The organism is Pseudomonas sp. NPDC087612 (assembly GCF_044743505.1).
In the GTDB taxonomy this organism is placed as follows: Bacteria; Pseudomonadota; Gammaproteobacteria; order Pseudomonadales; family Pseudomonadaceae; genus Aquipseudomonas.
Window position 1 is genome coordinate 114122 of the sequence record NZ_JBIUWO010000010.1, and the last position, 111636, is coordinate 225757.

General features: G+C 63.0%; 97 protein-coding genes, 1 tRNA gene and 4 pseudogenes (1 of these 102 running past the window's edge). 53 read left to right on the forward strand and 49 right to left on the reverse strand.

Annotated elements, in window-relative coordinates; genetic code table 11:
• Positions 1-136: 136 nt before the first annotated feature.
• Together ACIOVF_RS20930 and ACIOVF_RS20935 are read right to left on the reverse strand one after the other, a co-directional pair.
• A complete protein-coding gene (locus ACIOVF_RS20930) occupies positions 137-712 on the reverse strand; it encodes an ANTAR domain-containing response regulator (protein WP_401292192.1) in 576 nt (191 codons plus the stop codon).
• 14 nt (positions 713-726) lie between these two features.
• Positions 727-1941 carry a CmpA/NrtA family ABC transporter substrate-binding protein gene (locus ACIOVF_RS20935; RefSeq protein WP_401292195.1) on the reverse strand — a complete coding sequence of 405 codons (1215 nt, stop codon included), beginning with the start codon at positions 1939-1941 and terminating at the stop codon, positions 727-729.
• A 153-nt stretch (positions 1942-2094) separates the two neighbouring features.
• Here ACIOVF_RS20935 and ACIOVF_RS20940 point away from each other — a divergent pair, with 153 nt between their 5' ends.
• Complete coding sequence (locus ACIOVF_RS20940) at positions 2095-3117, forward strand: quinone-dependent dihydroorotate dehydrogenase (RefSeq protein ID WP_045195001.1); 1023 nt, start codon at positions 2095-2097, stop codon at positions 3115-3117.
• 96 nt (positions 3118-3213) lie between these two features.
• Here ACIOVF_RS20940 and rmf read toward each other — a convergent pair whose 3' ends face one another.
• Positions 3214-3429 (reverse strand): ribosome modulation factor, encoded by a 216-nt coding sequence (gene rmf / locus ACIOVF_RS20945; protein WP_010223328.1) that lies wholly within the window; start codon positions 3427-3429, stop codon positions 3214-3216.
• Positions 3430-3969: 540 nt separating this feature from the next.
• Between rmf and rlmKL the strand changes: the two genes are divergently transcribed.
• Positions 3970-6168: a bifunctional 23S rRNA (guanine(2069)-N(7))-methyltransferase RlmK/23S rRNA (guanine(2445)-N(2))-methyltransferase RlmL gene (gene rlmKL, locus ACIOVF_RS20950; protein WP_045194999.1), complete on the forward strand. Its 2199-nt coding sequence runs from the start codon at positions 3970-3972 to the stop codon at positions 6166-6168.
• A 102-nt stretch (positions 6169-6270) separates the two neighbouring features.
• Positions 6271-8664 carry a diguanylate cyclase gene (locus ACIOVF_RS20955; RefSeq protein WP_045194996.1) on the forward strand — a complete coding sequence of 798 codons (2394 nt, stop codon included), beginning with the start codon at positions 6271-6273 and terminating at the stop codon, positions 8662-8664.
• Between the two features lie 7 nt (positions 8665-8671).
• Here the strand turns inward: ACIOVF_RS20955 and dacB are convergent, their stop codons facing one another.
• Positions 8672-10135 carry a D-alanyl-D-alanine carboxypeptidase/D-alanyl-D-alanine-endopeptidase gene (gene dacB, locus ACIOVF_RS20960; RefSeq protein WP_045194994.1) on the reverse strand — a complete coding sequence of 488 codons (1464 nt, stop codon included), beginning with the start codon at positions 10133-10135 and terminating at the stop codon, positions 8672-8674.
• A 214-nt stretch (positions 10136-10349) separates the two neighbouring features.
• On the opposite strand from dacB, the gene ACIOVF_RS20965 reads away from it, so the two are divergent.
• Positions 10350-10694: a YggL family protein gene (locus tag ACIOVF_RS20965; RefSeq protein WP_195884699.1), complete on the forward strand. Its 345-nt coding sequence runs from the start codon at positions 10350-10352 to the stop codon at positions 10692-10694.
• A gap of 60 nt (positions 10695-10754) precedes the next feature.
• Here ACIOVF_RS20965 and ACIOVF_RS20970 read toward each other — a convergent pair whose 3' ends face one another.
• The 6 genes from ACIOVF_RS20970 to ACIOVF_RS20995 form a co-directional block, all read right to left on the reverse strand.
• A complete protein-coding gene (locus ACIOVF_RS20970) occupies positions 10755-14411 on the reverse strand; it encodes a transporter substrate-binding domain-containing protein (RefSeq protein ID WP_401292201.1) in 3657 nt (1218 codons plus the stop codon).
• Positions 14412-14419: 8 nt separating this feature from the next.
• Positions 14420-15046: a response regulator transcription factor gene (locus ACIOVF_RS20975; RefSeq protein WP_045194987.1), complete on the reverse strand. Its 627-nt coding sequence runs from the start codon at positions 15044-15046 to the stop codon at positions 14420-14422.
• Between the two features lie 291 nt (positions 15047-15337).
• Complete coding sequence (locus ACIOVF_RS20980) at positions 15338-16669, reverse strand: deoxyguanosinetriphosphate triphosphohydrolase (protein ID WP_045195736.1); 1332 nt, start codon at positions 16667-16669, stop codon at positions 15338-15340.
• A gap of 478 nt (positions 16670-17147) precedes the next feature.
• Complete coding sequence (locus tag ACIOVF_RS20985) at positions 17148-17480, reverse strand: hypothetical protein (RefSeq protein WP_045194984.1); 333 nt, start codon at positions 17478-17480, stop codon at positions 17148-17150.
• Positions 17477-17854, reverse strand: coding sequence for a phage holin family protein (locus ACIOVF_RS20990; protein ID WP_045194982.1), 378 nt, complete (start codon positions 17852-17854; stop codon positions 17477-17479). Before ACIOVF_RS20990 ends, ACIOVF_RS20985 begins: the two co-directional genes overlap by 4 nt.
• 9 nt (positions 17855-17863) lie before the next feature.
• Positions 17864-18178, reverse strand: coding sequence for a YqjD family protein (locus ACIOVF_RS20995; RefSeq protein WP_045194981.1), 315 nt, complete (start codon positions 18176-18178; stop codon positions 17864-17866).
• Positions 18179-18480: 302 nt separating this feature from the next.
• Here ACIOVF_RS20995 and ACIOVF_RS21000 point away from each other — a divergent pair, with 302 nt between their 5' ends.
• The gene (locus tag ACIOVF_RS21000) at positions 18481-19689 is read left to right on the forward strand and encodes an ammonium transporter (RefSeq protein ID WP_401292207.1); all 1209 of its coding nucleotides are present in this window, start codon (positions 18481-18483) and stop codon (positions 19687-19689) included.
• 5 nt (positions 19690-19694) lie between these two features.
• Here ACIOVF_RS21000 and ACIOVF_RS21005 read toward each other — a convergent pair whose 3' ends face one another.
• The gene (locus ACIOVF_RS21005) at positions 19695-21653 is read right to left on the reverse strand and encodes a monovalent cation:proton antiporter-2 (CPA2) family protein (RefSeq protein WP_401292210.1); all 1959 of its coding nucleotides are present in this window, start codon (positions 21651-21653) and stop codon (positions 19695-19697) included.
• A 178-nt stretch (positions 21654-21831) separates the two neighbouring features.
• Here ACIOVF_RS21005 and ACIOVF_RS21010 point away from each other — a divergent pair, with 178 nt between their 5' ends.
• The 4 genes from ACIOVF_RS21010 to ACIOVF_RS21025 all read left to right on the forward strand — a co-directional run bounded on the left by ACIOVF_RS21010 (position 21832) and on the right by ACIOVF_RS21025 (position 23935).
• Positions 21832-22068, forward strand: coding sequence for a glutaredoxin family protein (locus tag ACIOVF_RS21010; protein WP_123565427.1), 237 nt, complete (start codon positions 21832-21834; stop codon positions 22066-22068).
• Between the two features lie 93 nt (positions 22069-22161).
• On the forward strand, positions 22162-22593 hold the full coding sequence (locus tag ACIOVF_RS21015; protein WP_401292213.1) for a D-Ala-D-Ala carboxypeptidase family metallohydrolase: 432 nt from the start codon (positions 22162-22164) through the stop codon (positions 22591-22593).
• 92 nt (positions 22594-22685) lie between these two features.
• Positions 22686-22997, forward strand: coding sequence for a hypothetical protein (locus ACIOVF_RS21020; RefSeq protein ID WP_045194969.1), 312 nt, complete (start codon positions 22686-22688; stop codon positions 22995-22997).
• A gap of 50 nt (positions 22998-23047) precedes the next feature.
• Complete coding sequence (locus ACIOVF_RS21025; protein WP_213603636.1) at positions 23048-23935, forward strand: pseudouridine synthase; 888 nt, start codon at positions 23048-23050, stop codon at positions 23933-23935.
• A gap of 42 nt (positions 23936-23977) precedes the next feature.
• Here ACIOVF_RS21025 and ACIOVF_RS21030 read toward each other — a convergent pair whose 3' ends face one another.
• The 3 genes from ACIOVF_RS21030 to acnA all read right to left on the reverse strand — a co-directional run bounded on the left by ACIOVF_RS21030 (position 23978) and on the right by acnA (position 29403).
• A complete protein-coding gene (locus tag ACIOVF_RS21030; RefSeq protein ID WP_045194965.1) occupies positions 23978-25543 on the reverse strand; it encodes a PAS domain-containing methyl-accepting chemotaxis protein in 1566 nt (521 codons plus the stop codon).
• 190 nt (positions 25544-25733) lie between these two features.
• On the reverse strand, positions 25734-26510 hold the full coding sequence (locus tag ACIOVF_RS21035) for a CPBP family intramembrane glutamic endopeptidase (RefSeq protein WP_401292217.1): 777 nt from the start codon (positions 26508-26510) through the stop codon (positions 25734-25736).
• 151 nt (positions 26511-26661) lie between these two features.
• On the reverse strand, positions 26662-29403 hold the full coding sequence (gene acnA, locus ACIOVF_RS21040) for an aconitate hydratase AcnA (protein WP_401292220.1): 2742 nt from the start codon (positions 29401-29403) through the stop codon (positions 26662-26664).
• A 253-nt stretch (positions 29404-29656) separates the two neighbouring features.
• Here acnA and rlmM point away from each other — a divergent pair, with 253 nt between their 5' ends.
• Positions 29657-30721, forward strand: a complete 1065-nt coding sequence (gene rlmM / locus ACIOVF_RS21045; protein ID WP_045194959.1) for a 23S rRNA (cytidine(2498)-2'-O)-methyltransferase RlmM — start codon at positions 29657-29659, stop codon at positions 30719-30721.
• A gap of 51 nt (positions 30722-30772) precedes the next feature.
• Positions 30773-31015, forward strand: coding sequence for a sulfurtransferase TusA (gene tusA / locus ACIOVF_RS21050; protein ID WP_045194957.1), 243 nt, complete (start codon positions 30773-30775; stop codon positions 31013-31015).
• Here the strand turns inward: tusA and ACIOVF_RS21055 are convergent.
• The gene (locus ACIOVF_RS21055; protein WP_045194955.1) at positions 31012-32409 is read right to left on the reverse strand and encodes an MATE family efflux transporter; all 1398 of its coding nucleotides are present in this window, start codon (positions 32407-32409) and stop codon (positions 31012-31014) included. The two genes, tusA and ACIOVF_RS21055, sit on opposite strands and share 4 nt — an antisense overlap.
• Before the next feature lie 142 nt (positions 32410-32551).
• Between ACIOVF_RS21055 and pdxB the strand changes: the two genes are divergently transcribed.
• Positions 32552-33694, forward strand: a complete 1143-nt coding sequence (gene pdxB, locus ACIOVF_RS21060; RefSeq protein ID WP_401292225.1) for a 4-phosphoerythronate dehydrogenase PdxB — start codon at positions 32552-32554, stop codon at positions 33692-33694.
• Positions 33695-33747: 53 nt separating this feature from the next.
• Here pdxB and ACIOVF_RS21065 read toward each other — a convergent pair whose 3' ends face one another.
• Complete coding sequence (locus ACIOVF_RS21065) at positions 33748-33924, reverse strand: PA1571 family protein (protein WP_401292228.1); 177 nt, start codon at positions 33922-33924, stop codon at positions 33748-33750.
• Positions 33925-34201: 277 nt separating this feature from the next.
• Here ACIOVF_RS21065 and ACIOVF_RS21070 point away from each other — a divergent pair, with 277 nt between their 5' ends.
• From ACIOVF_RS21070 to mqo, 4 genes and pseudogenes are all read left to right on the forward strand, one after another.
• Entirely contained in the window at positions 34202-35971 is a 1770-nt protein-coding gene (locus ACIOVF_RS21070; protein ID WP_401292231.1) for an ABC transporter transmembrane domain-containing protein, read from the forward strand.
• Positions 35972-36754: 783 nt separating this feature from the next.
• Positions 36755-36865 (forward strand): annotated as a pseudogene (locus ACIOVF_RS21075) (hypothetical protein); the annotation flags it as partial.
• Positions 36866-37093: 228 nt separating this feature from the next.
• Positions 37094-37798, forward strand: a complete 705-nt coding sequence (locus tag ACIOVF_RS21080; RefSeq protein WP_401292369.1) for a methyl-accepting chemotaxis protein — start codon at positions 37094-37096, stop codon at positions 37796-37798.
• A gap of 374 nt (positions 37799-38172) precedes the next feature.
• A complete protein-coding gene (mqo, locus tag ACIOVF_RS21085; RefSeq protein WP_045194946.1) occupies positions 38173-39771 on the forward strand; it encodes a malate dehydrogenase (quinone) in 1599 nt (532 codons plus the stop codon).
• 156 nt (positions 39772-39927) lie between these two features.
• Here the strand turns inward: mqo and ACIOVF_RS21090 are convergent, their stop codons facing one another.
• From ACIOVF_RS21090 to ACIOVF_RS21100, 3 genes are all read right to left on the reverse strand, one after another.
• Entirely contained in the window at positions 39928-40302 is a 375-nt protein-coding gene (locus tag ACIOVF_RS21090) for a bacteriocin (protein ID WP_038994310.1), read from the reverse strand.
• A 132-nt stretch (positions 40303-40434) separates the two neighbouring features.
• Positions 40435-40511, reverse strand: a tRNA-Pro gene (locus ACIOVF_RS21095).
• A 64-nt stretch (positions 40512-40575) separates the two neighbouring features.
• Positions 40576-40797 carry a YgdI/YgdR family lipoprotein gene (locus ACIOVF_RS21100; protein WP_010223359.1) on the reverse strand — a complete coding sequence of 74 codons (222 nt, stop codon included), beginning with the start codon at positions 40795-40797 and terminating at the stop codon, positions 40576-40578.
• A 197-nt stretch (positions 40798-40994) separates the two neighbouring features.
• Between ACIOVF_RS21100 and moaB the strand changes: the two genes are divergently transcribed.
• Complete coding sequence (gene moaB, locus ACIOVF_RS21105) at positions 40995-41534, forward strand: molybdenum cofactor biosynthesis protein B (protein ID WP_045194944.1); 540 nt, start codon at positions 40995-40997, stop codon at positions 41532-41534.
• Positions 41535-41541: 7 nt separating this feature from the next.
• Positions 41542-42744: a gephyrin-like molybdotransferase Glp gene (glp, locus tag ACIOVF_RS21110; RefSeq protein WP_401292236.1), complete on the forward strand. Its 1203-nt coding sequence runs from the start codon at positions 41542-41544 to the stop codon at positions 42742-42744.
• Here glp and ACIOVF_RS21115 read toward each other — a convergent pair.
• Complete coding sequence (locus tag ACIOVF_RS21115) at positions 42733-43980, reverse strand: glycosyltransferase family 4 protein (protein ID WP_401292239.1); 1248 nt, start codon at positions 43978-43980, stop codon at positions 42733-42735. The genes glp and ACIOVF_RS21115 overlap by 12 nt on opposite strands.
• Before the next feature lie 64 nt (positions 43981-44044).
• The gene (locus ACIOVF_RS21120; protein WP_401292242.1) at positions 44045-45499 is read right to left on the reverse strand and encodes a mannose-1-phosphate guanylyltransferase/mannose-6-phosphate isomerase; all 1455 of its coding nucleotides are present in this window, start codon (positions 45497-45499) and stop codon (positions 44045-44047) included.
• Between the two features lie 280 nt (positions 45500-45779).
• On the opposite strand from ACIOVF_RS21120, the gene yegS reads away from it, so the two are divergent.
• A complete protein-coding gene (gene yegS / locus ACIOVF_RS21125) occupies positions 45780-46679 on the forward strand; it encodes a lipid kinase YegS (protein WP_045194936.1) in 900 nt (299 codons plus the stop codon).
• Here the strand turns inward: yegS and ACIOVF_RS21130 are convergent.
• From ACIOVF_RS21130 to ACIOVF_RS21140, 3 genes are all read right to left on the reverse strand, one after another.
• The gene (locus tag ACIOVF_RS21130) at positions 46663-47322 is read right to left on the reverse strand and encodes a response regulator transcription factor (protein ID WP_045194934.1); all 660 of its coding nucleotides are present in this window, start codon (positions 47320-47322) and stop codon (positions 46663-46665) included. The two genes, yegS and ACIOVF_RS21130, sit on opposite strands and share 17 nt — an antisense overlap.
• Positions 47319-48158 (reverse strand): sensor histidine kinase, encoded by an 840-nt coding sequence (locus ACIOVF_RS21135; RefSeq protein ID WP_371128641.1) that lies wholly within the window; start codon positions 48156-48158, stop codon positions 47319-47321. The genes ACIOVF_RS21130 and ACIOVF_RS21135 overlap by 4 nt, the downstream gene beginning before the upstream one ends.
• A 488-nt stretch (positions 48159-48646) precedes the next feature.
• Positions 48647-49171, reverse strand: coding sequence for a histidine kinase (locus ACIOVF_RS21140; protein ID WP_082075399.1), 525 nt, complete (start codon positions 49169-49171; stop codon positions 48647-48649).
• Between the two features lie 347 nt (positions 49172-49518).
• Between ACIOVF_RS21140 and ACIOVF_RS21145 the strand changes: the two genes are divergently transcribed.
• Together ACIOVF_RS21145 and ACIOVF_RS21150 are read left to right on the forward strand one after the other, a co-directional pair.
• Positions 49519-50454, forward strand: a complete 936-nt coding sequence (locus ACIOVF_RS21145; RefSeq protein WP_038994319.1) for a chemotaxis protein CheV — start codon at positions 49519-49521, stop codon at positions 50452-50454.
• 40 nt (positions 50455-50494) lie between these two features.
• Positions 50495-51301 carry an MOSC domain-containing protein gene (locus ACIOVF_RS21150; protein ID WP_082075398.1) on the forward strand — a complete coding sequence of 269 codons (807 nt, stop codon included), beginning with the start codon at positions 50495-50497 and terminating at the stop codon, positions 51299-51301.
• Positions 51302-51359: 58 nt separating this feature from the next.
• Here ACIOVF_RS21150 and ACIOVF_RS21155 read toward each other — a convergent pair whose 3' ends face one another.
• Positions 51360-53288 carry a transglycosylase SLT domain-containing protein gene (locus ACIOVF_RS21155; protein ID WP_093380758.1) on the reverse strand — a complete coding sequence of 643 codons (1929 nt, stop codon included), beginning with the start codon at positions 53286-53288 and terminating at the stop codon, positions 51360-51362.
• 221 nt (positions 53289-53509) lie between these two features.
• On the opposite strand from ACIOVF_RS21155, the gene ACIOVF_RS21160 reads away from it, so the two are divergent.
• Positions 53510-55432 (forward strand): ATP-binding cassette domain-containing protein, encoded by a 1923-nt coding sequence (locus ACIOVF_RS21160; protein WP_045194920.1) that lies wholly within the window; start codon positions 53510-53512, stop codon positions 55430-55432.
• A gap of 45 nt (positions 55433-55477) precedes the next feature.
• Here the strand turns inward: ACIOVF_RS21160 and ACIOVF_RS21165 are convergent, their stop codons facing one another.
• Entirely contained in the window at positions 55478-55921 is a 444-nt protein-coding gene (locus ACIOVF_RS21165) for a universal stress protein (protein WP_045194918.1), read from the reverse strand.
• Between the two features lie 109 nt (positions 55922-56030).
• Between ACIOVF_RS21165 and ACIOVF_RS21170 the strand changes: the two genes are divergently transcribed.
• The 7 genes from ACIOVF_RS21170 (at position 56031) to ACIOVF_RS21200 (ending at position 64288) form a co-directional block, all read left to right on the forward strand.
• Positions 56031-56468, forward strand: coding sequence for a hypothetical protein (locus ACIOVF_RS21170; RefSeq protein WP_045194916.1), 438 nt, complete (start codon positions 56031-56033; stop codon positions 56466-56468).
• A gap of 480 nt (positions 56469-56948) precedes the next feature.
• Positions 56949-59096, forward strand: a complete 2148-nt coding sequence (fadB, locus tag ACIOVF_RS21175; RefSeq protein ID WP_045194915.1) for a fatty acid oxidation complex subunit alpha FadB — start codon at positions 56949-56951, stop codon at positions 59094-59096.
• Between the two features lie 31 nt (positions 59097-59127).
• On the forward strand, positions 59128-60303 hold the full coding sequence (gene fadA, locus ACIOVF_RS21180) for an acetyl-CoA C-acyltransferase FadA (RefSeq protein WP_045194913.1): 1176 nt from the start codon (positions 59128-59130) through the stop codon (positions 60301-60303).
• A gap of 79 nt (positions 60304-60382) precedes the next feature.
• Positions 60383-60634, forward strand: a complete 252-nt coding sequence (locus tag ACIOVF_RS21185; protein WP_045194911.1) for a DUF1653 domain-containing protein — start codon at positions 60383-60385, stop codon at positions 60632-60634.
• 100 nt (positions 60635-60734) lie between these two features.
• Positions 60735-63347: a type I DNA topoisomerase gene (topA, locus tag ACIOVF_RS21190; protein ID WP_010226976.1), complete on the forward strand. Its 2613-nt coding sequence runs from the start codon at positions 60735-60737 to the stop codon at positions 63345-63347.
• A gap of 135 nt (positions 63348-63482) precedes the next feature.
• A complete protein-coding gene (locus ACIOVF_RS21195) occupies positions 63483-64004 on the forward strand; it encodes a DUF6586 family protein (protein ID WP_401292253.1) in 522 nt (173 codons plus the stop codon).
• 50 nt (positions 64005-64054) lie between these two features.
• A complete protein-coding gene (locus ACIOVF_RS21200) occupies positions 64055-64288 on the forward strand; it encodes a hypothetical protein (protein ID WP_045194907.1) in 234 nt (77 codons plus the stop codon).
• Between the two features lie 66 nt (positions 64289-64354).
• On the opposite strand, the gene sulA is transcribed toward ACIOVF_RS21200, so the two are convergent.
• Both sulA and lexA read right to left on the reverse strand, forming a co-directional pair.
• The gene (sulA, locus tag ACIOVF_RS21205) at positions 64355-64849 is read right to left on the reverse strand and encodes an SOS-induced cell division inhibitor SulA (protein ID WP_093380765.1); all 495 of its coding nucleotides are present in this window, start codon (positions 64847-64849) and stop codon (positions 64355-64357) included.
• A 10-nt stretch (positions 64850-64859) separates the two neighbouring features.
• Complete coding sequence (gene lexA, locus ACIOVF_RS21210) at positions 64860-65468, reverse strand: transcriptional repressor LexA (RefSeq protein ID WP_045194902.1); 609 nt, start codon at positions 65466-65468, stop codon at positions 64860-64862.
• A gap of 230 nt (positions 65469-65698) precedes the next feature.
• Here lexA and ACIOVF_RS21215 point away from each other — a divergent pair, with 230 nt between their 5' ends.
• The 3 genes from ACIOVF_RS21215 to nagZ are packed head-to-tail and all read left to right on the forward strand — an operon-like array spanning position 65699 to position 68004.
• Positions 65699-66412 (forward strand): TetR/AcrR family transcriptional regulator, encoded by a 714-nt coding sequence (locus ACIOVF_RS21215; protein WP_195884684.1) that lies wholly within the window; start codon positions 65699-65701, stop codon positions 66410-66412.
• Between the two features lie 46 nt (positions 66413-66458).
• Positions 66459-66983, forward strand: a complete 525-nt coding sequence (locus tag ACIOVF_RS21220; RefSeq protein WP_045194898.1) for a L,D-transpeptidase — start codon at positions 66459-66461, stop codon at positions 66981-66983.
• A 22-nt stretch (positions 66984-67005) separates the two neighbouring features.
• Positions 67006-68004: a beta-N-acetylhexosaminidase gene (nagZ, locus tag ACIOVF_RS21225; protein WP_176794328.1), complete on the forward strand. Its 999-nt coding sequence runs from the start codon at positions 67006-67008 to the stop codon at positions 68002-68004.
• Between the two features lie 75 nt (positions 68005-68079).
• Here the strand turns inward: nagZ and ACIOVF_RS21230 are convergent, their stop codons facing one another.
• Genes ACIOVF_RS21230 through mfd form a run of 3 tightly spaced genes read right to left on the reverse strand, consistent with a single transcriptional unit; the run spans position 68080 to position 74420 of the window.
• A complete protein-coding gene (locus tag ACIOVF_RS21230; protein WP_401292259.1) occupies positions 68080-70395 on the reverse strand; it encodes a DEAD/DEAH box helicase in 2316 nt (771 codons plus the stop codon).
• A gap of 4 nt (positions 70396-70399) precedes the next feature.
• The gene (locus ACIOVF_RS21235) at positions 70400-70960 is read right to left on the reverse strand and encodes a CsiV family protein (RefSeq protein ID WP_045194890.1); all 561 of its coding nucleotides are present in this window, start codon (positions 70958-70960) and stop codon (positions 70400-70402) included.
• 10 nt (positions 70961-70970) lie between these two features.
• Positions 70971-74420 carry a transcription-repair coupling factor gene (mfd, locus tag ACIOVF_RS21240; RefSeq protein ID WP_401292263.1) on the reverse strand — a complete coding sequence of 1150 codons (3450 nt, stop codon included), beginning with the start codon at positions 74418-74420 and terminating at the stop codon, positions 70971-70973.
• A gap of 169 nt (positions 74421-74589) precedes the next feature.
• On the opposite strand from mfd, the gene ACIOVF_RS21245 reads away from it, so the two are divergent.
• From ACIOVF_RS21245 to sthA, 3 genes are all read left to right on the forward strand, one after another.
• Complete coding sequence (locus ACIOVF_RS21245) at positions 74590-76053, forward strand: glyceraldehyde-3-phosphate dehydrogenase (RefSeq protein ID WP_045194887.1); 1464 nt, start codon at positions 74590-74592, stop codon at positions 76051-76053.
• A gap of 73 nt (positions 76054-76126) precedes the next feature.
• The gene (locus tag ACIOVF_RS21250; RefSeq protein WP_045194886.1) at positions 76127-77125 is read left to right on the forward strand and encodes an FAD:protein FMN transferase; all 999 of its coding nucleotides are present in this window, start codon (positions 76127-76129) and stop codon (positions 77123-77125) included.
• A 171-nt stretch (positions 77126-77296) separates the two neighbouring features.
• Positions 77297-78691 (forward strand): Si-specific NAD(P)(+) transhydrogenase, encoded by a 1395-nt coding sequence (gene sthA, locus ACIOVF_RS21255; protein WP_038994353.1) that lies wholly within the window; start codon positions 77297-77299, stop codon positions 78689-78691.
• Between the two features lie 42 nt (positions 78692-78733).
• On the opposite strand, the gene ACIOVF_RS21260 is transcribed toward sthA, so the two are convergent.
• A complete protein-coding gene (locus ACIOVF_RS21260) occupies positions 78734-79456 on the reverse strand; it encodes a glycerophosphodiester phosphodiesterase (RefSeq protein WP_045194882.1) in 723 nt (240 codons plus the stop codon).
• 28 nt (positions 79457-79484) lie between these two features.
• On the reverse strand, positions 79485-80072 hold the full coding sequence (locus ACIOVF_RS21265) for a PilZ domain-containing protein (protein ID WP_045194879.1): 588 nt from the start codon (positions 80070-80072) through the stop codon (positions 79485-79487).
• Between the two features lie 94 nt (positions 80073-80166).
• Here ACIOVF_RS21265 and ACIOVF_RS21270 point away from each other — a divergent pair, with 94 nt between their 5' ends.
• The 3 genes from ACIOVF_RS21270 (at position 80167) to ACIOVF_RS21280 (ending at position 83425) form a co-directional block, all read left to right on the forward strand.
• Positions 80167-81417: a lipoprotein-releasing ABC transporter permease subunit gene (locus ACIOVF_RS21270; RefSeq protein WP_045194878.1), complete on the forward strand. Its 1251-nt coding sequence runs from the start codon at positions 80167-80169 to the stop codon at positions 81415-81417.
• Positions 81418-81424: 7 nt separating this feature from the next.
• On the forward strand, positions 81425-82108 hold the full coding sequence (lolD, locus tag ACIOVF_RS21275) for a lipoprotein-releasing ABC transporter ATP-binding protein LolD (RefSeq protein WP_176794235.1): 684 nt from the start codon (positions 81425-81427) through the stop codon (positions 82106-82108).
• Between the two features lie 72 nt (positions 82109-82180).
• The gene (locus ACIOVF_RS21280; RefSeq protein WP_258607550.1) at positions 82181-83425 is read left to right on the forward strand and encodes a lipoprotein-releasing ABC transporter permease subunit; all 1245 of its coding nucleotides are present in this window, start codon (positions 82181-82183) and stop codon (positions 83423-83425) included.
• 66 nt (positions 83426-83491) lie between these two features.
• On the opposite strand, the gene ACIOVF_RS21285 is transcribed toward ACIOVF_RS21280, so the two are convergent.
• On the reverse strand, positions 83492-84841 hold the full coding sequence (locus ACIOVF_RS21285) for a heavy metal sensor histidine kinase (RefSeq protein WP_401292372.1): 1350 nt from the start codon (positions 84839-84841) through the stop codon (positions 83492-83494).
• Entirely contained in the window at positions 84838-85518 is a 681-nt protein-coding gene (locus ACIOVF_RS21290; protein WP_045194874.1) for a heavy metal response regulator transcription factor, read from the reverse strand. The genes ACIOVF_RS21285 and ACIOVF_RS21290 overlap by 4 nt, the downstream gene beginning before the upstream one ends.
• 156 nt (positions 85519-85674) lie before the next feature.
• Here ACIOVF_RS21290 and ACIOVF_RS21295 point away from each other — a divergent pair, with 156 nt between their 5' ends.
• Entirely contained in the window at positions 85675-86169 is a 495-nt protein-coding gene (locus ACIOVF_RS21295; protein WP_401292271.1) for a plastocyanin/azurin family copper-binding protein, read from the forward strand.
• A gap of 68 nt (positions 86170-86237) precedes the next feature.
• Positions 86238-87068 (forward strand): NADPH-dependent 7-cyano-7-deazaguanine reductase QueF, encoded by an 831-nt coding sequence (queF, locus tag ACIOVF_RS21300; protein WP_401292274.1) that lies wholly within the window; start codon positions 86238-86240, stop codon positions 87066-87068.
• 44 nt (positions 87069-87112) lie between these two features.
• On the opposite strand, the gene ACIOVF_RS21305 is transcribed toward queF, so the two are convergent.
• Positions 87113-87376 (reverse strand): DUF4404 family protein, encoded by a 264-nt coding sequence (locus ACIOVF_RS21305; RefSeq protein WP_045194866.1) that lies wholly within the window; start codon positions 87374-87376, stop codon positions 87113-87115.
• Between the two features lie 124 nt (positions 87377-87500).
• On the reverse strand, positions 87501-88061 hold the full coding sequence (locus ACIOVF_RS21310) for a hypothetical protein (protein ID WP_045194865.1): 561 nt from the start codon (positions 88059-88061) through the stop codon (positions 87501-87503).
• A 190-nt stretch (positions 88062-88251) separates the two neighbouring features.
• Between ACIOVF_RS21310 and ACIOVF_RS21315 the strand changes: the two genes are divergently transcribed.
• On the forward strand, positions 88252-88953 hold the full coding sequence (locus ACIOVF_RS21315) for a VacJ family lipoprotein (RefSeq protein ID WP_045194864.1): 702 nt from the start codon (positions 88252-88254) through the stop codon (positions 88951-88953).
• Between the two features lie 53 nt (positions 88954-89006).
• Here ACIOVF_RS21315 and ACIOVF_RS21320 read toward each other — a convergent pair whose 3' ends face one another.
• On the reverse strand, positions 89007-89306 hold the full coding sequence (locus ACIOVF_RS21320; protein ID WP_401292279.1) for a PilZ domain-containing protein: 300 nt from the start codon (positions 89304-89306) through the stop codon (positions 89007-89009).
• A 262-nt stretch (positions 89307-89568) separates the two neighbouring features.
• Between ACIOVF_RS21320 and rssB the strand changes: the two genes are divergently transcribed.
• Positions 89569-90753, forward strand: a complete 1185-nt coding sequence (gene rssB / locus ACIOVF_RS21325) for a two-component system response regulator RssB (protein WP_045194857.1) — start codon at positions 89569-89571, stop codon at positions 90751-90753.
• Entirely contained in the window at positions 90750-91232 is a 483-nt protein-coding gene (gene rssC, locus ACIOVF_RS21330) for an anti-sigma factor antagonist RssC (protein WP_038994382.1), read from the forward strand. Before rssB ends, rssC begins: the two co-directional genes overlap by 4 nt.
• A 40-nt stretch (positions 91233-91272) precedes the next feature.
• Here rssC and ACIOVF_RS21335 read toward each other — a convergent pair whose 3' ends face one another.
• From ACIOVF_RS21335 to dusA, 3 genes are all read right to left on the reverse strand, one after another.
• Positions 91273-93168 (reverse strand): alkaline phosphatase D family protein, encoded by a 1896-nt coding sequence (locus tag ACIOVF_RS21335; protein ID WP_401292375.1) that lies wholly within the window; start codon positions 93166-93168, stop codon positions 91273-91275.
• A 159-nt stretch (positions 93169-93327) separates the two neighbouring features.
• On the reverse strand, positions 93328-94254 hold the full coding sequence (gene tal / locus ACIOVF_RS21340) for a transaldolase (protein WP_045194856.1): 927 nt from the start codon (positions 94252-94254) through the stop codon (positions 93328-93330).
• A gap of 125 nt (positions 94255-94379) precedes the next feature.
• Positions 94380-95390, reverse strand: a complete 1011-nt coding sequence (dusA, locus tag ACIOVF_RS21345) for a tRNA dihydrouridine(20/20a) synthase DusA (protein WP_401292284.1) — start codon at positions 95388-95390, stop codon at positions 94380-94382.
• 234 nt (positions 95391-95624) lie between these two features.
• Between dusA and ACIOVF_RS21350 the strand changes: the two genes are divergently transcribed.
• Positions 95625-96086: a hypothetical protein gene (locus ACIOVF_RS21350; protein ID WP_258594250.1), complete on the forward strand. Its 462-nt coding sequence runs from the start codon at positions 95625-95627 to the stop codon at positions 96084-96086.
• A gap of 31 nt (positions 96087-96117) precedes the next feature.
• Here ACIOVF_RS21350 and ACIOVF_RS21355 read toward each other — a convergent pair whose 3' ends face one another.
• On the reverse strand, positions 96118-96564 hold the full coding sequence (locus tag ACIOVF_RS21355; protein WP_401292287.1) for an acetyltransferase: 447 nt from the start codon (positions 96562-96564) through the stop codon (positions 96118-96120).
• A 726-nt stretch (positions 96565-97290) separates the two neighbouring features.
• On the opposite strand from ACIOVF_RS21355, the gene ACIOVF_RS21360 reads away from it, so the two are divergent.
• From ACIOVF_RS21360 to ACIOVF_RS21380, 5 genes and pseudogenes are all read left to right on the forward strand, one after another.
• Complete coding sequence (locus tag ACIOVF_RS21360) at positions 97291-98247, forward strand: LysR family transcriptional regulator (protein ID WP_401292290.1); 957 nt, start codon at positions 97291-97293, stop codon at positions 98245-98247.
• 118 nt (positions 98248-98365) lie between these two features.
• A pseudogene (locus tag ACIOVF_RS21365) lies at positions 98366-98626 on the forward strand (PAS domain S-box protein); the annotation flags it as partial.
• Positions 98627-98983: 357 nt separating this feature from the next.
• Positions 98984-99931: pseudogene (locus tag ACIOVF_RS21370) on the forward strand (methyl-accepting chemotaxis protein); the annotation flags it as partial.
• Between the two features lie 9 nt (positions 99932-99940).
• Positions 99941-101698, forward strand: a complete 1758-nt coding sequence (locus tag ACIOVF_RS21375; protein ID WP_052676489.1) for a bifunctional diguanylate cyclase/phosphodiesterase — start codon at positions 99941-99943, stop codon at positions 101696-101698.
• 77 nt (positions 101699-101775) lie between these two features.
• A complete protein-coding gene (locus ACIOVF_RS21380) occupies positions 101776-102411 on the forward strand; it encodes a hypothetical protein (RefSeq protein WP_401292294.1) in 636 nt (211 codons plus the stop codon).
• Here the strand turns inward: ACIOVF_RS21380 and arsH are convergent.
• From arsH to ACIOVF_RS21395, 3 genes are read right to left on the reverse strand one after another with little or no spacing between them, the layout of a single operon-like run.
• Positions 102382-103074 carry an arsenical resistance protein ArsH gene (arsH, locus tag ACIOVF_RS21385; RefSeq protein ID WP_401292296.1) on the reverse strand — a complete coding sequence of 231 codons (693 nt, stop codon included), beginning with the start codon at positions 103072-103074 and terminating at the stop codon, positions 102382-102384. The two genes, ACIOVF_RS21380 and arsH, sit on opposite strands and share 30 nt — an antisense overlap.
• A gap of 12 nt (positions 103075-103086) precedes the next feature.
• Complete coding sequence (locus tag ACIOVF_RS21390; RefSeq protein ID WP_401292299.1) at positions 103087-103557, reverse strand: arsenate reductase ArsC; 471 nt, start codon at positions 103555-103557, stop codon at positions 103087-103089.
• 12 nt (positions 103558-103569) lie between these two features.
• A complete protein-coding gene (locus ACIOVF_RS21395; protein ID WP_401292302.1) occupies positions 103570-103914 on the reverse strand; it encodes a metalloregulator ArsR/SmtB family transcription factor in 345 nt (114 codons plus the stop codon).
• A 170-nt stretch (positions 103915-104084) separates the two neighbouring features.
• On the opposite strand from ACIOVF_RS21395, the gene ACIOVF_RS21400 reads away from it, so the two are divergent.
• Complete coding sequence (locus tag ACIOVF_RS21400) at positions 104085-105125, forward strand: DUF1176 domain-containing protein (protein WP_401292305.1); 1041 nt, start codon at positions 104085-104087, stop codon at positions 105123-105125.
• 74 nt (positions 105126-105199) lie between these two features.
• On the opposite strand, the gene ACIOVF_RS21405 is transcribed toward ACIOVF_RS21400, so the two are convergent.
• The gene (locus ACIOVF_RS21405) at positions 105200-105985 is read right to left on the reverse strand and encodes a sulfite exporter TauE/SafE family protein (RefSeq protein ID WP_045194827.1); all 786 of its coding nucleotides are present in this window, start codon (positions 105983-105985) and stop codon (positions 105200-105202) included.
• Between the two features lie 500 nt (positions 105986-106485).
• On the reverse strand, positions 106486-107109 hold the full coding sequence (locus ACIOVF_RS21410) for a helix-turn-helix domain-containing protein (RefSeq protein ID WP_045194826.1): 624 nt from the start codon (positions 107107-107109) through the stop codon (positions 106486-106488).
• Positions 107110-107230: 121 nt separating this feature from the next.
• On the opposite strand from ACIOVF_RS21410, the gene ACIOVF_RS21415 reads away from it, so the two are divergent.
• The 3 genes from ACIOVF_RS21415 (at position 107231) to ACIOVF_RS21425 (ending at position 109894) form a co-directional block, all read left to right on the forward strand.
• A complete protein-coding gene (locus ACIOVF_RS21415; protein WP_401292378.1) occupies positions 107231-108361 on the forward strand; it encodes an NAD(P)/FAD-dependent oxidoreductase in 1131 nt (376 codons plus the stop codon).
• A 19-nt stretch (positions 108362-108380) separates the two neighbouring features.
• Positions 108381-108758, forward strand: coding sequence for a RidA family protein (locus ACIOVF_RS21420; protein WP_401292309.1), 378 nt, complete (start codon positions 108381-108383; stop codon positions 108756-108758).
• 71 nt (positions 108759-108829) lie between these two features.
• Positions 108830-109894 carry a hypothetical protein gene (locus ACIOVF_RS21425; RefSeq protein WP_258594237.1) on the forward strand — a complete coding sequence of 355 codons (1065 nt, stop codon included), beginning with the start codon at positions 108830-108832 and terminating at the stop codon, positions 109892-109894.
• A gap of 54 nt (positions 109895-109948) precedes the next feature.
• On the opposite strand, the gene ACIOVF_RS21430 is transcribed toward ACIOVF_RS21425, so the two are convergent.
• On the reverse strand, positions 109949-110734 hold the full coding sequence (locus ACIOVF_RS21430) for a methyl-accepting chemotaxis protein (protein ID WP_371128674.1): 786 nt from the start codon (positions 110732-110734) through the stop codon (positions 109949-109951).
• A gap of 117 nt (positions 110735-110851) precedes the next feature.
• A pseudogene (locus ACIOVF_RS21435) lies at positions 110852-111636 on the reverse strand (cache domain-containing protein); its annotated part runs 199 nt beyond the window's last position; the annotation flags it as partial.

Sequence of the window (111636 nt, forward strand, 5' to 3'; positions counted from 1 at the left end):
AACAGGGACGGAAACGAAAAAGACGTCGCCACCCGACCCGCTGGCGCGAGTGGGGGTGCGACGTCTTTGTCGTGAAGGGGGCAACCGCCGTTGGCTACCTGTGCTGTGGTGATAGCAAGAGCCGGGCCAGAGTGCTTCAGCCGAGCAGGTCGCTCATGGCAATGATCTGCTCGGCCACCTGGATCAGCTTCTGCTGCTTGCTCATGGCCTGGCGGCGCATCAGGGTGTAGGCCTGTTCTTCGTTGCAGTCCTTCATTTTCATCAACAGGCCCTTGGCCAGTTCGATGCGCTTGCGCTCCGCCAGTTGCTGGTCGCGGGCCTGCAGTTGGGCCTTGAGCGCCTGGTCGCTTTCAAAGCGGGCCATGGCCACATCGAGGATCGGCTGCAAGCGCGTAGCCTGGATGCCTTCGACAATGTAGGCGCTGACCCCCGCCTGGATCGCCTGGCGCATCACCCCGGGGTCGTACTCGTCGGTGAACATGACGATCGGTCGCGGCCGGTCACGGCTGACCAGCACTACTTGCTCCATGACATCACGGCCCGGTGACTCGGTATCGATCAGCACCACGTCCGGATGCACCGTTTCGACGCGTGCCGGCAGGTCGATGGTCAGGCCCGACTCTTCGATCACTTCGAAGCCGGCCTGGACCAGCGCAGCCTTTAGCCGACCGACTTTTTTCGCGGTGTCGTCGATTAGCAGGATTCGCAGCATGAGAGCGTCTCCGTTCAGCGTCGGGCGAGGGCGGCGGGCGGCTCGGCCAGCGCGTGCAGACGAAAGCTGCGGGCGTAGCCGTGCGGGTCGCTGCCATCCCAGCGGCTGCCATCGATCAGCTGGCTGCTACGCATGTCGGAACCTGCGCAGGGCACGCCGACCGCCGTGGCGGCGTCGCGGTACAGCGCCAGTTGCTGCACCTGGCGGGCTACGGCGAGGTAATCGGGGTCTTCACGCAGCAGGCCCCAGCGGCGGAATTGGGTCATGAACCACAGGCCATCGGACAGGTACGGCAAGTTGGCCCGGCCCTGGTCATACAGGCGCAAAGCGTGGCGATCCTGCCACTGGTTGCCCAGGCCGTCCTGGTAGTGGCCGAGCAGGCGCGGCTCGATGCTCGACAACGGCGCATCCAGGTAGGCCTTGCTGCTGAGCAGTTGCGCGGTGCTGCGGCGGTTTTCGCGGCTCTGCTCGATAAAGCGGCTGGCGGTCAGCACCGCCATCACCAGGGCCCGCGCACTGTTCGGATACTGTTCGACAAAGGCCCGGGTGCAACCCAGGACTTTTTCCGGGTGATCCGGCCAGATTGATTGGCTGGTGGCCAGGGTGAAGCCCTGGCCCTGTTCGATGGCGCCCGCCGACCAGGGTTCGCCGACGCAAAATCCGTCGATGCGTCCGGCTTGCAGGTGTGCGAGCATCTGGCCTGGCGGCACCACCACGCTGTTGACGTCATGCAAGGGGTGGATGCCCTGGCTGGCCAGCCAGTAATACAGCCACATGGCATGGGTGCCGGTAGGAAAAGTCTGTGCAAAGGTCAGTTTTGTCCTGCTTTGGTGCACGAAGCGCTCCAATGCCTCGGGACTGGTCACGCCCTGACGTTGCAGCGCAGCGGACAGATTGATGCCCTGGCCGTTCTGGTTCAGGCCCATCAGCACCGCCATGTCGGCGGCCGGACTACCGCCGATGCCCAGTTGCAGCGCGTAGATCAGGCCGTACAGGCTATGCGCGGCATCCAGCTCGCCGCTGGCCAGCTTGTCGCGCAGGCCGGCCCAGGAGCTCTGGCGCTGCAAATTCAGGGTCAGGCCGTAGGTTTGGGCGAAACCCTGGGTCGCGGCCACCACCACCGAGGCACAATCGCTCAGGGCCATGAAACCGAGATTCAGGCAGGGCTTTTCCGGGGCATCGCTGCCGTTCACCCAAGCCAGGGAGGTTGCGGGAATAGGGTGGGTCACGTCAGTGCGCCTGTGTCGAGGGTCAGGCCGTACCGCTTGCGTGGCAGGCGTATTAACAGGGCCCAAGCAACGCATATGCCAAGGCGGCCCTGTCCCCCGGGCGACGCCACCGCTATAATCGCCCCCCTCACTCACGTCGAGCTAAGCCCGCCCATGTATACCCTGGCCCGCCAGCTGCTGTTCAAGCTCTCCCCGGAGACCTCCCATGACCTGTCCCTGGACCTGATCGGCGCCGGTGGCCGTCTGGGCCTCAACGGCTTGCTGACCAAGGCGCCGGCTTCCTTGCCGGTCACTGTCATGGGCCTGAACTTCGCCAACCCGGTCGGGCTGGCGGCGGGTCTGGACAAGAACGGCGCGGCCATCGACGGTTTTGCCCAGCTCGGTTTCGGTTTTGTCGAGATCGGCACCGTCACCCCGCGTCCACAGCCGGGCAACCCCAAGCCGCGCCTGTTCCGCCTGCCGGAAGCCGAAGCGATCATCAACCGCATGGGCTTCAACAACCTGGGTGTCGACAACCTGCTCAACCGTGTGCGCGCCGCCAAATACAGCGGCATCCTCGGCATCAATATCGGCAAGAACTTCGACACGCCGGTCGAGCGCGCGGTCGACGATTACCTGATCTGCCTCGACAAGGTCTACGACCAGGCCAGCTACATCACCGTCAACGTCAGCTCGCCGAACACCCCGGGCCTGCGCAGCCTGCAGTTCGGTGATTCGCTCAAGCAACTGCTCGACGCCCTGGCCGAGCGCCGCTCGCAACTGGTGACCGAACGCGGCAAGCATGTGCCGCTGGCGATCAAGATCGCCCCGGACATGAGCGACGAAGAAACCGCGCTGGTCGCCGCAGCCCTGGTCGAGTCGGGTATGGACGCGGTGATCGCCACCAACACCACCCTCGGCCGTGAAGGCGTCGAAGGCCTGCAGCATGGTGACGAAGCAGGCGGCCTGTCGGGCGCGCCGGTGCTGGAAAAGAGCACCCACATCGTCAAGGTGCTGGCTGGCGAGCTGGGTGGCAAGTTGCCGATCATTGCTGCGGGCGGGATTACCGAAGGCAAGCATGCGGCGCAGAAGATTGCTGCCGGTGCCAGCCTGGTACAGATCTACTCGGGGTTCATCTACAAGGGCCCGGCCCTGATCCGCGAGGCAGTGGACGCCATCGCCGCCATGGGGCGCTGAAACCGCAGGCATAAAAAAGGGCCCCCTCAAGGGGCCCCTGGGCCTCAGCCCGCCGCCCGGATAGGGCGCGCATGGTAATCGGATTCAGTTCCTCGTTCAGCCAACGGCGTGAAGTTCGTTGAGTCTATGGATACCCGCAGTGCCGGTCATACCGTCCCAGTTGTCGCCGCGTCCTTCGCGCCAGCCATTGATCCATGCCTGGCGTACAGACGGTAGAGTAAAGGGGCAAAGCTCGCGGGATTTGCCGGTGACCCCATATTGGTAGCCACGTGAAAAAGCTCGTTCCAACGGATCACGCTTAAGTCTTCTCATAGGGTGTTGCCCTCACTTGTTGACTGTAATGTCCCGTCGACCTCTAGAAGGTCGGGCAGAATCGTTCTGCCGGTTTGCGCTCGCTGCCGGCGTCGCGAGCGGAAGTGTTGCCCCGTTGCGGTGACAACCTGAGACCAGTTCTAACCAATGCAGGACACAGTGTGAATGATCGTTTTGTCATAAGGACGTAACCTTTCATAGGGTCACAGGATAAGTAAATAAATGCGTCTGATTAGGATCTGGCGCAAAGCCCGCTATGATCAGGGTTTGACCTGCTGCAAAGTCATCTGGCCATCGCCGTGTGATAATTTGTAACAACAGCGGCAAAACGACGAAGGGTCATTTTTCCCGGTTTTTTGCCTGAATTTTTCGTTCTGCCCGGCAATCAAAGACTTTTCAGCCCTTGGCAAAAGTCGGATTGGCGGGCGGCCCGGCGCGAGATAAAGCGCCACTCGAACGCTGTGGAAAGGCGTTCGATTAAACATCGGAAGGGCGATGCGCTTGCCTCTCCACTTTATTGCTCAAGGCTCTGGATACCCCATGTCGGACCGTTTCGAACTTTACCTCACCTGTCCCAAAGGCCTTGAAGGCCTGCTTGCCGAAGAAGCCCGCGGCCTCGGCCTTGAAGAAGTGCGCGAGCACACTTCGGCGATCCGCGGCACGGCCGACATGGAAACCGCCTACCGGCTGTGCCTGTGGTCGCGCCTGGGCAACCGCGTACTGCTGGTGCTCAAGCGCTTCAACATGAAGAACGCCGACGACCTCTACGACGGCGTCAACGAAGTCGAGTGGCAGGATCACCTGGAGGCCAGCGGCTCGCTGGCGGTGGAATTCAGCGGCCACGGCTCGGGTATCGACAACACCCACTTCGGCGCCTTGAAGGTCAAGGATGCAATCGTCGACAAGCTGCGTACCAGCAGCGGCGAGCGCCCGTCGGTCGACAAGCTCAACCCGGACCTGCGCGTGCACCTGCGCCTGGAGCGTGGCGAGGCGATCCTGTCCCTGGACCTGTCCGGCCACAGCCTGCACCAGCGCGGCTACCGCCTGCAGCAAGGTGCGGCGCCGCTCAAGGAAAACCTCGCGGCCGCGGTGTTGATCCGCGCTGGCTGGCCACGCATCGCTGCCGAGGGCGGCGCCCTGGCCGACCCGATGTGTGGTGTGGGGACTTTCCTGGTCGAAGCCGCAATGATCGCCGCCGATATCGCACCGAACCTGCGCCGCGAGCGTTGGGGCTTCAGCGCCTGGCTCGGCCACGTGCCGGCCCTCTGGCGCAAACTCCATGATGAGGCGCTGGCCCGTGCCGAAGCCGGCCTGGCCCGCCCGCCGCTGTGGATTCGCGGCTATGAGGCCGACCCGCGGCTGATCCAGCCGGGCCGCAACAACGTTGAGCGCGCCGGCCTGAGTGACTGGGTGAAGATCTACCAGGGCGAAGTCGGCAGCTTCGAGCCGCGCCCGGATCAGAACCAGAAAGGCCTGGTGATCTGCAACCCGCCGTACGGCGAGCGCCTGGGCGACGAAGCGAGCCTGCTGTACCTCTACCAGAACCTCGGCGAGCGCCTGCGTCAGGCCTGCCTGAACTGGGAAGCGGCGGTGTTCACCGGCGCCCCGGACCTGGGCAAGCGCATGGGTATCCGCAGCCACAAGCAATATGCCTTCTGGAACGGCGCCTTGCCGTGCAAGCTGCTGCTGATCAAGGTTCAGCCCGACCAGTTCGTCACCGGCGAGCGCCGTCAGCCCGAGCGCAATGGCGAAGCTGGCGAACCGCGTACCCCGGCCGCCGTGGCCAGTGAGCCGGCACGCCTGAGCGAGGGCGGGCAGATGTTCGCCAACCGCCTGCAGAAGAACCTCAAGCAACTGGGCAAGTGGGCCAAGCGCGAGAACGTCAGTTGCTACCGCCTGTACGATGCCGACATGCCCGAGTACGCCCTGGCCATCGACCTGTACCAGGACTGGGTGCACGTGCAGGAATACGCCGCCCCGCGCTCGATCGACCCGGAAAAGGCCCAGGCGCGTCTGTTCGACGCCCTGGCAGCGATCCCTCAGGCCCTGGGCATCGACCAGAGCCGCGTGGTGGTCAAGCGTCGCGAGCGTCAGAGCGGTACCCGCCAGTACGAGCGCCAGAGCGCCCAGGGGCAGTTCCTCGAAGTGCAGGAAGGCGGCGTCAAGCTGCTGGTCAACCTCACCGATTACCTCGACACCGGGCTGTTCCTCGACCACCGCCCGATGCGCCTGCGCATTCAGCGCGAGGCTGCCGGCAAGCGCTTCCTCAACCTGTTCTGCTACACCGCCACCGCCAGTGTGCATGCGGCCAAGGGCGGCGCGCGCAGCACCACCAGTGTTGACCTGTCCAAGACTTACCTGGACTGGGCGCGGCGCAACCTGTCGCTCAATGGCTTCTCGGACAAGAATCGCCTGGAGCAGGGCGATGTCATGGCCTGGCTGCAAGCCTGTCGCGAGGAATACGAGCTGATCTTCATCGATCCGCCGACCTTCTCCAACTCCAAGCGTATGGAAGGCGTGTTTGACGTGCAGCGCGATCATGTCGAGTTGCTTGACCTGGCCGTGGCGCGCCTGGCGCCGGGCGGTGTGCTGTACTTCTCGAACAACTTCCGCAAGTTCCAGCTCGACGAAAACCTGGCTGAGCGCTACGCGGTGGAAGAGATCAGTGCCCAGACCCTGGACCCGGACTTTGCCCGTAACAGCAAGATTCACCGGGCCTGGAAAATTCAGGCGCGCTGATTGGCTGATTGTCGCGGGTGATGATTGCTACGTTAATGGCTAATGGCTATAACTCAATCAGAGCCCGCGATCCGCTGGACGCTGGCGTTTTGAGTGCTTTCTATGTCGATGCACGCCGCTCGTCCGAAGATGCTCGGCTTTGTCAGCGAGGAAGTGTCCGCCTGGCTGGTGGCCGGCGTGGCATTTGTCGCCGGCGGCCTGTTGACTGCGCTGCTGGCGCTGGCCACCCATGACCTGTACCGCCAGCAGTTGCGTCAACGCTTCGAACTGCTCGCCAGTGAGCGTTACAGCCGTATCGAAGAGCGTTTCGAGGACCAGGTGCAGCGTCTCGATGGCCTGCGCCGCTTCTTCGTGTTCTCCGAAAGCGTCACTCTCGCCGAGTTCAACGGCTACGCCAAGCCCCTGTTGTACCGGACCCAGGCCTACGCCTGGGCGCCGCGGGTGGCGGGCGATGAGCGTCAAGCGTTTGAGCGCAGCGCCGCGCAACTCCTCGGCAAGCCCTTTGCCATCCACGAACTGAATGACGCCGGCAGCCTGCAGGTAGCGGCTGAGCGTGCGCTCTATTACCCACTGTTGTACACCCAGGCCTCCAGCCACCAGGTCCAGCCCCTGGGCCTGGACATGCTCTCCCAGCCGCTGCGCCAGGCGGCCCTCGACCGTGCCCGCCAGCCCGGCAGCATGGCGGTGTCGGCACCCTTGAACCTGACCCATGTCGACCCGGCCTTCGCCCGCGGGGTATTGATGGTGGCGCCCGTTTTTGCCCCGGGCAGCGCCGCCGCCCCACCAGATGGCTACGTACTGGCGGTGATCAGCCTGCAGCAGCTGATGGCCGAGGGGCTGCCCAACCCGAGCGAGGACAACCTGGTGGTGCGCATTCTTGACCTGTCCGGGCAGGGCCAGCATGAGGTGTTGTTCCAATCCGGCAACCAGGGGGCCGACACCGATCTGACCGCCAGCCACCTGTTGCGCCTGGCCGATCACGACTATCAACTGGATATCCAGCCCAGCCTTGCCTTCATGGACGCCAATCGCTCCTCGGCGGTCGTTGCCGTGGTGCTGCTTGGCGGCCTGCTCAGCCTGTTGCTCAGCGCCTTGCTGTTCAGCCTGTTCGGCCAGCGCCAGCGTGCCCTGACCCTGGTCGAGCAGCGCACCGCCGAGTTGCGCGTCAGCGAACAGTCGCTGCGCGATACCCACAACCAGCTGCGCAGCGTGCTCGATGCCGCCACCCAGGTGGCGATCATTGCCACCAGCCTGCGCGGGGTGATCAGTACCTTTAACGCCGGCGCCGAACGCATGCTCGGCTACCACAGCGCTGAAGTCATCGGCCGCCTGACCCTGGAAGAGCTGGTCTCGCCAGAGGAGCTGCAGGCCCGGGCCCGCGCCTTGAGCCAGCGTTATGGGCGCGAGGTCAGCCCGGCCCAGGCGATGTTCGCCGAGACCGTCCAGGAGGGTGAGAGCGAGCCTGGTGAGTGGACCCTGTTGCGCAAGGATGGCAGCCACCTGCTGGCTAACATGATGGTCAGCGCGGTGCTCGATGAGCACGGCCTGTGGGTCGGCCACCTGGCCATCTGCATCGACGTTACCGAGCGCAAGCGCGTGCACGAGGCCCTGGCGGCCCGTGACCGGCTGCTGGAAAAGCTCAGCGCCGAGGTGCCCGGCGGCATTTACCAGTTTCGCCTCGACCCCGACGGCAGCTCGTGCTTCAGCTATGCCAGCGAGGGCTTGCGCGATATCTACGAGATCGAGCCGCAGCGCCTGCGCGAGGACGCCACGGCCGTGTTCGAGCGTATCCACCCCGATGACCTGGAACGGGTGCGCGCCTCGATCCGCTATTCCGCTGATCACCTCACGCCCTGGCGCGAAGAGTACCGGGTGCTGCTGCCGGTGGCCGGGATGCGCTGGATCCGCGGCGAAGCCACGCCGGAGCCGGCCGAGCAGGGGGGGACTCTGTGGCACGGCTACCTGACTGATATCTCCGATCTGAAGCGCGTCGAGGAGGAGCTGCGGGCGTTGTCGGTAACCGACTCACTGACCGGCATTCACAACCGCCGCTACTTTCAGGAGCGGCTCAAGGCCGAGCTTGAGCGGGCCCAGCGCGACAGCCAGGACCTGGCGGTGATCATGCTCGATATCGACCACTTCAAGCGCATCAACGACTTGTACGGCCATGCCGTGGGCGATCATGTGCTGCGCAGCCTGTGCCAGCGCATCAATCACCGCCTGCGCCGTACCGATGTGTTCTGCCGCCTGGGTGGCGAGGAATTCATGGTGTTGTGCCCGGGCAGCAATGCCGAGCAGGCCTATACCCTGGCCATGGAGCTCTGGCAGGGCCTGCGCAGCGTGCCGGTGGACGGGGTGGGGATGGTCACGGCGAGTTTCGGCGTGGCCGGCTGGCGCCCGGGGGAGGGCGCCGATGCCTTGCTGCTACGCGCCGACTCGGGGGTCTACGCGGCCAAGCAGGCTGGCCGCGACCGGGTCGAGGGCGAACTGCCCTGAGTCAGGCTCAGGGCTGAACGGCGGCGGTGCTGTTGACCAGTTTCGGCTGGCGGTACAGGTCGAGCAGGACCTGGTCGAGCACGGCCGAAGCCCCCCAGGGTTTGGGGTCGTTGAGGATCGCCGCGACCGCCCAGGTGTTGCCGTTGCTGTCGCGGCTGAAGCCGGCGATGGCGCGCACGGTGTTCAGGGTGCCGGTCTTGATGTGCGCCTCACCGGTCATGGCGGTGCGCTTGAGGCGCTTGCGCATGGTGCCGTCCATGCCCACCAGCGGCATCGAGCTGATGAACTCGGCAGCGTACGGGCTGTTCCAGGCCGCTTGCAGCAGGGCGGCCATTTCCCGGGTGCTGACCCGTTCGGCGCGGGACAGGCCCGAGCCGTTTTCCATGATCAGGTGCGGCGCGGTGATGCCCTTTTTCGCCAGCCACTGGCGTACTACGCGCTGGGCGGCGCGGGCGTCGTCGCCGTCGGCGTCGGTACGGAACTGCGCGCCCAGGCTCAGGAACAGCTGCTGGGCCATGGTGTTGTTACTGTATTTGTTAATGTCGCGGATGATCTCCACCAGGTCCGGGGAGTAGGCGCGGGCCAGCAGACGTGCGCTTTTCGGCACGTTGTCGACCCGGTCACGGCCCTGGATGCTACCCCCCAGTTCGTTCCAGATGGCGCGCACGGCGCCGGCGGCGTAGGTCGGGTGATCGAGCAGCGACAGGTAGGTCTGCGAGTTGCAGCCATCGCCCAGCTGGCCGCTGACCACGACGCTGACGCCGTCGGCTTGCACCACCGGGTTGTAGCGCACGTCGCCGCTGCACTGCTTGGTGTTGACCGCCTTGACCTGGTTGTCGATGCGGATGTTGGCAATCGGCGGCTCGACCGACACCAGCACCTTGCCCCCGTCGTTGCGGGCGACGAAGCGCAGCGCCTTGAGGTTGATCAGCAGCGAGTCGGGCTTGACCAGGAAGGGTTTGTTTTCGTCGCCACCATCATCGTTGAACTGCGGCAGTTGTGGCTGGATGAAGTGGCTGCGGTCGAGCACCAGGTCACCGCTGATGGTCTGTACGCCATTGGCGCGCAGGTCGCGCATCAGCAGCCAGAGCTTTTCCATGTTCAGCTTCGGGTCGCCGCCGCCCTTGAGGTACAGGTTGCCCTGCAGCACGCCGTTGCGCAGCGGGCCGTCGCTGTAGAACTCGGTTTTCCACTGGTGGGTGGGGCCGAGCATTTCCAGGGCGGCGTAGGTGGTGACCAGCTTCATGGTCGAGGCCGGGTTGACCGAGACATCGGCATTGAACACGGTCGGTGTGCCCGGGCCGTTGAGCGGCAGCATGACCAGCGACAGGGCCGAGTCCTGCAATTTGTTGGTTTTCAGCGCCTGCTGCACTTTTGGCGAAAGCGTGGTGTTGACCGCGGCGGCGTGGCTGGAAAGCGCCAGGGGCATCAGCAGGCCGGCAAGCAGAAGAGGGCGAAGAGATCTGATCATGTGCGATAAAACCCTGCGAGCGAGGGGTGAAAAAAACGGAGCGAAAAAAGGTGAAGGCCCCGATACGGAAAAATATAGCGCGCATTATGCCCCAAGCAGAACGCCCATGGGCCTGTGAATACAGGATCAAACAACAGCTTATCGGCTTTTATTCCGGCAATCGCGCGGTGAAACTGGTAAAGTGCCGCGCGTTAATACTCAAGAGGATTGTTTCATGGCCACTAACCGTTCCCGCCGTCTGCGCAAAAAACTCTGCGTGGATGAATTCCAGGAGCTGGGTTTTGAGCTGAACCTGGATTTCAAGGAAGATCTGTCCGACGAAGCCATTGACGCCTTCCTCGATGCATTCCTGGCTGACGCCATGGATGCCAATGGTCTGGACTATGTTGGCGGCGACGACTTCGGTCTGGTCTGCAAGGCCACCCGTGGTTCGGTCACTGAAGAGCAGCGCGCTGCTGTTGAAGCCTGGCTCAAGGGCCGCAGCGAACTGACCAAGATTGAAGTCAGCCCGTTGCTGGACGCCTGGTATCCGGAAAAATCGGTCAACCCGGCTTCCTGATCCTGCTGAAACGGCGGCCCCAGTGGCCGCCGTTTTCGTTTCTGCTCCCCCGCCGCCTGTTCAGGTGGTGCCGCTGGAACAGCGCTGCTCCGGCAAGTGTTCGTGCAAATACCCCTGTAATGCCTGCTCAAGCACCGAGAGGATGTGCAGGATCTGCCGTTGCCGACGCTCCAGCATGGCCGGCGCCAGGTTGGCCTGGCAATCGGCCTCGAGCTGTTCGCAGGCGTGGATCAGGCCGTTGGCCTGAATGATCCGCGCCGGGCCGAGAATCTTGTGCGCCTGGCTCATCATTTGCGCTACATCGCGGCCAGGGTCGAGCGCCTTGAGTTGGGCGCCGTCGCGCTTGAAGCTGCGCAGCAGTTCTTCAAGCAACTGGCGCAGGTCGTTGATGCTGTTGCCGACCACAGGCTCCAGCCCTTGCAGATCGAACGGCAACTGCGCAGGCGGCGCCGGCCGGGCGCTCATCAGTGGCGCCCGGGCCAGGCGCTGGCCCAAGGCGTTGAGGCTGATAGGCTTGAGCAAACAATCATCCATGCCGACCTGGCGACAACGTTCGCGCACTTCCGGCTGGGCATTGGCGGTGTAGCCGAGAATGGTGCAGGGTGACCATTGGTACTGTCGCTCGTGGTCGCGCAACGCCTGGGTGAACTGGTAGCCGTTCATTTGCGGCATGTTGCAGTCGACGATTACCACATCGAAGTGCGCCTGACGCCAGGCGTTGAGGCCGCTGAAACCATTGTCGGCACTGGCGTGTTCGAGCCCGAGAAAGTTCAACTGCTGGGCGATCAGCAGCAGGTTTGCCGGATGGTCATCGATCACCAGGATCCGCAGCGCTGGCAGCACCGCACAGGGCACCGCTACGGGGGCGTCCGGCTTGGCCGTTTCAGCCAGCAGGGTCAGGGGCATGCTGATGCACGCACGGGTGCCCTGGCCGAACACGCTGTGCAAGCTCAGGTTGCCGCCCATCGACTGGCACAGGTCGCGGCTGATGGCCAGGCCCAGGCCGGTGCCGCTGCGGGCCAGGTTGCTGTCCGGATCGGCCTGGGCGAAGGGCAGGAACAGGCGCTGCTGGTCTTGCGGGCGAATGCCGATGCCGCTGTCCTCGACCGTTATCTTCAGGGTCGGGTGATCCGCTTGCGGGCCGGGCTCCAGAACCAGGTGCACGGTGACCTGACCCTGTTCGGTGAACTTGATCGCATTGCTGACCAGGTTGGAAAGAATCTGCTTGAACCGCAGCGGGTCGAGCAATACCTCGCAGCGTGCTTGCGCGGCGATGTCCAGGTTCAGGCGCAGGTCTTTCTGGCGGGCCACGCCATCGAACACGCGCCCGACCGACTCGACCAGCCCGGCCAGGTTAACGGGCTCTGGTGCCAGGCTCAGGTGGCCGGACTCGATACGGGCCATGTCGAGAATGTCGCCGATCAAGGCCAGCAGTTCTCTCGCCGAGTTGTAGGCCACTTCGATGGCCGGTCGGTCGATATGCCCCTGGTCGCCCCGCTTGAGGGTCAGTTCGAGCATGCCGATGATGGCGTTCATCGGCGTGCGGATTTCATGGCTGATGGTCGCCAGGAACACGCTCTTGGCGCGATTGGCATCGTCGGCGCGTTGCTTGGCCAGGCGCAGGTCCTGGATCAGCTGGCGGCGCTCGCTGATGTCGATCCAGCCGCCAATGATGCCCTGTACTTCGCCAAGCGAGTCGCGGTAAGGCAGGATCCAGTGGTAGATGGTCAGTTCCCGTTCCCTGAGCAGCAGGGGCCGGTCAACGATCAGCGGAATGCCTTCGCGCATGACCTTCTGGTAATCGGCCTGGATCTGGCTGGCATAGCAGCTGTCGCCCAGGGTGCTGTCCTGGATGCGCTTGCCGAGGACGTCCTCAAGGCGCGCCTGCACCGCTTCCAGGTAACTGTCGTTGCAGCTTTGCAGCAACCCGGCACGATCGCGAACGTACATCGGGTGGGGGGTACCGTTGAGCAGTGCGCGCATGAACTCTAGCTGGTCGTTGAGGGCGCGCTCGGCGGCCTCGCGCTGCTTGATCTGGCGGCGCATCCAGGCGTTCCAGGCCAGCGACAGCAGCAACAGCAGGCTGGTACCCAGTACAACCTGGAGGATCAGGCGCTGGTACTTCTGCCAATAGGCGTCGGTTTCGGTACTGTAGCCACGCCAGCGGCTGTTGATGATGCCCAGCTCTTCTGGGGCGATGCTCAGCAACGCCTTGTCGAGGATTGACGCCAGCTCCTGGGCGCCTCGCGCCGTGGCCATGGCGAAGGTCGCAGGCTCGGCGCCGACCGAGGCGCGGATCGTCAGGTCGCGCTGGGAGGCCAGGCTGAAGTTGGCGTTGATCAGCGCGGTGATGGCCGCATCGACATGCCCGCTGGCCAGCAGCGAGGTTGAGAAGAAGGTGCTTTCCGTTTCGATCAGCTGGATGCCGGGAAAACGCTGGCGCAAGTCTTCGAACAGCGGGCTGTCGCGGGTCAGGGCCAGGCGCCGGCCGTTCATCTGCTCCAGCGAGTCCGGCTGGTCGCTGCCTTTGCGTGTCAGTAGGACGTAGGAGTTTTCCAGGTAGGGGCGGCTGATCGCCAGGGTGCCCGCGCGCCGCGGGCTGGGGGAAATTGCCGCAATGACATCGGCCTCGTCATGGTTGAGGCGGTCGATCATGTCACTGATGCCGCTGGCCCGTTGTACCTCGAAACGCAACCCGGTGCGCAGGCGGATCAGCTCCAGCAGATCGGCGGCGATGCCGCGAAAATTGCCGGCGCTGTCAAAAAAAGTCAGCGGCGCGGCGGTTTCGTTGACCACCACGCGCACCACCGGGTGGCCGCTGAGCCAGCGCTCTTCGCGTTGCGACAGCTGCAGCTTGCGGTCGGTGAGCAGCACGTCGCTGCCGGCGCTCCAGCGTTTGAAGATGCTTTCGCGGGTGCTGCTGGAGACGCTGTCGAGGGTGGCGTTGATCAGTTCCAGCAAAGGCTGGTTGCTGCGCTGCACGGCAAAGCTGAAACCGACCGGTTCGTGCTTGCCGAAATTGGCCATCTTGATGTTCTGCAAATGGCCCTGGTTGATCAGGTAATGGGTCGAGATGGTGTCACCGAGAAACACATCGGCCTGATCGAAGGCCACGGCGTTGAGGGCGTTCTGGTAGGAGGGGTAGGACTGGATGGTGGCGTCCGGGTAATTGGCCAGTACCTCGTCCATCGGCAGGTAGTGATAGACCATGCTCAGGCGCAGGCCGGCCAGGCCCATGTCGAGCGGGCGCGCCTCGTTCTCGCGGGTGACCAGCACCGGCTGGTCGACCGCGTAGGGCTTGGACAGGGCAATGCCGGGAGTTGCCGCCTCGTAGCCGTTGGTGCTGCCCAGCAGGTCGATCTGCCCTTGGGCCAGGGCCTTGACCGCATCCTGGCGGGTGGCGAAGCGCTTTACCTGGATGGGCAGGTCCAGGGCTGAGCCAATCAACCCGGCGAAATCGGCGGTCAGGCCTTCGTAGTCACGGCCGCTGGCGGTCATGTCGAACGGCGGGTAGTCCGGCGCCGAAGTACCCAGCACCAGCTGGCCCTTGCCCTTGATCCACAGGCGCTGGGCCGGGGTCAGCGACAGTTGCATGGCAATCGGCCCGGCCCGGCTGAACAGGGTGAACGGGCTGGCGGCGACTTCGTCTGCCTGCGTGACATGGCTCAGGCAGGCCAATACGCCGCACAACAACAGGGTCAGGCGCTGCCTAAGCATGAGTGGCCTCACACCAGTGCATTGCGTTTGGCCATTTCAATCAGTTCGACCAGCGAGCTGGCCTTGAGCTTTTGCATCAGCCGTTTCTTGTAGGTGCTGACAGTTTTGTTGCTGAGAAACATGCCCTGGGCAATTTCCTTGTTGCTTCGGCCTTGGGCAAATAGTTGCAGCACCATTAACTCGCGGTCATTGACCTGTTTGAAAAGGTCCAGTTCCGAGGCGCAATCTTCGTGTTTGCGTGGCGGATTGATCGCTTGGCTGGGGAAGTAGTTATAACCGGAAAGCACCGCTTTTATCGCACTGAGCAGTTCACTGAGATCTTCCTGTTTGCACACATAGCCGGCAGCACCGGAGTGCATGCAGCGAATGGCAAAGAGTGCCGGCGATTGTGCGGTCAATATCAGGATTTTCAGCGGGATGCCCATGGCGTGAAAGCGTGAGAGCACTTCCAGCCCATCGAGCCGGGGGATGCTGATGTCGAGGATGATCAGGTCCGGCAGGCATTCGCGGACCATTTGCATGGCGTCTACGCCGTTGTCCGATTCGCCGACGACGCGATAGCCCTCATTCTCCAGAAGCATGCGCACCGCCAGGCGGATGACCGGGTGATCGTCGACGATGAATACAGAGTACATGGTGAAGTTTCCATAAAGGTGCCAGAGGGAGAAACGGCACCTTAGCGCAGATAGAACAGGTCGCACATGAACTCAAGGGGAGTTAAATGATATATAGGAAAAGTCCTACTGGTTTTGAAATGTAGGATTACAGGGGTTTCTGTATGGTGGCAGTGTCAATAGTGTTGATAGTAAGTTGATGTTGCGAAGGATAAGGTAAGTTTATTGTTGTTTGCAGTGTGTAGGTGGTTTCTCACGTCTTATCGGCGAAATCGCACTGCCCGAATGCCGGGCAGTACGCTGTGGTCGCGATCAGGTCGGGCTTGAGCGGCCGGTCATTTCGCGGGCCATTTCGCTGGCATAGCTGTCGGTCATCCCGGCGATGAAGTCGATCATGCGCAGGAACGAGCTGTGCAGCGAGGCGTCAGGGTCGGGTGCGTTCTTGCCGAGCAGGTCGAGGATGCGCCGGCTTTTGAACGACGGCGTGCGTCCGCCATGTTGCTCAAGGGCCGCCCCACAGAACGAGTTGAGCAAAATCTCCAGGGTGGTGTAGGCGCCAATTTCGTGCAGGGTCTTGCGTTTATCCTGGAAGATTTTCTTGCGCGCAATGTCCTTGGCCTGCAGCACGCAGCGTTTGGCCGGGCCGTGCATGTGTTCGACCAGATCGCCGCCGAGGGTGCCGGCTAGCAGGGCGTCCTGTTGCTCGACAAAGGCGCGTGCGGCGGCGTTGGTCAGATGTTCGATGGCCTTGCCACGCAGGATCGCCAGCTTGCGTCGGCGCGAATCGTCGGGGCCCAGCTGGCGATAGGTTTCCGGCAGGTCGTCGCCCACCAGGCTGAGCAACAGCGACTCGACCTCGGCATAGTCGAGCAGGTCCATTTCCAGGCCGTCCTCGAGGTCGATCAGCGCATAGCAGATGTCATCGGCGGCCTCCATCAGGTACACCAGCGGATGACGCGCCCAGCGTTGCTCTTCAAGCTGCGGCAGACCGAGCTTGCGGGCGATCTGTTCAAGCAGCACCAGTTCGCTCTGGTAACAGCCGAACTTGTGCTTCTTGTAGCCCAGGGCGTCGGCATGGCGGGCGGTCCAGGGGTACTTTAGGTAGGTGCCGAGGGTGGCATAGGTCAGCCGGGTGCCGCCGTCGAACTGGTGGTATTCGAGCTGGGTAAGCACCCGAAAGCCCTGGGCGTTGCCTTCGAAGTTGAGGAAGTCGGCGCGTTCGGCCTCGCTCATGGCGTCGAGCCAGCCACGCCCGGCGGCCTGCTGGAACCAGTGGCGGATGGCGTCTTCGCCGGAGTGGCCGAACGGCGGGTTGCCGATGTCATGGGCCAGGCAGGCGGACTGCACGACCATGCCCAGGTCGCTGGGTTCGCACCATTGCGGCAGGCTGGCGCGCAGGGTTTCGCCGACGCGCATGCCCAATGAGCGGCCGACGCAGCTGACTTCCAGGGAGTGGGTCAGGCGGGTGTGGATGTGGTCGTTGCTGGACACCGGATGAACCTGGGTTTTGCGCCCCAGGCGGCGGAAGGCGCCGGAGAAGATGATCCGGTCGTGGTCTTTGTGGAACGGGCTGCGGCCGAGTTCTTCGGGGCTGTGCAGGGGTTTGCCGAGGCGTTCGCGGGTGAGCAGGGTGTGCCAATCCAAGGCCATTTCTCCGGTGCGGGGGGCAGGGGGGTAGCTTCGGGGTTTGGCGCTGGGGGTGCAAGTGGCTTGGTGGGCTTATCCGTTTGGGGTGGGGGATCTGCGGGCCCCTTCCGCCCTTACGGCGGCTTACTTTTTTCAGTCGAAAAAAAAGTAAGCAAAAATTCTCGCCCCACCAGTGGGCCCTGCGCTGCGCTTCGGGTTCCCTCGCTCCGGCGTCGCTACGGGGCATTGCGAACTACGAGTTGCAAGCAACTCTACGTTTCGCAACTTCGGCTAACGCCGAAGGTGCTGCGCACTCGCCCCTTCGCAACACCTGCACTCGGCCCTTCTGGTTAACGGGGCCGGGTAGATCAAGAGCAGATCAAGAGCAGATCAAGATCAACAGCACAATTCGCTTCGCTCTTGCTAAGCCGCAGATCTGTGGGAGCGGGCTTGACCCGCGATCGAGCGCGCAGCGGTCGTAGTTCAGGCGCTGCACTTAACGCTTGCTACCAGCCCCTTGCATGGCCAGTTTCAACAGCGGAATCAAGCTGGTCCCCAGGCGCACCAGGCGGCTGACGCTGCCGCTGCGGGCGCCTTTGCCGGTGAGGAAGCCCAGCAACACCACGGCGCCAATGCCCCATAGCGGCGCGTGCTTGATGCCCAGGCCGCCTTGCAGCGAATCGCCCATGGCGCGCAAGCGGGTCAGGGGGTTGAGCAGTTGCCCGGATTCGTGGCGAATTTCCTGGCGGTGCATCTCCAGGCGCAGGCGTACCAGGGCCTTGCGCAATTCGCGGCGGTTGGTGGTTTGCGGCAGTTCTGGCAGGCTCATGGCAACAGGCGCTCCCGGTCCTTGGCAAGTTCTTCGAGGGTCGAGCTGAACGGCGACGATTCATCGAACACCGCTGCCTTCAGGCGCAGGCCGCAAAACACTGCGGCAAGCCCGTAAAACACGCACAGGCCGATGATGCCGGCCAGGCGGTAGCTGTCCCAGAGCATCACCAGCACCAGGCCGGAGAGGGCGGTCAACAGCAGCAGGGCAAACACCAGGGCCAGCCCGGCGAACAGCAGCAGGCTCAGGGTTCGGGCTTTCTGCTCCTGCAGCTCGATGCCGAACAATTCGACATGCCCATGCAACAGGCCCAGTACTGCCGCGCCCAGGCGCTTGCTGGAGGGGCCGGCACCGGCCAGTGGTTCGCTTTCCATGCTCGGTCCTCAGCGGCGGGTGGCCAACAGGCCGATCAGAAACCCTACGCCGGCGGCAATGCCGATCGACTGCCAGGGGTTGCTCTGCACGTAGTCTTCGGTGGCGCTCAGGGCCGCCTGGCCGCGCTCGCGGACCGAGTCCTGGGTCAGTTGCAGGGTTTCCCGGGCGCGCAGCAGGCTGTCGTGGATCTGCTCGCGCAGGTCGTCGGCCTGATCGCCGGCCAGGGTTGCAGTGTGTTCCAGCAGCTTCTCGGTATCGCGTACCAGGGCCTGGAAGTCAGCCATCAATATGTCTTGAGCAGTCTTTGCCGATTTGCTGGCCATGGGGCTCTCCCTAACAGTGTGTGTGGCTATTTCGAGTCGTGGGCGCGGGCGAAGGTTCAAGTGCATTTGGCTGGTACAGCTTTTGCTTTGCCTTGGTGCGCCAGGACCGGTGCCCGCGCCGATTGTGGGCGCTGGACAATGCCGGACCTGTAAACCTTAACCCAATCCATGACAAACCCAAGGAAAAACTCCCGTATCACCCGGATCGGCCAGGGAGGTGGCCGTCACAACGATCCAGGCTGGTGCACCAAGGAGTACTTCTGGGCTGTCTTGGTGCTTTTTTTTGCAGGCCTGCCGACTCCATGGAAAATTTGCAAAGCGCGGTGGACACCCTGGTCCACGGTTCCAACACGCTGTTCATCCTGCTGGGGGCGGTGATGGTCCTGGCCATGCACGCAGGCTTCGCCTTCCTCGAGGTGGGCACGGTGCGGCACAAGAACCAGGTCAACGCCTTGTCGAAGATTCTCAGCGACTTTGCCGTCTCGACCCTGGCGTACTTTTTTGTCGGCTACTGGATTTCCTATGGCGTGAGTTTTCTCCAGCCGGCCCAGGTATTGAGCCAGGAGCATGGCTATAGCCTGGTGAAGTTCTTCTTCCTGTTGACCTTTGCCGCGGCAATCCCGGCGATTATCTCCGGTGGCATTGCCGAGCGGGCGCGCTTTGCCCCGCAATTGTGCGCCACGGTGCTGATCGTTGCCTTCGTCTATCCGTTTTTCGAAGGCATCGTCTGGAATGGCAACTTTGGCCTGCAAGCCTGGCTGACGGAACGCTTTGGCGCAGGCTTTCATGACTTTGCCGGCTCCGTGGTGGTGCATGCCATGGGCGGCTGGCTGGCGCTGGCGGCGGTATTGTTGCTGGGGCCGCGCAACGGCCGCTATCGCGACGGCAAGCTGGTGGCCTTTGCGCCGTCGAATATTCCGTTTCTTGCCCTGGGTTCGTGGATTCTGATTGTCGGCTGGTTCGGCTTCAACGTCATGAGCGCGCAAACCCTGCAAGGGGTTAGTGGCCTGGTGGCGGTCAATTCCTTGATGGCCATGGTCGGCGGTACTGTCGCCGCCTTGCTGGTCGGGCGTAACGACCCGGGCTTCCTGCATAACGGCCCGCTGGCCGGGCTGGTGGCGGTGTGCGCAGGTTCTGACCTGATGCACCCGGTGGGGGCGCTGGCCACCGGGGCGATTGCCGGGGCCTTGTTTGTCTGGTGTTTTATTGCCGCGCAGAACACCTGGAAGATCGACGACGTACTGGGCGTGTGGCCGCTGCATGGTTTGTGCGGGGTATGGGGCGGGATCGCCTGTGGAATCTTCGGTCAGAGCGCGCTGGGTGGTTTGGGTGGGGTGAGCCTGGCCAGCCAGCTGATCGGCAGCCTGGCCGGGGTGCTGGTGGCGTTGCTCGGTGGCTTTGCCGTCTATGGCAGCATCAAGTTGCTGCACGGCTTGCGCCTGAGTCAGGAGCAGGAGTACTACGGCGCCGACCTGTCGATTCACAAGATCGGCGCCACCAGTCAGGACTGAACGGCTCAGCGCCCGGCGAGCAAGCGCGCCTCGCAGGCTTCTACCGCGCTCAATGGGCCGCTGACCAATACGGCATCGCCGGCGTGCAGGCAGGTGCCGGTGTCGACATTCAGCTCCTCGCCCTGGCGCTGTACCGACTGCAACTCAACGCCCAGTTGCTCCAGGCCCAGCTCGCTCAAGGGACGGCCGCAGGCGTAGGCTTCGGCGCCGAGGTTGACTGCGTGCATCATCGCCTTGGGCAGGCCCTCGCTGTCGACCGGGCTGGTCTGGGCGCCATGGTAGAAGGCATGCAGCAAGCGGTAGCGGGTCTTGCGTACTTCATCGACACGCTGCTGCACCTGCTCTTGCGGCAGGCCGAGCATGACCAGGGCGTGGGAGGCCAGCATCAGGCTGGATTCAAGCAGCTCCGGGACCACCGCCGTGGCGCCGGCGGCGCGCAGTTCTTCACGCTGGCTGTCATCACGGGTTCGCACCAGGATCTGCACCTGGGCGTGCCGCTCGCGGGCGGCTTTCAACACGCTCAGGGCAATGTCGGTCTTGTCCACGGCAATCACCAGCAGGCGCGCGCGTTCAAGGCCGATGGCGGTGAGCAGTTCGCCGCGCCGCGAGTCGCCGTAATGCACGCAGTTTTCCCCGGCGGCAGCTTCCTGAACGCGCACCGGGTCGTCATCCAGGGCAATGAAGGCGATGTTCTCGCGCCGCAGGAAGCGCCCGATCGATTGGCCGACGCGGCCGTAGCCGCAGATCAGCACGTGGCCATTCATTGCCGCGCTTTGCGCTTCGATCTCTTCCAGGTGGATCTCCTGGTTGGGCTTGCGGTGCAGGCGGGCGGCGATGCTCGGCGCTGCGCGCAGCAGTAGCGGGGTGACCAGCATCGAGCAGAAGGTCGCGGCCAGTAGCAGGTTGCCCAGCTCTTCTGGCAGCAAGCGGGTCTGTTGCATCTGCGCCATCAGGGCGAAACAGAACTCGCCACCCTGGGCCAGGGCCAGGCCGCTGCGCCAGGCGGTCTCGGCATCACTGCCGCGCAAGCGCACCAGGGCGGCCACCACCACACCTTTGATCAGCAGCAGGGCGAGGGTCAGGGCAAGCAGCTGCCAGCCGTGGCTGGCGAACAACTGCAGGTCGATGAGCATGCCGATACTGACGAAGAACAGCCCGAGCAGAATGTCGCGGAACGGGCGGATATCGGCTTCGATCTGATGGCGATAATTGCTTTCACCCAGCAACATGCCAGCGAGAAACGCGCCCAGGGCCGGGGACAACCCCAGCAGGTGGGTCAGCCAGGCGGTCAACAGCACGATCACTAGCGCCAGCAAGACGAACAGCTCAGCTGAGTGCGAGCTGGCCACCTCATGGAACAGCCGCGGCAGCAGCCAGCGGCTGGCCAGCAGCAGGCCGAAGAAGAGGATCACGGTCTTGCCCAGGGTCAGCGGCAAAGCCCAGTACCAGGCCTGGCCGCCTTGACCGGCAAACACCGGGACCAGGGTCAGCAGCAGCACCGCCACCACGTCCTGGAACAGCAGCACGCCGATGGCATTCTGGCCATGGCTGCTGAAGATTTCGCCAAGGCTGGTCAGCTCCTTGCTGACGATCGCCGTCGACGACAGCGCCAGGCCTGCGCCGAGCATCAGGGCGACGTTGGGTTGCATACCGAGCAGCACCAGCAGGCCGGCGAGGAGGATGCTGGTGCAGATCACCTGCAGGCTGCCGAGGCCAAACACCACCTTGCGCAAGGCGAGCATTTTCGACAGGGAAAATTCCAGTCCCAGGGAAAACAGCAAAAACACCACACCCATTTCAGCCAGGTCCGGCAGCTCTTCGCTTTCGTTGACCCAGTCCAGGGCGGTAGGACCGACGAACAGGCCGACACACAAATAGCCAAGTACCGGCGGCAACTTCAGGCGCCGGAAGAACGCGATGACGACCAGCGATGAGGCCAGGATGATCAACAGGTTGGCAAACACAAAACACTCCCTTGCGAAAACAGCGAAAAAACCATTAAGTCTGAACGACTTACGCGATTTGGCCGTTGATGTACATCAGCACTTCATTGCCGTTGGCCGACTTCAGGGGCGGCGCTCGACTGGCCCCGATTGCAGACCTAGAATAATGATCCGTTCCTACAGATGCTGGTATCCATAAATGCCTCCTGAATGCCAATTGTTCGGCACCTTGGGTTGTCACCTGTGCGAAGTGGCCGAGGCGCTGCTGATGCCGTTTGTCGAGCATGGCCTGATGGTCGAACTGGTCGATATCGCCGAGCACGAGGGGATGATCGACACCTATGGCCTACTCATTCCGGTGCTGCGTAGATGTGATACCGGTGCAGAGTTGAACTGGCCGTTTGACCCTGAACAGGTGGTGACCTTCTTGCAGTAAAGCAGGGGGCGCGGGGAGCGGCTTCCTGTCGTGCGTTGATTCAAGGGTGCGAGGACAATCCCTGGCGAATACACAATGCCAAGGAATGGTCCCATGCAGCTGTCCGCACATTTTTCCCTCGCCGAGATGATTACCTCGGAGACTGCCGCTCGTCGTGGTATCGACAATAACCCCGAAGCGCAGGTCATCAGTAACCTGCAACGACTGTGCACTGTGCTTGAAGAGGTTCGCCGCCTGGTCGGCCGGCCGATTCGAGTCAGCAGCGGCTACCGTTCACCGGCCCTCAACAAGGCAATCGGTGGCTCGCCCAGGAGTGCGCATACCCTCGGCCTGGCGGTGGATATCAATGTGACCGGGCTGGCGCCGAGCGAACTGGCCAGGCGAATCAAGGACAGTGAGGTGATGTTCGATCAGTTGATCCTCGAATACGACCAGTGGGTGCACTTTGGCCTCAGCACGCAAGTGCCACGCCGTCAGGTGCTGACCATTCGCCGCGGTAGTGGCTACCTGCCGGGTCTGGTCTGACAGCTGTCGTCTGATTGACGCAGGCGACTTCTCTGAATATGCTGTATATAAATACAGTAAAGGGATGGCGCTTGCGTCGAGGGTCCGGATCAATGGTCAATGTCGAACAACTGAAATACTCCGTCAATCGCATGGCTGTCGAGGTCGTGAGTGAAGCGGTGCTCGAGTTGCGCCTTGACGGCCTGGTGCTGGAAGGCAAGACGCCGTTCAATAAAGTGCATTTCAATACCTGCTTCGCCGAGATCGAGGCGCTGTTCCAGCGCGCGGGTTACCACCGGCCGCTGGATGTGGTCGGTTACCAGGGGTTGTTGTACGCCCTTTACGACCCCGGCCGCTGGGAGGCGGTCGAGGTGCTGCGCTGGCTCAAGGAGTTCACCGAGGCTGCAGCCACCGAAGCTGGCTGAGCGGGCGGGCATGGGCGATAATGCCCGGTCCTTTCGTCCTGAGTGTTCCCATGGCCACGCCTCCCTTCGATCCGGCACAGCATCAAGCCAGTACTGTCTGCCTGCCGCCCGGCAACTGGGCGACGGTGGTCGATTGCCTGAGCGAGCACTTCAAGGCCATCGGTCGCGAACAGTGGCTCGATCGTATCGCCCGCGGCCGGGTGCTCGATGCCCAGGGTGCGCCGATCAATGCCGCGCTTGCCTACCGTCCGGGCCTGCGCATCCACTACTTTCGTGAAGTGCCGAACGAAAAACCGATCCCGGTCGAAGAGGCCATCCTGCACATCGATGAGCACCTGGTGGTTGCCGACAAGCCGCATTTCCTGCCAGTCACCCCGACCGGCGAGTATGTCGAGCAGACCTTGCTGCGCCGGCTGATCCGCCGCCTGGACAATCCCCACCTGGTGCCCTTGCACCGCATCGACCGGCACACCGCCGGGCTGGTGCTGTTCTCGGCCAACCCGCAGAGCCGTTCGGCCTATCAGTCGCTGTTTCCCAACCGGCAGATCGACAAGCGCTACCAGGCCATCGCCCGCGCCTTGCCCGCGCGTGATTTTCCACTGGTGCACAAAAGTCGCCTGGTCAATGGCGAGCCGTTCTTCCGCATGCAGGAAGTGGAAGGGGTGAGCAACAGCGAAACCCTGGCCCAGGTGCTGGAGAAGAATGGCGAGCTGTGGCGCTACGGGCTGTCGCCGGTGACCGGCAAGACGCACCAGCTGCGCGTGCACATGACCGCCCTGGGCGCGAGCATTTGCAACGATCCGTTCTATCCGGACATCGTTCAGGGGCCGGACGACTACAGCAAGCCACTGAAGCTGCTGGCGCACAGCCTGCGTTTCAATGACCCGTTGAGCGGTGCAGAGCGATACTTTGAAAGCCGGCTGACGCTCGACTGGTAAGGCGGGGAGCCGCGCACCGCCAATGGCGATGCGCGGCCGGGCTTAGCGGTTGAAGCGTTCCACCAGCGAGTACTGGCTGGTGGCGGTGCGGGTCAGTTCTTCGCTGAGCAGCGCCGAGTGCTGGGCCTGTTCCGAGGTCTGGTCGGCCAGTTGGGCGATGGTACTGATGTTGCGGCTGATCTCGTCGGCCACCGCAGTCTGCTCTTCAGTGGCAGCAGCAATTTGCGTGGCCATGTCGGTGATGTTGGCTACCGCTTCGCTGATGCCGACCAATGCCTGGTCGGCTTCCATCACCCGTGCAACGCCTTCTTCAGCCTGGCGATGACCGCTTTCCATGGTCTGCACGGCGCTGTTGGCAGTCTGTTGCAGTTTGGCGATCAGGCCGTGGATCTGCCCGGTGGATTCGGCGGTGCGTTGCGCCAGCTGGCGCACTTCGTCGGCCACTACGGCAAAGCCGCGGCCCATCTCACCGGCCCGGGCCGCTTCGATGGCGGCGTTCAGGGCCAGCAGGTTGGTCTGGTCGGCAATGCCCTTGATCACATCGACCACGCCACCGATTTCGTCGCTGTCGCGAGCCAGCTGAGTCACGGTCAGGCCGGTCTCGCCGACGGCAGCCGACAGGCGCTGGATGGCTTCGCGGGTTTCCCCGGCGATGTCACGGCCGCGCCCGGTCAGGCGATTGGCTTCCTGAGTGGCATCGGCCGTGCGCTGGACGTGGTTGGCCACTTCCTGGGTGGTGGCGGCCATCTGGTTGACGGCGGCGGCAACCTGTTCGGTTTCCACGCGCTGGCGTTCCAGGCCCGAGGAGCTGTTGTGGGCCAGGGTGTCGGACTGGCGCGCCTGCTCGTTGAGGTGCTCGGCGGTATCCTGCAGGCGGGTCAGGCAGGTTTTCATCCGCGCATCCTGGCTGAGCATGGCCATTTCCAGGCGCGCCTGCACGCCGCGGCTGTCGGTGTACATCTGCGCGATCAGCGGGTCGGAAGTGGCTTGTTCGGCCAGGCGCAGCAGGCGCTTGAGGCCGCGTTGCTGCCAGCTCAGGCCAAGCAGGCCGAGCGGCACCGAAAGGCCGGCGGCCAGGGCAAAGCCCCAGGAATGGCCGAGCCAGTTGCCGATCAGGAAGCCGATCTGGCTGATGAGGATGAACGGCAGCCAGTCCTGCACCACCGGCAGCCACTTGTCGCGGCGCGGAATGGCCGGCTTGCCCTGGTTGATGCGCTGGTACAGCGCTTCGGCGCGGCGTACCTGTTCGGCGGTGGGCTTGACCCGCACCGATTCGAAGCCCACCACCTGGTTGCTCTCGAACACCGGCGTAACATAGGCGTTGACCCAGTAATGGTCACCCGACTTGCAGCGGTTCTTGACGATGCCCATCCATGGCAGGCCTTGCTTGAGCGTGGTCCACATATGCGCAAACACAGCAGGCGGCACATCCGGGTGGCGGACCAGGTTGTGCGGTGCGCGCATCAGCTCCTCGCGGGAGAAGCCGCTGATTTCGACGAAGGCGTCGTTGCAGTAAGTGATCACACCCTTGGCATCAGTGGTCGAAATCAACCGTTGCTGAGCTGGGAAAGTCCGTTCGCGCTGGGTAATCGGCTGGTTGTTACGCATTAGCTGTTCAATCCGCAAGGCTTTCGAGAGGTATCGGCACGCCGGGGGTTTTGTTGAATGAATATTTGCAGGGCTTGATTTCGATCAATGAGTCCTGATCTGACCTGCGCTAAGTCACTCGTGCAAAGTTCAACAAATTAGCTGCATTCTTTCATGTTTTTGACACAAAAGTCAGCTAATGACCGCAAGTTCACAACGGCGCCAGCATCGGGTAACTGAAACCGGCGAAATGCGCCAGGTTCAGGCCGAAATGGCAGAGTACTGCGGCGAAAATGCCGCCATGACGGTATGCCAGGCCGTAGCCGACACCGGCAAGCCCAGCCAGCAGCACCCATTGCCAGCCGCCACCAAGATGGGCCACGCCGAACAGGCTGGCGGCCAGCAGCAGGGCCAGGTTCTGGTTTTTCAGCAGGCGTTGCAGGCCGCCCTGGATGTAGCCGCGAAACAGCAGCTCTTCGGTCAGGCACACCAGCAGCAGGTTGTTCATGGCCCAGATCCACGCCTGTTCAGGCCACTTCGGCGCCCAGGCGATCATTGCCAGCAGCCAGGCGCCGCCCAGGCAGACCGCGATGACCAATGGCAAGGTCCAGGCCAGGCTCGCCAGTGGGCGCTTGTTCTTCAGGGCCAGCACCCAGGGGCACGCCAGCAGCAGCCAGAAGCCGATCAGCGGCTTGTCGAGGTTCAGGTACATGGAGAAGGGCAGGGCTTCGCTGCTAAAACGCACCTTGTCGATGACCTTGGCGCCGCTGAAACCGGGCAGCATGTGCAGGGCCAGGGCAAAGGCCAGGAGCACGAACAGGGCATGGCCGACCAGCTTTTGCCAGAGGCTCGCGCGGCGTACCAGCAAGCCTGCACACAGCAGGGCAATCAGGGTGGGCAGGGCCAGCAGGCCGAGGTTGCCCTTGAGCAGGGCGAAGAGGTAACCGAGGCCGAGCAGCGCCAGGCCGATCCATTGCGGGGCAAGCATGAGACATCCTTTGAAAAGCAAAACGTGAAACCTTCGACTGCGCTTTTACAATCGAGGACACGCCACTCGGCCATCCTTTGGCCATTACTGCTTATCGTACGTGGTCTGCTCCATCAGGCAAAGGCCCGGTCACAGGGACCGGGCCGTTACTTCAGGCTGCGATCAATTGCCGCAGTACATAGTGAAGAATCCCGCCGGCCTTGAAGTACTCCACTTCATTGAGGGTATCGATGCGGCACAGCACTTCGATCTGCTCCTGGCGACCGTCCTCGCGGGTGATCTTCAGGTTCAGGGTCATGTGCGGCTGCACCTGTGCATGGCTCAGGCCAAGAATGTCGATGCGCTCGCGGCCGTCCAGGGCCAGGCTCTTGCGGTTCTGCCCGGGCTTGAACTGCAACGGCAACACGCCCATGCCCACCAGGTTGGAGCGGTGGATGCGTTCGAAGCTCTCCGCCAGCACTGCCTTGACCCCCAGCAGGTTGGTGCCCTTGGCGGCCCAGTCGCGGCTGGAGCCGGTGCCGTATTCCTGGCCGGCAATCACCACCAGTGGCGTGCGATCGGCCTGGTAGCGCATGGCCGCGTCGTAGATCGCCATCTTCTCGCCGCTGGGCACATAGAGAGTGTTGCCGCCTTCTTCACCGCCGAGCATCTCGTTGCGAATGCGGATATTGGCGAAGGTGCCGCGCATCATCACTTCATGGTTGCCCCGGCGTGAGCCGTAGGAGTTGAAGTCGCGCGGCTCGACGCCTTTCTCCCGCAGGTAACGTCCGGCCGGGCTGTCGGCCTTGATGTTGCCGGCCGGGGAAATGTGGTCGGTGGTCACCGAATCGCCCAGCAGGGCCAGGACCCTGGCGCCGTGAATATCCTCGATGACCGGCAGCGGCCCGGTAATGTCGTCAAAGAACGGCGGATGCTGGATGTAGGTGGAATCGTCCTGCCAGACATAGGTGGCCGCCTGCGGTACTTCGATGGCTTGCCATTGGGCGTCGCCGGCAAACACCTCGGCGTACTCCTTGTGGAACATCGCGGTATCGACGCTGGCCACGGCGTCGGCAATTTCTTTCTGGCTGGGCCAGATGTCGCGCAGGTACACCGGCTGGCCATCCTTGTCGACGCCCAGCGGTTCGCGGCTGATATCCACGCGCACGCTGCCGGCCAGGGCATAGGCGACCACCAGCGGTGGCGAGGCCAGCCAGTTGGTTTTCACCAGCGGGTGCACGCGGCCCTCGAAGTTGCGGTTGCCCGAGAGCACCGAGGCGACGGTGAGGTCGGCGCTGGTGATGGCTTTTTCGATGGCGTCGTCCAGCGGGCCGGAGTTGCCAATGCAGGTGGTGCAGCCATAGCCCACCAGGTCGAAGCCCAAGGCGTCGAGGTATTGGGTCAGGCCGGCGGCCTTGTAGTAGTCGGTAACCACCTTGGAGCCGGGGGCCAGCGAGCTCTTGACCCAGGGCTTGCGCTGCAGGCCTTTTTCCACTGCCTTTTTCGCCACCAGCCCGGCTGCCATCATCACGCTGGGGTTGGAGGTGTTGGTGCAGGAGGTGATCGCCGCGATCACCACCGCGCCGTTTCTGAGCAGGTGTTGCTGGCCCTGGTATTCATAGCTGACTTCACCGGCCTGGTCGGCATTGCCCACCGCCACGCCGCCACCGCCTTCGCTTTCAAGGCGACCTTCTTCCTTGCTCGAGGGCTTGAGTTGCAGGCCGATGAAGTCATCGAAGGCCTGACTGACATTGCCCAGGGCGACGCGGTCTTGTGGGCGCTTGGGCCCAGCCAGGCTCGCTTCGACTTCGTTCATGTCCAGGGCCAGGGCGTCGGTGAACACCGGCTCCTGGCCGGGTAGGCGCCACAGGCCCTGGGCTTTGCAGTAAGCCTCGACCAGTTTCACCGTGGCTTCAGGACGGCCCGACAGGCGCAGGTAATCGAGGGTGATCTGGTCGACCGGGAAGAAGCCGCAGGTGGCGCCATACTCCGGTGCCATATTGGCGATGGTGGCGCGGTCAGCCAGGGGCAGGTCGGCCAGGCCGTCGCCGTAGAACTCGACGAATTTGCCGACCACGCCCTTTTTACGCAGCATCTGAGTGACGGTCAGCACCAGGTCGGTGGCGGTGATGCCTTCGCGCAGCTTGCCGGTCAGCTTGAAACCGATCACTTCCGGGATCAGCATCGACACCGGCTGGCCGAGCATGGCAGCCTCCGCCTCGATACCGCCGACGCCCCAGCCGAGCACGCCCAGGCCGTTGATCATGGTGGTGTGCGAGTCGGTGCCGACCAGGGTGTCGGGGAAGGCGTAGGTGCGCCCGTCTTCTTCACGGGTCCAGACGGTGCGCCCCAGGTACTCGAGGTTGACCTGGTGGCAGATACCGGTGCCCGGCGGCACCACGCTGAAGTTGTCGAAGGCATTCTGGCCCCAGCGCAGGAAGGCGTAGCGTTCGCCGTTGCGCTGCATTTCGATGTCGACGTTCTGGGCAAAGGCCTGCTGGCTGGCGTAGCGGTCGACCATCACCGAGTGATCGATGACCAGGTCCACCGGCGACAACGGGTTGATCCGCTGCGGATCGCCGCCGGCCTTGGCCATGGCCGCGCGCATGGCGGCGAGGTCGACCACCGCCGGTACGCCGGTAAAGTCCTGCATCAGCACCCGCGCCGGGCGGTACTGGATTTCGCGGTCGGAACGCCGCTCCTTGAGCCAGTTGGCCAGCGCCGAAAGGTCGCCGCTGGTGACGGTCTTGCCGTCTTCCCAGCGCAGCAGGTTTTCCAGCAGCACTTTCAGCGACATCGGCAGGCGCTGCAGGTCGCCGAGGCTGTGGGCGGCGTCGGGCAGGCTGTAATAGTGGTAGAGACGATCATCGACCGTCAGGGTCTTGAGGGTTTTCAGGCTATCGAGCGAGGGCATTACCAACTCCTTCTGCGCCGGTGATCGGCAATCTTCCCTGCTGTCGCCGGTTCACCGCCTCTGTGACAGTCCGCACGGCACGGACCTGGCTGAACGGTCAGGGTAGCCCTGTTTGGCGGACCTGACCATGTACTGGACCGGCCGGAAGTGTCGCAGGTTCCGATCTTCCTTTATCATTCGCCGATTTACCGGCGCTGCGTATTGCGCCCGGTCAGGGTTGGCGGTAATGGCCGTCAGCCGTCCTGGAGTGAAGATGAATACCCTGTTTATGCATTGCCGGCCCGGTTTCGAGAGCGAAGTCTGTGCCGAAATCGCCGAGCACGCCGCGCGCCTGAATGTCGCCGGCTATGCCAAGGCCAAGCCGCAGAGCGCCTGCGCCGAGTTCATCTGCAACGACGCCGAAGGTGCCGAGCAACTGATGCGCGAGCTGCGTTTTGCCCAGCTGATCTTCCCCCGGCAATGGGCCCGCGGCGCGTTCATCGAGCTGCCGGAAACCGACCGCATCAGCGTTCTGCTCGAGGCCCTGGCCGATTACCCGCAGTGTGGCAGCCTGTGGCTGGAGGTGATGGACACCAACGATGGCAAAGAGCTGTCGACCTTCTGTCGCAAGTTTGAAGTGCCGTTGCGCAAGGCCCTGAGCAAGGCCGGGCGCCTGGTTGAGGATGCGCACAAACCACGATTGCTGCTGACCTTCGTCAGCGGCCGGCGGGTGTTTGTCGGCCTGGCGGCGGCGGATAACTCGGCGATGTGGCCGATGGGTATTCCGCGCCTGAAGTTCCCCCGCGAAGCGCCGAGCCGTTCGACCCTCAAGCTGGAAGAGGCCTGGCACCACTTCATCCCTCGCGATCAGTGGGATGCGCGCCTGTCCGACGACATGACCGGGGTAGACCTGGGCGCTGCGCCGGGCGGCTGGACTTATCAACTGGTCAAGCGCGGCATGCTGGTGACCGCCATCGACAACGGGCCGATGGCTGAGAGCCTGATGGACACCGGCCTGGTCCAGCACCTGATGGCCGACGGCTTTACCTACAAGCCCAGGCAGACCGTGGACTGGATGGTCTGTGACATCGTCGAGAAGCCGGCGCGCAGTGCCGCCTTGCTGGAAACCTGGCTCGGCGAGGGCTTGTGCCGCGAGGCGGTGGTCAACCTCAAGCTGCCGATGAAGCAGCGTTACGCCGAAGTGCGGCGCCTGCTCGAGCGCATCGAAGAGGGCTTCAAGGCGCGCAAGGTCAAGGTCTCGATTGGCTGCAAGCAGCTGTATCACGACCGCGAAGAAGTGACCTGCCACCTGCGGCGCCTGGATCTGAAACCGCGCTGAGGCTGCGGGAGCGGCTTGAGCGACAATAGCTGATTGTTTCCGGAGTTCTACATGACTGACTTCACCCCAGATGCCATCCTCGACGCCACCGGCCTGAACTGCCCGGAGCCGGTGATGATGCTGCACCAGTACATTCGCGACCTGGCCCCCGGCGGCCTGCTCAAGGTGATCGCCACCGATCCCTCGACCCGTCGCGATATCCCCAAGTTCTGCGTGTTCCTCGACCATGAACTGGTCCAGCAGCAGGAAGAGGCGGGCACTTACCTGTACTGGATCCGCAAGAAGCTCGGTTAACGCTTTTCAGCGCGGCGAATGTGCTTGGCGCTGCTGCGCGCCAAGCGAATCGCCAGCATCAGCGCCGCGCAGGTGAGGCCGGCAATCAGGCCTTCCCACAGGCCGTTAGGGCCGCTGGCGGGGCCGAACAGGTCGGTCAGGCCGAGCACGTAACCCACCGGCAAGCCGATGCCCCAGTAGGCGAACAGGGTCAGGATCATGGTCACCCGGGTGTCCTGGTAACCGCGCAGGGCGCCGGCGGCAATCACCTGGATGGCGTCGGAGAACTGATACAGCGCGGCATACACGATCAGCATCGCGGCAATCTGGATCACCGCCGTGTCCGGGGTGTAGATCGAGGCGATGGGCTCGCGCATCAGCAGGATCAGGCTGGCCGAGAAGCAGGCAAACACCAGCGCCGCACCCAGGCCTACCAGGGCGGCGAAGCGCGCCTGGCGCGGTAGCCCGGCGCCGATCGCCTGGCCAACCCGCACGGTCACCGCCATCCCCAGCGAATACGGAATCATGAACAGCAGCGAGCTGATGTTCAGGGCAATCTGGTGCCCGGCCACCACGGTCGGGCCGAGGCTGCCGATCAGCAGGGCAATCACCGCGAAGATGCTCGACTCGGCGAATACCGCGATGCCGATCGGCAGGCCGACGCCGACCAGGCGCTTGATCACCGGCCATTGCGGCTTGTCCAGGCGCACCAGCACGCGCTGTCGGGCATAGGCCGGGGCCCAGTGGGTCCAGGCGGCCATGCTCAAGGCCATGAACCACATGACGATGCCGCTGGCCCAGCCGCAACCGACGCCGCCCAGAGCCGGCATGCCGAAGTGGCCGTAAATCAGTACATAGTTCAGTGGAATGTTCAGCAGCAGCCCGGACAAGCCGATGACCATGCTCGGCCGGGTCCGGCCCAGGGCATCGCTGTAGCAGCGCAACACGTAATAAAGGGCGACACCGGGGAAGCCGAAGGCAATGCCCTGCAAATAGCCCATGCTCGGCGCCACCAGTTGCGGGTCGACTTTCATCACCTGCAAGATCGGTTCGGCGCTGAGCAGCAGGCCACTGGCGATCAGGCCGACGCACAGTGCCAGCCACAATGCCTGGCGCACCAGCGGGCCGATCTCGGCATGCTGGCCGGCGCCATAGCGCTGGGCAACCTTGGGCGTGGTCGCCAGCAGGATGCCGGTCATCAGCAGGTACACCGGAATCCAGATCGAGTTACCCAGCGCCACGGCTGCCAGGTCGCGGGGGCTGACCCGGCCGGCCATCACCGCATCGACAAAACCCATGGCGGTGGTCGCCAACTGGGCAATGATGATTGGCGTGGCCAGCATCAGCAGGCCGCGCAGCTCGCTGCGGATCCGCGTCGGGCGCGACAGGGCGGGGGTTTGGGTCTCGGCGGTCATCGGTGTCACAAGGCAGGCGTCCACAGGAAAGATGAGCAAAGCCGGCTAGTCTACGCCTTGACGCGGCAGTCAGGAACCTCGCCTGCCTGTGGATCGCCCCACCCGTATCGGCCTACACTGCGCACCCCGATAGGAGAGCGCCATGCTGATTGTTGCTGACGAGAATATCCCGCTGCTCGATGCCTTCTTTGCCGGTTTTGGCGAAATCCGCCGCTACCCCGGGCGGGCGATCGATGCCGCCTGCGTCAAGGATGCCGATGTGCTGCTGGTGCGTTCAGTGACCAAGGTCGATCGCACTTTGCTCGAAGGCAGCCAGGTGAAGTTTGTCGGCACCTGCACCATCGGCACCGATCACCTGGCCCTGGATTACTTCGCCGAGGCTGGTATTCACTGGTCCAGCGCGCCAGGCTGCAACGCCCGCGGGGTGGTCGACTATGTGCTCGGCAGCCTGCTGACCCTGGCCGAGCTCGACGGCGCCAGCTTGCCTGCGCGCACCTATGGGGTGGTCGGCGCCGGGGAAGTCGGTGGGCGTCTGGTCGAGGTGCTGCGCGGCCTTGGCTGGCAGGTGCTGGTCTGCGACCCGCCGCGCCAGGCGCGCGAGGGTGGCGATTATGTGAGCCTGGAGCAGATCATCGAGCAGTGCGACGTGATCAGCCTGCACACCCCGCTGACCCGTAGCGCCGAGCTGCCGACCTGGCACCTGCTGGGCCAGGCGCAACTGGCCCGCCTGCGCCCCGGCGCCTGGCTGATCAATGCCAGCCGCGGCCCGGTGGTCGACAACCAGGCCCTGCGCCAATTGCTGCGCGAGCGCGACGATATCCAGGCGGTGCTCGACGTCTGGGAGGGCGAGCCCCAGGTCGACCTGGCCCTGGCCGACCTCTGCGTGATCGCCACCCCGCATATTGCCGGCTACAGCCTGGACGGCAAGCAGCGCGGCACCGCGCAGATCTACCAGGCGTTTTGCGCCTGGCGGGGCGAACCTGCCGAGGTGCAACTGAGCGACCTGCTGCCACAGCCGTGGCTGGCCGAAATCGCCTTGCAGGCCGAGACCGATCCGGCCTGGGCCCTCGCGACCCTGTGCCGCGCAGTGTATGACCCGCGCCGTGACGATGCCGATTTTCGCCGCAGCTTGAGCCGCGACCCGGCGCAGCAGAAGGCCGCCTTCGACAACCTGCGCAAGCACTACCCGCCGCGCCGTGAAATCGAAGGCCTGGCCGTGCGCCTGCACGGTGAAGCGCCGCAACTGGCACAGCTGGTCCGCGCCCTGGGCGGCGTGCTGGTGTAAATAGCGGGCAATAAAAACCCGGCGCGTGCGCCGGGTTGAAGAATTCGGGTGGGTCAGTCTTTCTTGGCGAGTTCTACCCGGCTTTTTTCCAGCTGCTCGCAGGCCTGCTGGATCATCTCCTCGGTGATGGTGATCTCATTCCCATCCTTGTCGATGATCGTGCCGCCTACCGATGCCTGCGGGTTAGGCGCGGGTTTTTCCTGGGTGTTGCCTTGATGTTGCAAGCTCATTTCCTGTCTCCTCATCAGGTTGCAAGCTCAGACTAGAATCGCCTCGTGACCGGCCTGTGACAGCTCCTTCGGTTATCACTGTGCGACGTGTCCAGTCCATCAGAAAGCCGAGTAAACCTCCAGTAGTACTTTAGACCGAAACGGTCTAGCCGGCTGTGGCCTGGGTCTTATATGCCCAGGTTCTGGTTCCGACGCCCAATCATTGCCCGCAGTTCCTTGGCGCTTGATCAACGGTCCGGTGTAGGCTGCTGTAAATAGCGGACAAACGGCGTACTCCATGCTCAACCGGTTTTCTTCACGCCAGCGCCAGGCCCTGCGCCTGGGCTGGCGTTTTATCCGTCCTTACCGCACGCAGGCGCTGCTGGCCTTGCTGGCACTCATCGTTACCGCAGCGATTACCCTGTCCATGGGCCAGGGTATTCGCCTGCTGGTGGACCAGGGCTTCATGACCCAGTCGCCGCACCTGCTCAACCAGTCCATCGGCCTGTTCCTGCTGTTGGTGCTGGCCCTGGCGATCGGTACCTTCAGCCGCTTCTATCTGGTGTCGTGGATTGGCGAACGCTGTGTGGCCGATATCCGCCAGCAGGTGTTCGATCATCTGATCTACCTGCACCCGGGTTTTTTCGAAAGTAACCGCAGTTCGGAGATCCAGTCGCGGCTGACCGCCGACACAACCTTGCTGCAATCGGTGATCGGCTCGTCGCTGTCGCTGTTCCTGCGCAACGCGCTGATGGTGCTGGGCGGCATCGTCCTGCTGTTTGTCACCAACCCCAAGCTCACCAGCATCGTGGTGCTGGCCTTGCCGCTGGTGCTGGCACCGATCCTGATTTTCGGCCGCCGGGTGCGCAACCTGTCGCGGCAGAGCCAGGACCGGGTCGCCGACGTCGGCAGCTATGTGGCCGAGACCCTCGGCCAGATCAAGACCGTGCAGGCCTACAACCACCAGTCCAGCGACCAGCAGCGCTTCGGCGCCACGGTCGAGGCGGCCTTTGAGGTGGCGCGCAAACGCATCCTCCAGCGCGCCTGGCTGATCACCCTGGTGATCGTGCTGGTGCTCGGGGCGGTCGGGGTAATGCTCTGGGTCGGTGGCATGGACGTGATCGCCGGGCGTATTTCCGGCGGTGAGCTGGCCGCCTTCGTGTTCTACAGCCTGATCGTCGGCAGCGCCTTCGGCACCCTCAGCGAAGTGATTGGCGAGCTGCAGCGCGCTGCCGGTGCCGGCGAGCGGATTGCCGAGCTGCTGGCAGCGCGCAGCGAGATAGTCGCGCCTGCTGACCTGCAGCGCTCGGCGCCGCGGGTCAGTGGCCGGGTCGAGTTGCAGGGCATCCGTTTTTCTTATCCATCACGGCCAACATCGCCGGCCATCAATGACCTGAAGCTTACTGTCGAGCCCGGCGAAACCCTGGCCCTGGTCGGGCCGTCGGGGGCGGGCAAGTCGACCCTGTTCGACCTGTTACTGCGTTTTTACGACCCGCAGCAAGGGCGCATCCTGCTTGATGGTCAGGACATCAGGTGCCTCGATCCGCAGGACCTGCGCCGCCACTTCGCCCTGGTAGCGCAGAACCCGGCGCTGTTCTTTGGCACGGTGGAGGACAACATCCGCTACGGGCGCGCCGATGCCACGGCCGAACAGGTCGAGGCTGCTGCCCGCAGCGCCCATGCCCATGAGTTCATCTTGCAGTTGCCCAAGGGCTATCAGACTCACTTGGGTGACGCCGGCCTTGGCCTCTCGGGCGGTCAACGCCAGCGCCTGGCGATTGCCCGGGCCTTGCTGGTGGATGCACCGATTCTGTTGCTGGACGAAGCCACCAGCGCCCTCGACGCGCAGAGCGAGCATTTGATCCAGCAGGCGCTGCCGACCCTGATGAGCGGGCGCACCACCCTGGTGATCGCCCATCGCCTGGCCACGGTGCAGCATGCCGACCGCATTGCGGTGATTGATCAGGGCCGGCTGGTGGCCATCGGCACGCATCGCCAGTTGATTGCCCAGAGCCCCTTGTATGCACGGCTGGCGGCGTTGCAATTCAATAACGTGACGGAAATGTGACAGCGTCCTACAGACTGTCACATTTCTGTAGCAATCCCTTGAGACTATCTGTTCCAGCTGTTGCGTAATGCTCGAACCTGGCTGCTATCGATCGATGGCAGCTTTTTTTTGGCCTGCCGTCAGTGGCCAGTGAACGAGGACAGGGACGTCTTTGCCTGGTTGGCGCCGAGTGGCGCCGCTCCCTTATTCCTTGTTCCGGGACTTCTTTCGATGTTGCGTAAATCCCTCAGAGTGCAAATTCTCGCCCTGCTCGGCGGCAGCCTGGCGGCGATCCTGCTGATCGCCCTGGTGTGCTTTCAGTTGTTGTCCTCCAGCGTGCGCGGCTACGGCCAGCTGATCGACGGGCCATTGCAGGCGTCGCAGTTGATCGATGAAGCCAACCTGCAGTTCAAGGTCCAGGTCCAGGAGTGGAAGAACGTGCTGCTGCGCGGCAAGCAGCCCGCCGAGCTGGACAAGTACTGGCAGCAGTTCCTGGCCCGTGAGCAGCAGGTGCAGGGCATCCTTGACCAGTTGATCGCCCGCAGCGAGCAGCCGCTCAAGGGCCGTGCCGAGCAACTCAAGGCCAGCCACCGGCAGCTGGGTCAGGCTTACGCACAGGGGCGTCAGGCGTTTCTGGCGGCGGGCGCTGATCCTGTTGTAGGCGATCAGGCAGTCAAAGGTGTTGACCGCGCTGCCAGCGAGCAAATGAGTGAGTTGGTCAGCCAGTTGCGCAGCGATGCCCAGGCGCGTGCCCAGACCATCAACCAGTCTGCAGAGCGTACGGTCTGGCTGGGGCTGCTGGTGATGTTCGGCTCGGCGTTGCTGGTCGGGCTGTTCAGTCTGTGGCTGGTCAACCGCAGCCTGATCGAGCCGATTCGTGGCTTGATCGATTATGTCGCGCAGTTGAGCCAGGGGCGCTTCGCCGCGCGGGTCGCCAGCGATCGCCAGGATGAGCTGGGGCGGCTGGCGGTGGCGGCCAATACTCTGCGCGACTTTCTTGCCGACACCTTCAGCCGCCTGCAGCGCAATGCCGGTGAGCTGGAAAGCGCCAGCGGCGAGCTGCGCGGCATTGCCGGCAACATGGCCCGCGGCACCGACGACCAGTTCCAGCGTACCGACCAGGTCGCTACGGCCATGCATGAAATGTCGGCGACCGCCCAGGAAGTCGCCCGCCATGCCGCCGACGCCGCGCGCGCCGCCGATGAAGCCGACCACAGCGCCCGGGCCGGCGAGCAGGTGATGCAGGCAACCATCGCCACCATTGCCGGGGTCAACCAGGAAATTGCCGACACCGCCAAGGTGATTCGCCATCTGGAAGCCGACAGCGACCGCATCGGCAAGGTGCTGGAAGTGATCCGCGCGATTGCCGAGCAGACCAACCTGCTGGCGCTCAACGCCGCCATCGAGGCGGCACGGGCCGGTGAGGCCGGACGCGGCTTTGCCGTGGTCGCCGATGAGGTGCGCAGCCTGGCCCAGCGTACGGCCGCGTCGATTGCCGAGATCAACCAGATCATCAGCGCCGTGCAGTCCGGCGCCGTGGCGGCGGTAAAAGCCATCGAGAGCGGCCAGCAGCGCAGCGAGGAGGGCGCCGAGCAGGTGCAGCAGGCCGGGCAGATGCTGCAGCGCATCACCGTTGCCGTCGAGGCTATCCGCGACATGAACCGGCAGATCGCCACGGCGGCGGAAGAACAGACCAGTGTTGCCGAGGACATCTCGCGCAACCTGGTGGAAATTACCCGGATTGCCACCACCAACCAGCAGGCGGTGCAGCAGACCGAGCAGGCCGGGCAGCACTTGCACGGCTTGTCCGGGCAGTTGGGGGAGGTCACTGCGCGCCTGAGTGCTTGAGCAAAAGCGGGGGAAATCCGCCACATCCAGCGGTAAAGGCCCGGCAATGTGGCGGATTGTCGCCAGCTAAACCGTTAAAGTTGGGGTGCGACGACACGTCCTAGCTATTAGCCGTTGGTCTTGTAAAAGTTGGCCCGCTTCCTGCTTTAAGGCGACCCACCCTGACAGCGGCGGCCATGCCCCGCGTCTGGCGTGACGACCGTTCCCGATCCATCGAACAACCCCAGCCGCCATCCAGTGCGCGGGTGTCCGGGCCGATTGCCCGAGCACCAGCTACGCTAAGCCTTGGACTGCGCGAGCAACAACAAGAATCCGGGCGTGCACTACGGGACCTGCGGTCATTGCCAATTACTTCACTTCAATTGGATTGAACTATGAAAAAAATCCTGCTGACGCTCCTGTGCCTGAGTGTCATCGGTTGCTCCAAGCCCAGTGAGCCCGAGAAAACCGTAGACGTGCTGCTGATCGGCGGCGGCATCATGAGTGCAAGCCTGGGTACCTACCTCAATGAGCTGGAGCCCGGTTGGTCGATCGACATCTACGAGCGCCTGGACAAGGTCGCCGAAGAAAGCTCCAACGCCTGGAACAACGCCGGTACCGGTCACTCCGCGTTCTGCGAGCTGAACTACACCAGCGAAGGTGCCGACGGCAAGATCGACATCAGCAAGGCCGTTGGCGTCAACGAGCAGTTCGAGATCTCCAAGCAGTTCTGGGCCTACCAGGTCGAGCAGAAAGTGCTGAGCAACCCGACCTCGTTCATCAACAACGTGCCGCACATGAGCTTCGTCTGGGGCGACAAGAACGTCGAGTTCCTCAAGAAGCGTCATGAAGCCCTGCAGCACAGCTCGCTGTTCCGTGGCATGGAGTACTCCGAAGACCACGAGCAGATCAAGAAGTGGGTACCGATCGTGATGGAAGGCCGCGCTGCCGACCAGAAGATCGCCGCCACCCGCATGCCGATCGGCACCGACGTCAACTTCGGCGAGATCACCCGCCAGCTGTTCGCCTCGCTGACCAAGCACGACAACGTCAAGCTGCACGTCCAGCACGAAGTCCGTGACATCGTCCGTAACGCCGACAACACCTGGACCGTGGTCGTTGCTGACCTGGCCAACAAGGGCGTCGAGAGCAGCATCAAGGCCAAGTTCGTCTTCATCGGTGCCGGTGGTGGCGCGCTGAAGCTGCTGCAGAAATCGGGCATCCCTGAAGCTGACGGCTATGCCGGCTTCCCGGTCGGTGGCCAGTTCCTGATGACCGACAACCAGGACATCGTTGCCCGTCACAAAGCCAAACTGTACGGCAAGGCTTCGGTGGGTGCGCCGCCAATGTCGGTTCCGCACCTGGACACCCGCGTGATCGACGGCAAGGAAGTGCTGCTGTTCGGCCCGTTCGCCACCTTCTCAACCAAGTTCCTGAAGAACGGCTCGCTGCTGGACATGTTCGCTGCGCTGACCACCCACAACATCATGCCGATGACCCACGCCGGTATCGACAACATCGACCTGAGCACCTACCTGATGGGTCAGTTGATGCTGAGCTTCGATGACCGCATGGCGGCCCTGCGCGAGTACTTCCCGAACGCCAAGAACGAAGACTGGAAACTGCTGCAGGCCGGTCAACGCGTTCAGGTGATCAAGAAGGACCCTGAGCACGGCGGCATCCTGCAGTTCGGTACCGAAGTCGTTGCTGCCCAGGATGGCACCATCGCCGCACTGCTGGGTGCCTCGCCAGGTGCTTCGACCGCTGCGCCGATCATGCTGAGCGTGCTGGAAAAGACCTTCAAGGATCGCATCAAGACCCCTGAGTGGCAGGCCAAGCTGAAGGAAATCGTGCCGACCTACGGCCAGAAGCTCAACAACAACCTTGAGCTGACCAACAAGACCCGTGAGTGGAGCAGTTCGCGTCTGAACCTGCTGTACGTTCCGGTGCTGCCGGAAGAAGCGGCTGCGGTACAGGCTGAGCCTGCGCTGTAAGCTTTCGCTTTGCTAGAAACAAACAAGCCCCTGTTCAGGGGCTTGTTTGTTTCTGGCCCGCCCAAAGCATCGCCGGCAAGGCCGGCTCCCACAATGGATTGGCTTGCACCTGTGGGAGCCGGCCTTGCCGGCGATTGAGGGCTACTCGGTTGTGGATCAGTGGCGTTTCTTGCGATGACTGTCCGCCAGGTTGTTACCCAACGCACCACCAGCCGCGCCGCCCAGGCCTGCGCCAATTGCCGAGCCGGTGCTGCCACCGAGCTTGCCGCCGACCAGCGAGCCACCGGCCGAACCCAGGCCACCACCAATGGCCGCCTTGGTCTTGTTGCCTTTTTTCGCGCCCATGGCACTGCCTGCCGCGCCGCCGACGCCGGCACCAATGGCCGCACCGGTGCTGCCGCCAAGCTTCTGCCCGACCACGTTACCCAGAACACCACCCAGGCCACCGCCTACAGCGGTCTGGCCATCACCGGCCATGGCGCCTTGTGCGCACAAAAGGCCCAGGGTCAGGGCGGCAAGAGTCTTACGCATGTGAATCAACCTTAATGTTCAAAAAGGCGCGCATTCTGCTGGCAGCGTCGCCGCCGCGCAATGCTGGCCACTGCTGCTCGTCTGCCAGGCACGAAAAAGCCCGCGCGAGGGCGGGCTTTTTGCTGAGTAAAGTGGTCGGAGAGACAGGATTCGAACCTGCGGCCTTCTCGTCCCGAACGAGACGCGCTACCTGGCTGCGCTACACTCCGATGGAGAAAATATTACTCAAAATCTTCTCCTCGACAAGCCCCCAGAGGCGGCCTGTCGATCAGCTCACAGGTCCTTGACGGTGCGGACCTGGTCCTTGTTGATGCGGGTGCGCTTGCCGTCCAGTTGTTCGAATTCGTAGAAGCCCGAGTCTTCGTCGTATTGCGGAGTATCGACCGCCTGGATTTCGCGGCCGTCGTTCAGGGTAATGACGGTCGGCGAAGCGCAGCCAGCCAGAGTGCCAAGACCCAGGGCGAGCAGGAAAGCGGGAAGAGTCCGTTGAATCATTGTGTTTCTCCAGTAAAGGATGGTGCGTAATGTTTCTTGAGACGCATGGCGCCTGCGCAAGTTCCATGCAGATTTCAGCATAGCGGCAATCTAGCATTATTGACCGGCAACAATGCCTGGGCCGCTGGCGGACGCGAGGCGGGCAGGGCTGTGATATAACACCGCTCATTCGTTCCTATCAATGGATTCAAGGTCCCATGAAAGCCAAGGCAGATGTACCTTTCGTGCCGCTGAACATTGCCGTCCTGACGGTCAGCGATACCCGCACCCTGGAAACCGACACCTCCGGCCAGGTGTTCGTCGACCGCCTGAGCGAGGCCGGCCACGCCCTGGCGGCGCGGGTGCTGCTCAAGGACGATCTGTACAAGATTCGCGCCCAGGTCGCCACCTGGATCGCCGATGAGCAGGTGCAGGTGGTGCTGATCACCGGCGGTACCGGCTTTACCGGGCGCGATAGCACCCCGGAAGCCGTGGCCTGCCTGCTGGACAAGCAGGTCGATGGCTTTGGCGAGCTGTTTCGGCATATCTCCCTGGCCGATATTGGTACCTCCACCGTGCAGTCCCGGGCCCTGGCCGGGCTGGCCAATGGCACCCTGGTGTGCTGCCTGCCGGGCTCGACCAACGCCGTGCGCACCGGCTGGGACGGCATCCTTGCCGAGCAGCTCGACGCCCGTCATCGCCCGTGCAACTTCGTCACCCACCTCAAGCAGGCCGCGCCCTGCGAAAGCCGTGGTTGAGGCGCCCATGCACACTCAACTGATGCCGGTCGAAGAAGCCCTGGCAAAACTGCTGGCGCTGGCCGAAGCCGCGCCTATCACCGCTACCGAGCAGGTCGCCCTGGCCGACGCCGAGGGCCGCGTGCTGGCACATGAGCTGGTCTCGAGCCTCGACCTGCCGCCCTGGCCCAACAGCGCCATGGACGGCTACGCGCTGCGCCTGGCCGACTGGACGGGCGAGCCCTTGACGGTCAGCCAGCGGGTATTCGCCGGGCATTCACCCGAGCCGTTGCAGCCGGGTACCTGTGCGCGGATCTTTACCGGGGCGCCGGTGCCGGTGGGGGCGGATTGCGTTGAGATGCAGGAAAACGCCGACGTCCTGGATGATCAGCGCGTGCGCTTTACCGAGGCGCTGCGCGTCGGTCAGAACATTCGCCCGCAAGGGCAGGAAACCCGCGCTGGCGAGGCGGTTTTGGCCGCGGGTACGCGCCTGGGGCCGATCGAGCTGGGCCTGGCAGCTTCCTTGGGGTGCGCCGAGCTGAGCGTCGTGCGGCGGGTCAAGGTCGCTGTGCTGTCGACCGGCGACGAACTGGTCGAGCCCGGCTTGCCCCTGGGGCCCGGGCAGATCTACAACAGCAACCGGCGGCTGCTCGGCAGCTGGCTGCAACGCCTGGGCTGTGAGGTGATCGACGCTGGCATTCTGGCCGATGACCTGGAGAAAACCCGCAACTGCCTGGCCGCCCTGCATGATGTCGACCTGATTCTTTCCACTGGCGGTGTTTCGGTGGGCGAGGCCGATTACCTGGGCATCGCCCTGCGTGAAGAGGGCGAACTGTCGCTGTGGAAGCTGGCAATCAAGCCGGGCAAGCCGCTGACCTTCGGTCATTACAAGGGCGTCCCGGTCATTGGCTTGCCGGGTAACCCGGCTTCGACCCTGGTGACCTTCGGCCTGCTTACCCGGCCCTACCTGTTGCGCCGCCAGGGCGTTACCGAGGTCACGCCGCTGCAGTTCGCGGTGCCGGCCGGGTTCGACTGGCCCAAGGCTGGCACTCGCCGCGAATACCTGCGCGGGCGACTGGAGCAGGGCAGCGCATTGATCTACAAGAACCAGAGTTCGGGCGTGCTGCGCAGCGCCGCCTGGGCCGAGGGCCTGGTCGAAGTCCGTGAGGGCCAGACCCCGGGCAAGGGCGATATCGTGCAGTTCATTCCCTTGAGCGAGCTACTTGGTTGAACGGCTGAGCAGGGTGTCGCCCACCAGGGTGGCACCGCTCGGCGCGCGCAGGCTGGGGCGCGCATGCACGCTTTCCAGCTGGGCAGCGGCGATGCTCCAGTCGTGCCGGCTGCAGACAAACTCCCGCGCCGCTTGCGACAGCTGGCGCAGGCGCCAGGGCTGATTGAGCAGTTGGTTAATCATCAGCGCCAGCTGGTCGCCGTCGTCACTGGCCAGGTAGTGCTCGCCATAGGTCACCTGCAGGCCTGACACGCCCTTGGCCGTGGTTACCACCGGCAGCCCGGCGGCCATGGCTTCCAGTATCTTGATCTTCGAGCCGCCGCCATAACGTAGCGGCGCAAAGAAGATCGCCGAGTTGCGTTGCAGCTCGCGCAGGTCAGGCAGGTAGCCAATCCATTCGATTCGCGGGTCGCTCCAGCGCAGTTTCCAGCTGGGCGGCAAGGCGTGGCCAACCACGGCCAGGCGTACTGCGGGGTTGCTCAACCAGACTTGCGGCAGAATGTCTTCCAGCGCCCATTCGATGGCTTCAAGGTTGGCGCCGTATTCGAAATTGCCGACGAACAGCAGGCGCTGGCTGCACAGCGACGGCTGGATATCCTGGTAATGCGCGCAATCCACGCCATTGATCACCACCGACACCGCAGCGCCGGTCGCCTGGCTGATGTGTTCGGCGTCGGTTGGGCTGACCGCTACCACTTCATGGGCCTGGCTGAGCACGCGGTTTTCCCAGCGCCGGTAACGCCAGCGATCAAAGGCATTGAACGGTCGCAGCCACAGTGGCAAGCGGTCGTGGCAAGCGGCGCCATTGACCGATTCGATGTTGTGCTCGCTGAGCACGAATGGCAGCCCGCGAGCCTGCAGGGCCTTTTCGAACGGCTGGAAGCTGTAGCTGTGCTCGATCTGGATGACATCCCAGGGCTCTTCCAGCAATTGCTCGAAGCAGTGGCGCAGGTGCGGCGCCAGGCCATTGATGCTGGCGCGCATCGGATAGCTGGGGTAGATCGCCGCCAGCAGGTTCAGGGGGCTGTGGAAGGGGCGCCTGGGTAGCACGATCAGGCGTTCGAGCAAAGGTTCCAAGGCCTGTCGGGCCGCGTCGCTGGGCGGGATTTTCGATTGCACCAGCAGGGTGATGCGGTGACCCCGCTGCGCCAGGCTGCGCAGCAGGTGGTATTGCCGTGTTTTACCGCCGCTGGTGGTGGGCCAGGGCAGGTAGGGTAGTGTCCAGAGTACGCGCATGACCCCTTTCCTCTGTGTTCAGGCGGGTAACGGCATGCAGATAAAAATGGACGCGCCGGGGGAATCAGCTTGCGGCTGGCTCCGGGGCGCGTCCATAGATATCAGTAAAGCGCACGATGTCATCCTCGCCCAGGTATTCGCCACTTTGTACTTCAATCATTACCAGATCGATCACCCCGGGGTTGGTCAGGCGGTGTACCCGGCCGGGTTTGATGAAGGTCGATTCGTTGGTATCGAGCAGAAATTCCTCTTCACCATTGGTCACACAGGCCATGCCGCTGACCACGATCCAGTGCTCGCTGCGGTGATGATGCATCTGCAGCGACAGCGAAGCCTCGGGGCGGACCATGATGCGCTTGATCTTGAACCGCGGGCCTTCCTCGAGCACCGTGTAGGTGCCCCACGGGCGGTTGACCGTGCGGTGCAGGCGGAACGCGTCGTGGCCCTGGCGCTTGAGCTGCTGGGCAATCACCTTGACCTCCTGGCTGCGCGCGGCATCGGCAATCAGCAGGGCGTCGGGGGTGTCGATGATGATCAGGTTGTCCAGGCCCACCGCGCCGACCAGGCGCCGTGGCGAGTCGATATAGCAATTGTGCACATCGTGCAGCACGGTTTCGCCGGTGCAGCGGTTGCCTTGATGATCACCGGCCTTGAGCTCGCGCACCGCCTCCCAGCTGCCGATATCGCTCCAGCCCAGCTGGCTGGGCAGTACCGCGACCTGATGCGAGGTCTCCATCACGGCATAGTCGATGGAAATGTCCGGCACCAGGGCGAAGCTGTCCGGGTCCAGTTCCACCTGGCACTCGCGGGCGCCTTCCTTGCACGGGCTCAGGGCCAGGCAGTGATTGACCGCCGCCAGCAGTTGCGGGGCGTGCTGTTCCAGTTCATGCAGGATGGCGTCGACACGCATGCAGAACATCCCGGCATTCCACAGGTGCTGGCCGCCATCGAGGTACTGCTGGGCGGTGTCGGCGTCGGGCTTTTCGACAAAGCGGGCAACCCTGAAGCCGTGGGCATCCAGGGCCTGGCCTTTTTCGATGTAGCCAAAACCGGTTTCAGCACGGGTCGGCAGCAGGCCGAAGGTGGTCAGCCAGCCCTGGGCAGCCAGCAAGCGGGCCTGGCTGACGGCCTGGTCGAAGGCGCTGAGGTCGTTGATCAGGTGATCGGCTGGCAGCACCAGCAATTGCGCATCCTCACCGTACAGCCGGGCGCAGTGCAGAGCGGCAGCGGCAATGGCGGCGGCGGTGTTGCGGCCAAAGGGTTCGAGGATGTAGTCCAGGGCCAGGTTGGCGGTGTTCAGTGGGCGGAATTCGTCCTGGGTGCGGAAGAACACCTCGCGGTTGGTCACCGTCAGGATCCGTTCGACATCGGCCAGGCAGCTGGCGCGGGCGAAGGTCTTCTGCAGCAGGCTCTGGCCGTCGGGCAGGCGCATGAACGGCTTGGGCATGGTTTCGCGCGATACCGGCCACAGGCGGGTGCCGGCGCCGCCAGCGATGATGCAAGGGATCAGAACACTCATCTCACAGCCTCGAGTCAGGGGCACTGCCTGGGCAGTGCAGCAAAAGTAAACAGAGCAACCTGGCAGGCTTTTGCGCAATGAGTCAATAAAATGACTTTTACCACTGGCATCGTCCATGAAGGCCAAATATTTGTCGAATGATGCCCCTCGGCGGCGAAGCTTTCAATGATATTTGTGTGAATGGCATGCGAAACTCTGCTGAAACGTTACCTGCAATGCAGTAAAGGGACGCCGGAAACGGTCGAGATACTCGACGCTCAAATCATCGGGGAACGCACACATGGCGCAGCAAAAGGCATTGATGATCCTGCATGGCAAGCAGGCCATGAACGAAGAGGTGCGTGCTGCGGTGACCGGCATGCGAGAGCGCGGCTGGCAGTTGGACGTGCGCCTGACCTGGGAGGGGGGCGACGCCCAGCGCCTGGTCGAAGAAGCGCTGGCCGCCGGCTACCCGCACCTGGTGGCCGCGGGTGGCGATGGCACCCTGCGCGATGTCGCCGAAGCGATGGTGCGTGCCGACGCTGACGCCAGCCTGGTGTTGCTGGCGCTGGGCACCGCCAACGATTTTGCCAAGGCTGCCGGCGTGCCGCTGGAGCCGGCGCAGGCGCTGATGCTGCTGGAAGTGCCGGCCCGGGCCATTGACCTGGGCGAGGTGGGTGGGCAGGTATTCCTGAACATGGCCACCGGTGGCTTCGGCAGCCAGGTTACCGCCAATACCTCCGAAGACCTGAAAAAGGTATTGGGTGCGGCAGCCTACCTGTTCACCGGCCTGTCGCGCTTCAGCGAGCTGCGCGCGGCGTCGGTCGAACTGCACGGCCCGGATTTCCAGTGGCAGGGCGAGTTGCTGGCGCTGGGCATCGGCAACGGGCGGCAGGCCGGCGGCGGGCATGCGCTGTGCCCCCAGGCGCAGGTTGATGATGGCTTGCTCGACATCAGCATCCTGCCGGCACCCCAGGAAGTGGTCGGCACCTTGCGCGGCCTGCTCAGCGATGGCTTGGGGCTGGACAGCATGTTTGTCCGTGCGCGCTTGCCATGGGTCGAGATCAGAAGCTCGCAAGGCCTGGACATCAACCTCGATGGTGAGCCCTTGCAGGGCGACAACCTGCGTTTTGAAGTGCTGCCCGCGGCCTTGCGCGTGCACCTGCCGGTCGACTCGCCGCTGCTCAGTCGTCGAGGCTGATGATTTGCTCGCGCACGGCAAACAGCACCAGGCCAGCAACGTCGTAGATCTGCAGGCGTTTCATGATCTGCGAGCGGTGGGTTTCCACGGTCTTGATGCTCAAGCCCAGGCCCTGGGCGATTTCCCGGGTCGACTTGCCGCGTACGATCAGGCGCAGGATTTCCAGTTGGCGGGCGGTGAGGTTGTGCTTTTCCGCTGTCTCCGGCTTGCCCGACTGGGCGCGCAGCAGGGCCTGGTTGATTACCGTGTGGGCAATCGCCGGGCTCAGGTAGCGCTCGTTGCCGCGCAGTGCTGCCAGTGCCTGCTCAAGCTCGGTGGCGGTGGTGTCTTTGAGCAGGTAGCCATGGGCGCCGCTTTCCAGGGCCTGCATGATCAACTCCGGGTCGGTGTGCATGGAGAGGATCAGCACCTTGCTGCGACAGCCCAGGGCGCGCAGGCGGGTCAGGGCATCCAGGCCGCTGGTGCAGCGCATGGAGATATCCAGCAGGACGATGTCCGGGTCCAGTTGCATGACCAGTTCCGGCACCTGGCTGCCGTCGTTGGCTTCGCCGATCACGGCATAGCCGGGAATGTCGGACACCAGCGCGCGCACACCTGCGCGAATCAGTGAATGGTCATCGACCAACAGCAATGTACAGGTCATGGGACGTTACTTGTCTTGGCGCGTTCGAGGGTGCGCGCAGGCCAGGGGAACAGGGCGTCGATCTGGGTGCCCAGGCCGGGCTGGCTGTTGACCGACAGTGTGCCATTGAGCAGGCCGACGCGCTCGAGCATTCCGGCCATGCCGCGCTGGCCTTCATCGGCTGGGCTGCTGGCCGGCGAAAAGCCCAGGCCGTCATCGCTGATCGACAACGCCAGGCCTTCGGGCTGGCGCTGAATGCGCACCACCAGGTTCTTTGCCTTGGCGTGACGCAGGATGTTGGTCACCGCCTCTTGGGTAATGCGAAAGGCGGCGATGGCCATATCTTCCGGGAGGCCGCCCAGGCGCTGGCGGCATTCCAGGCTCCAGTGCACCTCGGTGTTTTCCAGGGCGCGCAGCAGGTGCGCGCGCAGGCTGGCTTCCAGGCCCAGGCTGGACAGTTGTCTTGGGTTGAGGATGGCCGAAACATCGCGCACGCTGGCCAGGGTGTCGTCCAGGGTGCTGCGCAAGGTTTTGCAGTGCTCCTGCAGCTCGCTCGGAGCGCGGCGCGCGAGCCAGTCGGCCTGGAGTTTGGCGGCGGTCAGCAACTGGCCGATATCGTCGTGCAGTTCGCGGCTCAGGCGCTGGCGTTCGCTTTCCTGCACTTTGAGCAGGCGGTCGGCCAGTTCCGCCGGGCGCAGGGCAATCGAGCGCGCCCACTGGCGCAGTTGCCAGGCAATGCTCGACAGGGCAACCAGTTGCAGGGCCAGAGCGATGCCTGGCAGTGGTTGCTCAAGCAGGTACAAGGCCAGGTTGACGGCAACCGAAGCCAGGCACAGCAGGGCGGTTGCCCAGCGCAACAGAGAGGCTCCGGGGTGCCAGCGCTTGAGTGTCTTGAGGCTTGAGAACATAGAAATTGAAGCCACTGAAATATCGCTGTTGAAAGCCTTGCAAAGGTCGAACTAGAGGCGTTTGTCGAATTGCCTTCAATAACGTTTAAATGCCGGCGCCGGGGTAACCGCGATGAAAGTCTGCACGCGGTGTCTGGGGAGATCCGGGTAAGGTGCATGTGTCCATCAGCGCGCATGGTATCACTTCAAATACAATTGGTCGCGAACTCTGATAACTGACTGAATAGCCAGATTTTACGGGCTGGTACGACGGTTCCGATTGTCTTCGAATCTAGCATTTTGCCATCAGTTTGCGGGGCTGGGATTTTGCCCGAAATCAATTAAACGAAATGTTTGTTGCAGATAATTAGAGAGGCCTGGAAATACACTAAGTTGGGTCTTAGTGTGCACTCGTCACAGGCTTGGTTAATCTCGCCGGGGCAGTATTGTTATGTCCCTTAGTTGCCCCTGGTTGGCGAAGAAAGTGCAGTGGCGTTCGCGCTGGTGGGCGCAGCCATTGAAGGGGCGGGGTGTTCGCAAGTGTGCCGGGTTTCGATGCAAGAGTCGCAGGCCAGAGCCTCCTGCGGGCTCAGGGCAGTGGCCAGGGTGTCGAGCAACTGCACCTGTTCCTCGGTATCCAGACTCAGGCGGCCGGTGTGCGGATCGATCAATTCCAGCTGCCAGGCCAGCAGGGTCAGGCAGCTTTCCAGGGCTTGCAGGGCTTCACCTTGCAATGCCGGTTGCGCCTGCGCGGGTTCCAGCAGTGCCTGCAGATGTTGGCTGTAACTCGCGACCTCGACCAGGCCAAGGGCCTGTGCGCGTTCTACCAGGGTGGCCAAGGTATCGTTGAGGCAGTGACAGGCATCCGGATCGTTGTCGATCAGTTGCAGGTGCAGCAGGCATTCCTCTGCCTTGGTCAGCAGCACCTGGGCGTCGATCAGGAAATCCTGCAGGGCGCTGTTGTGCAGTGCGTCGTTAGCCATCATTTGGCTCCAGCGCGTAAGGCTGGAGCAGGGGCTGGCCACCATGAGGCGATCGCTGACAAAAGCCTGACTCCGTTCATGCAATGAGAATGGCGTCACATTAATGGCTAATGGATATTGCGAACATCAGGTCTCACCCGATTGTCACTAGGGGATTCCCTGATGCGGTGTTTTCGATACGACCCTTTGCGGGTGTTTGCGACAGCGGAGAGGTGAGCGCAGTAAAGCATGATGGTAAAATGACATCAATGGGCTGCGGAGCATTTTCTTCACAGGGTCAAGCTCTGCGGCAAACGGCCGATACAGGGCCATTGGGATCATTTTCGACACACCTTGGGGGCTCTTCGATGGCTGGCATTCTCGACACGGTAGACCAAAGAACGCAGCTGGTGGGCGAGAACCGCCTGGAAATCCTGATGTTCCGCCTGGCTGGCCGGCAACTGTTCGCGATCAACGTGTTCAAGGTCCAGGAAGTGCTGCAGATGCCCAAGCTGACCCTGATGCCGCAGCGTCATGCGTACGTCTGCGGCGTGGTCAACCTGCGCGGCCAGACCCTGCCGGTGATCGACCTGTCCCAGGCCATCGGCATGCGCCCGCTGGAGCCAGGCCCGGGCAGCACCATCATCGTCACCGAATACAACCGCTCGGTGCAGGCCTTCCTGGTCGGCGGCGTCGACCGTATCGTCAACATGAACTGGGAAGCCATCATGCCGCCGCCGACCAGCGCCGGTCGCCAGCACTACCTGACGGCGATCAGCAAGGTCGACGAGCAACTGGTGGAAATCATCGACGTCGAGAAGGTTCTGGCGGAAATCGTCCCGTACAGCGCCAAGGTCTCGCGCGACAAGCTCGAAGACCCGGTGCTGGCCCGTGCCCGCGGCCGCGAAGTACTGCTGGTCGACGACTCTACCGTGGCCCTGGCGCAGTTGCGCGACACCTTGTCGCAACTGGGGGTGAAAATGCATGTGGCCAGCGATGGCCTCAAGGCGCTGCGCATGCTCAAGGGCTGGGCCGATGCCGGTGAGGATGTCTGCGAGAAGCTGCTGATGGTCTTCACCGATGCCGAAATGCCGGAAATGGACGGCTACCGCCTGACCACTGAAATCCGCAACGACCCGCGCCTGCGTTCGTTGTACGTGGTGCTGCACACGTCGCTGTCGGGCAGCTTCAACGAATCGATGGTGAAGAAGGTCGGCTGCGACAACTTCCTTTCCAAGTTCCAGCCCGACAAGCTGGTCGATGTCGTGCGCCAGCGGCTGATGCTGGATGAAGCCACGGCCTGAGTCGGTATAAGCTAGGGCTTTAACCGACACAAGGCAGGTCATGATGCGCCTCAGTGCGTTGTACCGATACCCGCTCAAATCAGCGCGCGGTGAGGCGCTGCAGACTTCCTCGCTGGACCTTCTGGGGTTGAGCGGGGACCGCCGCTGGCTGCTCGTGGAGCGCGCCAACGGGCGCTTCCTGACCCAGCGCATGTACCCGCAGATGACCCAGCTGGCCGCGCTGCACAACGCCGATGGCAGCCTCACCCTTGAGGCGCCGGGCCATCCCACGCTGCATGTGGCCGTACCCGAGCCCGAAAACGACCTGCGCGGTATCACTATCTGGCGCGACACCTTTCGCGTACCCGATGCCGGCGATGCGGCCGCGCAGTGGCTTAGTGCATTCATCGGCAAGGACGTGCGCCTGGTTTACGTGCCCGATCAACGTGCACGCTTCCTGCCCAGTGGGTATGGCCTGAACAGCGACCGTGTGGCGTTTGCCGATGGTTTTCCCTTGCTGCTGATTGGCCAGGCATCGCTGGATGACCTGGTAGCGAAGGTCGGGCGGCCGCTGCAGATGCTGCGCTTTCGTCCCAACCTGGTGGTGGAGGGCAGTGCTGCCTTTGCCGAGGATGGCTGGAAGCGCATCCGTATCGGCGAGGTCGAATTCCGGGTGCTCAAGCCCTGCGAGCGCTGCATCATGACCACCATCGACCCGCAGACCGGCGAACGCAGCCCGGACCGTGAACCACTGGCGACTTTGCAAACCTACCGGCAGAAGGAAGGCGATGTGCTGTTTGGCCAGAACCTGGTGGCCGATGGGGTAGGAAGGCTTGAGGTGGGGATGGCAGTGACGGTGCTGGAGTAGTTCGGCTGTGGACTTCTATCGCGGGGCAAGTCGAGGCGTCGCCCCGCGATGGCATCAATCACTGATCGTCAAAATACCGCTCATGCCAGTCCACCAGCGGCTGCGGCGAATTGAGCTTTTGCCCGTAGATCACCGAATACGACAGCACGTTCTGCACATACTGGCGTGTCTCGTCGAACGGGATCGACTCGACCCAAACGTCAAAGCTCAGGTGGTCGGCACCCCGCAGCCACTGGCGTACCCGGCCTGGCCCGGCGTTGTAGGCGGCCGAGGCGAGCACGCGGTTGCCGTTGAACTGGCTGTGCACCTGGCTCAGGTAGGCAGCGCCCAGCTGGATGTTCTTGTCCGGGTTGAACACCTGCGCCGGCGAGGCCAGCGGGATGCTGAACTTGCGCGCGGTCTCTTTGGCGGTGGCCGGCATCAGTTGCATCAGGCCACTGGCGCCAACGCTTGAGCGGGCATCGTCCATGAACGCGCTTTCCTGGCGGGTGATGGCAAACACCCAGCTAGAGTGCAGGCCGCGCACCTTGGCCTCGCGCACCAGGGTGTCGCGGTGGGCCATCGGGAAGCGGATGTCCAGGTCGTCCCAGTACTTGGCCTGGCTGATGGTGCGAATGGCCGGGAAGTACCAGCGCATGTCATAGGCCAGCTTGGCCTGGGCGACCATCTCGTCACGGTTGAAGTGCCGGCTGACGTGATACCACTCGCGGCGACCATCGACGATCTGCCCGCGGGCATGGAACTCCAGTGCACGTTTGACCCCAGGGGTGTTGCGAACCTTGTTGATGAGCTGCTGGCTGAGTACCAGCGGCTTGTTGTTCAACTGGTAGGGGGTTTGCGCGCGGTCGGCGGCGAGGAAGCCGTAGAAGTCGCGCTCACGGGCCACGGTTTTGTACAGCAGCGGGATCTGCGGGTTCTTCGGCTGCGCCAGCTCCAGGCTGCGCGCCTGCCAGTAGCGCCAGCGGTTGCTGCTGGCCAGGTCCTGGGGCAGGCGTTTGGTCAGCTCGTAGGCATCTTCCCAGCGGCCCAGGCGCAGCAGCAGGCGCAGGCGCCATTCGGTGACGGTGTTGTCACGCAGCTCCGGGTCGTAGCGGGTCATCAGATCCAGCGCCCGCGGGTCGTAGCGGCGGGCCAGGGTCAGGCCGATTTCGCGGGCGATGGCGACCTTTTCGTCGCGGGAGAAATGCATGCGGTTGGCGTAGTCATCGAGCAGGCTCATGGCCCGCTCCGGGTCCTGGCGGGCCAGGCGGCGCAGGCCGAGGCTGACCACGTCGGACATCGCCTCGTTGACCGGAGTGAAGCGCCCAGGCTGGTTGAGCAACTCGGGCTTTTGCGCCACGTCGATCAGCAGGCGGCCTTGCGGTGCCAGGGTGTTGAGGCTTTTGACCAGGGTGTTGGCCAGCGCGTAGTTGCGGGTTTGGGCCGCCAGCTTGGCGCGCTCCCAGCGCTTTTGCTCGGTCAACTGGCCTTCGGCGGCCCAGCGCTCGAACAGGGCATCGCAGGCAGCCGGTTGCGACTTGCCGACCAGCCAGAGTTTCTCGGCGCTGGCGAAGCCTTCGGCGCGCAGGCCGTGGCTGAGCTGGTACTGGCCGTTGAGGCAGTCCAGCTCGGTGAAATTGAGCTTTGGATCGTAGTACTTGGTGAAGGTCGCCCAGTCGCCGCGCTCGGCCAGCCAGCGCAACCAGCGCAGCTTCATCCAGTTGGCCTGGGGCAGGTCGCCGTGGGCGGCGAGGAATTTCTCGATTTCGTCGTTGCTGGCAGTTTTAAGCCGGGCGGTGAGTTCGTCGTAGGCCAGGTAAGGCGTCAACGGATAATCGCGCAGGGCATCGGCGTAACGCAGGTACGGGCCCTTGTCGCCCTTGGCCAGGGCGCGTTTGGCTTCATCGTAGTATTGACGTTGCTGGGTGATGTCGGTGGCCTGGGCGACACCCACTGCCGAGGCAGTGAGAAGCAGGCTGGATACGAGGCAGAACAGGCGGCTGCGCATGAGACTTCCGGGCAGTTTGACCATGAAAAGTGACGGCGAAGCCAGCACTGTTGGAGTTGCATTGCCTTAGCTTAGCCGGTTGCAACAGGCGGATGAAAGCATTGTGCTTGTATCTGGTTGTAAAGAAGCGGCCCGTCGTCGGAAGGTACAGTAGGACGCGCTGCTTAATGTGAAGCCGGCCCAAGTCGGGTAGAATGCGCGCCCGGTTTTTGGAGAAGATCATGACCCTGCTCAAATTAAGCGATGTGTCCCTTGCGTTCGGCGCCACGCCGTTGTTGGACAAGGTGTCCTGGCAGATCGCCCGTGGTGAGCGGGTGTGCATCATCGGCCGCAACGGCACTGGCAAGTCGAGCATGCTGCGCCTGGTCAAGGGCGATCAGAAGCCTGATGAAGGCGACGTCTGGCGTGCCCCGGGCCTGAAGATCGGCGAACTGCCGCAAGAGTTGCCGGTGGCTGACGGCCGTACCGTGTTCGACGTGGTAGCCGAAGGTCTCGATGGCGTCGGCGCCTTGCTGGCCGAATACCACCACCTGAGCCAGAACATCCATAGCGATGCCGACCTGGAAAAGCTCATGCATGTCCAGCACGACCTCGAGTCGCGCGATGGCTGGCGCCTGCAGCAACTGGTCGACAGCACCCTGAGCCGCCTGCAATTGCCGGCCGACAAGACCCTGGCCGAGCTCTCCGGTGGCTGGCGCCGCCGCGTGCTGCTGGCCCAGGCGCTGGTGTCCGAGCCTGACCTGCTGCTGCTCGACGAACCGACCAACCACCTGGACATCGGCGCCATTGCCTGGCTTGAAGATGCCCTCAGTGGTTTCGGCGGCGCCGTGCTGTTCATCACCCACGACCGTTCCTTCCTGCAGAACCTGGCCACGCGCATCCTCGAGCTGGACCGCGGCGGCCTGATCGACTGGAACGGCGACTACGCAAGCTTCCTGGTGCACAAGGAAGCGGCGCTGGCGGCCGAAGAAACCGCCAACGCCCTGTTCGACAAGAAGCTGGCCCAGGAAGAAGTGTGGATTCGCCAGGGCATCAAGGCCCGGCGCACCCGCAACGAAGGTCGCGTACGCGCCCTCAAGGCCCTGCGCGTTGAGCGCAGCGAACGCCGCGAGCGCCAGGGCAAGGCCAACATCATGCTCGATGTCGCGGAGAAATCCGGCAAGCAGGTGATGGTCCTGGAGAACGTCAGCTTCAGCCACCCCAACGGCCCGCAGCTGGTCAAGGACTTCTCCATGGTCCTGCAGCGCGAAGACCGCATCGGCCTGCTCGGCGCCAACGGCACCGGCAAGACTACGCTGCTCAAGCTGATGCTCGGCGATCTTGAGCCCACCAGCGGCAAGGTCGAGTCCGGCACCCGTCTGGAAGTGGCCTATTTCGACCAGCTGCGCCATCAGCTTGACCTGGAAAAGACCGTGATCGACAACCTCGCCGAAGGTCGCGATTTCATCGACATCGACGGCCAGAGCCGTCACGTGCTGAGCTACCTGGGCGACTTCCTGTTCAGCCCGCAGCGTGCCCGCACGCCGGTCAAGGCCTTGTCCGGTGGTGAGCGTGCGCGCCTGCTGCTGGCCAAATTGTTCAGCAAGCCGGCCAACCTGCTGGTGCTCGACGAACCGACCAACGACCTCGACGTCGAGACCCTCGAGCTGCTCGAAGAAGTGCTGTCGGCGTTCAAGGGCACCGTGCTGATGGTCAGCCACGACCGGGCCTTCCTCGACAACGTGGTCACCAGCACCCTGGTGTTCGAAGGCGAGGGCAAAGTGCGCGAGTACGTCGGCGGTTACCAGGACTGGATCCGCCAGGGCGGTTCGCCGAAGCTGCTCGGCGTCACCGAAAGCAAGTCGGGCAAGTCCGAGCTCAACACGGCGGTGGTCGAGGCCGTGGCACCTGCGCCGGTAGCAGCACCAGCAGCGGTTGACGCGCCGAAGAAAAAGCTTAGCTACAAGCTGCAGCGCGAGCTCGAAGCCCTGCCGGGCCAGATCGACGCACTGGAGCAGAAGATGGCTGCGGTGCAGGAAGAAATTGCTGCCCCGGCCTTCTACCAGCGCCCGATCGAGCAGACCAGCGCCGTACTGGCAAGCCTGGAGAAGATGCAGGGCGAACTGGACGTGCTGGTCGAGCGCTGGGCTGAGCTCGACAGCTGAGGGGCAGGGCCCGGCGCTTGAAAGTGCGCCGGGTCCGCCAGAGGTTTACTCGGCTTTTTTCTGCAGGCGTACCGCCAGCACATCGCACGGTGCGCCATGCAGCACGTCATTGGCGGTCGAGCCCAGCAGCAGGGCCAGGCCGTGGCGGCCATGGCTGCCGACCACGATCAGGTCGCATTTCTGCTCCTTGGCCAACTGGTGGATTTCCTGGCGCGGCTGGCCGTAGGTCAGGTGCGAATCGCCGCGGTTGATGTCGGGGTACTTGTTGTACAGGCGCTCCATGCGCTCCTTGGCCTGGTCGAACTGCTGCTGTTGCAGCTGCGACAGGTCCATTGGCACGTCGCCGCCAAAGGCCATGGCCATGGGCTCGACAATGTGCACCAGGGAAACCTTGGCGCGGGTAGGTTCAGCCAGCTTCATGGCGCGCTTGATGACCGGGTCGCATTCTTCGGTCAGGTCGACGGCAACCAGTATGTGTTCGTAGGGCATGAGAAGCTCTCCTGACAGTCGCGATAGTTAAAGTATGGTCGGTTTCAGGCTGATCGCTTCGAACCCCGGCTAACCAGCTCATTTGCAAAGCTTTATGGGAACAACAGATATGACGGTCTGGGTAGTGGTGTCAATCCTTGCGCTGATTCTCAGCCCTTTGGCCTGGTTGCGTCCTTCACGCAAGCAGAGCGGCCAGATGGCCTTGCGCATGGAAGCCCGGCGCATGGGCCTGGCCATGCAACTGGCGCCCCAGGAGTGGCCGCACTGGCTGCCCAAGGAGCCGCCAAGCCCCTGTGCCCAGTACCTGCGACCGCGGCGCCCGGGCCGCAGCGACAGCTGGAGCTATTGGCAGACCACCCCTGGCGTATGGCTCAACCAGTGGCGCGAGCCGTGCACCGATGCCGTGCATGCCGGTCAATTGGCACGCTTGCCAGAAAGCGTCTACAAGGTCGAGGCGGGTCCGCAGATGGTTGCCCTGTACTGGGGAGAGCGCGGTGAAACGGCTGTATTGCAGGATATTGCCGAGGTCCTCAAGGCGCTGGCCTGATCATCATCAATAAAAAGCCCGATTCACAGATCGGGCGGACAGGCCAGGCAGGCCGGCTTAAGGTTCAATCTCTCCCAGTGTAGCCATCTCGCGGCTATCTGCTGCAAATCCCAACTTTTTCCGTGTTGATCAATAGTAACGGCGTGTAAGCCGTTGAACACTATTGCGCCAGTGAATGGCTCAGCATCACCGCCACGGCGGTTTACCCGCGCTCAGCAGAAAATGACCGGAAAGTCGCGTTTTGCCGCTGCTTTTGGGTATTTGACAACGGCGATCTTTTCGTTGAATGTGTGCATACCCAAATCAAACGGGCGTATGAATTGAGCGTTTGTATTGTCAGACGGCTCTTACAGAATCCCGACTATCGCGCTGGCGGGTGTGCCTGGCGCAAGGGTTCGGCAACAACGGCCATTGGCCGGCCGGGCCTTTCACCAGCGATCGGCGTGTACAGTTCAGCTTCCATATCGTGGAGATCAGTTGATGATTTACGAAGGTAAAGCCATCACGGTTAAGGCTCTTGAAAGCGGCATCGTCGAACTGAAGTTCGACCTCAAGGGTGAGTCCGTCAACAAGTTCAACCGTCTTACCCTGAACGAATTGCGTCAGGCCGTAGACACCATCAAAGCCGACGCATCGATCAAGGGCGTGATTGTCAGCAGTGGCAAGGACGTGTTCATCGTCGGCGCGGACATCACCGAGTTTGTCGACAACTTCAAGCTGCCCGAGGCCGAACTGGTCGCCGGCAACCTGGAAGCCAACCGGATTTTCAGCGATTTCGAAGACCTGGCCGTGCCGACCGTTGCCGCGATCAATGGCATCGCCCTGGGCGGCGGCCTGGAAATGTGCCTGGCGGCGGACTACCGCGTCATGGCCAGCAGCGCCAAGATCGGCCTGCCGGAAGTCAAACTGGGCATCTACCCGGGCTTCGGCGGTACCGTGCGCCTGCCGCGCATCATCGGTGCCGACAACGCCATCGAGTGGATTGCCGCCGGCAAGGAAAACCGTGCTGAAGACGCGCTGAAGGTCGGCGCCGTCGATGCTGTGGTGGTTCCCGAGCTGCTGCAGGCTGCGGCCCTGGACCTGATCAAGCGCGCCATCAGCGGCGAGCTCGACCACAAGGCCAAGCGCCAGCCGAAACTGGAAAAACTCAAGCTCAACGCCATCGAGCAGATGATGTCGTTCGAAACCGCCAAGGGTTTCGTCGCCGGTCAAGCTGGCCCGAACTACCCGGCGCCGGTCGAAGCGATCAAGAGCATCCAGAAGGCCGCCAACTTCGGTCGTGACAAGGCCCTGGAAGTCGAAGCCGCAGGTTTCGTCAAACTGGCCAAGACCTCGGTTGCCGAGAGCCTGATCGGCCTGTTCCTCAACGACCAGGAGCTCAAGCGCAAAGCCAAGGCCCACGACGAAATCGCTCACGACGTGAAGCAGGCCGCCGTACTCGGCGCCGGCATCATGGGTGGCGGCATCGCCTACCAGTCGGCGGTCAAGGGCACCCCGATCCTGATGAAGGACATCAACGAAGCCGCCATCCAGCTGGGCTTGAACGAAGCCTCCAAGCTGCTCGGCAAGCGCGTTGAAAAAGGCCGCCTGACCCCGGCGAAAATGGCCGAAGCGCTGAACGCGATTCGCCCGACCCTGTCCTACGGCGACTTCGGCAACGTCGACATCGTCGTCGAAGCCGTGGTCGAGAACCCCAAGGTCAAGCAGGCCGTACTGGCTGAAGTGGAAGGCCAGGTCAAGGAAGACGCGATCCTTGCGTCCAACACCTCGACCATCTCCATCAACCTGCTGGCCAAGGCCCTCAAGCGTCCGGAAAACTTCGTCGGCATGCACTTCTTCAACCCGGTGCACATGATGCCGCTGGTCGAAGTCATCCGTGGCGAGAAGTCCAGCGAAGTGGCCGTTGCCACCACCGTGGCCTACGCCAAGAAGATGGGCAAGAACCCGATCGTGGTCAACGACTGCCCGGGCTTCTTGGTCAACCGCGTCCTGTTCCCGTACTTTGGCGGCTTCGCCAAGCTGGTCAGCGCCGGTGTCGACTTCGTGCGCATCGACAAGATCATGGAAAAATTCGGCTGGCCGATGGGCCCGGCCTACCTGATGGACGTGGTCGGCATCGACACCGGCCACCACGGTCGTGACGTCATGGCCGAGGGCTTCCCGGACCGCATGAAGGACGACCGTCGTTCGGCCGTCGATGTGCTCTACGAAGCCAAGCGCCTGGGCCAGAAGAACGGCAAGGGCTTCTACGCCTACGAGACCGACAAGCGCGGCAAGCCGAAGAAGGTCGCTGACGCGGCAGTCCTCGAAGTGCTCAAGCCGATCGTCTACGAGCAGCGTGAAGTCAGCGACGAAGACATCATCAACTGGATGATGATCCCGCTGTGCCTGGAAACCGTTCGCTGCCTGGAAGACGGCATCGTCGACACCGCGGCCGAGGCCGACATGGGCCTGGTCTACGGTATCGGTTTCCCTCCCTTCCGTGGCGGCGCGCTGCGTTACATCGACTCGATCGGTGTAGCCGAATTCGTTGCCCTGGCCGACAAATACGCCGATCTGGGTCCGCTGTATCACCCCACCGCGAAGCTGCGTGAAATGGCCAAGAACGGCCAGAGCTTCTTCGGTTAAGCGCCCAACGATATAGAGCGAGAGTGAATATATGAGCCTGAATCCAAGAGACGTGGTGATTGTCGACTTCGGTCGCACCCCGATGGGCCGCTCCAAGGGTGGCATGCATCGCAATACCCGCGCCGAAGACATGTCCGCGCACCTGATCAGCAAGGTGCTGGAGCGCAACACCAAGGTCGATCCAAGCGAAGTCGAAGACGTCATCTGGGGCTGCGTCAACCAGACCCTGGAGCAGGGCTGGAACATCGCCCGCATGGCCTCCCTGATGACCCAGATCCCGCACACCGCTGCCGGCCAGACCGTCAGCCGCCTGTGCGGCTCCTCGATGAGCGCGCTGCACACCGCCGCCCAGGCGATCATGACCGGCAACGGTGATGTCTTCGTCGTCGGTGGTGTCGAGCACATGGGCCACGTCAGCATGATGCACGGCGTCGACCCGAACCCGCACATGTCGCTGTACGCCGCCAAGGCCTCGGGCATGATGGGCCTGACCGCCGAAATGCTCGGCAAGATGCACGGCATCAGCCGTGAGCAGCAGGACCTGTTCGGCCTGCGTTCGCACCAGCTCGCCCACAAGGCGACGGTCGAAGGCAAGTTCAAGGATGAGATCATCCCGATGCAGGGCTACGACGAGAACGGCTTCCTCAAGGTCTTCGACTACGACGAAACCATTCGCCCGGACACCACCCTGGAAAGCCTGGCGGCCCTCAAGCCGGCTTTCAACCCCAAAGGTGGTACCGTGACTGCCGGTACTTCGTCGCAGATCACCGACGGCGCCTCGTGCATGATCGTCATGTCGGCCCAGCGTGCCCAGGACCTCGGTATCCAGCCTCTGGCGGTGATCCGTTCCATGGCCGTGGCTGGTGTCGACCCGGCAATCATGGGCTACGGTCCGGTTCCGGCAACCCAGAAAGCGCTCAAGCGCGCGGGCCTGTCGATCGCCGATATCGACTTCTTCGAGCTCAACGAAGCCTTCGCCGCACAGGCCCTGCCAGTGCTGAAGGATCTGAAAGTGCTCGACAAGATGGATGAGAAGGTTAACCTGCACGGCGGCGCCATCGCCCTGGGCCATCCTTTCGGTTGCTCCGGTGCGCGGATTTCCGGCACTCTGCTCAACGTCATGAAGCAGAATGGCGGGACCTTCGGCGTTTCGACCATGTGCGTCGGCCTGGGCCAAGGCATCACCACCGTCTTCGAACGCGTTTAACGCTTCGCTGGACGGAAACCGGGGCCTGGTGCCCCGGTTTTTGTTTTTGCAGCAAATTTTTTTCAAGAGGGTGAGCAACATGCAGATACAACCAGGCGTATACCGGCATTACAAGGGGCCTGAGTATCGTGTGTTCGGCACCGCGCGCCATTCCGAAACCGAGGAGTGGGTGGTGTTCTACCAGGCCCTGTACGGCGAATTCGGCCTGTGGGTGCGACCGCTTTCGATGTTTCTGGAGTCGGTCGAGGTTGACGGCGAGCAAGTGCCGCGCTTTGCTTTGGTCAAGGCTGAAACCGAGCTGTTTTCCCGCTCCGATGCCGAGGGTGGCTAAAGCCCCGCGCTTGACCTCACTCTGTTGCCACTATATATAGCGGTGCCGCGTCAGGTACCTGCCGTGTTTTTATTTTCAGTATTCAGGAATTTTCCGATCCATGGGCAAATCGCTGGTCATTGTGGAATCCCCGGCTAAGGCCAAGACCATCAACAAGTACCTGGGCAGCCAGTACGTGGTGAAGTCGAGTATCGGCCATATCCGAGACCTGCCCACCAGCGGTTCGGCCAGCGCCAGCAAGGAGCCTGCTGCCAAGCGCGGCAAGGCCGCCGCGGGCGAAGCGCCGGCCCTGTCGCCGAAAGAGAAGGCGCGCAAGCAGCTGGTTGCGCGCATGGGCGTCGACCCTGACCACGGCTGGAAGGCCAAGTACGAGATTCTCCCGGGCAAGGAGAAGGTCATCGACGAGCTGCGTCGCCTGGCCAAGGATGCCGACACCATCTATCTCGCAACCGACTTGGATCGCGAGGGGGAAGCCATCGCCTGGCACCTGCGCGAAGCCATCGGTGGGGACGACAGCCGCTACAAGCGCGTGGTGTTCAACGAAATCACCAAGAAAGCCATTCAGGAGGCGTTCTCGCAGCCTGGCGAGCTGGATATCGACCGGGTCAACGCCCAGCAGGCGCGGCGCTTCCTCGACCGCGTGGTGGGCTACATGGTTTCGCCACTGCTGTGGGCCAAGATCGCCCGCGGCCTGTCTGCCGGCCGGGTGCAATCGGTGGCGGTGAAGCTGGTGGTCGAGCGTGAGCGCGAAATCCGCGCCTTCATCCCTGAAGAATACTGGGAAGTGCACGCCGACCTGGGTACCGCCAAGGACGCCAAGGTGCGTTTCGAAGTGGCCCGCGAGAACGGCGAAGCCTTCAAGCCGCTGAACGAAGCCCAGGCCATGGCAGCGCTTGCGCAGCTCAAGTCGTCCAGCTACACCGTGGCCAAGCGTGAAGACCGCCCGACCAGCAGCAAGCCGTCGGCGCCGTTCATCACCTCGACCCTGCAGCAGGCCGCGAGCAACCGCCTGGGCTTCGGCGTGAAGAAAACCATGATGATGGCCCAGCGTCTGTACGAAGCCGGCTACATCACCTACATGCGTACCGACTCGACCAACCTTTCGGTCGATGCGGTGGAAATGGCCCGCAGCTACATCGAAAGCGAGTTCGGCAAGAAGTACCTGCCCGAAGCGCCGATCGTCTACGGCAGCAAAGAGGGTGCCCAGGAGGCGCACGAAGCGATTCGTCCGTCCGATGTTAACACCCATCCGACCAAGCTCAGCGGCATGGAGCGTGACGCCGAGCGTCTGTACGAGCTGATCTGGCGCCAGTTCCTGGCCTGCCAGATGCCGCCTGCGCAGTACCTGTCGACCACCGTCAGCGTCACCGCCGGCAACTTCGAACTGCGCGCCAAGGGCCGTATCCTCAAGTTCGACGGCTACACCCGGGTACTGCCGCAGCAGAGCAAGCCGGGCGATGACGATGTGCTGCCGGAAATGAACCAGGGCGAAGTGCTCAAGCTGATCCAGCTCGACCCGAGCCAGCACTTCACCAAGCCGCCGGCGCGCTACTCCGAAGCCAGCCTGGTCAAGGAGATGGAAAAACGCGGTATCGGTCGTCCTTCGACCTACGCGGCGATCATCTCGACCATCCAGGATCGCGGTTACGTGACCCTGCACAACCGCCGCTTCTACTCCGAGAAGATGGGCGACATCGTCACCGAGCGCCTGTCCGAGAGCTTCTCCAACCTCATGGACTACGGCTTTACCGCCGGCATGGAAGAGAACCTCGATGACGTGGCCCAGGGCGAGCGCGACTGGAAAAACGTGCTCGACGAGTTCTACGGCGACTTCAGCAACAAGCTCAAGCTGGCCGAGGACGGCGAGAAGGGCATGCGTGCCAACCAGCCGACCCTGACCAACATTGCCTGCAAGGAATGTGGCCGGCCAATGATGATCCGCACCGCCTCCACCGGCGTGTTCCTCGGCTGCTCGGGCTACAGCCTGCCACCGAAAGAGCGCTGCAAGGCCACCGTCAACCTGGTCCCTGGCGATGAGATCGCCGCCGATGACGAGGGTGAATCGGAATCGCGCGTGCTGCTCAACAAGCACCGCTGCCCGATCTGCTCGACCGCCATGGATGCCTACCTGCTCGATGAGAAGCGCAAGCTGCACATCTGCGGTAACAACCCGGATTGCACCGGCTACGAAATCGAAGAAGGCAACTACCGCATCAAGGGCTACGAAGGGCCGAGCCTTGAGTGCGACAAGTGCGGCAGCGAGATGCAGCTCAAGACCGGCCGTTTCGGCAAGTTCTTCGGTTGCACCAACGCCGAATGCAAGAACACCCGCAAGCTGCTCAAGAGCGGCGAGGCGGCGCCGCCGAAGATGGACGCGGTGAAGATGCCGGAGCTCAAGTGCGAGAAGGTCAACGACACCTACGTGCTGCGTGACGGCGCTTCGGGGTTGTTCCTGGCTGCCAGCCAGTTCCCGAAAAACCGCGAGACCCGCGCACCACTGGTGATCGAAATCATCCCGCACAAGGACGAGATCGATCCGAAGTACCACTTCCTCTGCGAAGCGCCGAAGAAGGACCCGGACGGTCGCCCGGCAGTCATTCGCTACAGCCGCAAGACCAAGGAGCAGTACGTGCAGACCGAGGTTGACGGCAAGCCGACTGGCTGGCGTGCGTTCTACGACGGCAATGCCTGGAAGGTCGAAGACAAGCGCTGATCGCCAGGTCAGGAAAAAATCGCGGGGCAAGCCCGCTCCTATAGTCTGTAGGAGCGGGCTTGCCCCGCGATGCTTTTCGGGCCTGCACTAGTGTAGATTGATAGACCGCCTTGCAGCCTTTCGGAGGGCACCCAGATGGCCCAGGAACTCTACACCCGCACCAACCAGAAGATTTACTTCGCAGGCCTGGCCCTCGAAGCCCTCGGCAAGGCGCAGGAGAGCCGGGCCATGAACGCCCAGGCGCTGATCCAGGCCGAGCGCGAATCGGCGCTGTTCCACTTGTACGGCGCACTGCTGGGGCTGTGTCACGAGATTGCCGGGTTCTATCGTTTGCCCCAGGCCGGCGCACCCCGCGCCGAGCTGCTGCTGACCCGCGAAGTGCTTGAGGCCATTGCCATTCCAGAGATGGCCGAACTGGTCGAACTGGCTGAGCAGCGCGAAACCTGGCTGGCGCAACTACTTGACGCTTATGCCGATTTGTTCCGACCGCCGGTCGCGAAAAAAGCAGCAAAAACCGACGTCACCCAGCCGCTGATCCAGGCGGTGCGCCTCGACGAACCCGAGGCGCCAGCGCTGTCGCGCGAAGAGCTGGAAAGCTGGCGGCAAAATCTCAAGCGCCTTACGGTTCGTTTTCGCGAGGGTTTGAGTGAGTGCTGATTGGGGCAACGGCTGGTACAATGCCGGCCTTTCGTGGAGAACAGCCCCTTATGCCAACGTCCTTTCTAGAAATTGTCGAGTTGCCTGATGGCCGGATCGAGCTGCGCCGTGCCGAGGACGAGGGTTCGTTGGTAACCCTGGATTTCTCCGAGGACGCCAAAGCCTTTTTGCAGGGTCAGCACGTCGAAGTGGCCAAGGCCATGCTCAGTGTTGGCGTGCAGATGGCTGGCAAGCTGGTGGAAGGCGAGATCGAGCGCGACGACGGGCCGCGGGTTCTGCACTGATCGCCTGCATGGCTTCCTCGTCCTGAGGAAGCCTGGCGAAATCAACATTTGAAACAGACCTGAATATCAGCCGAGGCGGATGTTCAGGCTTTGTGCGTCTCCTGCACGGGCGGCATTGCTCAGTTGCTGACGGGCGCTGCTGCTGACGGTATTGAGCCAGCTGACCACAGTGTGGCTGCGGCCCAGGCGCAGGGCTTCGCAGGCCAGTTGCAAGGCGCTCTGGTTGCCGCGCGGTTGCAGCAGCAGGATGCGCTCGCGGTTCAGCCCGGCCTCGCGCAGCCAGGCCTGGGTCAGGCTGGCGGGTGGAGCGATCAGGGTCAGCCAGCGGGCGTCATGTTCTTCGCTCAACTCGCTCAGTTCACGCAGCATCGGTGCCAGCAGGCTCTGGCAGCTACCCAGTGCGCCACGCAAGGACAGCTCGCTGAAAACCTGGGCCGCGCCGGGGTGGGGTGCAGGCCTGGAGTTTTTCAGTCCGGGCAGTACCGGCTGGGCCAGGAATGCTTCGAACAGTGGCAATTGTGCTTGCAGCGGTACGTTCTGTGACGCAGGGGGGAACTGCATGATGCCTCCTTTACCGGCGTATGACGCCGACACTCAAGCCCTCGATCACCAGTTCCTGGTCTTTCAGGTTGACTTCGATAGGGGCGAATTCGGGGTTCTCGGCAATCAGCCAGACCTTGCTGCCTTCGCGCTTGAAGCGCTTGACCGTGACTTCATCGCCGATGCGGGCGACGACGATCTGGCCGTTACGGGCTTCGCGGCAGGTGTGTACCGCCAGCAGGTCGCCGTCGACGATGCCGACATCCTTCATGCTCATGCCGTGAACGCGCAGCAGGTAGTCGGCACGCGGATGGAAGAACCCCGGGTTGATGTTGCAAGACTCCTCGATGTGTTGCTGGGCGAGGATCGGCGCACCGGCTGCTACCCGGCCGATGATCGGCAGGCCGCTGTCGTCGGGCTTGGCTTCGAAGCCCGGGATGCGAATGCCCCGTGACGCCCCGGGGGTCATTTCGATCGCACCCTTGCGGGCCAGGGCCTTGAGGTGCTCCTCGGCGGCGTTGGGCGATTTGAAGCCCAGCTCCTGGGCGATCTCTGCGCGGGTCGGCGGGAAGCCGTTGTCTTCCAGGCAGCGTTTGATAAAAGCCAGAATCTCAGCTTGGCGTGGCGTCAGTTTTAGCATGTCGATCGCTCTGTCTTTTTATACAGTGACTGGGATTATATACAGTGGGTGGCAAGCTGCAAGCGCCAAGCTTCAAGAAACGGCACAGGGGCGTTCTTGCAGCTTGCAGCTTGTGGCTTGCAGCTATGGTTTAATACGTGACCATATGGCCGCAAAACGGCTGCGCGGACTTGACAAATCACCACTTTGAAACGTATGTTTCAAACAAGTGTTTGTCAGGCGGAGAAGTCATGGCCCAGTCGGAAACCGTAGAACGCATTCTCGATGCTGCCGAGCAGCTGTTCGCGGAAAAAGGTTTTGCCGAAACCTCATTACGGCTGATCACCAGCAAGGCCGGCGTCAACCTGGCGGCGGTGAACTACCATTTCGGTTCGAAGAAGGCCCTGATCCAGGCGGTTTTCTCGCGTTTCCTCGGGCCGTTCTGCGCAAGCCTTGAGCGCGAGCTGGAGCGTCGCCAGGCTCGCCCCGAGCAAAAGCCCACCCTTGAAGAGCTGCTGGAGATGCTGGTCGAACAGGCCCTGGTGGTACAGCCACGCAGCGGCAACGACCTGTCGATCTTCATGCGCCTGCTGGGCCTGGCTTTCAGCCAGAGCCAGGGTCACCTGCGCCGCTACCTTGAAGACATGTACGGCAAGGTATTCCGCCGCTACATGCTGCTGGTCAACGAAGCCGCGCCGCGCATTCCGCCAATCGAGCTGTTCTGGCGCGTGCACTTCATGCTCGGCGCTGCGGCGTTCAGCATGTCCGGGATCAAGGCCTTGCGCGCCATTGCCGAAACCGATTTCGGCATCAATACCTCGATCGAGCAGGTCATGCGCCTGATGGTGCCGTTCCTGGCCGCCGGCATGCGCGCCGACAGCGGCGTCACCGACGAGGCCATGGCTGCCGCGCAGCTGCGCCCGCGCAGCAAGTCCTCCGGCGCTCCGGTCGCCGCCAAGGCCTGATGCCACGGCTGGGCGCGGCGGGCCGCATCGGCTAAGCTAGCGCCCCATGGCCAGTCTTGATTTCCTGCATATTTCCCTCGCTGATCAATGCCTCTATGGGTTCGCCCAGGGGCAGTTGCGCCTGCGCCTCGAGATCTCCACCGCGCGCAATGGCGCGGGCGAGCTCAATGGTTCAGGTTGCACGCCGCGAGGGCGCCACCAGGTGCGTGCCAAGATCGGCGCCGGCCTGCCGCAAGGCGCGGTGCTGCGCGGGCGGCGCTGGACTGGCGAGACCTGGTCGGCCGAGCTGCATGAACAATTTCCCGGTCGCGACTGGATCCTTACGCGCATTCTCTGGCTCAGCGGTTGCGAGCCGGGCGTCAATCGCCTGGGGTCGGTCGACACCTTTCGTCGTTACATCTACCTGCATGGCACGCCCGATAGCGAACCTATGGGTGTGCCGTTGTCCCATGGCTGCGTGCGCTTGCGCAACGCCGACCTGCTGAGCCTGTTCGACCAGGTGCCGGTGCATTGCCCGGTGCAGATCGACGAAGCCGCGTGCCCCCAATGGGCTCACATCAGCGTCAACTGAAGGATCAATTATGAGTGCCAGCCTGCAAGGCTCCCTGATGGTCGACATCGCCGGTACCTGGCTGACCGCCGAGGACCGCCAGCTTTTGCGCCAGCCCGAAGTGGCCGGCCTGATCATCTTTGCCCGCAACATTGAAAGCCCGCGCCAGGTGCGTGAGCTGTGTGCCTCGATTCGCGCCATTCGCCCGGAGCTGATCCTGGCGGTGGACCAGGAGGGCGGTCGGGTCCAGCGCTTGCGCCAGGGCTTTGTGCGCCTGCCGGCGATGCGCGCGATTGCCGACAACGACAACGCCGACTATCTGGCCGAACAGTGCGGTTGGCTGATGGCCACCGAGGTGCTGGCGGTGGGCCTGGACCTGAGCTTTGCGCCGGTGCTGGACCTCGATCACCAGCGCAGCGCGGTGGTCGGCAGCCGTGCCTTTGAAGGCGATCCACAGCGCGCCACGTTGCTTGCCGGTGCTTTTATCCGCGGCATGAACGCTGCGGGCATGGCCGCTTGCGGCAAGCATTTCCCCGGTCATGGCTGGGCCGAGGCCGATTCCCATGTGGCGATCCCTACCGACGAGCGCAGCCTGGAGCAGATCCGCGCAGCCGACCTGGTGCCGTTCACCCGCTTGAGCGGACAAATGGCGGCAGTAATGCCGGCCCACGTGATCTACCCGCAGGTCGACAACCAGCCGGCCGGTTTCTCCCGCCGCTGGTTGCAGGACATCCTGCGTGGCGAGCTGGGTTTCAACGGGGTGATCTTCAGTGATGACCTGTCCATGGCTGGCGCCCACGTGGTCGGCGATGCGGCCAGCCGCATCGAAGCGGCGCTGAGTGCCGGCTGCGACATGGGGCTGGTGTGCAATGACCGTGCGGCGGCGGAACTTGCCCTGAGCGCGGCCCAGCGCCTGAAGGTCAAGCCTTCGCCGCGGATTGCGCAGATGCGTGGGCAGGGCTTTGCCCGTACCGACTACCGTCAGCAGCCGCGCTGGCTGGAGGCCCTGGGGGCGCTGAAGGAAGCGCAACTGGTCGATTGATGGCAATCGCGGGTCAAGTCGGGTCGCCGCACCGCCGCTCCCACAGGGTGGGAGCGGGCTTGACCCGCGATGAATTCAACCAGATCTTGTGCCGTGCCGCTTCCCCGGCAACGGCGCAAACAACGCATCGATATCCTCCGCCGCCAAACGCCAGTCCCCCGCCTGACGCCCATCCAGCACACCCGCCGCCAACGCCGATTTCTCCAGTTGCAACTGCTGGATCTTTTCTTCCACCGTGCCCCGGGTAATCAGCTTGTAGACGAACACCGGCTTCTCCTGGCCGATGCGGTAGGCACGGTCGGTGGCCTGGTTTTCCGCGGCCGGGTTCCACCACGGATCGTAGTGGATCACGGTATCGGCCGCGGTCAGGTTCAAGCCCACACCACCGGCCTTGAGGCTGATCAGGAAGATCTGCAATTGCCCGCTCTGGAAGTCCTGCACCGGCGAGCGGCGATCGCGGGTCTCGCCGGTCAGCAGGGCATAGGCGATACCGCGGTGCTGCAGTTCGGCCTCGATCAGCCGCAGCATGCTGGTGAACTGCGAGAACAGCAGGACGCGTCGCCCTTCGGCCAGCAGTTCTTCGAGCATTTCCATCAGGCTGGTGAGTTTGCCGGAGTGGGCGCCGCGCGCGGTCGAGGCTTCGCTGTTGATCAGGCGTAAATCGCAGCACACCTGGCGCAACTTGAGCAGCGCTTCGAGAATGATGATCTGGCTGCGCGCCACGCCCTTGCGGGTGATTTCGGCGCGCACTTTCTGGTCCATGGCCAGGCGCATGGTTTCGTACACGTCACGCTGGGCATCGCTTAGCTCGACCCAGTGGATCATTTCGGTCTTGGCCGGCAGTTCGGTGGCCACCTGCTCCTTGGTGCGCCTGAGCAGGAAGGGCTTGATTCGCGCATTCAGGTACTGCAGGCGTTCATCGTTGCCCTGGCGCTCTATCGGCACGCGGTAGTCGCGATTGAAGACCTTGGCATCGCCCAGCCAGCCAGGCAGCAGGAAGTGAAACAGCGACCACAGCTCGCCCAGGTGGTTTTCCAGCGGCGTGCCGCTCAGGCACAGGCGCTGGCGTGCTTCGAGCTGGCGCGCCGCCTGGGCCGCCTTGCTGTTCGGGCTCTTGATGTACTGCGCCTCGTCGAGGATCAGCACATCCAGCATCAGGCCCTTGAAGTGCTCCAGGTCCTTGGGCAGCAGGGCGTAGGTGGTCAGCAGCAGGTCGTAGTCCTGCAGGTTGTCGAAATGCCTGCGCCGGCCAATGCCCTGCAGGGCCAGTACGCGCAAGCCTGGGGCGAAGCGCGCAGCTTCGTCCTGCCAGTTGGGGATCAGGCTGGTGGGCATCACCACCATCGCCGGGTGGGTCAGGCGCCCGGCGTTCTTTTCGCAGAGCAGGTGGGCGAGGGTCTGCAGGGTTTTGCCCAGGCCCATGTCGTCGGCGAGGATACCGCCAACCTGCAGCTCGCGCAGGGCCTGCATCCAGCTCAGGCCTTCAAGCTGATAGGGGCGCAGGGTGGCGTTCAGGCCATCCGGGGTTTGTGCCGGCTGCAAGCGAATATCGCGCAGCCGTTCGCCCAGGCTGCGCACCTGTTCGCCACCTTGCCAGCTCAACGGCAGGTCTTCCAGGTCGTTGAGGCGGGTGGCGTCCAGGGTCGGCAGGCGCACGCTGGTTTCGCCGGGTTCGCGCAGGTAAAAATCACCCAGGGTGGCCAGCACCGGCTTGAGGCGGCCGTAGGGCAAGGCCACTTGCAGATTGCGCCGTGCTTCACCGGCGGGGGCGGGGATCTGCACCAGCAACTGCTCGTCGTCGCGACGCTTGTGCAGTTGCGCCGGGTTAAGCAGCTCCGGGTGGCTGCGTAGCACATTGAGCAGAATCGGCAGCAGGCTCAGGCGCTGGCCATTGACCTCGATACCCAGCTCCAGGTCGAACCAGTCGCGGCCGCCGGCTTCGTCGATGTGCGCATACCAGTCGTCAACCTCGGCGAGGTTGAAGGCGAAGTCCTCGGTGTACTCGATCTCCCAGCCTTGCTCGCGCAGGCTGGGCAGATCGTTGAGCATGAAACGCAGCCAGGCCGCTTCGGAAGCCAGCTCCAGCAGGTCGCCGGCACTCTCCGGCAAGGCTTTGCTTTGCCGGGTGGCGACCTTGAAGCCCAGGCGTTGAAGGGTTTGGCGGATCTGACTTTCGGCTTCGGCGTGGCGCTGTAGGCGTTGGCTGCTGACGTCCAGGCGGCCGGCTTCCTTGCCTTGCCTGCCGCTGGCACGAATGCCGTCATAGTTGAACGACAGCGCCGCCCGGTGCTGGTGCTGGCGCTGCATCCGGCCGGTTTGCGGCACGTAGGCGCTGAACTCGTGGCTGCCCAGGATCAGGTGAGGTGTGGGGGCAAGACCATCGTTAGGCATCGGGTTACTGCTCCATCATCTCCGCAGGCGCAGCGGGGGCGCTGACTGGGCGGTGGGTAGTAACTTTCAGCAGCACGGCCAGGTGTCCGCCATCGAGGAAGGTCAACTCGCCATTTTTCATGTTGCTGTTGCTCTGCTTGAATGCTTCGCTCTGCAGCACGCTGCCGTTGCCGTCGAACTGGTTGACCCAGAAGTTGGCTTCTGCGGCGATGAAGCGCTCTTCCTTGATGCTCAGGTTGCCGGCGATGGGGAACTGGCCGAAGTGTTCTTCGCCGTCGCTGATCGCCACTGTGCCTGCGTCCTGTTTCCAGGCCTTGTGCAGCAGCACGGTGTACTGCGGGTCGGCGGCAAGCTTGGCCGCTTCGTCATTGAGCGCCGGTTGGCGCAGGTCACCTTCCTGGATGGCCTGGGCGCCGTTGCGCCAGTCTTCCGGAGCCGACTTGATGGTGATCGCCGGCACGGCGTTTTGCCGTACCAGGATCATTTCGACCTGAAAAGTGCCATCGGCAAAGGCTGCCGGGGCGATCAGCGCCAGCAGCAGGGTCAGGCTACGCATTACACGCATGGAACTTCCTTCACGCAGATTGTGGGGTCAGGCGCTCGAACAGCGCCTCAAGGTTGTTGAAGCGTTCTTCCGGACGCTCCATCGGCACCAGGAACTTGAACTGGGTGGCGCCTTCGAACTTGTAGCGTTTTGGCAGGCTCTGGATCAGCTTGATCAGCACCAGCGGATCGACCGGGGTTTCCGATTCGAACTCGATCTTGCCGCCATTGGGCCCGGCATCGACTTTCTTGATCCCGAGCTTTTCCGCCTGCAGCTTGAGCAGGGTCAGGCGCACCAGGTTCTTGGTCGGCTCCGGCAGCAGGCCGAAGCGGTCGATCATCTCCACTTGCAGGTCCTTGAGGCCGTCTTCATCCACCGCCGAGGCGATGCGCTTGTAGAGGATCAGCCGCGCGTGGACATCCGGCAGGTAGTCCTCGGGAATCAGCGCCGGCAGGCGCAGGTTGATTTCCGGGCCGCCGCCCAGCGGCTGGTCGAGGTTCGGCTGGGCGCCCTTGCGGATGGCCTTGACCGCGCGCTCGAGCATTTCCATGTACAGGGTGAAGCCGACTGCCTGGATCTGCCCGCTCTGGCCTTCGCCGAGCAGCTCGCCGGCGCCGCGGATTTCCAGGTCGTTGGTGGCCAGGACGAAACCTGCGCCCAGGTCCTGGGTGTTGGCGATGGCTTCCAGGCGCTTCTCGGCATCCGCGGTGATCTGCTGGCGCGGCGGGGTGAGCAGGTAGGCGTAGGCCTGGTGGTGGCTGCGCCCGACCCGGCCGCGCAACTGGTGCAACTGGGCCAGGCCGAACTTGTCGGCGCGCTCGATGATGATGGTGTTGGCACTCGGCACGTCGATGCCGGTCTCGATGATGGTCGAGGCGATCAGCACGTTGAAGCGCTTGTGGTAGAAGTCGCTCATCACCTGTTCGAGTTCGCGTTCGCGCATCTGCCCATGGCCGATGCCGATGCGGGCTTCTGGCACCAGTTCGGCGAGGTCGGCGGCGCATTTTTCGATGCTCTTTACATCATTGTGCAGGTAGTACACCTGGCCACCGCGCAGCAGCTCACGCAGCAACGCCTCTTTGACCGTGCTCTTGTTCTGCTCCATGACGAAGGTGCGCACCGACAGCCGGCGTGCCGGCGGCGTGGCGATGATCGACAGGTCGCGCATGCCGGCTACGGCCATGTTCAGCGTGCGCGGGATTGGCGTGGCGGTCAGGGTGAGGATGTCCACCTCGCTGCGCAGGGCCTTGAGCTGTTCTTTCTGGCGCACACCGAAGCGGTGTTCTTCGTCGATGATCACCAGGCCCAGGTCTTTGATCTTGACGTCGTCCTGCAACAGCTTGTGGGTGCCAATGACGATGTCGATCTTGCCTTCGGCCAGGTCCGCCACCGCGGCAGCGACTTCCTTGGGCGACTTGAAGCGGCTCATCACTTCGACCGTTACCGGCCAGTCGGCAAAGCGGTCGCGAAAACTGTTGTAGTGCTGCTGGGCGAGCAGGGTGGTGGGCACCAGGATCGCCACCTGGCGACCGCCATGCACGGCAATGAACGCCGCGCGCATGGCCACTTCGGTCTTGCCGAAGCCGACGTCGCCGCACACCAGGCGGTCCATCGGCTTGGCCGCGAGCATGTCCTCGCGCACCGCCTCGATAGCGCTCTGCTGGTCGGGGGTTTCCTCGAAGGGGAAGCCTGCGCTGAAGGTGGCGTAGTCCACCGACGGGTCGGCGAAGGCATAGCCTTTGCGCGCGGCGCGGCGGGCATAGATGTCGAGCAGTTCGGCGGCGACGTCGCGCACCTGTTCGGCAGCCTTGCGCTTGGCTTTCTGCCAGGCTTCGGAGCCGAGCCGGTGCAGCGGCGCCAGGGCGTCGTCGCTGCCGGTGTAGCGGGCGATCAGGTGCAGGTTGGCTACCGGCACATAGAGCTTGGCGCCCTCGGCGTATTCGAGGGTGAGGAACTCGGCGGCCTGGTTGTCGATTTCCAGGGTCGCCAGGCCCAGGTAGCGGCCCACGCCATGGTCGATATGCACCACCGGCGCGCCTTCGCGCAGCTCGGTGAGGTTTTTGATCACCGCATCGTTGTTGGCGTCGCTGCGCTTGTCGCGGCGCCGGCGCTGCATCACCCGCTGGCCGAACAGCGGGCTCTCGGCGACCAGGGCAATGGCCGGGTCGTCCAGCAGCAGGCCTTCGTCCAGCGGGGCGATGGTGATCGCCAGGCGCGCCTTGCCAGCGACGAAAGCGCTCCAGCTGTCGACGGTCTGCGGGCGCAGCTTCAGGCGTTCGAGCAGTTCCAGCAATACTTCGCGGCGCCCCGCCGATTCGGCGGTGAACAGCACGCGGCCAGGGAACGTCTCGAGAAACCCCGACAGCGCCGCCAATGGCTGGTTAGCCTTGGCTTCGATGGCAAGGTTGGGCAGGACCTGGGCCGGGAAGCGTTCGCGGCCGACCCCGCTGTCGAGGTCACCCTGGCTGACCACCACCCGCGGCCAGCTTTTGAGCCGGGCAAAGCAGTCTTCCACCGGCATGAACAGCTCGGCCGGCGGCAGCAGCGGCCGCGCCGGGTCGATGCGACGCTCCTCATAACGGTTGCGTACATCGCTCCAGAAGTGTTCGGCGGCCTGCTCGACACCGGGCAGGGAGAACACCTGGGTGTCCTGGGGCAGGTAGTCGAACAGGGTCGAGGTGTCGTCGAAGAACAGCGGCAGGTAATACTCGATACCGGCCGGGGTGATGCCGCTGGAAAGGTCCTGGAAGATCGGGCAGCGGCGAAAATCAACGTCGAAGCGCTCGCGAAAGCGCGCCTTGAAACGCGTCACCGCATCTTTTTGCAGCGGGAACTCGCGGGCCGGCAGCAGCCGCACCGACTCGACCTTGTCGATCGAGCGCTGGGTTTCCGGGTCGAAGGTGCGCAAGGTCTCGATTTCGTCATCGAACAGGTCGATGCGGTACGGCAGCTTGCTGCCCATCGGGAACAGGTCGATCAAGGCGCCGCGCACGGCAAATTCACCGTGCTCGTAGACCGTGTCGACACAGCGGTAGCCGCTGGCTTCAAGACGCGTGCGCATCTGCTCGACATCGAGCTTCTGGCCGATGTCCAGCACCAGGCTGCTGCCGAGCAGGAAGCGCGTCGGCGCCAGGCGGTGCAGGGCGGTGGTGATCGGCACCACGAGAATGCCGTGGTCGAGCTCCGGCAGCCGGTACAGGCTGGAGATGCGCTGGGAGATGATGTCCTGGTGCGGCGAGAACAGGTCGTAGGGCAGGGTTTCCCAGTCGGGGAACGGCAGCACCGGCAGCTCGGGCGCAAAAAAGCGCAGCTCCTGCTCGAGGCGGTCAGCGCTCTGGCTGTCGGCGGTCAGCAGCAGGGTGAAGCGTTTGGCGGCGCTGGCCGCTTCGGCAATGGCCAGGCTCAGGGCGGCGCCCGGCAGGTTGCCCCAGGTTTGTTTGCCGGCAGTGGCCGGCAGGTGCGGTAGACGCAGAACAGGCACGGGAGGTCGAGCTCCAAGCGTTGCGACAAAGACGCCAATTGTACCGGGCGCAGGCCCGCGCTGTCAGGTTTGTGCAGGCTAAAAGCATGTAGTGCGATGCTGGCGACAGGCGCTCATTGCCCGATGGGCTGCGGGGCGTCATAATGTAGCCCCTTTTTTCTGTCCCTACATGTGGAAGGTTCCCGTGACTCAGAAGCCCGACCAGTGTCTTGGTGAGTGGATTGATCGTGAAGCGCTTGCAGAAGCGATGATCCCGCTTATCGGTCAGCTCTACCGCAATAACAATGTGGTGAGCTCGATCTATGGCCGTAGCCTGATCAACCGCTCGGTGATCTCGATCCTCAAAGCACACCGCTTTGCCCGTCATCGCCAGACCGACGAAACCGAACTGTCTGTACACGAGACATTCCCGCTGCTCAAAGCCATGAGCGAGCTGAAACTGGGCGCCGCTTCGGTCGACCTGGGCAAGCTGGCCAACAAGTTCAAGCAAGAAGGCAACGGCCGTACTGCCGAGCAGTTCGTGCGTGAAGAAATGGCTGACGTGGTTGGCCAGCAAAACGCTTCGGCACGCAAAGGCACCGACGTCGTGCTGTACGGCTTCGGTCGTATCGGCCGCCTGCTGGCGCGCATCCTGATCGAAAAAACCGGTGGTGGCGACGGCCTGCGTCTGCGCGCCATCGTCGTGCGCAAAGGCGCCGAGAACGATCTGGTCAAGCGTGCCAGCCTGCTGCGTCGTGACTCGGTGCACGGCCCGTTTGATGGCACCATCACCATCGACGAAGCCAACAACACCATCACCGCCAACGGCAACCTGATCCAGGTTATCTACGCCAAGAACCCGAGCGAAGTCGACTACACCCAGTACGGCATCGAGAATGCCCTGATCGTCGACAACACCGGTGTATGGCGCGACGCCGACGGCCTGGGCCAGCACCTGGCCTGCCCGGGCGCGGCCCGCGTGATCCTCACCGCACCTGGCAAGGGCGCGCTGAAGAACATCGTGCACGGCATCAACCATGGCGAAATCAGCGCTGATGACAAGATCATCTCCGCGGCTTCCTGCACCACCAATGCCATCGTTCCTGTGCTCAAAGCGGTCAACGACAAGTTCGGTATCGTCAACGGCCACGTTGAAACCGTTCACTCGTTCACCAACGACCAGAACCTGATCGACAACTTCCACAAGGGCAGCCGTCGTGGCCGCGCCGCGCCGCTGAACATGGTTATCACCGAGACCGGTGCCGCCACTGCAGCCGCCAAGGCACTGCCAGTGCTCAAGGGCAAGCTGACCGGCAATGCGATCCGCGTACCAACGCCGAACGTGTCGATGGCCATCCTCAACCTGAACCTGGAAAAAGCCACCAATCGCGAAGAGATCAACGAGTACCTGCGCCAGATGGCCATGCACTCGGACCTGCACAAGCAGATCGACTACGTGAGCTCCCAGGAAGTGGTCTCCACCGACTTCGTCGGTTCGCGCCACGCCGGTGTGGTCGATGCCGAAGCCACCATCTGCAACGATAACCGTGTTGTCCTGTACGTCTGGTACGACAACGAATTCGGTTACAGCTGCCAGGTAGTGCGCGTGATGGAAGACATGGCTGGCGTCAATCCGCCTGCTTTCCCACGCTAAGCTTGGCTTGATCGTGAAAGACGGGAACCTCAGGGTTCCCGTTTTTTTTGCCTGAATTTTCCCTGGAGGCTGGATGCGCAAGGCAGTGTTGATCGGTGCGATGCTGGGCCTGGCCGGGTGCGGGCAGGGCAACACCCTGGAGCGCATCAGTGGCCCGACCATGGGCAGCAGCTACACCGTGCAGTATGTGCGTACGCCCCAGGGGCCGGCACCGGAGCTGGTCAAGCGCGAGGTCGAGCGGATTCTCGAGGGTGTCGACAGGCGTTTTTCCACCTACCGTAGTGATTCTTTGACCGAAGCTTTCAACAGGCTGCCGGCCAATAGCTGTCAGTCGATGCCGGCCGATGTACTGCAACTTGTGCGGGTCGGCGAGCAACTGGCGCAGCAAAGTGACGGCGCTTTTGACCTGACCGTGGAGCCCTTGCTCGACCTGTGGGGCTTTGGCCCGCAGTCGCGGATGGAAAAAGTACCGGATGCCCAGGCCCTGGCTGCCACTCGCCAGCGGGTCGGGCATGGGCATTTGCGCATAGTTGGCGAGCAGCTGTGCAAGGATGCGCCGGTGGAAGTGGACTTCAACAGCATCGCCGCCGGGCATGCGGTAGACCTGCTGGTGGAGCGGCTAAAAGCCCTGGGGGTCGCGAATTTGCTGGTCGAGGCGACAGGTGAACTCAAGGCGATCGGGCGCAAGGCCGACGGCAGCCCGTGGAAAGTGGCGCTGGAACTGCCCCGCGCTGACCGCCAGATAGCCCAGCAAGTGCTGGACGTGGACGGGTTTGGTGTATCGACCTCCGGTGACTATCGCAATTATTTCGAGGAGAATGGCCAGCGCTATTCACACACCTTCGATGCGCGCCAGGGAAAACCCGTGAAACACGAGCTGGCCTCGGTGACGGTGTTTGACCGCTCGACGCTGATGGCTGATGGTTATTCGACCTTGCTGCTGATTCTCGGGCCTGAGCGCGGCTGGGAGTTTGCCCTTCGGCACGGGATTGGCGCAGTGTTCGTGACCCGGGTTGCCGATGGTTTCGTCTCCCGCAGCACGCCGGCGTTTGCCCAGGTGCTGGTGAACTGACAATGAATACATGTAGTGCAGAGAAAAATAGCCTACGACGCGACCAAGGGTTAATGTGCGCGGCGTTCAAGCTTGATTAGACTGCACCCGAATTTTTGCATGGCGCCGCTGGCGGCATGAGGTAGCCCCGCCCGCCGATGTGGCGCGTGGGCCTGTTCTGAAGGAGTACGCATGGCTGTCTACAACTACGACGTAGTGGTGCTGGGTTCCGGCCCCGCAGGAGAAGGGGCGGCAATGAATGCTGCCAAAGCAGGACGCAAGGTGGCGATGGTCGATAGCCGTCGCCAGGTCGGCGGCAACTGCACCCACCTGGGTACCATTCCGTCCAAGGCCCTGCGTCACTCGGTGCGCCAGATCATGCAGTTCAACACCAACCCGATGTTCCGGGCCATTGGTGAGCCGCGCTGGTTCTCGTTCCCCGACGTGCTGAAAAGCGCCGAGAAGGTGATCTCCAAGCAGGTGGCCTCGCGCACCGGCTACTACGCCCGCAACCGCGTCGACGTGTTCTTCGGCACCGGCAGCTTCGCCGACGAGCAGACCATCGAAGTGGTCTGCGCCAACGGCGTGGTCGAGAAGCTGGTGGCCAAGCACATCATCATCGCCACCGGTTCGCGCCCGTATCGCCCGGCCGATATCGATTTCCACCACCCGCGAATCTACGATAGCGACACCATCCTCAGCCTCGGCCACACCCCGCGCAAACTGATCGTCTACGGCGCCGGCGTGATCGGCTGCGAGTACGCCTCGATCTTCAGCGGCCTGGGTGTGCTGGTAGAGCTGGTAGACAACCGCGGCCAGTTGCTGAGCTTCCTCGACTCGGAAATCTCCCAGGCGTTGAGCTACCACTTCAGCAACAACAACATCACCGTGCGCCACAACGAAGAGTACGAGCGTGTCGAAGGCCTGGACAACGGGGTGATCCTGCACCTGAAATCCGGCAAGAAGATCAAGGCCGATGCCTTGCTCTGGTGCAACGGCCGTACCGGCAACACCGACAAGCTGGGCCTGGAAAACATCGGCATCAAGGTCAATAGCCGTGGCCAGATCGAAGTCGACGAAAACTACCGCACCCACGTGGCGAACATCTACGGTGCCGGTGACGTGATCGGCTGGCCGAGCCTGGCCAGTGCCGCCCACGACCAGGGCCGCTCGGCTGCCGGCAGTATCGTCGACAATGGCAGCTGGCGCTTCGTCAACGATGTGCCGACCGGCATCTACACCATTCCTGAGATCAGCTCGATCGGCAAGAACGAGCAGGAGCTGACCCAGGCCAAGGTGCCTTACGAAGTCGGCAAGGCCTTCTTCAAGAGCATGGCCCGGGCGCAGATTGCCGGTGAGCCACAAGGCATGCTGAAGATCCTGTTCCACCGCGAAACCCTGGAAATCCTCGGCGTGCACTGCTTCGGCTACCAGGCCTCGGAGATCGTCCACATCGGTCAGGCGATCATGGACCAGCCGGGTGAGCGCAATACCCTGAAGTACTTCGTCAACACCACCTTCAACTACCCGACCATGGCCGAAGCCTATCGGGTAGCGGCTTACGACGGCCTCAACCGGCTTTTTTGAGCGGCTCCGGCCGGTGGCCTGAGCCGGCCGGGGAGACCGATTTCAGCGATTCTCGAGGGTGGCGCTGGCCAAACCGGGAAAGTCTGTAATCAGGCTGTCTACGCCGAAGTCGGCGAGCCTGCGCATCAGCGCCGGCTCGTTGACTGTCCACACCGACACGTGCAAACCCTGGCGCTGGGCCTTGATCAGGCGCTCGGGGGTGCACAGTGTCCAGTTCAACGCCAGCAAGTTGCAGCCGTAGTTCTGGGCGACCTTCAGCGGGTCGAGCCAGGCGTACTCGGCCACCAGTCCCCTGGAAATATCCGGAGTCAGCTCCAGCGCTGCGCCCAGCACTTCCCGTGAGCTTGAGGTGATGGTGATCTTGTCGAGCAGGCCGAACTGCTGGGCCATTTCGCGGATCGCCAGCACCGTGGTGGCGGCGCGGGTGCGCGAGGCGCTCTTGACCTCAAGCTGCCAGTGCTCGAAATCGCACTTTTCAAACAGCTCCTCAAGTCGCGGGATCGGGCAGGGCGAGACCCAGCCCGGGCCACCCTTGCGCGCGTCGTAGGTGGCAAGGTCGGCGGCGCTATGTTCAACCACCTTGCCGCGCCGGCCGGTGGTGCGCTTGAGGCTGGGGTCGTGAATCACCATCAGCTGGTTGTCAGCCGACAGGTGCAGGTCGAGCTCGCAGCGGCGCACGCCATGCTTGAGGCACTGCTGGAAGCTGGTGAGGGTGTTTTCGGGGGCTTCGCCCTTGGCGCCGCGGTGGCCGTAAATCGTGGTCACGTCTGTTCCTTCAACAAATAAGTGAAACTCAGGAGGCGCTTGGGTCGTTCTGCTCCAGGGCCTGGCGTCGTTGTTGCGCTTGGCGTTGCAGGATGTAGCGGGCCAGCAGCTGGCGCTGGGCGTCGGTGGTGTCGACGAACTCGGTGCCGATCTCGTACTGGCCGTCGGCCTGGCGGTCGCAATGGGTGACCTTGGCGCGCAGCAGCAAGCCCAGGGCCTGGGGCATCAACACCATCTTCACGGCCACGCGCTCGCCGGCCGCCAGCGGCTCGGCGCGGTTGAACTCGATGCCGCCCTCGGACAGCACTACCGCCTGCGGCGCGCTCAATTGCCCGAGCAGGGTCTGCGCAACCACGGCACTGAGCAGATCGATGCGTTTGTTCTGGGCCTTGAGAAAGGCCGCCAGGGTGCGGTCCTTGTCACTGAGCTGGCGCAGCAGGTGCTGGGACTCGAACTCGCTCAGGTGCAGTTCACTGAGCAGGTTGAACAGCGGTGAAGTATCTTGCAACAAGTCTGTGCCAAGCGCTTCGGCGGCGCTCAACGGGCTAATTTCCAGTGCGATCCGATCCTCGATACGGTAGTATTCGCGGCGATCTTCTTCATCTAATGTCGACATGGCGAACCCATGGTAGCGGCGGTGGTCTGAGTGTAAAGCTGCTAATCAAGCCCCGCCACAAGGACGTTCCTCTTTCATCCGAACAAGCCCCGACATGTTCAGACCTCTCTTCGTATTCATCGGCACGCGTTATACCCGTGCTAAGCGTCGCAACCACTTCGTCTCGTTCATTTCCCTGACCTCGATGATCGGCCTCGCCCTGGGCGTTGTCGTGATGATCGTGGTGTTGTCGGTCATGAATGGCTTCGATCACGAGATGCGCACCCGGGTGTTGGGCATGGTGCCCCACGCCACACTGGAAACCGGCCAGCCGATCAACGACTGGCCCGCCCTTGCCAGTCAAGTAAAGCAGAACCCGCAGGTTCTGGCGGTGGCGCCCTTCACCCAGATGCAGGGCCTGCTGACCCATGACGGCAAGGTGCAGAAGGTGCTGCTCAACGGCATCGACCCGGCCCAGGAGCGCAAGGTCTCGATCATCGACGACTTTATCCGCGAGGGTAAGCTCGATGACCTGGCCCCTGGCGGCTTCGGCATCATGATCGGCGACAAGGCGGCGGCCAAGCTGGGCGTCGGCATCGGTGACAAACTGACCTTCGTCGCCCCCGAGGTCACCGTCACTCCGGCCGGCATGTTCCCACGCATGAAGCGCTTTACCGTGGTCGGCATCTTCCATGTCGGCGCCGGTGAAATCGACGGCTACCTGGGCCTGACCAACCTGTCGGACCTGTCGCGCCTGCACCGTTGGAAAGCCGACCAGGTGCAGGGCCTGCGCCTGAAGTTCGACGACCTGTTCCAGGCCCCCCGGGTTGCCTGGGACATCGCCCAGAAGCTGGGCGAGCAGGAGTTCTACGCCCGCGACTGGACCCGTAGCCACGGCAACCTGTACCAGGCGATCCGCATGGAAAAAGCCATGATCGGCCTGCTGTTGCTGCTGATTGTCGCGGTGGCCGCGTTCAACATCATTTCCACCCTGGTGATGGTGGTCAACGACAAGAAGGGCGACATCGCCATCTTGCGCACCCTGGGCTCGACACCGGGGCAGATCATGGCCATCTTCATGGTCCAGGGCACGGTGATCGGCGTGGTCGGCACCCTGATCGGCGCGCTGGTGGGCATTTTCGCCGCGCTCAATGTCAGCGCCGCGATTGCCGGCATCGAGACCCTGATCGGGCACAAGTTCCTCAATGCCGACGTCTACTTCATCGACTACCTGCCATCGCAGATCATGGCCGAGGACGTGTGGATGGTCTGCGGTGCGGCATTGGTCCTGAGTTTCCTCGCCACCCTGTATCCGGCCTGGCGTGCGGCACGCACCCAGCCTGCGGAGGCGCTACGTTATGAGTGAGTTGGGCATGAGTGATAAAGCAGTGCTGAGTTGCCGCAACCTGGGCAAGTCCTACGAGGAAGGCCCGGAGAAAGTCCAGGTATTGTCCGGCCTGCAGCTGGAGCTGCACCCGGGCGAGCGGGTGGCGATCGTCGGTAGCTCCGGTTCAGGCAAGAGTACTTTGCTCAACCTGCTCGGCGGCCTCGATACCCCGACCGAAGGCAGCGTCTGGCTGGCCGGCGAAGAGCTCTCGGCATTGGGCGAACGCGCCCGTGGCCTGCTGCGCAACCGCGCCCTGGGCTTCGTCTACCAGTTCCACCACCTGCTGCCGGAGTTCACGGCGCTGGAGAACGTGTGCATGCCGCTGCTGATCGGTCGCACCGCCATCCCCGAAGCCCGCGAGCGCGCCGAAGCGCTGCTCAAGCGCGTCGGCCTGGGCCATCGCCTGAGCCACAAGCCGGCCGAGCTGTCCGGTGGCGAACGCCAGCGCGTGGCAATCGCCCGGGCGCTGGTCAACCGTCCGGGGCTGGTGATGCTCGACGAGCCCACCGGCAACCTCGACCATCACACCGCCCAGGGCATCCAGGACTTGATGCAGGAGCTCAGCAGCTCTTCGCAGACGGCCTTCCTGGTGGTGACCCACGATCTCAACCTGGCGCGCCAGATGGACCGCGTACTACGCCTGGAAGACGGGCACCTGGTACCGATCTGATTGCCCGCGCAACGTGCCCGCCGCTGTCAGGCGGGCACCTGGTTCCTTTTCTTTACCCGGGTGCTTTCGTTCATGTTCAGACCCTTGTCTATTTTCATCGGCGCGCGCTACACCCGCGCCAAGCGCCGCAACCATTTCATCTCGTTCATTTCCATGACCTCGATGATCGGCCTGTCCCTGGGCGTGCTGGCGATGATCGTGGTGCTGTCGGTGATGAACGGCTTCCAGCGCGAAATGAGCTCGCGCATCCTCGGCATGGTGCCGCACGCCAGCGTGCTCGGTGCCCAGCCGCTGGACGACTGGCGGCCGGTGGCGGCGCAAGCCTTGAAAAACCCTGAAGTGATCGCCGCCGCGCCACTGACCGAGATGGAAGGCATGCTCTCTTACAAGGGCTCGATGCAGCCGATCCAGGTCAGCGGCATCGACCCGGCCGAGGAGGGCAAGGTCTCGATCGTTGCCCAGCATATCGTCCAGGGCAACCTTGAAGACCTCAAGCCGGGTGAGTTCGGCGTGGTCATCGGTGAAATCACCGCGCGCCGCTTTCGTCTCAATGTCGGCGACAAGCTGACCCTGATCGTGCCCGAAGTCAGCAGCGCGCCGGGTGGCATCACCCCGCGCATGCAGCGCCTGAACGTGGTCGGGGTATTCAAGGTCGGCGCCGAGCTCGACGGCTCGCTGGGCCTGATGCACATGGCCGACGCCGCGCAGATGCAACGCTGGGCGCCGAACCAGGTGCAGGGCGTGCGCCTCAAGGTCAAGGACCTGTACGCGGCGCCGCAGGTGTCCAAGGCGATTACCACAAGCCTTGGCGAGCAATACCGCGCCGATGACTGGACCCACACCCAGGGCAGCCTGTTCAGTGCCATGAAGATGGAAAAGACCATGATCGGCCTGTTGCTGCTGCTGATCATCGCCGTGGCGGCGTTCAACATCATTGCCACGCTGATCATGGTGGTCAACGACAAGGGCGCCGACATCGCCATCCTGCGCACCATCGGCGCAACGCCGGCGCAGATCATGGGCACCTTCATGGTCCAGGGCAGCCTGATCGGTATCGTCGGTACCTTGATCGGCGGCGTGCTGGGGGTGATTGCCGCGCTCAACGTCAGCCAGATCGTCGGCTGGCTGGAGCGGGTCAGCGGCCAGCACATCTTCACCTCGGACGTGTACTTCATCAGTACCTTGCCGTCGGAACTGCAATGGGGCGACGTGGCGCTGATCTGTAGCGCCGGCCTGATCATGAGCTTCCTGGCCACCCTGTACCCGGCCTGGCGGGCTTCGCAGGTAGAGCCGGCGTACGCCTTGCGTTACGAGTGATGGCTGATCGCGGGGCAAGCCCGCTCCTACACCGGCTGTAGGAGCGGGCTTGCCCCGAGATGGTATTCACACCGTCGGCAAGTCGATCACGAACCGCGTCCAGCCCCCAGCCGACTCGCCGCGAATACGCCCGCCGTGCGCCTGTACGATCGAGCGGGTAATCGCCAGCCCCAACCCCGCATGCTCACTGCTGCCTTCGCGCCGCGCCGGGTCTGCCCGGTAGAAGCGGTCGAACAGTTTCGGCAGCAACGCCGGGTCAATCGGCTCACCGCGGTTGGCCACCTGCAGCCTTACTCCGTCTTGGTGTCGCTCGATGGTCACACGTATCTCGCCGCCGGCCGCGGTAAAGCGCAGGGCATTGTCGAGCAAATTGGACAGCGCCCGGCGCAGCATATGCCGGTCGCCGGCAAGCGGCGCCTGGCCCTCACGGCTCAGGCTTACCTCGGCATCTTCAGCCAGCGGTGCGTAGTATTCGAGCAAGGCATCGGCCTCGTCCTCCAGCGCCAGTTGCTGGCGGCTGGGCATCAGCAAGCCGTGGTCAGCCTTGGCCAGGTAGAGCATGTCGTTGACCAGTTGCGCCATCCATTGCAGCTCTTCGAGGTTGCTGTGCAGCGCCTCGCGGTATTCATCCAGGCTGCGCGGCCGGGTCAGGGTTACCTGGGTGTGGGTCAGCAGGTTGGACAGCGGCGTGCGCAGCTCGTGGGCAATGTCGGCAGAGAACGCCGAGAGGCGCTGAAAGGCGTCGTCCAGACGTTCGAGCATGGCGTTGACGGTCTGCGCCAGTTCTGCCAGTTCCACCGGCATTTGCCCTTCGGGCAGGCGTGTGGTCAACGAGCGTGCCGATACCCCGGAGGCCACCTCGCCCATCTGCCGCAGTGGCCGCAGCCCGCTGCGCGCGGCCCAGGCGCCGAGCAGCGCGGTCGCCAGCGCCGAAAGGCCGACAGTCAGCCAGATCAGCTGCTGCATGCGCTGGAGGAAATGCTGATGGTGGGTGATGTCGAGAAACAGCGTCAGCTGGGCGTCGCCACCGTTGAGGTTGACACACAGGCTGCGAAAGTCGACGCCGCTGCTGTGCAGGGTGCTCAGGCCGAGCACTTGCGGCGACTCGGGCAGGCCGGCCTGGCTGTCGAACCAGATGCGCCCGTCCCGGCCGCGAATGCGCACGGCAAGGTCGGCCTGGTGGCTGAGTTCGGTTTGCAGGGCAGGCAGGCGCGGCGCGAGGCTGGCCGGGTCGTCCACGCCTTCGAGCATCTGGCGCAGCAGTGACAGGCGGCTGTTGAGCAGTTGCTGGTCGAGCTCGATGAAGTGGGTGGCGCTGGCGCGGCTAAAAAGGATACCGGCAGTCAGCGACACCACTGCCGTGCAGGCGGCAAACAGCAGTGCCAGGCGACTACCGAGGGACAGGCGGCGCATCAGGCGCTGCGCTCTTCAAGCACATAACCCATGCCGCGCACGGTATGGATCAGCTTGTTGTCGTGGGCATCGTCGATCTTCAGGCGCAGGCGGCGGATCGCCACTTCAATGACGTTGGTGTCGCTGTCAAAGTTCATGTCCCACACCTGCGAGGCGATCAGCGACTTGGGCAGCACTTCGCCCTGGCGGCGCAGCAGCAGTTCGAGCAGGGCGAACTCCTTGGCGGTCAAGTCGATGCGCTGGCCTGTGCGTTCGACCCGGCGGCGGATCAGGTCCAGGCGCAGGTCGGCCAGGCCCAGGCTGGTTTCCTGTGCCGGGCTGCTGCCGCGGCGCAGCAGGCTGCGCACCCGTGCCAGCAGTTCAGAGAAGGCGAACGGCTTGACCAGGTAATCGTCGGCGCCCAGTTCCAGGCCGTGCACGCGGTCTTCGACGGCGTCGCGGGCGGTGAGGAACAGCACCGGGATTTCCAGGCCGGCGGCGCGCACCGCCTGGAGGATCTGCCAGCCATCGCGGCCCGGCAGCATGACGTCGAGGATCAGCAAGTCATAGTCGCCGGTCAGGGCCAGGTGCTGGCCGGTATTGCCGTCGCTGGCAAGCTCGGTGGCAAAGCCCGCTTCACTGAGGCCCTGGCACAAGTACTGGCCGGTCTTGGTCTGGTCTTCGACGATCAACAGTTTCATCGGCTGGCTCTTTTACGTGGATTGCCGCAGGGTTATACCGCGGCGGGCGTGGCGGGTGGCCAAGCTGACAAAGTTGTAATGTTTTTGTCAGGTGACTGCCAGCGGCGATTTTCTACAGTGAAGCCTGAACCGTCGCAACCCTGGAGTGGGCTTGAAATGAAACACCTTTTTATCATTGGCGCACTGGCGCTGTTCAGCCTTCCAGCCTTGGCGTCGCCCGCGCATTCCTACGCCTTCGGCCAGCCTGCGCCTGCGAGCAAGGCCGCCCGCAGCGTCGAGGTGGTGATGGGCGACATGTATTACGCGCCGCGCAGCCTTGAGGTCAAGGCCGGGGAGACCGTGCGCTTCGTGCTGGTCAACAAGGGCGCGGTAGCCCACGAGTTCAGCCTCGGCGATGCTGTAATGCACGCCAGGCACCAGAAAGAAATGCTCGCCATGCAAGGCCAGATGGACCATTCCGCCATGGGGCACGGCGGTATGGACCATGGCGCAAGCATGCAGCATGACGATCCGAACACGGTGATGGTCGAACCTGGCAAAAGCGCCGAACTGACGTGGACCTTCAGCCAGTCGACGCCAATCGAGTTCGCCTGCAACGTGCCCGGCCATTATCAAGCAGGCATGGTCGGCAAGCTGACCATCGGCCAATAACAGCCGATTGCCCAAAGCATGGCCTAAAACCGATAAACTAGGCGCATTTGCTCCTACAGGTTTTAGCCATGCATCCTGCCGCCGAACATTCTCCGCTGGGTAAATCCAGCGAATACGTCTCCACCTACACACCCTCGCTGCTGTTCCCGATCCCGCGGGCGGCAAAATGGGCCGAGCTGGGCGTCAGCGCCCAGACCCTGCCATGGCAGGGCGTCGATTTCTGGAACTGCTTCGAGCTGTCCTGGTTGCTGGCGTCGGGCAAGCCGGTGGTAGCAATCGGTGAGTTCGCCATCCCGGCCGACTCGCCGAACATCATCGAGTCGAAGTCGTTCAAGCTGTACCTCAACTCGCTGAACCAGACCGTGTTCGGATCGCCCGCTGCCCTGCAGGCATGCCTGGTCAAGGACCTCTCGGCTGCCGCCGGCAAGCCGGTGGGCGTGCAGGTCCGCAGCCTGGCCGAGGTCGAAGGGCAGGGCGTGGTCGGCTTGCCGGGCGTGTGCATCGATGAGCTGGATGTCAGCATCAGCAACTACGAGCAACCGCAGCCGGAGTTGCTGCGTTGCGACAGCGCCAACATTGTTGAAGAAACCCTGCACAGCCATTTGCTCAAGTCCAACTGCCCGGTCACCGGCCAGCCGGACTGGGGCAGTGTCACCGTGCACTACCGTGGCGCGGCGCTGCAGCATGCCAGCCTGCTGACCTACCTGATCAGCTTCCGCCAGCATGCCGACTTCCATGAGCAGTGCGTCGAGCGCATCTACCTTGACCTCAAGCGCCTGCTCAACCCCGAACACCTGACGGTTTATGCCCGTTACGTGCGCCGCGGCGGCCTGGACATCAACCCGTACCGCAGTACTACACAGGTGACCCTTCAGAACCTGCGACTGGTTCGCCAGTAACGAAAAGCCCCGTTCGATGACGGGGCTTTTTTATTCCGGCGGGCTTAGATGCCCATGCTTTGCAGGCTCTGAACGATATTGCGCAAGGTGGCGGTCAGGCCCGGGTGCTCGACTTCAAAGCGCTCCACGGCGAGGTTGACGCCATCGACCAGGTTGTTGTCCTTGGTCGCGGCTTCCAGCTTGATCTCGGCCTCGATCTTCTCCATCAGCTCATGCAGGTGTTGGCGCTCTTCTTCTGAAAGCGGCGGGTTCTGCTCCAGTTGCTCGCGCAGCTCAGTGAGTTGCTTTTGCAGTTCTTGGGCAGGCATGGGTGTTCTCCCTCTATGAATAGGCACAGTCATGGACCCCGTTAGCGGGTGAAAGGTCCATGCCCTGTCTACTAGAGTAATCCACCGGCCAGCGCTTTGCATGACCCTGATCAAAGGTGCTGTTTCAGGGTTTTTCACCTTTGCGCCGGCGCTGGCCGATGTCTGCCAGGCAGTCGGCCAGGGCTTCGAGGTGGTCGATCACCGAGTGCACGCCCAGGGCAAACAACTGCAAGGTGGCCTGGCCACGCTGGCGTTCCTGCTCTTTGGGGCCAAGGGCTTGCCACTGGCTGCTGGGCCCGCAGGCGGCCAGGCCGATGGTCCACAACCCGGCGTTGAGGCCCGACTGCAGCAGGCGTGGTTCGCCACTGACCAGCACGCAACCGTCGAGTTTGCCCGCCCTGAGGCTCATCAGTGCCTGCCAGCAGGCATCCGGTGCCGGCCAGGGGGTCTTGCAGGCCGGGAAGGCATTGAGCCAGGCCGGCAAGGGGCTGGCCATTTGTTTGCCGTCTGCAGCCGGCAGCTCATCGAGCCAGGCACAGGGAACCTTTTGCTGATACAGCCAGTCAAGGGTGGGCAGCGCGCCCGGAGTGGGGCAGGGTGCCTGGGCATCAGAGCCCGGGTTCACTTCGACAAGGCAGCCGCGCAAGCCGAACAGCAGGGCAGTGATGGCGGGGGAGTCTGGCATGGCAACGTCCCTGAAATACTTTGCAGGCTACGCTTGGGTTGTTACTTTTTGGTGACGCTGCCGATACACAGTTGTTCACATTTTTGCGACGTTGTTTATGCCAAGCTGCTTAACGGCAGCAGAGCCTTTATACTTGCTTCATTTTTTGGCGTAGGACGCGCGGCGTCTGCCTAGTTCGAGGAGTAACACTATGCGTAGGATCGGCCTGATCGATCGGATGACCCGGGCTTGTGTCTGTGCCGGCCTACTGTTGGCGCCTGTCGTCGCGGCCCAGGCGGCCACTGAAGAAGATCCCTGGGAAAGCATCAACCGGCCGATCTTCCGCTTCAACGACACGCTCGACACCTACGCGCTCAAGCCGCTGGCACAGGGGTACCAGGCGGTCACTCCGCAGTTCCTCGAAGACGGCATCCACAACATGTTCCGCAACCTGGGCGACGTCACCAACCTGGCCAACAACGTGCTGCAGCTCAAGCCGCACGCCGCCGGGGTTGATACTGCGCGGCTGATCGTCAACACCACCTTCGGTATTGGCGGGTTCTTCGATGTCGGGACCAAGATGGGCCTGCAGCGCAATGACGAAGACTTTGGCCAGACCCTCGGCTACTGGGGCGTGAGCAGCGGCCCGTACGTAATGCTGCCGTTGCTCGGCCCGAGCACTGTGCGCGATGCCATCGGCAAGTACCCGGACACCTACACCGAACCCTACCGCTACATCGACCACGTGCCGACCCGCAACACCGCCGCCGCCGTCGATGTGGTCGACACCCGCGCGAGCCTGCTGTCGGCTGAAAAGCTGATCAATGGCGACAAATACATCTTCATTCGCAATGCATACCTGCAAAATCGCGAATTCAAGGTCAAGGATGGCGCCGTCGTCGACGACTTCTGATCCGAGCGGGTAAACAAAAGGCGACCTTCAGGTCGCCTTTTTTGTGTCTGCAATTATTTCATGCTGAGGATGCGCAGGCCGAGTTTCTGCTTGCCGTCTTGCTGGTCGGCAATCCACACCACCTCTGTGCTCGCTTCCAGGCCCTTGAGTGCCGGATGGTCGGAGTCGATACGCACCTCGAGTTGATCGCCAACCGTGAACGGCTGCGGCGCCTGGACCTGCATGCCACTGCTGGAGAGGTCGAGGCAGACGGCGGCGATGACTTGATCCTGGTGGATCAGGCTGATATCTGCTTCCACCCGCATGCGAATGAAATCGCGCTTCTCGCTGTAGTCCATGGGCCCTGAGCTCATCTCGGCATCCTTTCATTGCGTTGCGGTTGGAGGGGTTTTTATAACTCCCGGTGCTTTCGGCTGTAAAGAGCATCGGCGACCATCGGTGTGCCCTTGAAACGCCCGGCGGATGGGAGTACCGTCTGCGCCTTACAAGGCACCTCTGCTATTTGCCGGACAGGTTTTGATGTCCTACAACTCATAGAAGAGTAGCTCGAAGTGAATCCAGTACGTGGGCCGATGCTCACCTACGCCCAACCTATTCCTGGCGCCGTTTGCCCACATGCAGAAAACCAGTGCAACGCTGCTGATAATCGATGACGACGACGTCGTACGTGCGAGTCTTGCCGCCTACCTGGAAGACAGCGGTTTCAGCGTCCTGCAGGCAGCCAATGGCCAGCAGGGCCTGCAGGTCTTCGAACAGGAACATCCTGATCTGGTGATCTGCGATCTGCGCATGCCGCAAATGGGCGGCCTGGAGCTGATTCGCCAGGTAACCGAGCGCGCGCCGGAACTGCCGGTGATCGTGGTATCGGGCGCCGGGGTGATGAACGACGCCGTCGAGGCCCTGCGCCTGGGCGCGGCCGACTACCTGATCAAGCCCCTCGAAGACCTCGCGGTGCTCGAGCATTCGGTACGCCGGGCCCTGGACCGCGCGCGTCTGGTGCTGGAAAACCAGCGCTACCGGGAAAAGCTCGAAACCGCCAACCGCGAGCTTGAGGCCAGCCTGCACCTGCTGCAGGAAGACCAGACCGCCGGGCGTCAGGTGCAGATGAACATGCTGCCGGAAAGCCCCTGGGTGGCCGACGACCTGTCGTTCGAGCACCAGATCATTCCGTCGTTATACCTGTCGGGCGACTTTGCCGACTATTTCCGTGTCGATGACCGGCGAATTGCCTTTTACCTGGCAGACGTTTCCGGGCATGGCGCGTCTTCGGCCTTCGTCACCGTGCTGCTGAAGTTCATGACCACGCGCCTGCTGTTCGAATTCAAGCGCGGCGGCAACTTGCGTGACTTCAAACCGTCGGAAGTACTCGGGCACATCAACCGCGGCCTGATCAACTGCAAGCTGGGCAAGCATGTGACCATGGTCGGCGGCGTGATCGACGAAGACACCGGTATCATGACCTACAGCATCGGTGGTCACCTGCCGTTGCCAGTGCTGTACACCCCGGGCCAGAGCCGTTATCTGGAGGGCCGCGGATTGCCGGTCGGCTTGTTCGAGGAGGCTACCTACCAGGACCACGTCCTGGAGTTGCCGCCGCAGTTCAGCCTGACGCTGCTGTCTGATGGCATTCTGGACCTTTTGCCCGGTGACACACTCAAAGATAAAGAGGCGGCCCTGCCTGAAATCATCAAGGCCGCAGGCGGTAGTCTGGATGGGCTGCGCCAACGATTCGGATTAGCTACGCTTGGGGAGATGCCGGATGATATCGCCCTATTGGTGTTGAGCAGGAACCTTCAATGAGTACGGGTAGAATCCAGTTCGCCGAGCAGAATGGCACCTTCGTGCTGAAGTTTGTCGGTGAAGTGCGCCTGACCTTGTGTTCGGCGCTGGATGCGACGATTGAAAAGATCTTCACGGCGCTGAATTTCTCGGCGATCGTCATCGATCTGACAGAAACCCACAGCATCGACAGCACCACCTTGGGCTTGCTGGCCAAGCTCTCGATCCTGTCGCGGCAAAAGGTCGGGTTGTTGCCGACGGTGGTCACCACCCACGCCGACATCACCCGCCTGTTGCAGTCGATGGGTTTCGACCAGGTGTTCAACATCGTTGACCGGCCGATCCCGTGCCCGGAATGCCTGACCGACCTGCCGTCGCAGGATCAGAACGAAGACGTGGTGCGCTCCAAGGTGCTTGAGGCGCACAAGATCCTCATGGGTCTGAACGATTCCAACCGCGAAGCCTTCCACGACCTGGTCAACGCCCTCGAGCGCACCTGATCGTCGACCGGGCGCCGTTCTGGCGCCGGTCAAAAATCACTTAACAGTCAGCTTCGCGCGGTGGAAACTCGGTCGCCGCGCTGCCATCGGCGTTGAGCTGGAAAATCCGCGCCGGCTGCCCCTGTTCATTGAAAAACACCTGGCCCAGGCCCGCGCTGTTCCACAGCCGCTCGCCGGCCTTGCTATGCGCGGGTGTGCGCGGCATCACCTGCATTTGCCGGCGCTTGGTAAACCAGTTGAGCGGTGAGCGTGGCGAGTACAGCCAGCGGTTGAGGCGATCGAAGGTGTCCAACAGACGCTTGGGGAACTGGTTCTTGATGCCGCTGCTGGTGATCTGCCACAGGTGCGGGGCGCGCTGGCGGTGGCGGATCAGCACCTCATAGACGAACGAGTAGTGCACGTCACCGGAGAGAATCACGTAGTGCCCCGGTGTGCGCGAGTGGCGGAAGATGTTCAGGATCACCTGCGCCGCGCCGCGATGGGCCATCCAGTTTTCGGCATCGACCAATAGCGGATAACCCAGCCAGCTGAATACCCGCTGCACGCTCTCGATCAGCTTGACGCCGAAGATCGGCGCCGGCGAGACGATGATCGCGGAAGGATGGTCGAGCAGCGCCTGTTGCAGCTCGCTTAAGGCTTCCCAGTCGAGCAGGCCCGAGGGTTTGTTGAAGTTGCTTTCACTGCGCCAGCGCCGGGTGCGGGTATCGAGCACCAGCAGCGCCGGGCTGCTGGGCAGGACGAACTGCCAACCCTGAAAGCGCAGCACCTCGTTGATCAGCGCATCCTGCAGCGGCGTGTCGAGGTAGTCATCGGCGTCGGCACTGTGGCTGAAGGCCTGGCAATGCTCCAGTAGCCCGGTAAAGGCATCCGGGTTGTTACCCCAGCCCTGGCACAGCATATAGCCGAGCAGGGCGTTGCCGATGATGCGCTTGGAGAACGGGTGGCCGTAGGCGGTTTCTTCCCATTGCGCCGACAGGTTCCAGTCATCGGTGATGTCGTGGTCATCGAAAATCATCAGGCTCGGCAAATGCGCCAATACCCGCGCCACCCCGCCAAGGCCGCTGGCAAAGCCGTCGATCAGTTGCTGTTCCTGGCGGTAGCGGGCCTGGCGCTCGGCATTGAGGCCGGGTGGCATCTGCACGTCGATCAGGCCCCAGGGCAGCGGGGACCAGACCAGCAGGTACATGGCCATGACTTCGGCGAAGGTCACCAGGTGGTTGTCGGCGTTGCTGCTGGTGAAGATCGGCTTGCGCGTGCCGCCGAAAAAGCGCTCGCGCAGGGTTTCGTTGCTCTCCAGTGCCGGCAGCAGGTCGGCGCGGTGGTAATAGCTGGCCGGGTGCTGGTAGAGCGCGGCGCTGTCATCGACCACCGCGCCTTGCAGGTGCTCGCCAAACAGCCCCAGGCGCTCGATCAGCGCATGTATGGCGCGCAGCATGGGCCCGGCGACATCGTCGGCATACACCTGGTCACCGCTCATCATCAGCAGGGCCGGGCGCTGCAATGGCGTGGGATGTTCCAGCAACAGGCGATCGGCGCACAGCAGGCCGTCGGCCGCCGGGTGGTGGGGTTTGCGGCAGGAGCCGTGGAGCAGGTGCTCCAGGTGTGAACGCAGGACGAAATTCGGCCGTTGCGCGCCCGGGTAAAGCAGGTGTGGTGCGTAGTCGGCGATGCCCTGGTTGTTGAAGATCAGGTCGTAGTCGATCTGCTCATCGCACGGCAGCGGGCTGTCGAGGCGGATGTCGAGCAGGTGGACAAACGCCTGACGGCCAATCGGCACAACCTTGCAGTGGATGTCGGCGCAAACGCCTGCGCAGCTCAGTTGCAGTTCAGCTTGCAGCGGCTCGCAGGCTACCAGCCAGAACACGATGCGCGTGGGTTCGAGGCGGCGCAGCAACGGGCCGGCCAGTACCAAGGGCAAAGAAGATGCATCGGTTATCGACAACGGAGAAGGCGCCACAAGATTGGGAGGTCAGGTTGATCCGGGATGCCTGCTATGCATGCAGTACCTGTGGGAGCTGGCTTGCCAGCGATTGCAGACGACGCGAACCGAGTGATGCTCCGCGCAATCTACCTCACTGGCAAACCCAGATTTGTATCAGGCCTTTGCCGCCAACAACGCCTCAAGCTTCTCCTGATCCCGGGCAAACTGGCGAATCCCCTCAGCCAGCTTCTCGGTGGCCATGGCATCTTCGTTCGACGCCCAGCGGAACTGGCTTTCCGTCAACTGCTGGCGCGCCTCGCCGGTTTTGCCAGGCTTGAGGATGCGCGGCAGCTCGCCCTGATCATCGTTCAACTGCTGCAGCAGCTCGGGGCTGATGGTCAGGCGGTCACAGCCGGCCAGTTGCTCGATCTGGCCGATATTGCGAAAGCTCGCGCCCATGACCACGGTCTTGTAGTTATTGGTTTTGTAGTAATCGTAGATGCGCGTCACCGACTGCACGCCCGGGTCTTCGGCGCCGACGTAGTCCTTGCCGGTGGACTTCTTGTACCAGTCGTAGATGCGCCCCACGAACGGCGAAATCAAGAACACCCCGGCGTCGGCGCAAGCCTGGGCCTGGGCGAAGGAGAACAGCAGGGTCAGGTTGGTCTGGATGCCTTCCTTTTCCAGAACCTCGGCGGCGCGGATGCCTTCCCAGGTCGAGGCCAGTTTGATCAGCACCCGGTCACGGCCGATACCGGCCTGGTCGTACAGCTCGATCAACTGCCGGGCCTTGGCCAGCAGCGCCGGTTGGTCGAAGGACAGGCGGGCGTCGACCTCAGTGGAGATACGCCCCGGAATCACCTTGAGAATGCCGGCGCCAACCGCCACGGCAAAGGCGTCACAGGCGAGGCCGACATCGCCCTTGCTGTGCGCGACCGATTGCTGGAGCAGCTCGGCATAGCCAGGCATGGCCGCGGCCTTGAGCAGCAGCGAAGGGTTGGTGGTGGCATCGACCGGTTTCAAGCGGCTGATGGCATCAATATCACCGGTGTCGGCAACCACAGTGGTGAACTGCTTGAGTTGTTCCAGCTTGGAAGTCATGGGCGTGCTCTGTCCTGTGCAATGGATCGACATTACCCGAGCGCTGCCAGCCGCTCAAGGGCTGGCTGGCAGGCGGGGCGAAGGGGATAAGCCTTCGAGTGCCAAAGCGCGCACAGGTTCCGGGGTTAACGCCCCTGCAGCAGCTCGCCGGCCTGGTCGAGCAGGGCAAGTGGGTCCTTGCTCTTGTGGATATCCACCGACAGCAACTGGCGAAACTTGCGCGCCCCCGGGAAGCCCTGGCCAAGGCCGAGAATATGCCGGGTGATGTGATGCATGGCGCCGCCGCAGGCCAGGTGCGCAGCAATATAAGGGCGCAATTTGGCCAGCGCTTCGCTGCGGCTGATCACCGGCGCGCTGCTGCCGAACAACTGCTGGTCAACTTCGGCCAACAGATACGGATTGTGATAAGCCTCGCGTCCGAGCATCACCCCGTCGAAAACCTTCAAGTGCTCCTGGCATTCGGCCAGGGTCTTGATCCCGCCGTTGAGCACCAGCTCAAGGTCCGGGAAGTCGGCCTTCAACTGCGCGGCGACGTCATACCGCAGCGGCGGAATCTCACGGTTCTCCTTCGGCGACAAGCCTTCAAGAATCGCAATGCGCGCATGCACGGTAAAGCTGCGGCAACCGGCATCGCGCACCTGACCGACGAAATCGCACAGCTCGGCATAACTGTCGCGGCCATTGATACCGATGCGGTGCTTGACCGTCACCGGAATCTGCACCGCATCCTGCATTGCCTTCACGCAATCGCCGACCAGCGCCGGATGGCCCATCAGGCAGGCGCCGATCATATTGTTCTGCACCCGATCGCTCGGGCAGCCGACGTTGAGGTTGACCTCGTCATAGCCTGCGGCCTCGGCCAGCTTGGCGCACTCGGCCAGATCAGCCGGCACACTGCCGCCCAACTGCAGCGCCAACGGATGCTCGGCCTCGCTATGACGCAGGAAACGCTCGGCATCACCGTGCAGCAAGGCGCCGGTGGTGACCATTTCGGTGTAGAGCAGGGCGTTGCTGGACAGCAGGCGCAGGAAGAACCGGCAGTGGCGGTCAGTCCAGTCCATCATCGGTGCAACGCTGAACCGGCGAGACGGCTCAGAGCGCGGGTTTACTGGGGTTGAGGCGGATTCTAGGGGCATGTTCTACGACGCATTTGCAGCCATTCAGGGGTGTTTTGCTCTGCGCGGTTTGTTACAGCTTTCCGGCGCGAAGCAAAAACAAAGGTGCTCTAGTCTACCAAGAGTGCCGAGTGTTCGCTCGTAAGCAGTCTACGACGAGAGGCGTTTCGTACAGCCCCTGAACAGGGCTCATGTAACCCGACAATGCGCCGATACCGTGCTGCGGAAAGTCCATAAAAGGCAGGAGCCTGAACATTGTTCGAACACATCTGGCGCAGCATCCATTCCCCGGGCTACTTCCCCAACGTACTGGAATGGATGATCGATATTCTCCTCAACCCGTTCATGGTGGTTATGTGCCTGATGGTCGGGGCGCTGGCCGGTAAAGGGTGGCGAGCCATCCCCTACGGCAGCCTCACCTGTTATGTGCTGTTCCTGAGCCGCTCGCCATTCTATCGGTGGGAAAGCATTTTTCCCGTAGCCGGGCTGCCCGCGCTGTTGATTGATGGCGCACTGTTGGCCCTGCTCGGTTTCTATTTGAAGGGCGTACTCAGAACCCGCTCAGCAGCAAGACCCGAAGGTCATTGGTTGCGCTGGCTTTATCAAAGCCTGAAGGTTGTCATGCTGACAATCGTGGTGGTGTTCTGGGTACTCGTTGTGCTGTTTGTCTTGATCTTTACCGTCTCGGTCGCTACCCAACCGTCACTGGCGCACTGACCCAATTCCTACTTGGCAACCCAGAACCGTTTCAGGCCGTTGCAGCCGGCAAGCTCATGTGCAGCAACGGGAACGGCCGGCCTTCGCCATCCAGCGGCGAACGGCCAGTCTGAACAAAGCCGTAATGCAGATAAAACCCCACCGCCTGGGGATTTTGCTCGTTTACGTCAACGCTCAGGGTATCCCGCGAATCATGCGCGTAATCCAGTAGCGCTCGGCCAATGCCTTGCCCGCGCAGGTCGGGATCAATGAAGAGCATCTCAACGTGGGTTTCGTTGAGCCCGATAAAGCCCAGCGGGCGGTCTTCAGTGTCTACTGCAACCCATAACTCAACCGCGGGTGGGTAGACGTCGCGCAGTTGCGGCAGCAGCGCGTCTATGTCGGATGCTTGCAGGAAGTGGTGGGTGGCGCGCACGGAGCGCAGCCAGAGGTCGAGCAGTTGCGGGTAGTCGGCAGCGTTAGCCTGACGAATGATCATGGAATCATCCTTGTGCACTTGATATCGGAGTAGAGGTACGCCAGGGGAGGGCGACCGTATGAGTGTCGGCAGCTGTATGACCGCTTCGCGAGTTAGGCTTTGTACGAAAAGTGCCTGCGCGACGATCATGCTGCGTTGAAAACAGGCTCGGAATGCTCATTTACAACTCGTAAACTCCGCTTCCTCGCCTGTTTTCGCTTTGCCTGATCGCCGCTCGGCGACTTTTCGTACAAACCCTAACGCCTGGGCGGTGCACGGCAGCGGTAGCCGAAAAGGAGGGGGTGAGAAAATTACTGGGGGCTTTTGGCTGTGTCAAGGGCAGGGTCAAGCGCCCAATCCATCGTTGAGCCAAGTAGCGATATTGAATTCTGCTGATATTCCAAGTTGTTATAGTTGTGTTCGTTATTTTTATTTCAACTTTAATCGACGGCTTTATAGGCTGTTTGGAATAACAAGGAAGCCGCTGCCTTGCCGATGTCTGAAAGTATGTTATGCTCGGAAAATAACCCCCGCCGCACCCTCTCTCCCTACCTGTTTTTCTCGCCTAAATTGATGATCTGCATCAGTTTTTTGCTCGCCTGCGGGCTCTATATTGAATTTAAAGGAATGAACAACTCTCCCCGCCACGCTGCGAAGTTCTGGTGTGAAAGTTTATAAAACAATAAGGAATCGCCCGTTAGGTGGAGTGCTGTTTTTACGGCGCTCGATCATCATCCGGTGTTACCCATGAAGTCGACCGTTGTCTCTGTTGCGCGCAAACTCAAACTCTATCAATTGGTGGTCTTCGACCAGGTCCTGCGTAGCGGCTCGCTGGTGGGCGCGGCCCAGGCGTTGAACCTAACCCAGCCGGCCGTGACCAAGATCATCCACGAAATGGAAGCCTTCCTCGGCGCCGCCTTGCTGGTGCGCGGCAACCGCGGGGTGCGTGCCACCGAGCTGGGCGGGGTGGTGGTGCGCCGCGCCCATGCCATGCTCACCGAACTGCGCAGCCTTACCGATGAGGTCAATGCCTACCACAGCGGCACCACCGGCCAGGTCATGGTCGGCTCGCTGACCTCGTCATCGGCCTTGCTGTTGCCGCATACCCTGCGCCTGCTCAAGGAGAGCGCGCCAGGGGTGCTGGTGACGGTGCGGGTCGGGCATATGGACCAGCTGTTCTCAAGCCTGTTGGCCGGTGAGCTGGATATTGTCGTCGGGCGCATTCCCGATGACTGGCGCTGGCACGAGCACGAGCCGCGGCTCAAAGTCGATGTGCTGTGCGAGGAGGGATTGTGCATCGTCGCCGGTTCCGAGCACCCGCTGCACGCCAGCGGCGGGCCGCTGAGCCTGGCCGAGCTGCATCCGTTCCCGTGGATTCTGCCGCCGCGCAGCGGCCTGTTGCGGCGTACCGTCGACCGCCTGTTCGAGGAACTGGACCTGGGCCCGCCGGCCAACGTCATCGAGTCGATCGCGGCCCTGACCAACTACGAATTGATGCAGGACCAACAGACCGTCGGCTTCTTCCCCCTGCAAACCACCCAGCAACTGGCCCAGGGCGGCAAGCTCAAGGCCTTCGACCTTGGCAAGCCGCTGAGCTTTGGCAGCATCGGCTGCTTCTACTCGGCCAATCGCAGCCTCGACCCGGCCAGCCGGCTGTTCCGTGAATGCCTGACCCTGGCCAACCAGCCCGGCGAGCAAAATTAACCAGGTATTCCATATCGCTATAGCTACAGCCGCTCTATTCATGAGGTATGGCCAATTGCCACACCTACAATGCGGGTAATTACACCCGATTGATCTCGTAATAACGGATACCCAGCGCATGAGAAGCAATCTGCCGGTCACCCAGCAGGAAGTCATCTTCCAGAACCAACAGCGGCTGATTTCTGCCACCGACCTGCACGGCAACCTGACCTACTGCAACGACGAGCTGGTGGCCATCAGCGGCTTCAGCCGTGAAGAGCTGATCGGCAGCCCGCACAATATCGTCCGCCACCCGGACATGCCCGAAGCGGTGTTCGCCCACATGTGGTCGTACCTCAAGGCCGGCAAGAGCTGGATGGGCATCGTCAAGAACCGCTGCCGCAACGGCGATCACTACTGGGTCAGCGCCTATGTCACGCCGATCCTCGAGGGGGCGACGGTCGTCGGCTACGAGTCGGTGCGGGTCAAGCCGCAGCGTGCCGATATCGAGCGTGCCGCCGCGCTTTACCAGCGCATCCGTACGGGCAAAAAGAGCTGGAGCTTCAAGCACCTGGCCAAGGCTGTGAAAGAGCAGGCGCTGGCGCCGGTGGCGCTTGGCGTGCCTTGCCTTGCCGCCGTGTGGTACCTCGATAGCTGGGCGGCGCTGGCCGTGCTGGCCTGTGGTTTTGTCGGCATGCAGGTGGCTGCGCACTGGAACCTGCAGCGCAAGTTCGACCTGGCCCGGCGTGCCACCGCCGACAGTTTCGACAGCGAACTGATTGCCCGCACCTACACCGACGAGCACGGCGCCGTGGCGCAGTTGATGATGTCGCTGATCAGCGAACAGGCCAAGGTGCGCACCGCCCTCAGCCGTTCCGGCGACTACGCGCAGAAGACCGAAACCATGGCCGGCGAAAGCGGCAAGCTGGCTCAGGCCTCCGAATCGTCGTTGCAGCGCCAGCGCGACGAGACCGACATGGCCGCTACCGCCATGACCCAGATGGCGGCGTCTATCTCCGAGGTTTCGACCCACATCCACGACACTGCCCGTGAGGCCGACGACGTCAACCAGCTGACCCGGGTCGGCTCCGAAGAAGCCGGCAAGACTCGCCTGGTGATCGAGAAACTGCAGGACACCGTTAACCAGATCAGCCAGTCGGTGGAAAATTTTGCCGACGAGACCCAGTCGATCCAGATCGCCTCGAACATGATCCGCCAGATCGCCGACCAGACCAACCTGCTGGCGCTCAACGCCGCCATTGAAGCGGCGCGGGCCGGCGAGCAGGGTCGTGGTTTTGCCGTGGTCGCCGATGAGGTGCGGGCGCTGGCGTTCAAGACCCAGGAGTCGACCGAAACCATTCAGACCATCATCCAGTCGCTGCACAGCGCCGCCAACCAGGCGGTGGATATCGCCCGCCAGGGCAGTGACGAGGCCCATGCCGGTGTCGATCAGGTGATCGCCACCCAGAACGCCCTGGAAGGCATCGGCGTGGCGGTCGAGCATATCCACCAGATGACCGAGCAGATGGCCGCCGCCTCCGAACAGCAGGCCCATGTCGCCGAAGACATCAGCCGGCAGATCACCACCATCGCCCAGGTGTCCGAGCAGAACGTCGACATAGCCGCCAGTTCCGCCAGCATCGGCCGTGAGCTTGAACACACGGCGCATGAAATGTATGCGCTGGTGGACCGCTTCAACCGCTAGGCCGCGATCATGACCCGAGAGGATTTCGACAAGCTTGCGGCCAACGCTGAGCGTGAGCTGACCAGCATTCCCTACGCGATTTTCGAGGCCGCCGCCGATGCGATTGTCATCACCGATGAATGGGGGCGGGTGCAGGCGATCAATGCCGCGGCGCAGAAGCTGTTCGGCTACAGCTTCGCCGAACTTGCCGGTGCGAATATTTCCCGGCTGATGCCCAGGGCCTACGCCGAGCACCATGATCAGTGCCTGGCGTCCTACCGTGCGGGCGGCGGGCGCAAGCTCAACGGCCTGGTGCGCGAGCTGCTCGGCAAGCGCAAGGACGGCTCCTTGTTCGATTTGCACGTGAGTGTCGGCGAGCTGTTGCTGGGTGGCCGGCAACTGCTGATTGGGGTGTGCTATGACATCAGTGAACAGCTGCAGATGCACCGGCGCATCAACCACCTAGCCAGCCATGACACCCTGACCCACTGCATGAACCGCAGCGCCCTACATACGCGCCTGCAGCAGGAGATCGCCCTGGCGCAAGCGCAGGTGCAGCAACTGGTGCTGGTGTTCATCGACCTCGATGGTTTGAAAATCATCAACGACAACCATGGTCATTACGTCGGTGACCGGGTGCTGGTTGGCGTCGCCGAGCGCTTTCGCCAGTGCCTGACCGGTGCGGGGTTGCTGGCCCGGGTTGGCGGCGATGAGTTCGTGGTGGTGGTGCGTCAGCCGTTTGCCGAACAGGGTGGCATGGGCCTGGCCACACGGCTGTTCGAGTGCCTGCAGGCGCCGCTGCGGATCGACGGCATGGCCTTGGCTGTGCGCGCAAGCCTTGGCGTCAGTACCTGCGCCAATTGCCGGGAAGGGCAAGCGCCGGCGCCGGATCAACTGATCATCGATGCCGACTTTGCCATGTACCAGGCGAAGAAGGCCGGCGGCAATCGCATCGCCTGTTTCAACCCGGCCATGCGCATCACCCAGCAGCGCGAGCAGCAGCGCCTGGAGCGTCTGCGCCAGGCGATCGAAACCGAGCAATTGCAGCTGCATTACCAGCCGCAGTTCGAGCTGGCCGACCCGCAACGGATCACCGGCCTTGAGGCTTTGCTGCGCTGGAACGACGGCGCCAACGGCCCGGTATCGCCCGAGGTGTTCATCCCCCTGGCCGAGCAGAACGGGCTGATGTCGGCGCTCAATGTCTGGGTGGTGACCCGGGCCTGCGCCGACAACCGGGCGCTGATCGAAGCCGGCCTGCTGGATGTGCCGGTGGCGGTGAACATGAGCGGCTACTCGTTCATGCAGTGCGATTTTGTCAGCAAACTGGCGGCGGTTCTCGAGTGCAGCGGCCTGGCGGCCAACCGCCTGGAAATCGAAGTGACCGAAACCGCCGCGCTCAAGGATATCGAGCAGGCCCGGCAGAACGTTTTGCGCTTGCAAGGCATGGGCGTGCAGGTGTCGATCGACGACTTCGGTACCGGCTATTCATCGCCCAGCACCTTGCGCGCCTTGCCGTTCGAGAAGCTCAAAATCGACCGGGTGTTCATCAGCGAGGTGCAGAGCAACCCGATCGACCAGGCTATCGTCAATGGCTACCTGATGCTGGCCGAGAGCCTGGATATCCAGGTGGTAGCCGAGGGCATCGAAACCCGCGAGCAGCTCGATTACCTCAAGGCCCAGGGCTGCAGCCTGGGCCAGGGGTTCTGGTTCTGCCGGCCGTTGCCGATGGACAGGTTGCTGCAGTTCGTCATGGGCCGTGAGCATGCCGGACGTCGGTTGGTGAGGTAGCGCCAGCAAGGCTTGCCTACACTCATTGGTCGCCTGTGCAATGGATGCATGGGGCCATTTCATGGAGATCAGTGGCAATGAATTCGCCCGGAAAAGGACTTCCCGAGACTTTCCTGCAAGCCGCCGCCCTGCGCGAGCACGACCGCTACCCCGAGGATATGGACTGGCAGGCGCTGGTCCATGCGTTTTTCCCCGACAGCGTGGTCGGCATGGCCCAGTCGCTGTCGAACATCACCGGGGCCTTCTATGGCCTGATGCTGGAGCAGGCCGGGGAAATGTTCGGCCGCGAGCACATCAATCGCCTGTCCGAGCGCATGTTCTATCGCCTCGGCCGGCGCATGGCAGCGCGGCACATGGCCAGCCAGGTGCAACTGGAGCGCGACGCCCGTGGCCTCGGCCGGTTGGTGGTGGCGGCGATTTTTACCTCCAGTCCGGAATACCGCCTGCACATCCTCGAATTCGGCGCCGAGCAGGTGTTTATACGCATCACCGGCGCCGATCGCTACCACCGCATCGCCCGTGAACTGGGCTTCGAGGATGCGCTGCAGTGGCCGGTACTGCGCGAGTTTTTCCGTGGGCTGGGGGATGAGCTGGGGATTACCGAGCGCTTCGCACTGGCCATGGAACTGGTAAGCCTGGATGACGACAGCCGGTGCGATTATTCGCTGGCTATCGTCAGGCGCTCAGATCGAACGCTGGCCAACCCGCTGTGACAAGGCCTCGGCCGACTCCTTGCGCTCGGAGTAGCGATCGACCAAATGCTCGCTGCGCCCGCGCAGCAGCAGGGTGAACTTGACCAGCTCTTCCATGACGTCGACCACGCGGTCGTAGTAGGCCGAAGGTTTCATCCGGTCGTTATCGTCGAATTCCAGCCAGGCCTTGGGCACCGAGGACTGGTTGGGGATGGTGAACATACGCATCCAGCGCCCCAGTACCCGCAGCTGGTTGACCACGTTGAATGATTGCGAACCACCACACACCTGCATCACTGCCAGGGTTTTACCCTGGGTCGGACGCACCGCGCCCATGGCCAGCGGCACCCAGTCGATCTGCGCCTTGAAAACCGCCGACATGGCGCCGTGGCGCTCGGGCGAGCACCACACCTGGCCTTCGGACCATTGCATGAGGTCGCGCAGTTCGACCACCTTGGGATGGTCCTCGGGCGCGTCGTCGGGCAGGGGCAGGCCGCTGGGGTTGAAAATCCGGGTTTCGGCGCCCAAGTGCTCCAGCAGGCGCGCAGCTTCCTCAGTCAGCAGGCGGCTGAACGAGCGTTCCCGGGTCGAGCCGTAAAGCAGCAGGATGCGCGGCTTGTGCCCGTCATGGGCCGCGTTGGCAGGGATCAGGTCGAGGTCGAGATTGGGCAGTTGCTCGTTCATGGGAGAGTCCTTTTACAGGGTGCCGATGCGGTCGATTTCAGCCTGCAGTTGATCGCGGTTCAGGCGCTCGAAGGGCAGGGCGAGGAAGGTTGTGCAGCGCAGCGCGATACGCGCCAGGGTGGCGTCGAAGGCGGCATCGAGCTGGGTGTCGGTGCCGTGGATTTCGGACGGGTCCGCCAGCCCCCAGTGGGTCTTCAGTGCCAGGCCGAAGTACAGCGGGCAGGCTTCGCCAGCGGCGTTGTCGCAGACGGTGATGACGATGTCCGGTGGGTTGTCGACGAAGGTGTCGTTACCTTTGCTGGTCAGACCGCTGATATCGATGCCGGCGCGTTGCAAGGTCGACAGGCTGCGAGGATGCACCTGGCCCTTGGGGAAGCTGCCGGCACTGAGCGCTTCGAAACCGGCCGGGGCCAGGTGGTTGAACAGCGCTTCGCACAGAATGCTGCGGCAGCTGTTGGCGGTGCACATGAACAGGATTCGCATGGGGCGGACTCCTCAGCAGCAGGTTGCACGGGCAGGGCGATCACCCATGCCGTCTAAGCGGGCGCTGTCGGCGCTGAGCCACTGGCCGTTGGCCTCCAGGGTCAGCTGCAGCACCTGATTGATCCAGGCCGGCAGGTGCGGGTTGAGCCGGTAATACACCCACTGGCCCTGGCGGCGGTCGAGCAACACGCCGCAGCTGCGCAGTTGCGCCAGGTGGCGGGAGATCTTTGGCTGGCTGTGGTCGAGCGCGCACATCAGCTCGCAGACGCACAGCTCACCTTCGCGGGCGATTAGCAGCGTGGCGCGGGCACGGGTTTCATCGGCGAGGCATTTGAACAGGGCGGAGGGGCTGAGCATCGAATCGGCCTTTTACATATGGGAATTCGAATATACGGATTTCCATATGTTTTTGGCAAGCCGGTTGTCTAATCAGCCAGCCGCTGGTGAACTCAGCATCATTACCCTGGAGCAGTACTTTCAGGATGCCCAGCGTTAGAATGCGCCGTTTACCTGAAACGGAATTCATCATGAGCGCACCGTTGCACGCCGCTTTTTTCACCTTGCTGGCCTTGACCGGTGCTGCCCACGCTGCGGCGGCAGAACCGGTACCGCTGTACCAGCCCCTCAAGGACTGGGTGGTGGGCTGTGACAATACCCGCCAGTGCACGGCGCTGGCGGCCGATACCCGGGCGGACATGCCGCTGGGCATCCAGGTGCTGCGCGGGGCCGGCCTCGATGGCCAACTGCAGGTGACGATCTTCAGCAACAGCTCGCTGGAGGCGCCGTTGCAGCTCGATGGCCAGCCGCTGGCACTACCCTTGAGCGAGGCTCAGGAGGACGGCGTGGTGTTCTGGCACGCCAGCGGCGAGCAGGCCATGGCCCTGCTCAAGGCATTGCGCAACGGCGCGCGCCTGACCTCGCAGAGCAATGATGGTGAGCTTGGCAGCTCTCTGAACGGCCTGACGGCTTCGTTGTTGCTGATCGATTCGGTACAGGGGCGGGCAGGGCATCGCAGTGCCTTGGTGCGCGCAGGGGATGCACCGGATAGCGCCGTGCCACCTGCGCCAGCGCTGCCCAAGCTGGCGCCATTCGTACGCCCCGCGCCGATGGGTGAAGCAGAGGCCAGGCGCATCAGCGAGGTGGTCATGACTGCCACCGCAAACGACTGGCGCGACCCCGACGCGGACTGGACCCCAGACAGTGCCCAGGCCTATGCCTTGAGCAAGGACACAGCGCTGGTCATCTTTCGATTCGGCTGCGGTGCCTACAACTGCGAGTACGCGCTGTACACCACTTCGCGGGCGCATCCCGAGCAGGCGAAGGCGCTGCAACTGGAGAAGATTGCGGCGCAGGAGCAGTGGGGCGACTTTGGTGGTTCGGTGGGCTATGACCCGGACTCCGGGGTGCTCAGCAGTTTCATCCTGGCGCGGGGCATTGGCGATTGCGGCATGGAGCAGAGCTGGCGTTTTGACGGGGAGCGCATGCGACCGCGCTCGCTGTCACGCATGGGCAGTTGCACTGGCAACTGGCCAGACAAGTGGCCGGTGCTGTGGCGTACGCAGGATTGACCCTGGGGCTACTGCGTAGCCCATCGCCGGCAATGCTGGCTCCCACAGGGATTGGTGTTGCCTGATAGCCTTGATCAGAACGCCAGCTTGTAGCCAATCATCAGCAGCATGCCCGCCAGGCACGGGCGCAGGATGCTGTCGGAAATTCGCCCGGTCAGGTGGCTGCCCATGTAGATGCCCGGCAGCGAGCCGAGCAGCAGGTAGCCAAGCAGCGACCAGTCCATGTTGCCCATGCTCGCATGGCCGAGACCTGCCACCAGGGTCAGGGGCACGGCGTGGGCGATTTCGGTGCCGACCAGGCGGCGGGTGACCAGGTACGGATAGAGCAGAAACAGCGCCACGGTGCCCAGGGCGCCGGCACCGATCGAGGTCAGCGAGACCATAACGCCGAGCACCACGCCGGTGACTACGGTCAGCAGGTTGAGGCTGGTGCCGCTCAGGTGGTAGCGGTCGCCGGCGTGTTTGCTGGCGAAGGCCTGGAGTTTGCTTTTGAACAGGATGGCCAGGGCGGTGAGCACCAGGACCACGGCCAGGCCTTGCTTGATAATGGCGTTGGCGGCCTGGGTGTCGGCATCGAGGCTGGCGAGGAACCACAGGGTCAGGGCGGCGGCCGGGACGCTGCCAAGGGTCAGCCAGCCGGTGATTTTCCAGTCGATATTGTTGTTTTTGCCGTGGACCCAGACGCCGCTGGCTTTGGTGATGGCGGCGTAGAGCAGGTCGGTACCTACGGCGGTGGCGGGGTTGATGCCGAACCACAGCAGGATCGGGGTCATCAGCGAGCCGCCGCCGACGCCGGTCATGCCGACGATGAATCCAACTACCAGGCCTGCAATGGTGAAACCGAAAGAACCTACATCCATAAGTAACCTAAACGCCCAACGTGCCCGTGATCGGATGGCAGCCAGCATAAAGGTTTTTTTATAGCCAAATAGACTTGTTCGTTATTAGGTTATAACCGGTGGTGGCTGTGAGAGGAGGGGCTTATCCGGTTGTGATGGTGGCGCGGAGTCACCTTTCCGCCCTTACGGCGGGTTACTTTGGCAGTCGCCCCAAAGTAACCAAAGGGCTTGCCCCACCAGGGGCCCTACGCTGCGCTTCGGGTCCCCTCGCTCCGGCGTCGCTACGGGGCATTGCGAACTACGAGTTGCAAGCAACTCTACGTTTCGCAACTTCGGCTATCGCCGAAGGTGCTGCGCACTCGCCCCTTCGCAACACCTGCACTCGGCCCTTCTGGTTAACGGGGCTGGTAGATCAAGATCAAGAGCACAATTCGCTTCGCTCTTGTTGAGCGCGTAGCGCTGTGGGAGCGGCGGCGCGACGTCTCGACTTGACCCGCGATGCGGTGTTACAGACAACGCTGTTACCGATCCGTCATCACCACCATCACATGCGCATCGCCGCCATCTTCCGTCTCGGAAAGATAAATATGCCCGACATTGCTGTTGAAGTAGGCCGTCTCCTGGGGGCCGATACTCACCGCCTCACCGGTCTCGAACACGATCCGTACACGCCCGCTCAGCACCAGGGCAAATTCCTGCCCGGGGTGGCGGATGAATTCGTCGAACTGTTGCCGCTCGCGGGCGATGATCCGGGCGTACATCGGGGTCATCAGGCGCTGCGGGAATTCGCCGGCAATCGGGTGGTAGTCGTAGGTGCCGGTGCTGTAGCCGGGGGCGCTGGGCAGGGAGTTGACCACGACGGTGGTCGGCACTGGCACATCGCTTACGCCTGAAGCGCGAAACAGCTGGGCGATATCCACCTGCAACGCCCGCGCCGCCGCCGCGAGTTTTTCGTAGCTCACCGAGACCTGCGCCAGTTCCATTTTCGACAGGGTCGAGACCGGTACTCCGGACAGCGCCGAGAGTTGCTTGAGCGTCAGCTGCTGGGCCTTGCGCACGCTGCGCAGGCGCGCGCCAACTTCGGCGCGGTCAATCAGCGGCAGCGCGCCAGGGCGGGTGTCGGCAGGGGAGCGGTCGGCACTCATCAAGCATCTCGGTCAGGCAAAACGGATGCGCATCTTACCGTGAGCGCTTGCATAATCCGAAATTCTCAGATATTAGAATTCTCACAAATGATAATTTCATCTCGCAGGTGATTGCATGGCTATGACACAGACCTTCGACATCGTGATCATCGGCGCCGGTATTGCCGGTGCTTCATTGGGCTATCGGCTGGCGCCAGGGCGCCAAGTGCTGATGCTTGAACGCGAAGCCCAGGCCGGCTACCACTCCACCGGGCGTTCGGCGGCGATGTTCATGGAGGCCTATGGCACCCCGCAGATCCAGGCGCTGACCCGCGCCAGCAGGGCCTTTTATGAGTCGCCGCCGCCGGGCTTCTGCGAGCATGCCTTGCTCGAACCGCGGGGTTGTCTGTATGTGGCGACCCTGGAGCAACAGGCGCTGCTCGACAGCACCTATGCACAGAGCCAGGCCAACGGTACCGAAGTGACCTTGCTCGACCGCGACGGGGCGTTGGCGCTGGTGCCGAGCCTGCGCGCCGAGGTGGTGGCCGGCGCGGTACTCGAACCCGGCGCCATGGACCTGGATGTACACGCGCTGCACCAGGGCTTCTTGCGCGGTTACCGCCAGGCCGGCGGGCACTTGCACTGCAATGCCGAGGTGGTCGAGGGCAGTTACCACGAAGGTTACTGGCAGCTCGTGATGGCCGACGGCAGCTGCATTCAGGCGCGCGAACTGGTCAATGCCGCTGGCGCTTGGGCCGATCACATCGCGGCGGTCTGCGGCGTACAGCCGGTCGGCCTGCAGCCGTGCCGGCGCTCTGCCTTTACCTTCGACGGCCCGCCAGACCAGGCCTTCAGCCGCTGGCCGGCAGTGATCGGCGTTGATGAGAGCTTTTATTTCAAACCCGATGCCGGGCAGTTGCTCGGCTCACCGGCCAACGCCGACCCGGTCGAGCCCCAGGACGTGATGCCCGAAGAGCTCGACGTCGCCATCGGTATCTACAACATCGAGGCCATCACCACCCTGGCGATTCGCCGCCCCAGTCATAGCTGGGCCGGGCTGCGATCGTTCGTTGCCGATGGCGACCTGGTGATTGGCCGCGATCCGCACAACCCGGCGTTTTTCTGGCTGGCGGCGCAAGGCGGTTATGGTATCCAGTCCGCCGCTGGCGCTTCGCAACTGGCCTGTGCGCTGTTGCTTGAGCAACCGTTACCGGCAACCCTGAGCGCCGAAGGGGTCGAGCCGCAACGCTTGTCCCCGGCGCGTTTTCGTTAATTCCCGAAGGAGATTTCCCATGAGTTCGACTATTGAGCGTATCCCCAGCCACCTGCCGTATCCGTTTTCCAAAGCGGTCAAGGTCGGCGGTTTTGTGTTTCTTTCCGGGCAGATCCCCCTGCGCGCCGACGGTGAAGTGGTGCGCGGCGACATTCAGGTCCAGACCCGGGCGGCGCTTGAGCGTATCGGTGAAACCCTGGCCGAGTGCGGCGTCGGTTTCGACCAGGTGGTGAAGGCCACCGTGTGGCTGTCCGACATGGCTCATTTCGCCGGTTTCAACGAGGTCTACAAAGGCTTCTTCGCCAACGGCTACCCGGTGCGTTCCACCGTCAGCGCCGGTCTGGCCCTGGGCGTGGATGTCGAGATCGAAGTGCAGGCCTGGCTCGGCAACGACTGAGTCAGCACGGCAACACTGGGTAAAAACAACAACAAAGGCCCCGCAGGGCCATCGATACCAGAGGGCTGAAAATGAAAGAGCAGCTGAAAATTGCAGGCGCCTTTATCGGCGTGATCGTCGGCGCAGGGTTCGCCTCGGGGCGGGAGCTGTTGCTGTTCTTTGTCGACTTCGGCCTCTGGGGCCTGCTTGGGGCGCTGGTCAGTGCGGCGTTGTTCACCTTTCTCGGCATGGCCCTGGCAAGGCTCGGCAATCGCTTGCAGGCGGCCTCGCACAAGGACGTGGTGTACGCCATCTGCGGGCGTTACCTGGGCTTGTTCGTCGATTTGCTGATCACCTTTTTCATGTTCGCCGTCACTGTGGTGATGCTTGCCGGCGGTGGGGCCTTGCTCGAGCAGCAGTTTGGCATTCCGGCGCTGGCCGGCAGTGTGCTGGTGACGGTGCTGGTGGTGGCGGTGGTGTGCCTGGATGTGCAGAAGGTGATTCTGCTGATCGGTGCGGTGACGCCGTTCCTGATTCTGGTCGCCACGGCAATTGCCTTGTACGCGGTATTTACTCGCGAGCTGAGCTTTGCCCAGCTTGACCAGGTGGCCAGCCAGCAAGAGGCGGGCACCCGCCATTGGCTGCTCGGTGCGTTCCTGTATGTGTCGTACAACATCGTTGCCGGAGCGCCGATCCTGGCGATTCTCGGTGGCTCCGCACGCCTGGAGAAAACCGCGATCTGGGGCGGGATTCTTGGCGGCGCGGCGTTGGGTGGGCTGATGCTGGTGATGAGCGCCGGGCTGTTGTCGCGCCTGGACAGCGTGGCCGAGCTGCCGATGCCGATGCTGTCGATTGCCAGCGAAATCTCCCCGGCACTGGGCGTGATCATGTGCGTGATCATCTTCGGCATGATCGTCAACACCGCCGTGGGCACGCTGTATTCGTTTCTGGCGCGGCTGTTGCCGGCCGGCACCCGCAGTTTTCGCCTGGGTTCGGTGGCAGCGGGGGTAGCGGCGTTTGTCTGCAGCCTGATCGGCTTTATCAGCCTGGTCGGCCAGGTCTATCCGTTCTTCGGTTACCTGGGTTTTGTGCTGATGCTGGCGGTTTTGATCGGCTGGCTGCGCCTGGGGCGGGCCAAGCAGGTGCTTGCGGTGTAGCGCGAGAGGATGAAAAAAGGGGCCGCAAGCGGCCCCTTTTGTTTTTCACAGCGGTCAGATCTTGAAGCTGTCGACCAGTTGCTTGAGGCGCCCGGCCTGTTGGGCCAGGGCATCGCAATGACGCAGGGTGTCATTGAGGTTGGCCACGCCTTGCTGGTTGAGCACGTTGATCTGGGTGATGTCCAGGTTCAGGCTTTCCACCACGGCGGTCTGCTCTTCGGTCGCGGCGGCCACCGACTGGTTCATGCCGTCGATCTCGCCGATGCGCTGGGTCACGCTGCTCAGGCGCTCGCCGGCCTGGTTGGCGACCATCACGCTTTCTTCGCTGGAGACCTGGCTGGCGTTCATGTTGTGCACCGCCTCGCGCGAACCGACCTGCAGGGTGGTGATCATCTTGTGGATCTCTTCGGCCGACTCCTGGGTGCGGTGGGCCAGGTTGCGGACCTCGTCGGCCACCACGGCAAAACCACGCCCGGCTTCACCGGCACGGGCCGCTTCGATGGCAGCGTTGAGCGCCAGCAGGTTGGTCTGCTGGGAGATGCCCTTGATCACGTCGAGAATCTGGCCGATGTCGTCGGTGCTGGCGTTGAGGGTTTCGATCTGCTCGCAGGATTCGCTGATCTTCTGCGACAGCGAGGTCATCGCCGAAATAGTTTCCTGCACCACCTGACGACCGTCGTTGGCCTGCTCGCTGGCGCCGCTGGCGTGTTGCGAGGCATCGGCGGCGTTGCGGGCGATTTCCTGGGTGGCAGCGCCCAGTTCGTTGATCGCCGCAGCCACGCTGTTGGTGCGCATGCTTTGCTCTTCGGAACCGATGATCGAGGCGTTGGAGGCGCTCATCACGCGCTCGGACAGGTCGTGGACCTGGCGAGTGGCCGAGGACACTTCGGCAATCGAGGCGTGGATACGCTCGACGAACTGGTTGAAGGCACCGGCCAGTTCACCGAACTCGTCCTTGTTCTCGACGACCAGGCGGCGGGTCAGGTCGCCTTCGCCCTGGGCGATGTCCTGCATGGCGCGGCCCATGGTGGTCAGCGGACGCATCAGCACCGGAATCAGCAGGCTCAGCAGGCCGGCGATGGTAGCCACGGCAATGAGCATGGCGATAATGGCCGAGGTACGGAACTGGCTCAGGCCGGCGTAGGCTTTGTCGCGATCGATCGACAGGCCGATGTACCAGTCAGCGGTCGGCAGGCCGCTGATCGGGGCGAAGGAGATGATCCGCTCCTGTTTGTTCAGGGTGACCTCGTGGGTGCCCGGGGCGATGTGCAGGTTGCTGCCCGGGTAAATGTCCTTGAGGTTCTTCATCACCTGGTCTTTGTCCGGGCTGACGATCACCTGGCCGTTACGGTCGACCAGAAATGCATGGCCGATACCGCCGAAGTCCACGGCGTTGATGATGTCCACCAGGGTCGCCAGGCTCAGGTCGCCACCGACCACGCCGAGCAGCTCGCCGCTGGTTTTGCTTTTCACCGGCATGCCGATGGTGACCACCAGGCCGCCGACCGCAGCCATGTATGGCGGGGTCAGCATGGTCTGGTTGGCAGCGACGGCCGCGGTGTACCACGGGCGCTGGCGCGGGTCGTAGCCGTCAGGCATCTTCGCGTCCGGGCGCTGGGTGAACACGCCGTTGGCCTGGCCAACGTAGGTGAACTGGAAGTTGTTGGTGTACGAAGGCTGGTCGACCAGGCCCGGCAGGTCGGCGTTGGCGCCTTGCTGGGCAACGTCCTGGGCGAGGTTTT

Excerpts from the sequence above, each read along its gene's own strand:
- fadB (WP_045194915.1), top strand. The coding sequence starts at position 56,949 with ATGATTTACGAAGGTAAAGCCATCACGGTTAAGGCTCTTGAAAGCGGC.
- ACIOVF_RS21425 (WP_258594237.1), top strand. The coding sequence starts at position 108,830 with ATGAAAGAGCAGCTGAAAATTGCAGGCGCCTTTATCGGCGTGATCGTC.
- rlmM (WP_045194959.1), top strand. The coding sequence starts at position 29,657 with ATGAATACCCTGTTTATGCATTGCCGGCCCGGTTTCGAGAGCGAAGTC.
- ACIOVF_RS21055 (WP_045194955.1), bottom strand. The coding sequence starts at position 32,409 with ATGACCGCCGAGACCCAAACCCCCGCCCTGTCGCGCCCGACGCGGATC.
- ACIOVF_RS20985 (WP_045194984.1), bottom strand. The coding sequence starts at position 17,480 with ATGAGCCTGCCAGAACTGCCGCAAACCACCAACCGCCGCGAATTGCGC.
- ACIOVF_RS21185 (WP_045194911.1), top strand. The coding sequence starts at position 60,383 with ATGCAGATACAACCAGGCGTATACCGGCATTACAAGGGGCCTGAGTAT.
- ACIOVF_RS21070 (WP_401292231.1), top strand. The coding sequence starts at position 34,202 with ATGCTCAACCGGTTTTCTTCACGCCAGCGCCAGGCCCTGCGCCTGGGC.
- ACIOVF_RS20930 (WP_401292192.1), bottom strand. The coding sequence starts at position 712 with ATGCTGCGAATCCTGCTAATCGACGACACCGCGAAAAAAGTCGGTCGG.
- ACIOVF_RS21415 (WP_401292378.1), top strand. The coding sequence starts at position 107,231 with ATGACACAGACCTTCGACATCGTGATCATCGGCGCCGGTATTGCCGGT.
- ACIOVF_RS21030 (WP_045194965.1), bottom strand. The coding sequence starts at position 25,543 with ATGCGTAACAACCAGCCGATTACCCAGCGCGAACGGACTTTCCCAGCT.
- ACIOVF_RS21035 (WP_401292217.1), bottom strand. The coding sequence starts at position 26,510 with ATGCTTGCCCCGCAATGGATCGGCCTGGCGCTGCTCGGCCTCGGTTAC.
- sthA (WP_038994353.1), top strand. The coding sequence starts at position 77,297 with ATGGCTGTCTACAACTACGACGTAGTGGTGCTGGGTTCCGGCCCCGCA.
- ACIOVF_RS21305 (WP_045194866.1), bottom strand. The coding sequence starts at position 87,376 with ATGCCTGCCCAAGAACTGCAAAAGCAACTCACTGAGCTGCGCGAGCAA.
- ACIOVF_RS21395 (WP_401292302.1), bottom strand. The coding sequence starts at position 103,914 with ATGCTCAGCCCCTCCGCCCTGTTCAAATGCCTCGCCGATGAAACCCGT.
- ACIOVF_RS21080 (WP_401292369.1), top strand. The coding sequence starts at position 37,094 with ATGTCGGCGACCGCCCAGGAAGTCGCCCGCCATGCCGCCGACGCCGCG.
- lexA (WP_045194902.1), bottom strand. The coding sequence starts at position 65,468 with ATGCTAAAACTGACGCCACGCCAAGCTGAGATTCTGGCTTTTATCAAA.
- ACIOVF_RS21230 (WP_401292259.1), bottom strand. The coding sequence starts at position 70,395 with ATGCCTAACGATGGTCTTGCCCCCACACCTCACCTGATCCTGGGCAGC.
- ACIOVF_RS21290 (WP_045194874.1), bottom strand. The coding sequence starts at position 85,518 with ATGAAACTGTTGATCGTCGAAGACCAGACCAAGACCGGCCAGTACTTG.
- ACIOVF_RS21020 (WP_045194969.1), top strand. The coding sequence starts at position 22,686 with ATGGTCAATGTCGAACAACTGAAATACTCCGTCAATCGCATGGCTGTC.
- ACIOVF_RS21220 (WP_045194898.1), top strand. The coding sequence starts at position 66,459 with ATGGCCAGTCTTGATTTCCTGCATATTTCCCTCGCTGATCAATGCCTC.
- ACIOVF_RS21200 (WP_045194907.1), top strand. The coding sequence starts at position 64,055 with ATGCCAACGTCCTTTCTAGAAATTGTCGAGTTGCCTGATGGCCGGATC.
- moaB (WP_045194944.1), top strand. The coding sequence starts at position 40,995 with ATGAAAGCCAAGGCAGATGTACCTTTCGTGCCGCTGAACATTGCCGTC.
- lolD (WP_176794235.1), top strand. The coding sequence starts at position 81,425 with ATGAGTGATAAAGCAGTGCTGAGTTGCCGCAACCTGGGCAAGTCCTAC.
- ACIOVF_RS21430 (WP_371128674.1), bottom strand. The coding sequence starts at position 110,734 with ATGAGCGCCTCCAACGCCTCGATCATCGGTTCCGAAGAGCAAAGCATG.
- ACIOVF_RS21400 (WP_401292305.1), top strand. The coding sequence starts at position 104,085 with ATGAGCGCACCGTTGCACGCCGCTTTTTTCACCTTGCTGGCCTTGACC.
- rmf (WP_010223328.1), bottom strand. The coding sequence starts at position 3,429 with ATGAGAAGACTTAAGCGTGATCCGTTGGAACGAGCTTTTTCACGTGGC.
- ACIOVF_RS21160 (WP_045194920.1), top strand. The coding sequence starts at position 53,510 with ATGACCCTGCTCAAATTAAGCGATGTGTCCCTTGCGTTCGGCGCCACG.
- ACIOVF_RS21215 (WP_195884684.1), top strand. The coding sequence starts at position 65,699 with ATGGCCCAGTCGGAAACCGTAGAACGCATTCTCGATGCTGCCGAGCAG.
- ACIOVF_RS21315 (WP_045194864.1), top strand. The coding sequence starts at position 88,252 with ATGCGTAGGATCGGCCTGATCGATCGGATGACCCGGGCTTGTGTCTGT.
- ACIOVF_RS21140 (WP_082075399.1), bottom strand. The coding sequence starts at position 49,171 with ATGGCTAACGACGCACTGCACAACAGCGCCCTGCAGGATTTCCTGATC.
- ACIOVF_RS20965 (WP_195884699.1), top strand. The coding sequence starts at position 10,350 with ATGGCCACTAACCGTTCCCGCCGTCTGCGCAAAAAACTCTGCGTGGAT.
- ACIOVF_RS21120 (WP_401292242.1), bottom strand. The coding sequence starts at position 45,499 with ATGAGTGTTCTGATCCCTTGCATCATCGCTGGCGGCGCCGGCACCCGC.
- ACIOVF_RS21265 (WP_045194879.1), bottom strand. The coding sequence starts at position 80,072 with ATGTCGACATTAGATGAAGAAGATCGCCGCGAATACTACCGTATCGAG.
- ACIOVF_RS20995 (WP_045194981.1), bottom strand. The coding sequence starts at position 18,178 with ATGGCCAGCAAATCGGCAAAGACTGCTCAAGACATATTGATGGCTGAC.
- ACIOVF_RS21420 (WP_401292309.1), top strand. The coding sequence starts at position 108,381 with ATGAGTTCGACTATTGAGCGTATCCCCAGCCACCTGCCGTATCCGTTT.
- ACIOVF_RS21010 (WP_123565427.1), top strand. The coding sequence starts at position 21,832 with ATGCCTCCTGAATGCCAATTGTTCGGCACCTTGGGTTGTCACCTGTGC.
- acnA (WP_401292220.1), bottom strand. The coding sequence starts at position 29,403 with ATGCCCTCGCTCGATAGCCTGAAAACCCTCAAGACCCTGACGGTCGAT.
- tal (WP_045194856.1), bottom strand. The coding sequence starts at position 94,254 with ATGACTTCCAAGCTGGAACAACTCAAGCAGTTCACCACTGTGGTTGCC.
- ACIOVF_RS20955 (WP_045194996.1), top strand. The coding sequence starts at position 6,271 with ATGTCGATGCACGCCGCTCGTCCGAAGATGCTCGGCTTTGTCAGCGAG.
- ACIOVF_RS21065 (WP_401292228.1), bottom strand. The coding sequence starts at position 33,924 with ATGAGCTTGCAACATCAAGGCAACACCCAGGAAAAACCCGCGCCTAAC.
- ACIOVF_RS21375 (WP_052676489.1), top strand. The coding sequence starts at position 99,941 with ATGACCCGAGAGGATTTCGACAAGCTTGCGGCCAACGCTGAGCGTGAG.
- dusA (WP_401292284.1), bottom strand. The coding sequence starts at position 95,390 with ATGCCCCTAGAATCCGCCTCAACCCCAGTAAACCCGCGCTCTGAGCCG.
- ACIOVF_RS21355 (WP_401292287.1), bottom strand. The coding sequence starts at position 96,564 with ATGATCATTCGTCAGGCTAACGCTGCCGACTACCCGCAACTGCTCGAC.
- ACIOVF_RS20990 (WP_045194982.1), bottom strand. The coding sequence starts at position 17,854 with ATGGAAAGCGAACCACTGGCCGGTGCCGGCCCCTCCAGCAAGCGCCTG.
- ACIOVF_RS21100 (WP_010223359.1), bottom strand. The coding sequence starts at position 40,797 with ATGATTCAACGGACTCTTCCCGCTTTCCTGCTCGCCCTGGGTCTTGGC.
- ACIOVF_RS21360 (WP_401292290.1), top strand. The coding sequence starts at position 97,291 with ATGAAGTCGACCGTTGTCTCTGTTGCGCGCAAACTCAAACTCTATCAA.
- ACIOVF_RS21165 (WP_045194918.1), bottom strand. The coding sequence starts at position 55,921 with ATGCCCTACGAACACATACTGGTTGCCGTCGACCTGACCGAAGAATGC.
- ACIOVF_RS21270 (WP_045194878.1), top strand. The coding sequence starts at position 80,167 with ATGTTCAGACCTCTCTTCGTATTCATCGGCACGCGTTATACCCGTGCT.
- rlmKL (WP_045194999.1), top strand. The coding sequence starts at position 3,970 with ATGTCGGACCGTTTCGAACTTTACCTCACCTGTCCCAAAGGCCTTGAA.
- ACIOVF_RS21245 (WP_045194887.1), top strand. The coding sequence starts at position 74,590 with ATGTGGAAGGTTCCCGTGACTCAGAAGCCCGACCAGTGTCTTGGTGAG.
- ACIOVF_RS21150 (WP_082075398.1), top strand. The coding sequence starts at position 50,495 with ATGATGCGCCTCAGTGCGTTGTACCGATACCCGCTCAAATCAGCGCGC.
- ACIOVF_RS21170 (WP_045194916.1), top strand. The coding sequence starts at position 56,031 with ATGACGGTCTGGGTAGTGGTGTCAATCCTTGCGCTGATTCTCAGCCCT.
- tusA (WP_045194957.1), top strand. The coding sequence starts at position 30,773 with ATGACTGACTTCACCCCAGATGCCATCCTCGACGCCACCGGCCTGAAC.
- ACIOVF_RS21195 (WP_401292253.1), top strand. The coding sequence starts at position 63,483 with ATGGCCCAGGAACTCTACACCCGCACCAACCAGAAGATTTACTTCGCA.
- ACIOVF_RS21410 (WP_045194826.1), bottom strand. The coding sequence starts at position 107,109 with ATGAGTGCCGACCGCTCCCCTGCCGACACCCGCCCTGGCGCGCTGCCG.
- sulA (WP_093380765.1), bottom strand. The coding sequence starts at position 64,849 with ATGCAGTTCCCCCCTGCGTCACAGAACGTACCGCTGCAAGCACAATTG.
- ACIOVF_RS20940 (WP_045195001.1), top strand. The coding sequence starts at position 2,095 with ATGTATACCCTGGCCCGCCAGCTGCTGTTCAAGCTCTCCCCGGAGACC.
- ACIOVF_RS21235 (WP_045194890.1), bottom strand. The coding sequence starts at position 70,960 with ATGCGTGTAATGCGTAGCCTGACCCTGCTGCTGGCGCTGATCGCCCCG.
- ACIOVF_RS21000 (WP_401292207.1), top strand. The coding sequence starts at position 18,481 with ATGGAAAATTTGCAAAGCGCGGTGGACACCCTGGTCCACGGTTCCAAC.
- mqo (WP_045194946.1), top strand. The coding sequence starts at position 38,173 with ATGAAAAAAATCCTGCTGACGCTCCTGTGCCTGAGTGTCATCGGTTGC.
- ACIOVF_RS21090 (WP_038994310.1), bottom strand. The coding sequence starts at position 40,302 with ATGCGTAAGACTCTTGCCGCCCTGACCCTGGGCCTTTTGTGCGCACAA.
- fadA (WP_045194913.1), top strand. The coding sequence starts at position 59,128 with ATGAGCCTGAATCCAAGAGACGTGGTGATTGTCGACTTCGGTCGCACC.
- topA (WP_010226976.1), top strand. The coding sequence starts at position 60,735 with ATGGGCAAATCGCTGGTCATTGTGGAATCCCCGGCTAAGGCCAAGACC.
- ACIOVF_RS21405 (WP_045194827.1), bottom strand. The coding sequence starts at position 105,985 with ATGGATGTAGGTTCTTTCGGTTTCACCATTGCAGGCCTGGTAGTTGGA.
- ACIOVF_RS21320 (WP_401292279.1), bottom strand. The coding sequence starts at position 89,306 with ATGAGCTCAGGGCCCATGGACTACAGCGAGAAGCGCGATTTCATTCGC.
- ACIOVF_RS20975 (WP_045194987.1), bottom strand. The coding sequence starts at position 15,046 with ATGTACTCTGTATTCATCGTCGACGATCACCCGGTCATCCGCCTGGCG.
- ACIOVF_RS21115 (WP_401292239.1), bottom strand. The coding sequence starts at position 43,980 with ATGCGCGTACTCTGGACACTACCCTACCTGCCCTGGCCCACCACCAGC.
- ACIOVF_RS21295 (WP_401292271.1), top strand. The coding sequence starts at position 85,675 with ATGAAACACCTTTTTATCATTGGCGCACTGGCGCTGTTCAGCCTTCCA.
- glp (WP_401292236.1), top strand. The coding sequence starts at position 41,542 with ATGCACACTCAACTGATGCCGGTCGAAGAAGCCCTGGCAAAACTGCTG.
- ACIOVF_RS21145 (WP_038994319.1), top strand. The coding sequence starts at position 49,519 with ATGGCTGGCATTCTCGACACGGTAGACCAAAGAACGCAGCTGGTGGGC.
- rssC (WP_038994382.1), top strand. The coding sequence starts at position 90,750 with ATGAGTACGGGTAGAATCCAGTTCGCCGAGCAGAATGGCACCTTCGTG.
- arsH (WP_401292296.1), bottom strand. The coding sequence starts at position 103,074 with ATGAACGAGCAACTGCCCAATCTCGACCTCGACCTGATCCCTGCCAAC.
- rssB (WP_045194857.1), top strand. The coding sequence starts at position 89,569 with ATGCAGAAAACCAGTGCAACGCTGCTGATAATCGATGACGACGACGTC.
- queF (WP_401292274.1), top strand. The coding sequence starts at position 86,238 with ATGCATCCTGCCGCCGAACATTCTCCGCTGGGTAAATCCAGCGAATAC.
- ACIOVF_RS21155 (WP_093380758.1), bottom strand. The coding sequence starts at position 53,288 with ATGCGCAGCCGCCTGTTCTGCCTCGTATCCAGCCTGCTTCTCACTGCC.
- pdxB (WP_401292225.1), top strand. The coding sequence starts at position 32,552 with ATGCTGATTGTTGCTGACGAGAATATCCCGCTGCTCGATGCCTTCTTT.
- ACIOVF_RS21310 (WP_045194865.1), bottom strand. The coding sequence starts at position 88,061 with ATGCCAGACTCCCCCGCCATCACTGCCCTGCTGTTCGGCTTGCGCGGC.
- ACIOVF_RS21250 (WP_045194886.1), top strand. The coding sequence starts at position 76,127 with ATGCGCAAGGCAGTGTTGATCGGTGCGATGCTGGGCCTGGCCGGGTGC.
- ACIOVF_RS21380 (WP_401292294.1), top strand. The coding sequence starts at position 101,776 with ATGAATTCGCCCGGAAAAGGACTTCCCGAGACTTTCCTGCAAGCCGCC.
- ACIOVF_RS20970 (WP_401292201.1), bottom strand. The coding sequence starts at position 14,411 with ATGCTTAGGCAGCGCCTGACCCTGTTGTTGTGCGGCGTATTGGCCTGC.
- ACIOVF_RS21130 (WP_045194934.1), bottom strand. The coding sequence starts at position 47,322 with ATGACCTGTACATTGCTGTTGGTCGATGACCATTCACTGATTCGCGCA.
- ACIOVF_RS21025 (WP_213603636.1), top strand. The coding sequence starts at position 23,048 with ATGGCCACGCCTCCCTTCGATCCGGCACAGCATCAAGCCAGTACTGTC.
- yegS (WP_045194936.1), top strand. The coding sequence starts at position 45,780 with ATGGCGCAGCAAAAGGCATTGATGATCCTGCATGGCAAGCAGGCCATG.
- ACIOVF_RS21390 (WP_401292299.1), bottom strand. The coding sequence starts at position 103,557 with ATGCGAATCCTGTTCATGTGCACCGCCAACAGCTGCCGCAGCATTCTG.
- ACIOVF_RS21280 (WP_258607550.1), top strand. The coding sequence starts at position 82,181 with ATGTTCAGACCCTTGTCTATTTTCATCGGCGCGCGCTACACCCGCGCC.
- dacB (WP_045194994.1), bottom strand. The coding sequence starts at position 10,135 with ATGATCAGATCTCTTCGCCCTCTTCTGCTTGCCGGCCTGCTGATGCCC.
- ACIOVF_RS21015 (WP_401292213.1), top strand. The coding sequence starts at position 22,162 with ATGCAGCTGTCCGCACATTTTTCCCTCGCCGAGATGATTACCTCGGAG.